This window comes from Pseudomonas sp. BF-R-24 (assembly GCF_019947335.1).
GTDB classification, from domain to species: Bacteria; Pseudomonadota; Gammaproteobacteria; order Pseudomonadales; family Pseudomonadaceae; genus Aquipseudomonas; species Aquipseudomonas jessenii.
Map to the genome: position 1 here is coordinate 112144 of NZ_JAGYGG010000001.1, position 114960 is coordinate 227103.

105 protein-coding genes (2 of these 105 cut by a window edge) are annotated in these 114960 nt (G+C 60.7%); 56 read left to right on the forward strand and 49 right to left on the reverse strand.

Annotation, left to right across the window (positions count from 1 at the left end; all coding sequences use genetic code 11):
• Window positions 1-238, forward strand: the 3' portion of a protein-coding gene (locus KGA98_RS00590; protein ID WP_218497955.1) for an LON peptidase substrate-binding domain-containing protein. 353 nt of this gene lie to the left of the window's left edge; 238 of the gene's 591 nt are visible here — the last part of the coding sequence; its start codon lies off the left edge, out of view; the stop codon is at window positions 236-238.
• 6 nt (window positions 239-244) lie between these two features.
• Here KGA98_RS00590 and KGA98_RS00595 read toward each other — a convergent pair whose 3' ends face one another.
• Complete coding sequence (locus tag KGA98_RS00595; protein ID WP_223500105.1) at window positions 245-1561, reverse strand: bifunctional DedA family/phosphatase PAP2 family protein; 1317 nt, start codon at window positions 1559-1561, stop codon at window positions 245-247.
• A gap of 158 nt (window positions 1562-1719) precedes the next feature.
• Entirely contained in the window at window positions 1720-2418 is a 699-nt protein-coding gene (locus KGA98_RS00600; RefSeq protein WP_223500115.1) for a DNA-3-methyladenine glycosylase, read from the reverse strand.
• Between the two features lie 189 nt (window positions 2419-2607).
• Here KGA98_RS00600 and KGA98_RS00605 point away from each other — a divergent pair, with 189 nt between their 5' ends.
• From KGA98_RS00605 to KGA98_RS00665, 13 genes are all read left to right on the forward strand, one after another.
• Window positions 2608-3879, forward strand: coding sequence for a glutamate-5-semialdehyde dehydrogenase (locus KGA98_RS00605; RefSeq protein WP_223500123.1), 1272 nt, complete (start codon window positions 2608-2610; stop codon window positions 3877-3879).
• Window position 3880: 1 nt separating this feature from the next.
• A complete protein-coding gene (gene nadD, locus KGA98_RS00610) occupies window positions 3881-4570 on the forward strand; it encodes a nicotinate-nucleotide adenylyltransferase (RefSeq protein WP_007975898.1) in 690 nt (229 codons plus the stop codon).
• 73 nt (window positions 4571-4643) lie between these two features.
• On the forward strand, window positions 4644-5138 hold the full coding sequence (rsfS, locus tag KGA98_RS00615) for a ribosome silencing factor (protein WP_223500130.1): 495 nt from the start codon (window positions 4644-4646) through the stop codon (window positions 5136-5138).
• A gap of 9 nt (window positions 5139-5147) precedes the next feature.
• The gene (rlmH, locus tag KGA98_RS00620) at window positions 5148-5615 is read left to right on the forward strand and encodes a 23S rRNA (pseudouridine(1915)-N(3))-methyltransferase RlmH (RefSeq protein ID WP_008052376.1); all 468 of its coding nucleotides are present in this window, start codon (window positions 5148-5150) and stop codon (window positions 5613-5615) included.
• 10 nt (window positions 5616-5625) lie between these two features.
• On the forward strand, window positions 5626-7521 hold the full coding sequence (mrdA, locus tag KGA98_RS00625) for a penicillin-binding protein 2 (protein WP_223500140.1): 1896 nt from the start codon (window positions 5626-5628) through the stop codon (window positions 7519-7521).
• A gap of 31 nt (window positions 7522-7552) precedes the next feature.
• Window positions 7553-8656: a rod shape-determining protein RodA gene (rodA, locus tag KGA98_RS00630; protein ID WP_057716556.1), complete on the forward strand. Its 1104-nt coding sequence runs from the start codon at window positions 7553-7555 to the stop codon at window positions 8654-8656.
• A 17-nt stretch (window positions 8657-8673) separates the two neighbouring features.
• The gene (gene mltB, locus KGA98_RS00635; RefSeq protein WP_057713158.1) at window positions 8674-9684 is read left to right on the forward strand and encodes a lytic murein transglycosylase B; all 1011 of its coding nucleotides are present in this window, start codon (window positions 8674-8676) and stop codon (window positions 9682-9684) included.
• A complete protein-coding gene (locus tag KGA98_RS00640; RefSeq protein ID WP_057713159.1) occupies window positions 9684-10694 on the forward strand; it encodes a septal ring lytic transglycosylase RlpA family protein in 1011 nt (336 codons plus the stop codon). Before mltB ends, KGA98_RS00640 begins: the two co-directional genes overlap by 1 nt.
• 184 nt (window positions 10695-10878) lie before the next feature.
• The gene (locus tag KGA98_RS00645) at window positions 10879-12036 is read left to right on the forward strand and encodes a D-alanyl-D-alanine carboxypeptidase family protein (RefSeq protein ID WP_057713160.1); all 1158 of its coding nucleotides are present in this window, start codon (window positions 10879-10881) and stop codon (window positions 12034-12036) included.
• A gap of 87 nt (window positions 12037-12123) precedes the next feature.
• On the forward strand, window positions 12124-12399 hold the full coding sequence (locus KGA98_RS00650; RefSeq protein ID WP_008052383.1) for a DUF493 domain-containing protein: 276 nt from the start codon (window positions 12124-12126) through the stop codon (window positions 12397-12399).
• A complete protein-coding gene (lipB, locus tag KGA98_RS00655) occupies window positions 12399-13046 on the forward strand; it encodes a lipoyl(octanoyl) transferase LipB (RefSeq protein WP_046041686.1) in 648 nt (215 codons plus the stop codon). The genes KGA98_RS00650 and lipB overlap by 1 nt, the downstream gene beginning before the upstream one ends.
• 25 nt (window positions 13047-13071) lie before the next feature.
• The gene (gene lipA / locus KGA98_RS00660) at window positions 13072-14070 is read left to right on the forward strand and encodes a lipoyl synthase (protein WP_162130289.1); all 999 of its coding nucleotides are present in this window, start codon (window positions 13072-13074) and stop codon (window positions 14068-14070) included.
• 173 nt (window positions 14071-14243) lie between these two features.
• Window positions 14244-15194, forward strand: coding sequence for an LD-carboxypeptidase (locus tag KGA98_RS00665; protein ID WP_223500142.1), 951 nt, complete (start codon window positions 14244-14246; stop codon window positions 15192-15194).
• A 117-nt stretch (window positions 15195-15311) separates the two neighbouring features.
• Here the strand turns inward: KGA98_RS00665 and KGA98_RS00670 are convergent, their stop codons facing one another.
• The 5 genes from KGA98_RS00670 to leuS form a co-directional block, all read right to left on the reverse strand.
• Window positions 15312-16634, reverse strand: coding sequence for a lytic murein transglycosylase (locus KGA98_RS00670; RefSeq protein ID WP_223500150.1), 1323 nt, complete (start codon window positions 16632-16634; stop codon window positions 15312-15314).
• A 61-nt stretch (window positions 16635-16695) separates the two neighbouring features.
• A complete protein-coding gene (gene arfA / locus KGA98_RS00675; RefSeq protein ID WP_003228536.1) occupies window positions 16696-16860 on the reverse strand; it encodes an alternative ribosome rescue factor ArfA in 165 nt (54 codons plus the stop codon).
• A 209-nt stretch (window positions 16861-17069) separates the two neighbouring features.
• A complete protein-coding gene (holA, locus tag KGA98_RS00680) occupies window positions 17070-18107 on the reverse strand; it encodes a DNA polymerase III subunit delta (protein ID WP_223500154.1) in 1038 nt (345 codons plus the stop codon).
• 39 nt (window positions 18108-18146) lie between these two features.
• Window positions 18147-18752, reverse strand: a complete 606-nt coding sequence (gene lptE, locus KGA98_RS00685; protein ID WP_223500163.1) for an LPS assembly lipoprotein LptE — start codon at window positions 18750-18752, stop codon at window positions 18147-18149.
• 87 nt (window positions 18753-18839) lie between these two features.
• The gene (gene leuS, locus KGA98_RS00690; RefSeq protein ID WP_223500172.1) at window positions 18840-21446 is read right to left on the reverse strand and encodes a leucine--tRNA ligase; all 2607 of its coding nucleotides are present in this window, start codon (window positions 21444-21446) and stop codon (window positions 18840-18842) included.
• A 280-nt stretch (window positions 21447-21726) separates the two neighbouring features.
• On the opposite strand from leuS, the gene KGA98_RS00695 reads away from it, so the two are divergent.
• The gene (locus KGA98_RS00695; protein WP_223500181.1) at window positions 21727-22047 is read left to right on the forward strand and encodes a hypothetical protein; all 321 of its coding nucleotides are present in this window, start codon (window positions 21727-21729) and stop codon (window positions 22045-22047) included.
• A gap of 104 nt (window positions 22048-22151) precedes the next feature.
• Complete coding sequence (locus KGA98_RS00700; protein WP_223500183.1) at window positions 22152-22910, forward strand: YdcF family protein; 759 nt, start codon at window positions 22152-22154, stop codon at window positions 22908-22910.
• Window positions 22911-23049: 139 nt separating this feature from the next.
• On the opposite strand, the gene lnt is transcribed toward KGA98_RS00700, so the two are convergent.
• From lnt to miaB, 5 genes are all read right to left on the reverse strand, one after another.
• The gene (gene lnt / locus KGA98_RS00705; RefSeq protein WP_223500185.1) at window positions 23050-24573 is read right to left on the reverse strand and encodes an apolipoprotein N-acyltransferase; all 1524 of its coding nucleotides are present in this window, start codon (window positions 24571-24573) and stop codon (window positions 23050-23052) included.
• Window positions 24574-24581: 8 nt separating this feature from the next.
• On the reverse strand, window positions 24582-25421 hold the full coding sequence (locus tag KGA98_RS00710) for an HlyC/CorC family transporter (RefSeq protein ID WP_046028710.1): 840 nt from the start codon (window positions 25419-25421) through the stop codon (window positions 24582-24584).
• Window positions 25422-25426: 5 nt separating this feature from the next.
• Complete coding sequence (gene ybeY / locus KGA98_RS00715; RefSeq protein ID WP_154862122.1) at window positions 25427-25921, reverse strand: rRNA maturation RNase YbeY; 495 nt, start codon at window positions 25919-25921, stop codon at window positions 25427-25429.
• On the reverse strand, window positions 25914-26921 hold the full coding sequence (locus tag KGA98_RS00720) for a PhoH family protein (RefSeq protein ID WP_008022966.1): 1008 nt from the start codon (window positions 26919-26921) through the stop codon (window positions 25914-25916). The genes ybeY and KGA98_RS00720 overlap by 8 nt, the downstream gene beginning before the upstream one ends.
• A gap of 204 nt (window positions 26922-27125) precedes the next feature.
• Window positions 27126-28454, reverse strand: coding sequence for a tRNA (N6-isopentenyl adenosine(37)-C2)-methylthiotransferase MiaB (gene miaB / locus KGA98_RS00725; RefSeq protein WP_223500194.1), 1329 nt, complete (start codon window positions 28452-28454; stop codon window positions 27126-27128).
• 134 nt (window positions 28455-28588) lie between these two features.
• Between miaB and KGA98_RS00730 the strand changes: the two genes are divergently transcribed.
• Complete coding sequence (locus tag KGA98_RS00730) at window positions 28589-28918, forward strand: DUF1820 family protein (RefSeq protein WP_008052403.1); 330 nt, start codon at window positions 28589-28591, stop codon at window positions 28916-28918.
• A gap of 122 nt (window positions 28919-29040) precedes the next feature.
• Here the strand turns inward: KGA98_RS00730 and KGA98_RS00735 are convergent, their stop codons facing one another.
• The 4 genes from KGA98_RS00735 to KGA98_RS00750 form a co-directional block, all read right to left on the reverse strand.
• Window positions 29041-29595 carry a tetratricopeptide repeat protein gene (locus KGA98_RS00735; RefSeq protein ID WP_102670792.1) on the reverse strand — a complete coding sequence of 185 codons (555 nt, stop codon included), beginning with the start codon at window positions 29593-29595 and terminating at the stop codon, window positions 29041-29043.
• A gap of 224 nt (window positions 29596-29819) precedes the next feature.
• Entirely contained in the window at window positions 29820-31103 is a 1284-nt protein-coding gene (gene hemL / locus KGA98_RS00740) for a glutamate-1-semialdehyde 2,1-aminomutase (RefSeq protein ID WP_223500196.1), read from the reverse strand.
• A gap of 10 nt (window positions 31104-31113) precedes the next feature.
• Window positions 31114-31737 carry a thiamine phosphate synthase gene (gene thiE, locus KGA98_RS00745; protein ID WP_223500205.1) on the reverse strand — a complete coding sequence of 208 codons (624 nt, stop codon included), beginning with the start codon at window positions 31735-31737 and terminating at the stop codon, window positions 31114-31116.
• Window positions 31738-31768: 31 nt separating this feature from the next.
• Entirely contained in the window at window positions 31769-32566 is a 798-nt protein-coding gene (locus tag KGA98_RS00750; protein ID WP_057713171.1) for a hydroxymethylpyrimidine/phosphomethylpyrimidine kinase, read from the reverse strand.
• Window positions 32567-32962: 396 nt separating this feature from the next.
• Here KGA98_RS00750 and KGA98_RS00755 point away from each other — a divergent pair, with 396 nt between their 5' ends.
• From KGA98_RS00755 to KGA98_RS00770, 4 genes are all read left to right on the forward strand, one after another.
• A complete protein-coding gene (locus KGA98_RS00755; RefSeq protein WP_223500213.1) occupies window positions 32963-35347 on the forward strand; it encodes a hybrid sensor histidine kinase/response regulator in 2385 nt (794 codons plus the stop codon).
• A gap of 74 nt (window positions 35348-35421) precedes the next feature.
• Window positions 35422-37071 carry an acyl-CoA dehydrogenase family protein gene (locus KGA98_RS00760; RefSeq protein ID WP_223500222.1) on the forward strand — a complete coding sequence of 550 codons (1650 nt, stop codon included), beginning with the start codon at window positions 35422-35424 and terminating at the stop codon, window positions 37069-37071.
• 166 nt (window positions 37072-37237) lie between these two features.
• Window positions 37238-38737, forward strand: coding sequence for an AMP nucleosidase (gene amn / locus KGA98_RS00765; protein ID WP_223500225.1), 1500 nt, complete (start codon window positions 37238-37240; stop codon window positions 38735-38737).
• 72 nt (window positions 38738-38809) lie between these two features.
• Window positions 38810-39445 carry a pseudouridine synthase gene (locus KGA98_RS00770; RefSeq protein ID WP_102670798.1) on the forward strand — a complete coding sequence of 212 codons (636 nt, stop codon included), beginning with the start codon at window positions 38810-38812 and terminating at the stop codon, window positions 39443-39445.
• On the opposite strand, the gene KGA98_RS00775 is transcribed toward KGA98_RS00770, so the two are convergent.
• Window positions 39440-39649 (reverse strand): DUF2788 domain-containing protein, encoded by a 210-nt coding sequence (locus KGA98_RS00775; RefSeq protein WP_008022976.1) that lies wholly within the window; start codon window positions 39647-39649, stop codon window positions 39440-39442. The genes KGA98_RS00770 and KGA98_RS00775 overlap by 6 nt on opposite strands.
• 213 nt (window positions 39650-39862) lie before the next feature.
• Entirely contained in the window at window positions 39863-40342 is a 480-nt protein-coding gene (locus KGA98_RS00780) for an Lrp/AsnC family transcriptional regulator (protein WP_007937367.1), read from the reverse strand.
• Between the two features lie 437 nt (window positions 40343-40779).
• Here KGA98_RS00780 and KGA98_RS00785 point away from each other — a divergent pair, with 437 nt between their 5' ends.
• Window positions 40780-41823: a DUF6515 family protein gene (locus tag KGA98_RS00785; RefSeq protein WP_223500227.1), complete on the forward strand. Its 1044-nt coding sequence runs from the start codon at window positions 40780-40782 to the stop codon at window positions 41821-41823.
• Here KGA98_RS00785 and KGA98_RS00790 read toward each other — a convergent pair.
• The gene (locus KGA98_RS00790; protein ID WP_057713176.1) at window positions 41817-42713 is read right to left on the reverse strand and encodes a cation diffusion facilitator family transporter; all 897 of its coding nucleotides are present in this window, start codon (window positions 42711-42713) and stop codon (window positions 41817-41819) included. The two genes, KGA98_RS00785 and KGA98_RS00790, sit on opposite strands and share 7 nt — an antisense overlap.
• 42 nt (window positions 42714-42755) lie before the next feature.
• Window positions 42756-43175: a hypothetical protein gene (locus tag KGA98_RS00795; protein WP_057713177.1), complete on the reverse strand. Its 420-nt coding sequence runs from the start codon at window positions 43173-43175 to the stop codon at window positions 42756-42758.
• 109 nt (window positions 43176-43284) lie between these two features.
• On the opposite strand from KGA98_RS00795, the gene hrpB reads away from it, so the two are divergent.
• A complete protein-coding gene (hrpB, locus tag KGA98_RS00800) occupies window positions 43285-45801 on the forward strand; it encodes an ATP-dependent helicase HrpB (protein WP_223500229.1) in 2517 nt (838 codons plus the stop codon).
• 24 nt (window positions 45802-45825) lie between these two features.
• Here hrpB and KGA98_RS00805 read toward each other — a convergent pair whose 3' ends face one another.
• Window positions 45826-46746 carry a LysR family transcriptional regulator gene (locus KGA98_RS00805; RefSeq protein WP_057713179.1) on the reverse strand — a complete coding sequence of 307 codons (921 nt, stop codon included), beginning with the start codon at window positions 46744-46746 and terminating at the stop codon, window positions 45826-45828.
• Between the two features lie 227 nt (window positions 46747-46973).
• Here KGA98_RS00805 and KGA98_RS00810 point away from each other — a divergent pair, with 227 nt between their 5' ends.
• The 5 genes from KGA98_RS00810 (at window position 46974) to KGA98_RS00830 (ending at window position 52865) form a co-directional block, all read left to right on the forward strand.
• A complete protein-coding gene (locus tag KGA98_RS00810; protein WP_223500231.1) occupies window positions 46974-48464 on the forward strand; it encodes an aldehyde dehydrogenase in 1491 nt (496 codons plus the stop codon).
• Window positions 48465-48485: 21 nt separating this feature from the next.
• On the forward strand, window positions 48486-49856 hold the full coding sequence (locus KGA98_RS00815; protein ID WP_150814314.1) for an aspartate aminotransferase family protein: 1371 nt from the start codon (window positions 48486-48488) through the stop codon (window positions 49854-49856).
• Between the two features lie 389 nt (window positions 49857-50245).
• Window positions 50246-51232, forward strand: a complete 987-nt coding sequence (locus KGA98_RS00820) for an ABC transporter substrate-binding protein (protein WP_057713182.1) — start codon at window positions 50246-50248, stop codon at window positions 51230-51232.
• Between the two features lie 8 nt (window positions 51233-51240).
• A complete protein-coding gene (locus tag KGA98_RS00825; protein ID WP_007990681.1) occupies window positions 51241-52044 on the forward strand; it encodes an ABC transporter permease in 804 nt (267 codons plus the stop codon).
• Window positions 52032-52865 (forward strand): ABC transporter ATP-binding protein, encoded by an 834-nt coding sequence (locus tag KGA98_RS00830; RefSeq protein ID WP_223500233.1) that lies wholly within the window; start codon window positions 52032-52034, stop codon window positions 52863-52865. Before KGA98_RS00825 ends, KGA98_RS00830 begins: the two co-directional genes overlap by 13 nt.
• Window positions 52866-52994: 129 nt before the next feature.
• Here KGA98_RS00830 and KGA98_RS00835 read toward each other — a convergent pair whose 3' ends face one another.
• Both KGA98_RS00835 and KGA98_RS00840 read right to left on the reverse strand, forming a co-directional pair.
• Window positions 52995-54074 (reverse strand): endonuclease/exonuclease/phosphatase family protein, encoded by a 1080-nt coding sequence (locus tag KGA98_RS00835; protein WP_223500241.1) that lies wholly within the window; start codon window positions 54072-54074, stop codon window positions 52995-52997.
• Window positions 54075-54140: 66 nt separating this feature from the next.
• Entirely contained in the window at window positions 54141-54815 is a 675-nt protein-coding gene (locus KGA98_RS00840; protein ID WP_057713185.1) for a YciC family protein, read from the reverse strand.
• Window positions 54816-54993: 178 nt separating this feature from the next.
• Here KGA98_RS00840 and KGA98_RS00845 point away from each other — a divergent pair, with 178 nt between their 5' ends.
• The 3 genes from KGA98_RS00845 (at window position 54994) to KGA98_RS00855 (ending at window position 57004) form a co-directional block, all read left to right on the forward strand.
• On the forward strand, window positions 54994-55770 hold the full coding sequence (locus KGA98_RS00845) for a DUF2076 domain-containing protein (protein ID WP_223500248.1): 777 nt from the start codon (window positions 54994-54996) through the stop codon (window positions 55768-55770).
• A gap of 120 nt (window positions 55771-55890) precedes the next feature.
• Window positions 55891-56370: an NYN domain-containing protein gene (locus KGA98_RS00850; RefSeq protein WP_007990686.1), complete on the forward strand. Its 480-nt coding sequence runs from the start codon at window positions 55891-55893 to the stop codon at window positions 56368-56370.
• A gap of 22 nt (window positions 56371-56392) precedes the next feature.
• A complete protein-coding gene (locus KGA98_RS00855; RefSeq protein ID WP_150755016.1) occupies window positions 56393-57004 on the forward strand; it encodes a PolC-type DNA polymerase III in 612 nt (203 codons plus the stop codon).
• Window positions 57005-57127: 123 nt separating this feature from the next.
• Here KGA98_RS00855 and KGA98_RS00860 read toward each other — a convergent pair whose 3' ends face one another.
• Window positions 57128-57580 carry an Lrp/AsnC family transcriptional regulator gene (locus KGA98_RS00860; RefSeq protein ID WP_102670812.1) on the reverse strand — a complete coding sequence of 151 codons (453 nt, stop codon included), beginning with the start codon at window positions 57578-57580 and terminating at the stop codon, window positions 57128-57130.
• 165 nt (window positions 57581-57745) lie between these two features.
• On the opposite strand from KGA98_RS00860, the gene yedA reads away from it, so the two are divergent.
• Together yedA and KGA98_RS00870 are read left to right on the forward strand one after the other, a co-directional pair.
• Window positions 57746-58687, forward strand: coding sequence for a drug/metabolite exporter YedA (gene yedA, locus KGA98_RS00865; RefSeq protein ID WP_223500250.1), 942 nt, complete (start codon window positions 57746-57748; stop codon window positions 58685-58687).
• Window positions 58688-58752: 65 nt separating this feature from the next.
• Entirely contained in the window at window positions 58753-60093 is a 1341-nt protein-coding gene (locus KGA98_RS00870) for a DEAD/DEAH box helicase (RefSeq protein ID WP_223473455.1), read from the forward strand.
• Window positions 60094-60210: 117 nt separating this feature from the next.
• Here KGA98_RS00870 and KGA98_RS00875 read toward each other — a convergent pair whose 3' ends face one another.
• Together KGA98_RS00875 and KGA98_RS00880 are read right to left on the reverse strand one after the other, a co-directional pair.
• The gene (locus KGA98_RS00875) at window positions 60211-61452 is read right to left on the reverse strand and encodes a TIGR03862 family flavoprotein (protein ID WP_223500259.1); all 1242 of its coding nucleotides are present in this window, start codon (window positions 61450-61452) and stop codon (window positions 60211-60213) included.
• Between the two features lie 283 nt (window positions 61453-61735).
• A complete protein-coding gene (locus KGA98_RS00880; protein WP_223500261.1) occupies window positions 61736-62656 on the reverse strand; it encodes a histone deacetylase in 921 nt (306 codons plus the stop codon).
• A gap of 79 nt (window positions 62657-62735) precedes the next feature.
• Between KGA98_RS00880 and KGA98_RS00885 the strand changes: the two genes are divergently transcribed.
• From KGA98_RS00885 to KGA98_RS00895, 3 genes are all read left to right on the forward strand, one after another.
• Window positions 62736-63305, forward strand: a complete 570-nt coding sequence (locus tag KGA98_RS00885) for a GNAT family N-acetyltransferase (protein ID WP_150813523.1) — start codon at window positions 62736-62738, stop codon at window positions 63303-63305.
• A gap of 106 nt (window positions 63306-63411) precedes the next feature.
• Window positions 63412-64281 (forward strand): acyl-CoA thioesterase II, encoded by an 870-nt coding sequence (gene tesB / locus KGA98_RS00890; RefSeq protein WP_090451550.1) that lies wholly within the window; start codon window positions 63412-63414, stop codon window positions 64279-64281.
• Window positions 64278-64871 (forward strand): HAD family hydrolase, encoded by a 594-nt coding sequence (locus KGA98_RS00895; RefSeq protein ID WP_095942027.1) that lies wholly within the window; start codon window positions 64278-64280, stop codon window positions 64869-64871. The genes tesB and KGA98_RS00895 overlap by 4 nt, the downstream gene beginning before the upstream one ends.
• 143 nt (window positions 64872-65014) lie before the next feature.
• Here the strand turns inward: KGA98_RS00895 and KGA98_RS00900 are convergent, their stop codons facing one another.
• The 4 genes from KGA98_RS00900 to KGA98_RS00915 all read right to left on the reverse strand — a co-directional run bounded on the left by KGA98_RS00900 (window position 65015) and on the right by KGA98_RS00915 (window position 69660).
• Window positions 65015-65974 carry an alpha/beta hydrolase gene (locus tag KGA98_RS00900; protein ID WP_223500264.1) on the reverse strand — a complete coding sequence of 320 codons (960 nt, stop codon included), beginning with the start codon at window positions 65972-65974 and terminating at the stop codon, window positions 65015-65017.
• Window positions 65975-66868: a neutral zinc metallopeptidase gene (locus tag KGA98_RS00905; RefSeq protein WP_090451547.1), complete on the reverse strand. Its 894-nt coding sequence runs from the start codon at window positions 66866-66868 to the stop codon at window positions 65975-65977.
• A 226-nt stretch (window positions 66869-67094) separates the two neighbouring features.
• Window positions 67095-67928: an aldo/keto reductase gene (locus KGA98_RS00910; protein ID WP_223500272.1), complete on the reverse strand. Its 834-nt coding sequence runs from the start codon at window positions 67926-67928 to the stop codon at window positions 67095-67097.
• A complete protein-coding gene (locus tag KGA98_RS00915; protein ID WP_223500281.1) occupies window positions 67912-69660 on the reverse strand; it encodes an FAD-dependent oxidoreductase in 1749 nt (582 codons plus the stop codon). The genes KGA98_RS00910 and KGA98_RS00915 overlap by 17 nt, the downstream gene beginning before the upstream one ends.
• 175 nt (window positions 69661-69835) lie before the next feature.
• Here KGA98_RS00915 and KGA98_RS00920 point away from each other — a divergent pair, with 175 nt between their 5' ends.
• The 4 genes from KGA98_RS00920 (at window position 69836) to KGA98_RS00935 (ending at window position 73775) form a co-directional block, all read left to right on the forward strand.
• Window positions 69836-70612: an IclR family transcriptional regulator gene (locus KGA98_RS00920; RefSeq protein ID WP_150813518.1), complete on the forward strand. Its 777-nt coding sequence runs from the start codon at window positions 69836-69838 to the stop codon at window positions 70610-70612.
• Window positions 70613-70867: 255 nt separating this feature from the next.
• Window positions 70868-71929 (forward strand): Gfo/Idh/MocA family protein, encoded by a 1062-nt coding sequence (locus KGA98_RS00925; protein ID WP_223500283.1) that lies wholly within the window; start codon window positions 70868-70870, stop codon window positions 71927-71929.
• 2 nt (window positions 71930-71931) lie between these two features.
• On the forward strand, window positions 71932-72747 hold the full coding sequence (locus KGA98_RS00930) for a sugar phosphate isomerase/epimerase family protein (RefSeq protein ID WP_223500285.1): 816 nt from the start codon (window positions 71932-71934) through the stop codon (window positions 72745-72747).
• Window positions 72748-72896: 149 nt separating this feature from the next.
• Window positions 72897-73775 (forward strand): DMT family transporter, encoded by an 879-nt coding sequence (locus KGA98_RS00935; protein WP_090451535.1) that lies wholly within the window; start codon window positions 72897-72899, stop codon window positions 73773-73775.
• 112 nt (window positions 73776-73887) lie between these two features.
• On the opposite strand, the gene KGA98_RS00940 is transcribed toward KGA98_RS00935, so the two are convergent.
• Entirely contained in the window at window positions 73888-75225 is a 1338-nt protein-coding gene (locus tag KGA98_RS00940; protein ID WP_057713204.1) for an MFS transporter, read from the reverse strand.
• Window positions 75226-75730: 505 nt separating this feature from the next.
• Here KGA98_RS00940 and quiC point away from each other — a divergent pair.
• The gene (gene quiC / locus KGA98_RS00945; protein ID WP_223500287.1) at window positions 75731-77632 is read left to right on the forward strand and encodes a 3-dehydroshikimate dehydratase QuiC; all 1902 of its coding nucleotides are present in this window, start codon (window positions 75731-75733) and stop codon (window positions 77630-77632) included.
• 102 nt (window positions 77633-77734) lie between these two features.
• Window positions 77735-78412 (forward strand): TetR family transcriptional regulator, encoded by a 678-nt coding sequence (locus KGA98_RS00950; protein ID WP_057713206.1) that lies wholly within the window; start codon window positions 77735-77737, stop codon window positions 78410-78412.
• A gap of 36 nt (window positions 78413-78448) precedes the next feature.
• On the opposite strand, the gene KGA98_RS00955 is transcribed toward KGA98_RS00950, so the two are convergent.
• The 3 genes from KGA98_RS00955 to KGA98_RS00965 form a co-directional block, all read right to left on the reverse strand.
• Window positions 78449-79303 carry a shikimate dehydrogenase gene (locus tag KGA98_RS00955; RefSeq protein ID WP_057716559.1) on the reverse strand — a complete coding sequence of 285 codons (855 nt, stop codon included), beginning with the start codon at window positions 79301-79303 and terminating at the stop codon, window positions 78449-78451.
• A 5-nt stretch (window positions 79304-79308) separates the two neighbouring features.
• Window positions 79309-79749, reverse strand: coding sequence for a type II 3-dehydroquinate dehydratase (gene aroQ / locus KGA98_RS00960; protein ID WP_223500289.1), 441 nt, complete (start codon window positions 79747-79749; stop codon window positions 79309-79311).
• Window positions 79750-79889: 140 nt separating this feature from the next.
• Window positions 79890-80801 carry a LysR family transcriptional regulator gene (locus KGA98_RS00965; RefSeq protein WP_154947758.1) on the reverse strand — a complete coding sequence of 304 codons (912 nt, stop codon included), beginning with the start codon at window positions 80799-80801 and terminating at the stop codon, window positions 79890-79892.
• Window positions 80802-81027: 226 nt separating this feature from the next.
• On the opposite strand from KGA98_RS00965, the gene KGA98_RS00970 reads away from it, so the two are divergent.
• Window positions 81028-81456, forward strand: coding sequence for a DUF4160 domain-containing protein (locus KGA98_RS00970; protein WP_150813511.1), 429 nt, complete (start codon window positions 81028-81030; stop codon window positions 81454-81456).
• Window positions 81453-81923 carry a DUF2442 domain-containing protein gene (locus KGA98_RS00975; protein WP_090451526.1) on the forward strand — a complete coding sequence of 157 codons (471 nt, stop codon included), beginning with the start codon at window positions 81453-81455 and terminating at the stop codon, window positions 81921-81923. Before KGA98_RS00970 ends, KGA98_RS00975 begins: the two co-directional genes overlap by 4 nt.
• Before the next feature lie 30 nt (window positions 81924-81953).
• On the opposite strand, the gene trmA is transcribed toward KGA98_RS00975, so the two are convergent.
• Together trmA and KGA98_RS00985 are read right to left on the reverse strand one after the other, a co-directional pair.
• Window positions 81954-83033, reverse strand: a complete 1080-nt coding sequence (gene trmA, locus KGA98_RS00980; protein ID WP_223500292.1) for a tRNA (uridine(54)-C5)-methyltransferase TrmA — start codon at window positions 83031-83033, stop codon at window positions 81954-81956.
• A complete protein-coding gene (locus tag KGA98_RS00985) occupies window positions 83030-84325 on the reverse strand; it encodes an NCS2 family permease (RefSeq protein WP_223500293.1) in 1296 nt (431 codons plus the stop codon). Before KGA98_RS00985 ends, trmA begins: the two co-directional genes overlap by 4 nt.
• Window positions 84326-84547: 222 nt before the next feature.
• Here KGA98_RS00985 and KGA98_RS00990 point away from each other — a divergent pair, with 222 nt between their 5' ends.
• Together KGA98_RS00990 and KGA98_RS00995 are read left to right on the forward strand one after the other, a co-directional pair.
• Window positions 84548-84994, forward strand: a complete 447-nt coding sequence (locus tag KGA98_RS00990) for a DUF4879 domain-containing protein (protein ID WP_223500505.1) — start codon at window positions 84548-84550, stop codon at window positions 84992-84994.
• Window positions 84995-85061: 67 nt separating this feature from the next.
• The gene (locus KGA98_RS00995) at window positions 85062-85613 is read left to right on the forward strand and encodes a DJ-1 family glyoxalase III (protein ID WP_223500295.1); all 552 of its coding nucleotides are present in this window, start codon (window positions 85062-85064) and stop codon (window positions 85611-85613) included.
• 6 nt (window positions 85614-85619) lie between these two features.
• On the opposite strand, the gene KGA98_RS01000 is transcribed toward KGA98_RS00995, so the two are convergent.
• Entirely contained in the window at window positions 85620-86870 is a 1251-nt protein-coding gene (locus KGA98_RS01000; protein ID WP_223500297.1) for an MFS transporter, read from the reverse strand.
• Window positions 86871-87356: 486 nt separating this feature from the next.
• Between KGA98_RS01000 and KGA98_RS01005 the strand changes: the two genes are divergently transcribed.
• The 3 genes from KGA98_RS01005 to KGA98_RS01015 all read left to right on the forward strand — a co-directional run bounded on the left by KGA98_RS01005 (window position 87357) and on the right by KGA98_RS01015 (window position 90058).
• Window positions 87357-88793: a cytochrome ubiquinol oxidase subunit I gene (locus KGA98_RS01005; RefSeq protein WP_150813506.1), complete on the forward strand. Its 1437-nt coding sequence runs from the start codon at window positions 87357-87359 to the stop codon at window positions 88791-88793.
• A 3-nt stretch (window positions 88794-88796) separates the two neighbouring features.
• Entirely contained in the window at window positions 88797-89804 is a 1008-nt protein-coding gene (gene cydB, locus KGA98_RS01010; protein WP_056728750.1) for a cytochrome d ubiquinol oxidase subunit II, read from the forward strand.
• Between the two features lie 86 nt (window positions 89805-89890).
• On the forward strand, window positions 89891-90058 hold the full coding sequence (locus tag KGA98_RS01015) for a DUF2474 domain-containing protein (RefSeq protein WP_015096916.1): 168 nt from the start codon (window positions 89891-89893) through the stop codon (window positions 90056-90058).
• Between the two features lie 65 nt (window positions 90059-90123).
• On the opposite strand, the gene KGA98_RS01020 is transcribed toward KGA98_RS01015, so the two are convergent.
• Window positions 90124-91248 (reverse strand): methyltransferase, encoded by a 1125-nt coding sequence (locus tag KGA98_RS01020; RefSeq protein WP_223500308.1) that lies wholly within the window; start codon window positions 91246-91248, stop codon window positions 90124-90126.
• A 175-nt stretch (window positions 91249-91423) separates the two neighbouring features.
• Window positions 91424-92137 carry an autoinducer binding domain-containing protein gene (locus tag KGA98_RS01025; protein ID WP_223500311.1) on the reverse strand — a complete coding sequence of 238 codons (714 nt, stop codon included), beginning with the start codon at window positions 92135-92137 and terminating at the stop codon, window positions 91424-91426.
• A 304-nt stretch (window positions 92138-92441) separates the two neighbouring features.
• On the opposite strand from KGA98_RS01025, the gene KGA98_RS01030 reads away from it, so the two are divergent.
• Window positions 92442-93218, forward strand: a complete 777-nt coding sequence (locus KGA98_RS01030; protein WP_223500313.1) for a ferredoxin--NADP reductase — start codon at window positions 92442-92444, stop codon at window positions 93216-93218.
• 41 nt (window positions 93219-93259) lie between these two features.
• Here the strand turns inward: KGA98_RS01030 and mscL are convergent, their stop codons facing one another.
• The gene (gene mscL / locus KGA98_RS01035) at window positions 93260-93673 is read right to left on the reverse strand and encodes a large-conductance mechanosensitive channel protein MscL (protein WP_057713217.1); all 414 of its coding nucleotides are present in this window, start codon (window positions 93671-93673) and stop codon (window positions 93260-93262) included.
• Between the two features lie 643 nt (window positions 93674-94316).
• On the opposite strand from mscL, the gene radA reads away from it, so the two are divergent.
• Complete coding sequence (gene radA, locus KGA98_RS01040) at window positions 94317-95684, forward strand: DNA repair protein RadA (RefSeq protein ID WP_223500323.1); 1368 nt, start codon at window positions 94317-94319, stop codon at window positions 95682-95684.
• A gap of 129 nt (window positions 95685-95813) precedes the next feature.
• On the opposite strand, the gene KGA98_RS01045 is transcribed toward radA, so the two are convergent.
• The gene (locus KGA98_RS01045; protein ID WP_223500325.1) at window positions 95814-96182 is read right to left on the reverse strand and encodes a PilZ domain-containing protein; all 369 of its coding nucleotides are present in this window, start codon (window positions 96180-96182) and stop codon (window positions 95814-95816) included.
• 160 nt (window positions 96183-96342) lie between these two features.
• On the opposite strand from KGA98_RS01045, the gene KGA98_RS01050 reads away from it, so the two are divergent.
• From KGA98_RS01050 to yjiA, 3 genes are all read left to right on the forward strand, one after another.
• Complete coding sequence (locus KGA98_RS01050; protein ID WP_057713219.1) at window positions 96343-98409, forward strand: carbon starvation CstA family protein; 2067 nt, start codon at window positions 96343-96345, stop codon at window positions 98407-98409.
• Between the two features lie 15 nt (window positions 98410-98424).
• Entirely contained in the window at window positions 98425-98622 is a 198-nt protein-coding gene (locus tag KGA98_RS01055) for a YbdD/YjiX family protein (protein ID WP_007895266.1), read from the forward strand.
• A gap of 162 nt (window positions 98623-98784) precedes the next feature.
• Window positions 98785-99756 carry a GTPase gene (yjiA, locus tag KGA98_RS01060; RefSeq protein WP_223500327.1) on the forward strand — a complete coding sequence of 324 codons (972 nt, stop codon included), beginning with the start codon at window positions 98785-98787 and terminating at the stop codon, window positions 99754-99756.
• Window positions 99757-99878: 122 nt separating this feature from the next.
• On the opposite strand, the gene KGA98_RS01065 is transcribed toward yjiA, so the two are convergent.
• The 6 genes from KGA98_RS01065 to KGA98_RS01090 all read right to left on the reverse strand — a co-directional run bounded on the left by KGA98_RS01065 (window position 99879) and on the right by KGA98_RS01090 (window position 109087).
• The gene (locus KGA98_RS01065) at window positions 99879-100559 is read right to left on the reverse strand and encodes a GntR family transcriptional regulator (protein ID WP_223500329.1); all 681 of its coding nucleotides are present in this window, start codon (window positions 100557-100559) and stop codon (window positions 99879-99881) included.
• Between the two features lie 25 nt (window positions 100560-100584).
• Complete coding sequence (locus KGA98_RS01070) at window positions 100585-101289, reverse strand: FadR/GntR family transcriptional regulator (protein ID WP_150813498.1); 705 nt, start codon at window positions 101287-101289, stop codon at window positions 100585-100587.
• Window positions 101290-101346: 57 nt separating this feature from the next.
• The gene (locus KGA98_RS01075) at window positions 101347-102660 is read right to left on the reverse strand and encodes a C4-dicarboxylate transporter DctA (protein ID WP_090451504.1); all 1314 of its coding nucleotides are present in this window, start codon (window positions 102658-102660) and stop codon (window positions 101347-101349) included.
• Between the two features lie 290 nt (window positions 102661-102950).
• Window positions 102951-103514 carry a hypothetical protein gene (locus tag KGA98_RS01080; RefSeq protein ID WP_223500331.1) on the reverse strand — a complete coding sequence of 188 codons (564 nt, stop codon included), beginning with the start codon at window positions 103512-103514 and terminating at the stop codon, window positions 102951-102953.
• Between the two features lie 246 nt (window positions 103515-103760).
• Window positions 103761-105014, reverse strand: a complete 1254-nt coding sequence (gene glyA, locus KGA98_RS01085) for a serine hydroxymethyltransferase (protein ID WP_057713225.1) — start codon at window positions 105012-105014, stop codon at window positions 103761-103763.
• A gap of 224 nt (window positions 105015-105238) precedes the next feature.
• Entirely contained in the window at window positions 105239-109087 is a 3849-nt protein-coding gene (locus tag KGA98_RS01090; protein WP_223500339.1) for an EAL domain-containing protein, read from the reverse strand.
• A gap of 289 nt (window positions 109088-109376) precedes the next feature.
• Here KGA98_RS01090 and ettA point away from each other — a divergent pair, with 289 nt between their 5' ends.
• A complete protein-coding gene (ettA, locus tag KGA98_RS01095) occupies window positions 109377-111041 on the forward strand; it encodes an energy-dependent translational throttle protein EttA (RefSeq protein ID WP_090451500.1) in 1665 nt (554 codons plus the stop codon).
• A 373-nt stretch (window positions 111042-111414) separates the two neighbouring features.
• A complete protein-coding gene (gene gdhA / locus KGA98_RS01100) occupies window positions 111415-112752 on the forward strand; it encodes an NADP-specific glutamate dehydrogenase (protein ID WP_102672636.1) in 1338 nt (445 codons plus the stop codon).
• On the opposite strand, the gene KGA98_RS01105 is transcribed toward gdhA, so the two are convergent.
• Both KGA98_RS01105 and KGA98_RS01110 read right to left on the reverse strand, forming a co-directional pair.
• Window positions 112749-113243: a GreA/GreB family elongation factor gene (locus KGA98_RS01105; RefSeq protein ID WP_057713229.1), complete on the reverse strand. Its 495-nt coding sequence runs from the start codon at window positions 113241-113243 to the stop codon at window positions 112749-112751. The two genes, gdhA and KGA98_RS01105, sit on opposite strands and share 4 nt — an antisense overlap.
• A 342-nt stretch (window positions 113244-113585) precedes the next feature.
• Window positions 113586-114960 carry the 3' portion of a DUF4105 domain-containing protein gene (locus KGA98_RS01110; RefSeq protein WP_223500341.1) on the reverse strand. It continues 479 nt past the right edge of the window, so only the last 1375 of its 1854 coding nucleotides appear in the window; its start codon lies beyond the right edge, outside the window; its stop codon occupies window positions 113586-113588.

Genomic DNA, 114960 nt, shown 5'->3' on the forward strand with positions numbered 1-114960 from the left:
GGATGAGGACGCCGATCTGGTTGCATTGCTCAAGGCCCTGGCGGAGCACCCGATGGTTGAAGCCTTGAACATGGGCACCGAAGCGACCGGCCAGCAGTCGCTGGCCAATCAGTTGGCGTACCTGTTGCCTTTCGCCGAGCTGGACAAAATCGACTTGCTGCAACTCGATGATCCGCAGCAGCGACTGGATGCGATTCAGGCGCTGCTGGATGAGTTGCAGGGCGAACTGTTTGCCTGACTGCTGTCAGTACGCGTACCGTAACATCGTATGCGGTAAATGCCTCAGCACGAAGAATCCGAACAATGCGACCAAGGCTGGGAGCACCAGCCACCAAACCTTGGGCGGCAAGGCGCTGAGCGATGTATCGCGCTGGATCAGCCACAGGCTCGCCGCGCAGACGCACGCCGCCAGCATTGCGCCGGCCAATACATCCGTCGGCCAATGCGCACCGAGGTAAACCCGCGAAAGCGAAATCGCCAGTGCGGGCAGGCAGCCCACCAATATCCATGTCAGGCGCATCCGGGGCGGTTGTCCGCGTCCCGCCAGGACGGCGAGGGTCAGGAACAGCGCGAAAGACCCTGAAGCATGGCCGCTGGGCATGCTGTAGCTGGTGAGCGGATCGCTCAACACTTCGGGGCGCACGCGGGCGAAAAAGTACTTGGTCGCGGTATTGGCCAGTGCCGTGAAGAGCAGCGTGCTGCCCGCAAAAATCGCGTGCCGCCATTGCCGCATCAGCAGCAGCAAACCGGTCAGCAGCGCACTGAACAGCAACATGTTGCGGAATTCGCCGATCAGCGTGAAGACCACCGCCACTTCATCCAGCATCGGTTGGCGATGTTCCTGCACTAGCGTCATCACCCCTTGATCGAGTGCGGACAGGTGCGAGTAACCGATAAACAGCCCCGTCAGAATCAGCAGACTCATCCCGGTAATGAACAACGTCGCGCGGCGATGCCGGCGCAGGCTGCTGGTTGCGCTCAAGCCGACCATCACCGCAATGCTGCCAGCAACAACCCCGGCCTGGAGCCAGAAGCCTTCGGGCAACGGCAAGCGGATTGCCGCGCCCGTGGCCCAGCCAGGCATCAGATAAACCACCGACCAGCCCGCGCCGGCCAACAGGCTGACAGCGAAGAAGCGCGGGAAAGGCATGTCGCACATTCCGGCCACCATCGGCAGCATTGGCCGCAAGGGGCCGATAAAGCGCCCAACCAGCAGGCTGGCGATGCCGTAGCGCTGGAAGTATGACTCGGCCCCGGCGATCCATTCCGGATGATGGCGCAAGCCCGGCAGGCGCCGGATGTTCTGATGGAAGTGCCGTCCCAGAAAATACGAAATGACGTCGCCCAGCACCCCGGCGACGAAACCCAGCAAAAGCGTCTCACTGAGCGTCAGCGCGCCACTGCCTGCCAGTACCGCCACGGCGAACAGCAGCACCGTGCCGGGAACGATCAGCCCGGCAATCGCCAGGCATTCCACAAAGGCCACGATGAATACCGCTGCCGCCAGCCATTGCGGGTTGGCCGCCAACCATCCGGTCACGCTATCGAGCCATGGGCCCATAAAAACCACTCCATCAAATGTTCAATTTTCTACATGTAGGCGCGAGCCTGCTCGCGATAGCGCACTTTGAGTCAACAGTGATGTTGATTGTGCTGACCTCATCGCGAGCAGGCTCGCTCCTGCTGGGGATTCCTTCAGTTTCAAAATCCGGATCAGTCTCAGGACAGCACAAAATAATCACGACCTTCGACCTGTCCCCGTCGTAGCGGGTTGCGCGTGCAATAAGCCGCGTAGGCCGCATCGACGAAGCGGTACATCAGGTGTTCATCGCGCCCGTGGGGAATGCCCAGACGCCTGGTCTGGATGATGTGGGCGGGCGTCTGCCCTACGTGTTCTACCAGCAGCACTTCATGGTCGAAGCGTTTGGCGTCCCATACCGGCACTTTCAGGCCCAGCGCCTTGCAGAGCAGGGTTTGCCCGGCACAGAGTTTTTGTGACGGGCGAGGGTGGCCCTGGGAATCGGGATTGTTCAGTAGCATCTGCGCCAGGCTGGCCGGCCCGCTCAATTGATCGACCCACGGGTAGGCGGATTTGATCAGTACCGCGTTTCCCGGCCCCTGAGCACTGAAGTTCAGTGAGTCGCCGCCCCGAGCGTAATACATATAGATGTGGCCACCATCCAGAAACAAAGCCTTACGCTTTTCTGTATAGCCGAGGGATGCGTGGCTGCCTTTTTCCGCGCAGTAGTAGGCCTCGGTCTCGATAATTCGGGCGCTGAGCCACAGGTCGCCCACTCGATGGCGAATGACTTTGCCCAGTAAATCCCGGGCCAGAATTTGCGCGTCACGGTCGAAAAACGCGTCCGGGAGACCCGTGGGCAGGCTCGCGGCGGACGCTCGAACAGTCAGATTGGACATGATGACCGGCATTTGTCAGGGCTGAATGAGTCGTGATGATAACAATTTGCAGCTTAATCCCGGCTGAACATCGGCAATTTGCCCTCCATTTCGACCATCCGCCCGTCACCGCTGTTAGTCGGTGGGCGCGACAGCTATAATCTGTCGCTTTACTCTTTACCAAGACCTAATCAAAGACCACGCCAGACCATGACTGAGTCCGTTCTTGACTACATGACCCGCCTGGGTCGCGCCGCCCGCGAAGCTTCCCGCGTGATCGGCCGTGCCAGTACCGCGCAGAAAAACCGCGCCCTGCAGGCCGCCGCCAACGCGCTGGACGCTGCCCGCGCCGAGCTGACGGCGGCCAATGAACAGGATTTGGCTGCCGGTCGCGCCAATGGTCTTGAGCCAGCCCTGCTTGAGCGCCTGGCACTGACCCCGGCGCGTATCGACGGCATGATCGTCGGCCTGCGTCAGGTGGCGGCCCTGCCGGACCCGGTCGGCGCTATCCGTGACATGAGTTTCCGCCCGTCCGGTATTCAGGTCGGCAAGATGCGCGTGCCACTGGGCGTGATCGGAATCATCTACGAGTCGCGACCGAACGTGACCATCGATGCGGCCAGTCTGTGCCTGAAGTCCGGTAACGCGACCATCTTGCGTGGCGGTTCCGAGGCCATTCATTCCAATCGCGCCATCGCCGCCTGCATTCAGCGTGGCCTGGCCGAGGCCGATCTGCCGGCCGCGGTGGTGCAAGTGGTCGAAACCACCGATCGCGCTGCCGTCGGCGCGCTGATCACCATGCCTGAATACGTTGATGTCATCGTGCCGCGCGGCGGTCGTGGCCTGATCGAACGCGTCAGCCGTGATGCCCGTGTCCCGGTGATCAAGCACCTGGACGGCATCTGCCACGTTTACGTGAGTGAACACGCCGATCTGGCCAAGGCACAGCGCATCGCGTTCAATGCCAAGACTTACCGTTATGGCATCTGCGGTGCCATGGAAACGCTGCTGGTCGATCAAGCCGTCGCCAGGGAGTTCCTGCCGGCGATGGCGGCACAGTTCCGCGAAAAAGGCGTCGAACTGCGCGGCTGCGAGCGTACCCGGGCAATCATCGATGCCGTGGCCGCTACCGAAGAAGACTGGAGCACCGAGTACCTGGCGGCGATTTTGTCGATCCGCGTGGTCGACGGACTGGGACAGGCCATCGAGCACATCAATCATTACGGTTCCCATCACACCGATTCGATTGTCAGCGAACACCAGGGCGACACCCGGCGTTTCGTGGCTGAGGTCGACTCCTCGTCGGTGATGATCAATACCCCGACATGCTTCGCCGATGGCTTCGAATACGGATTGGGTGCCGAGATCGGCATTTCTACTGATAAGCTGCACGCCCGCGGCCCGGTGGGCCTCGAGGGACTGACCTGCGAGAAGTACATCGTGGTCGGCGACGGGCAGTTGCGCGGACAGGAGCCGGTCTGACTTGGGCGACTTCGACCCGTCAGCCCCGGTCACCGTCAGCGAGCCAGCCCCTCGCCGCATTGGCGTGCTGGGCGGAACGTTCGACCCGGTGCACATCGGCCATTTGCGCGGTGCGCTGGAAGTCGCCGAAACACTTGCGCTCGATGAGTTGCGCCTGACACCCAGTGCCAGGCCGCCCCATCGGGACAAGCCGCAGGTGTCGGCAAAAGACCGTCTGGCGATGGTCGAGTGCGCGGTGGCCGGTGTGGCGCCGTTGGTGGTGGACGCCCGCGAATTGCAGCGGGACAAACCGTCCTACACCATTGATACCCTGGAACTGATGCGCGCCGAACTGGCCGTATCCGACCAGGTTTTTCTGCTTTTGGGCTGGGACGCTTTTTGCGGCCTGCCCACTTGGCACCGCTGGGAAGAGTTGCTCCAGCATTGCCATATCCTGGTGTTGCAACGCCCGGATGCCGACAGCGAACCGCCGGATGCCTTGCGCAACCTGCTGGCAGCGCGCTCGGTGAGCGACCCGCTGGCCCTCAAAGGGCCGAGCGGACAGATTGCATTCGTCTGGCAGACACCGCTCGCGGTATCCGCCACCCAGATCCGTCAACTGCTGGCCAGCGGTAAGTCGGTACGTTTCCTGGTGCCCGACGCGGTCCTGGCCTACATCGATGCGCACGGACTCTACCGTGCGTCGAACTGAATGGGAGTGCCTCAAGGCACGTGGCAACAACGTGTATTGAAGCGCCCGAACAAACGAGCAAAACGAGTTTTATATGACGAGCAACAACGAAAGCAAAGTAAAACGCAAAGGCACATTCAAGAGTGCCCCGCTGCCGGAAAAGATCCTCGCCGCCGAGCCGCCTAAAGGCGACGAGCTGGTCAAGATCGCCGTAGCCGCCCTTGAAGACGTCAAGGCCCAGGACGTGCTGGTGATTGATGTTCGCGACAAGCAGAGCATCACTGACTACATGATCATCGCCACCGGTACCTCCAACCGCCAGATCGGCGCGATGCTGGACAAGGTTCGCGAGGCCGTCAAAGCCCTGGGTATCAAGCCGCTGGGTGAAGAAGGCAAGGGCGACAGCGACTGGGTACTGTTGGACATGGACGACGTGATCGTTCACATGATGACCTCCAACGCCCGTCAGTTCTACGACCTGGAGCGCCTGTGGAAAGGTGCCGAGCAGAGCCGTGCGGCCGATGGCAAGCACCACAGCCCTGAAGTTGGTCACGAGCACTTCAACAAGCTCAACAAAGACCAGGAATAAGGGACCGCTGTGCGACTGCGACTGATCGCCGTCGGTTCACGCATGCCCAAGTGGGTGGAAGAAGGCTGGCATGAATATGCCAAGCGTCTTCCGTCCGAGCTGGCGCTGGAACTGGTGGAAATTCCGCTCAACACCCGTGGCAAGAACGCCGACGTGGCCCGTTTCATCCGTCAGGAAGGCGAAGCCATGCTGGCCAAGGTCGGGCCGAACGAGCGGATTGTCACTCTCGAAGTCCATGGCAAGCCCTGGAGTACCGAGCAACTGGCGGTCGAGCTCGATCGCTGGCGGCTGGACTCGCGCACTGTCAACTTCATGGTCGGTGGCCCCGAAGGGCTGGCGCCGGAAGTCTGTGCCCGGGCTGACCAGCGCTGGTCGTTGTCGCCGCTGACCTTGCCGCACCCGCTGGTGCGGATCCTGATCGGCGAACAGATGTACCGTGCCTGGACCGTGCTGTCCGGTCACCCTTACCACAAGTAGTTCTGCCCTCATGTCCCAGCCGATCCGCATCAAGGACCACGAAAAAGACGCCCGTCTGGTGCGTGGTCGCGTCGTGTTCGGGGCCATTGCAGTGGTGGTGCTGATTGCGGTCCTGATCGCGCGTCTGTATTTCCTGCAGGTGATCCAGTACGAGTACCACTCGACCCTGTCGGAAAACAACCGCGTCCACGTGCAGCCGATTCCACCGACTCGCGGGCTGATTTTCGACCGCAACGGCGTGGTGATTGCCGATAACCGGCCGAGTTTCAGCCTGAGCATGACCCGCGAGCGTTCCGGCGACTGGCAGCAGGTGCTCGACGTGATCGTCGAAGTGCTGGAACTGACGCCCGAGGACCGGGTGATCTTCGAGAAGCGCATGCGTCAGGGGCGCCGGCCGTTCGAGCCGGTGCCGATCCTGTTTGAGCTGAGCGAAGAGCAGATCGCCCGGATCGCCGTTAACCAGTTCCGCCTGCCGGGCGTGGAAGTGGTCGCGCAGTTGGTTCGTCACTATCCCCAAGGGGCGCACTTTGCTCACTCGGTGGGCTACATGGGGCGGATCAACGAGAAAGAGCTCAAGTCGCTGGACCCGGTCAATTACAGCGGCACCCACCACATCGGCAAAACCGGCATCGAGCGTTTCTACGAGCCTGAATTGCACGGCCAGGTGGGTTACGAGGAAGTCGAGACCAACGCCCGGGGCCGCGTACTGCGCGTGCTCAAGCGTACCGATCCGATTCCCGGCAAGGACATCGTCCTGAGTCTGGACATCAAATTGCAGGAAGCCGCCGAAGCTGCGCTCGGTGGTCGTCGTGGCGCGGTGGTAGCGCTGGACCCGAAAACCGGCGAAGTGCTGGCGATGGTCAGCCAACCGAGTTTCGACCCGAACCTGTTCGTCACCGGCATCAGCTTCAAGGCCTATTCCGAGCTGCGCGACTCCATCGACCGGCCGCTGTTCAACCGCGTGCTGCGTGGCCTGTACCCGCCGGGTTCGACCATCAAGCCCGCGGTGGCGATTGCCGGTCTGGACGCGGGCGTGGTGACGGCGTCGTCACGAGTGTTCGACCCGGGTTACTACATGCTGCCCAACTACGATCACAAATACCGTAACTGGAATCGCACCGGTGACGGTTTCGTCGACCTCGATACGGCGATCATGCGTTCCAACGACACCTACTTCTATGACCTGGCCCACAAGCTGGGGATCGATCGGCTGTCGGCATACATGACCAAATTCGGCATCGGCCAGAAAGTCTCCCTGGACATGTTCGAAGAGTCGCCGGGGCTGATGCCGTCCCGCGAATGGAAACGTGCGACCCGCCGGCAGGCGTGGTTCCCGGGTGAAACGCTGATTCTGGGGATCGGCCAGGGCTATATGCAGTCGACCCCGTTGCAATTGGCCCAGGCCACCGCTCTGGTCGCCAACAAAGGCGTCTGGAACCGTCCGCACCTGGCCAAGACCATCGAGGGCGTGAAGCCGGTGGATGAGAATCCGATGCCGGACATCATCCTGCGCGACCCCTCGGACTGGACCAGGGTCAACCACGGCATGCAGCAGGTTATGCATGGTGCCCGTGGTACGGCGCGCAAAGCCTCTATCGGCGCGCAATACCGGATCGCCGGCAAGTCGGGTACAGCCCAGGTGGTCGCGATCAAACAGGGTGAGAAGTATGACCGTTCCAAGGTTCAGGAGCGCCATCGCGACCACGCCCTGTTCGTCGGTTTCGCGCCGGCCGACGACCCGAAAATCGTGGTGTCGGTGATGGTCGAGAACGGCGAGTCCGGCTCCGGCGTCGCCGCGCCGGTGGTGCGCCAAATCATGGATGCCTGGCTCCTGGACCAGGACGGTCGGTTGAAGCCCGAATACGCCAGCCCTATCAGTGCAGAGGCTACCGCCCGTGATGAATAACTTCGATCGCATGCTCTCCAGTGAGGATGTGATGCGTCGCCGTGCGACGCTGCTGCAACGCCTGCACATCGACGGCCCGTTGCTGATCCTGCTGCTGACCCTGGCGGCCGGCAGCCTGTTCGTACTCTATTCGGCCAGTGGCAAAAGCTGGGATCTGCTGGCCAAACAAGCCACTTCTTTCGGCATCGGCCTGGTGTCGATGATCGTCATCGCCCAGTTCGAGCCACGCTTCATGGCCCGCTGGGTCCCGGTGGGTTATGTGATCGGCGTGCTGTTGCTGGTAGTCGTCGACGTCATGGGTCACAACGCCATGGGCGCTACTCGTTGGATCAACATTCCCGGGGTGATCCGCTTCCAGCCTTCGGAGTTCATGAAGATCCTGATGCCGGCGACCATCGCCTGGTACCTGTCCAAGCGCACCTTGCCGCCGCAACTCAAGCATGTGGGGGTGAGCCTGTTCCTGATCGGTTTGCCATTCATCCTGATCGTGCGTCAGCCCGACCTTGGCACTTCATTGCTGATTCTGGCGGGGGGGGCCTTCGTGCTGTTCATGGGTGGCCTGCGCTGGCGCTGGATCCTCAGCGTGCTCGCTGCCGCCGTGCCGGTGTCCGTGGCCATGTGGTATTTCGTTATGCACGATTACCAGAAGCAGCGCGTCCTCACGTTCCTCGACCCGGAAAGCGACCCGCTAGGCACCGGCTGGAACATCATCCAGTCCAAGGCCGCCATCGGCTCCGGTGGTGTGTTCGGCAAGGGCTGGTTGCTGGGCACCCAGTCGCACCTGGACTTCCTGCCGGAAAGCCATACCGACTTCATCATTGCCGTATTGGGTGAAGAGTTCGGCCTGGTGGGGATCTGCGCGCTGTTGCTGATCTACCTGCTGTTGATCGGCCGCGGCCTGGTGATTACCGCCCAGGCGCAGACATTGTTCGGCAAGTTGCTCGCGGGCAGCCTGACCATGACGTTTTTTGTTTATGTTTTCGTCAACATCGGTATGGTCAGTGGCCTGTTGCCGGTGGTGGGGGTGCCGTTGCCGTTCATTAGCTACGGAGGAACTTCGCTGGTGACGCTACTGTCAGCGTTTGGGGTTTTGATGTCGATCCATACCCATCGCAAGTGGATCGCGCAGGTTTGAATAAGGTGAAATTTTCAATGCAAGTAATGCGTGGCTGGGCGACTCGATACGCGCCATGGGTCAGCCTGGTAAGCATCCTTGGCACCATGCCGGACGCGTTGGCCGGCGACTACGAAGGCTCACCCCAGGTGGCCGAATTCGTCGGTGAAATGACCCGCGACTACGGTTTTGCCGGTGAACAATTGATGGGTGTGTTCCGCGAAGCCGAGCGCAAGCAGTCGATTCTGGACGCCATCTCCAAACCTGCCGAACGGGTCAAGCAGTGGAGCGAGTATCGCCCGATGTTCATCACCGATGCGCGCATAGCCCGGGGTGTGGATTTCTGGCGTCAGCACGAAGCGGTGCTGGCTCGTGCCGAGCAGGAATACGGCGTGCCGGCCCAGGTGATTGTCTCGATCATCGGTGTTGAAACCTTTTTCGGCCGTAATACCGGAAATTTCCGGGTGATCGATGCCTTGTCGACCCTGGGTTTCGACTATCCTCCCCGTGCCGAGTTTTTCCGCAAGGAGTTGCGTGAGTTCCTGCTGCTGGCCCGCGAAGAGCAGGTCGATCCGTTGACGCTCAAAGGCTCCTACGCTGGCGCAATGGGATTGCCGCAGTTCATGCCGAGCAGTTTCCGCGCTTATGCAGTGGATTTCGACGGTGATGGCCATATCAACATCTGGACCAATCCGGATGATGCCATTGGCAGTGTTGCCAGTTACTTCAAGCGCCATGGCTGGGTCGCCGGCGAACCGGTAGTCAGTCGCGGCGATGTCCGTGGCGATCAGGTCGACGAAGGTTTGACCACCGGCATCGAACCGACGAAAACCGTCGGGGAGTTGCGAGCCCTGGGGTGGTCAAGTCATGATGCGCTGCGCGATGATATGCCGGTTACTGCTTTCCGCCTGGAAGGCGACAATGGCTCCGAGTACTGGATGGGCCTGAAGAATTTTTACGCGATCACGCGATATAACCGCAGCGTGATGTACGCCATGGCCGTACATCAACTGTCTGAGCAGCTGGTCCAAGCACGGGGCGTCAAGTAATGCGGGCATTGCCTATCAATAAACCCCTGAAGCTGATGGCATTCGCCGCGTTGGCAATGCTGGTCGCCAGTTGTTCGACCAGCCGTGCGCCGGCCCAGAAGACCAGCAGCACCGCTGTGCGCACGACGCCGGGGCTGGACATAAACCGCGCCCACAAGGATGGCGCGCCATGGTGGGATGTCGATGTTTCGCGTATCCCGGACGCCACGCCGACCCTGCACACCGGCCCGTACAAGGCCGCTCCTTACTCGGTACTGGGCAAAACCTACTTTCCGCTGCAGGAGTCAAAGACCTACGTGCAGTCGGGCACGGCGTCCTGGTACGGCACCAAGTTCCACGGCCAGAACACCGCCAACGGCGAAGTCTATGACCTGTACGGCATGAGCGCTGCCCACAAGACTCTGCCACTGCCAAGTTACGTCCGGGTGACCAACCTGGACAACAACAAGTCGGTGATCCTTCGCGTCAACGATCGCGGGCCGTTCTATTCGGACCGGATCATCGACTTGTCCTACGCTGCCGCCAAGAAACTCGGTTACGCCGAAACCGGCACCGCGCGGGTCAAGGTCGAAGGCATCGATCCGCAGCAATGGTGGGCCGCCAAGGGCCGTCCGGCACCATTAATGCTCAACGAACCGAAAGTCGCGCAGAATAGCGCCCCGGTGATCACGGCTTCGGCCGGCACCGTCGAGCAATGGACGCCGCCGCCGCAGCAACACGCCGCCGCGGTGGTGCCCGTGCAGCTCGATGCAAAAAAAAACGCTTCTGTAGCAGCCTCTGGCCAGTATCTGCAGGTGGGCGCGTTCGCCAACCCGGACGCTGCAGAACTCCTGAGATCGAAGCTCAGCGGGATGGTGAGCGCTCCGGTGTTCATCAGCTCGATCGTGCGCAATCAGCAGACCCTGCATCGGGTGCGCATGGGGCCAATCGGTTCGCCGGGTGAAATCCAGCAAGTACAGAACAGTGTGCGCCTGGCCAATCTCGGTTCGCCGAGTGTGGTCACGGAGTAATACGTAGAGCTTGATTGACGGTTCGTCTGCGGTACTGGGGGGCGAACCAGGTTGTTGACTCGTTGAAGAACAAAAGCCCGGCAAGGGTGACTGAGTGAGCAACTGAACACGCGATGACTCGTTAGAAAGTCATTTGATTAGTTTTGCCCTTGGGCAAGTTTCCATTAGCGATTTCGAGAGACGGATGAACATCACCACCTTTGCCAAACGCCTGTTCCTGCTAGTCCCGCTGCTTCTCTCACCCGCCGCGTTCGCGGTCGAGATGATGCCTTCGCCACCACAACTGGCCGCCAAGGCCTATGTGCTCATGGATGCCAGCAGCGGCAACGTGCTGGTCGAGAACAACGGTGACCAGCGTCTGCCGCCGGCCAGCCTGACCAAGCTGATGACCGCGTACATCGCGACTCTGGAAATCCGTCGTGGCCAGATCGGCGAAAACGATCCGGTGACCGTCAGCGAAAACGCCTGGCGTACCGGCGGTTCGCGGATGTTCATCAAGGTCGGCTCGCAGGTGACTGTCAGCGACCTGTTGCACGGCATCATCATCCAGTCGGGCAACGACGCCAGCGTTGCGCTCTCCGAGCACATCGCCGGCAGCGAAGACGCGTTCGCCGACATGATGAACAAAACCGTTGGCGACCTGGGCATGACCAACAGCCACTTCATGAACCCGACCGGTCTGCCGAACCCTGAGCACTACTCGTCGGCTCACGACATGGCCGTACTGGCTCGCGCGATCATCCACGAAGACCCGGCTCACTACGCGATCTACTCGCAGAAAGAGTTCTTCTGGAACGGCATCAAGCAACCGAACCGCAACCTGCTGCTGTGGCGCGACAAGACCGTCGACGGCCTGAAAACCGGTCACACCGACGAAGCCGGCTATTGCATGGTGTCTTCGGCCGTACGTGATGGCATGCGTCTGATCGCCGTGGTCTTCGGCACCAACAGCGAAGTGGCCCGTGCCGCCGAAACCCAGAAGCTGCTGACCTACGGTTTCCGTTTCTTCGAAACCCAGACCTTCTATCAGAAGGGCACCGAGCTGGCTCAGGCTCCAGTCTGGAAAGGCTCCACCAACCAGATCAAGGCTGGCCTGGCGCAAGACCTGACCATGACCCTGCCAAAAGGCCAGCTGAAAAAGCTCGCTGCCAGCATGACCATGAACCCGCAACTGATCGCGCCAATCGCCAAGGGCGACGTGATCGGTAAAGTCGAAGTGAAACTGGACGACAAGGTGGTGCACAGCGCCGATCTGATCGCTCTGGACGCTGTCGAGGAAGGTGGTATCTTCCGCCGCATGTGGGATAGCATCCGTCTATTCTTCTACGGCTTGTTCAACTGAATTTAGTGTGCACCTGCATGGCTCCGCGCTGATCTGGCGCGCAGCCATGCCCGTCGCCACGGCTTACGCTTACGAGGCCGTTACGCCATGACCGATACCGAAGTAAAGGCGCCAAAGATCGAGTTCCCTGCCAATGATTACCCGGTTAAGGTGATCAGCGACACCGGCGTGGGCAACAAGGACAGAATCATCGACATCGTCCGCAAATATGCAACGATCAACGATGAGCGTGTTGATGAGCGCCAGAGCAGCAACGGCAAATACACCACCATTCAGTTGCACATCGTCGCGACCGACCAGGACCAGCTGTACAACATCAACAGCGAACTGCGGGCAACCGGTTTCGTGCACATGGTGCTGTGATGTCCGGTGTGCTGGGCTTTCGCGAGCTCGGCCAGATGGCTTACGAGCCGGTCTGGCATGCCATGCAACGCTTCACCAACGAACGCGGCAACGATGCCGCCGACGAGATCTGGCTGGTCGAACACCCTGCGGTGTTCACCCAGGGCCAGGCCGGCAAGGCCGAGCATCTGCTGCTTCCCGGTGATATTCCGGTGGTGCAGGTCGACCGTGGTGGTCAGGTGACCTACCACGGCCCCGGCCAACTGGTGGCTTATCTGCTGCTGGACGTGCGCAAGCTCGGGTTTGGCGTGCGCGACCTGGTCAGCCGGATGGAGCAATGCCTGATCGAGCTGCTGGCCAGTTACGGTGTCACCGCCGTGGCCAAACCCGATGCGCCGGGTGTCTACGTCGACGGGGCGAAAATCGCCTCCCTGGGTCTTCGGATCCGCCACGGCTGTTCCTTTCATGGCCTGGCCTTGAACGTGGACATGAACCTGGAACCGTTTCGACGGATTAATCCCTGCGGCTACGCCGGGCTGGCGATGACCCAGCTGAGCGATCACGCAGGATCGATTGAATTTGCCGAGGTAAGTGCCCGGCTGCGCGCGCAGCTCGTCAAACACCTCGACTATGCTGAGCAGACGACCCTGACGGGCGGAATCGACTGATATGACTACTGATGCAGTGCAAACCATGATCCCGACGCTCGATGTCACCGAGCGCCCGGCCCCGCGTCCCAAGGTTGAAGCCGGCGTCAAGCTGCGCGGCGCCGAAAAGGTTGCACGCATCCCGGTGAAGATCATTCCGACCACCGAACTGCCGAAGAAGCCGGACTGGATTCGCGTCCGCATCCCGGTTTCGCCGGAAGTCGACCGCATCAAGGCCCTGCTGCGCAAACACAAGCTGCACAGCGTGTGCGAAGAGGCGTCCTGCCCGAACCTGGGCGAGTGCTTCTCCGGCGGCACCGCGACCTTCATGATTATGGGTGACATCTGCACCCGTCGCTGCCCGTTCTGCGACGTCGGCCACGGCCGTCCGAAGCCTCTGGACGTCAACGAGCCGGAAAGCCTGGCCATTGCCATCGCCGACCTGCGCCTGAAGTACGTAGTGATCACTTCGGTGGACCGTGACGATCTGCGTGACGGCGGTGCCCAGCACTTTGCCGACTGCATCCGCGAAATCCGCAAGCTGTCGCCGAACGTGCAGCTCGAAACCCTGGTCCCGGACTACCGTGGCCGCATGGACATCGCGCTGGAAATCACCGCCGCCGAGCCGCCGGATGTGTTCAACCACAACCTGGAAACCGTGCCACGTCTGTACAAGGCTGCCCGCCCAGGTTCGGACTATCAGTGGTCGCTGACCCTGCTGCAACGCTTCAAGCAGATGATGCCGCACATTCCGACCAAGTCCGGCCTGATGCTGGGTCTGGGCGAGACCGACGAAGAAGTCATCGAAGTCATGAAGCGCATGCGCGAGCACGACATCGACATGCTGACCCTCGGCCAGTACCTGCAACCGTCGCGAAGCCACTTGCCGGTACAGCGTTTCGTGCACCCGGACACCTTCGCCTGGTTCGCCGAGGAAGGTTACAAGATGGGCTTCAAGAACGTCGCTTCCGGTCCATTGGTTCGCTCCTCGTACCACGCTGACGAGCAGGCGAAGCTGGTCAAGGCCGAGCTGATGTCGTCCTGATCGACTGTGAAGCATAAAACGCCCGCAAGGTTTCAAAGCCTTGCGGGCGTTTTTTTGCCTGGCCTACGACAACGGCTGCCTTTTCCTGCAACCTGCGGGGCAACGGTTCCTCTTCTGTTTGTCCCCGTTCCTGACTACTGTGTGCTGATGTTTTCACGCAGGGAGATTCACGGATGACCGCTCGACCGACCCTCACCCTTTGCCCTCATGCTCCCGTCCCGGCACTGCCGTCGGAAGGCATGATCGGCGTTATCGCACCCGCCGGTCCCGCGCCGCTGGACACCGACAAGGCGGTGCAATGGATGCGTGCCCGGGGTTATTCACTGAAAGTGTTTCCCGGGGTCTACGAAAAAAACGGCTACCTGGCCGGCAGTGACGAGGTGCGACTCGACGATCTGCATGCAGCGTTCGCCGACAGCGAGGTGGATGCGATCATCTGCCTGCGCGGTGGTTACGGCACGCCCCGGCTGCTCGACCGCATCGATTTTGATTTGCTGCGTGACAACGCCAAGCCGTTCGTCGGCTACAGCGACATCACTGCGCTGCATTTGGCGATCAGTCGTTATGCCGGCTTCGTGACCTTTCATGGTCCGTTGCTCAATGCCGACCTGCTGGGTGAGAAGCAAATACCTACCGAGTCTTCGTTCTTCAACATGCTGCGAGGGAAGGTGAGGGCGGGAACAGTGCTGGCGCATCCGGTGGCCTACCCGCTGACCACGATCGAGCCAGGCGTGGCTCACGGGCGCTTGCTCGGTGGCAATCTGGCCATGATCGCCGCGACCATGGGCACGCCCTACGAGATTGACGCCGAGGGCGTCATTCTGTTGATCGAGGATATCAACGAGCCGCTGTATCGCATCGACCGGTTGCTCACCCATCTGCGGCTGGCAGGCACGTTGCACAAGCTGCGCGGTGTGTTGGTCGGGGATGTGGCGGGGGTTGAGGTGGCGGCGCTGGACAGGTTGCTCAAGCAGATCTTCGAGCCTTTGAAGATTCCGGTGCTGTCCGGGTGGCGCAGCGGCCATTGCGACCCGAACCTGACGTTACCCATGGGGGCGCTGGTCAGGCTGGATGCCGGAAACAAGGAATTGGTGCTGGAGCAGGATGTGGTGGCCAGGCGCTAGATTTTTATCGCCTGTCAGTCAGTCTTCGCGGGCAAGCCCGCTCCCACAGTGTCCGCGTCGTACACAAATCATGTGAACGCCCCTGAACCTGTGGGAGCGGGCTTGCCCGCGATGCTTTTAGCGGTTACGCAGTCCTTCGAGCAACTTGTGCGTCGGATACCCATCTGCCGGCCAGCCAAACGACTGTTGGGCGCTGCGGATAGCCTTGCGGGTGTTGGCGCCGATGATCCCGTCGGCGGTGCCGGCGTCATAGCTTTGCGCGCTCAATAGGCTTTGCAGCTCGATCCGCTCGGTACGGCTCAGAGGCAGGTCATCCTTTGGCCACGTACCGCTGATCAAGCCTGCGCCATTGAAACGTTCGGACAACAGGCTCACCCCCAGGGCATAGGACGACGAATTGTTGTACTTGAGAATCGCACGAAAGTTGTCGAGCACAAGGAACGCCGGGCCGCGGTAGCCAGCCGGCAATAGCAGTGCCGCAGACAGTTGCTCCGAGCCTGCCGGGACCTGGCCGCCGTTGGGCAGCGTAACGCCCAGTTGGCGCCACTCGGCAACACTTTTGCGAATCGTGCCATCGGCCAGTACGTAGTTGAAGCCGCTCGGCAGCTGGACTTCAAAGCCCCACGGCTGACCTCTCTGCCAGCCAGAGCTTTGCAGGTAATGCGCGGTCGAGGCCAGGGCATCAGCCGAACTGCTCCAGATATCGCGACGGCCGTCGCCGTCGAAATCGACGGCGTGGGTGTTGTAGGTGGTCGGGATGAACTGGGTCTGGCCCATGGCGCCGGCCCAGGAACCGAGCATCTTTTCGGGTTCGATGTCGCCTTGTTGCAGGATTTGCAGGGCCGCGATCAATTGCGCGTGGGCGAAGCCGGGGCGGCGGCCTTCGTAGGCCAGGGTCGCCAGCGAATTGATCACCGATTTACTGCCCTGGAACTGGCCAAAATTGCTTTCCATGCCCCACACGGCCACCAGCGCCTGACGATCAACGCCATAACGCTGCTCGATGCCTTGCAGGATGTCGGCGTGCTGGTCGATCAGTGACTGGCCTTTGCGTACCCGCAGCGGCGACAACGCGCCATCGAGGTATTCCCACACCGGTTTTGCGAATTCCGGTTGGCTGCGATCGGCACGAATCACACTGGGGTCGAAGCTGACATTGGCGAAAGCGCGATCAAACAGATCGGCGCGGATACCTGCGGCCAGGGCATCCTTGCGGAAACCCGCCTGCCATTCGGCAAATGTCTGGGTAGGCTGGATGTCGAGGTTCTCACCCGTCGGAACCACCGGCGGAACAACCGCCGGGGCGGTAGCGACAGGAAGTGTCTGAAGCGGCTGAGCGTCGGCTGCGGTCGGTTTTTCCGCACAGGCGACAAGCAAAACAAGGCTGGAGGCAGCGATCAATTGGCGTAAGTGCCAACGATGGGGAAGACAAAAGGGCATGCACGGGTCCAGGGAATACGAATCAGGTACAGACCTTAACATGTTGAAGGGGGGTTCTGCTTTACGCAGCCAGAAAGTAAGAAGCCTCCCAGCTGTCAGACTGGAAGGCTTCGCGGCGGTAGCTGCCTTTGCCCTTGGTGGGGCGTTCCTGGCGGCTGCGGAACAATGGCTGGGCGATGATGGATTTGGCCTTGTTGGGGCCATGCTTTGATGGCTTTTTGCTCATGATGGTGCCTCGCAAGTGAGTGGTTTTTGCGGGGCAAATCATCGGCCGAAGTTGAGGGGCTGTCTAGTCCCGGTAGCTGTCGGAAAAAGCGCCGTTCTTTGTAGGAGCGAGCTTGCTCGCGAAGCACTTGAGGGCGCTGCGTTAAATCAGAAAGTCTGCGTTATCGTTAACGACCATCGCGAGCAAGCTCGCTCCTACAGGGGGGGGTGTTATTCGGCGGGTAGGGTTAAGCGCTGCCCGGCCATCAACAACGTCAGCCGGCTCAGGCTCATCCACGGCGAACCGGCCGCCTGGCCCTTGATCTGCGCGTCGATGCGCTGTGCTTCGAGCAGCAATTGCGCCCAGCGTTGCGCCGAGTAGCGTTGCAGGGCTTTGCTCATCAAGGGTTTTCGTTTGTCCCAGACCGGAGGTTTGGCCTGGCTGAAAGCCTTGTCCAGCGGCGTGCCCTGACTGTATTGCAGCGAAATATTGGCCAGCAGGCGCAACTCTCGGGCCAGGGCCCAGAGAATCACCGGCGGCTCGACGCCTTCACCGCGCAACCCTTCGAGCATGCGCAAGGCATGGGCTGCTTCACCATTGAGAACCGCATCGGTCAGGCCAAAGACGTCGAAGCGCGCACTGTCGGCCACCGCAGCCTGCACGGTTTCAACGGTGATCTGACCCCCTTCGGCCATCAGTTTGAGCTTTTCGATTTCCTGGGCGGCGGCCAGCAAGTTGCCCTCGACCCGTGCCGCAATCAGCTCAACGGCGTCCTGGCTGGCGGAAAGCCCGGCCTGGGACAAACGTTGGCGGATCCAGCTTGGCAGTTGGGCGACATCGACCGGCCAGATCTGCACGAACTGGGTCTGTTGTCCTTCGACCAGCGCCTTGCCCCACTTGGTTTTCTGAGCGCTGCCATCGAGTTTCGGCAAGCTGATCAGCAGCACTGTGTCGTCGGCCGGGCGCGAGCAGTACTCGATCAGCGCGGCGGCGCCCTTGTCGCCGGGTTTGCCGGACGGCAGGCGCAGTTCCAGCAGGCGCTTTTCGGCGAACAGCGACATGCTGGCACCGGCTTGCAGCAGCGTCCCCCAGTCGAAACTGGCGTCGGCGGCAAATACCTGGCGTTCATCGAATCCCTGCTGGCGGGCGGCAGTGCGAACAGCGTCGGCCGCCTCCTGGCACAACAACGGGTCATCGCCGCTGATGATATAGACCGGCGCAAGGGCGCCTTGCAGGTGTTTGGTGAGTTGGGCGGGGGCGAGTTTCATAAGAGAGGGCGAACGGGGCGCACAGGCGCCCCGTAAGTCTTACTGCTGTGGCAGTTCGACAGGCGACTGACGCGGGGTATCCGCTTCAGCCTTCTTTGCCGCTTCCAGCGCCGCGGCGTCAGCCTTGGCCCTGGCTTCGGCAGTCTGCTGCAACTGGTCCAGTTGGGTGGGGCTCAGCTGTTCCAGGCGCAGCATCATGCGTTGAACCAACTCCCGGCGGCCTTCTGTGCGGGCCGTTGCGGCTTCCTGGTCGGACCCCACCAGGTTGTTGCCGTCGTGCATATAGATCTTCTGCACTTCAAGCTTGTCGCTCAACAGGGGCAGATCGCCGCGACCACGGATGTCGTAGTTCAACACGGTGGTGATCTGGTACTCGCCGGCACGACCGGCACCTGCGTAGCTGAGGATGCGCTGGCTTTCCTGTTCATTGGTCAGTACCAGCTTGTAAGGAGCGCCGGTATAGACGTTGACGCCGCTGCCAATCAGTACCTGACGCAACTGGGTAACGGTTGGGCCATAAGCGTTACGGGCGCTCAGGTCGAGTTCCTTGATCGCCAGTTCATTGGTGCCGGTGCCGCGCAGCTGGAAACCGCAGGCGCTCAGCAGAACCGCGAGGCCCATCACCAGCAGATTGCGTTTGATCATCTTGTTGCTCCCCTTGAAACCATGTGGGCCGATCAAGCGGCCCGAAAGGTTTTACTCGGCGCCAGGCTCACCTGGCGCCTGATCCAATTAGCTGGCGACGATATTGACCAGTTTCCCGGGCACTACGATCACTTTACGAATGGTCAGACCGTCGACGAAGCGCAGCACGTTCTCGTTGGCACGGGCGGCGGCTTCGACTTCTTCACGGCTGGCACTGGCCGGCATTTCGATGTGGCCACGCAGCTTGCCGTTGACCTGAATCACCAGTTGCAGGCTGTCCTGTACCAACGCACTGTCATCCACCACCGGCCAACCGGCGTCGATCACAGGATCGGCGTGACCCAGTTGATTCCACAGCTCGTGGCTGATGTGCGGCGTGATCGGAGCCAGCAGCAGAGTCACGGTTTCCAGGCCTTCGTGAATCAGTGCGCGATCCTGGTCGGTGGCTTGTGCGGCTTTTTCCAGTACGTTCATCAGCGTCATCACCTGAGCGATGGCGGTGTTGAACTTGTGGTTCTGGCCGACGTCCTGGCTGGCCTGCTTGATGGCCAGGTGGATCGAGCGACGAACGGCTTTCTGTTCGTCATTCAGGCTGGCGACGTCCAGTTTGCCCGGCAGGCCCTGAGTGACGTGGGCTTGAGCCAGGCGCCAGACGCGCTTGAGGAAACGGTGCGAACCTTCGACGCCGGAGTCGGACCATTCCGCGCTCATGTCAGGTGGCGAGGCGAACATCATGAACAGGCGGCAGGTGTCTGCGCCGAACTGGTCGATCATCGACTGTGGGTCGACACCGTTGTTCTTCGACTTGGCCATCTTCTCGGTGCCACCGATTTCCACCGGCAAGCCGTCGGCTTTCAACTTGGCGCTGATGACCTTGGCCTTACTGTCACGCTCAAGCTCGACGTCCGCCGGGTTGAACCAGGTGTAAGCGCCATTGGCTTCGCGGCGATAGTAAGTCTCGGCGATCACCATGCCCTGGGTCAGCAGGTTCTTGAACGGCTCGTTGGAGCTCACCAGGCCTTCGTCGCGCATCAGCTTGTGGAAGAAGCGCGCATAGAGCAGGTGAAGAATCGCGTGTTCGATACCGCCGATGTACTGATCCACCGGCAGCCAGTGGTCGGCCGCCGATTTTTCCACCAGGCCGCCTTCAAAGTGCGGCGAGGCGTAGCGGGCGTAGTACCACGAGGACTCGACGAAGGTGTCCATGGTGTCGGTTTCACGCTTGGCAGGCTGGCCGCATTTAGGGCAGCTGCACTCGTAGAACTCGGGCATGCGCGCCAGTGGCGAACCGGCGCCATCGGGTACGACGTCTTCCGGCAGCACGACAGGCAGTTGATCTTCCGGTACCGGCACGTCACCGCAGGTGCCGCAGTGGATGATCGGGATCGGGCAGCCCCAGTAACGCTGACGGCTGATGCCCCAGTCGCGCAGGCGGAATTGGGTACGCGAGGCGCCCAGTTCTTTCTTGATCAGTGCGACTTCGATAGCGTCGAAGGCGCCCGCGAAGTCCAGGCCGTCGAACTCGCCGGAATTGATCAGCGTGCCGTACTCGCCGTAGGCGTCTTGCCATGGCGCAGGGTTGCTGTCACCGGAGCTGGTGCGAACCACGGATTTGACCGGCAGGTTGTATTTGTGGGCGAATTCGAAATCGCGCTCGTCGTGGGCAGGAACAGCCATGACCGCACCGTCGCCGTAATGCATCAGCACGTAGTTGGCGACCCATACCGGTAGCTTTTCACCGGTCAGTGGGTGCTCAACGAACAGGCCGGTCGGCAGGCCTTTTTTCTCTTGAGTCGCAACGTCGGCTTCCGCAACGCTGCCGCCTTTGCATTCAGCGATGAACGCTTGCAGCTCAGGGTTGTTCTGTGCGGCCAGGGTCGCCAGGTGGTGCTCGGCGGCGACGGCGACGTAGGTCGCGCCCATCAGGGTGTCCGGACGGGTGGTGAAGACTTTCAGCGCGCCCGCTTCGCCGATGGAATCGACGTTGTACGGGAACTGCACTTCCATGCCGCGGGACTTGCCGATCCAGTTGCGCTGCATGGTCTTGACCTGTTCAGGCCAGCCAGTCAGTTCGTCCAGGCTCTCCAGCAGTTCATCCGCGTAGGCGGTGATCTTGAAGTAGTACATCGGGATTTCGCGCTTTTCGATCAGCGCGCCGGAACGCCAGCCGCGACCGTCGATCACCTGTTCGTTGGCCAGGACGGTCTGGTCGACCGGGTCCCAGTTCACGGTGCCGCTTTTTTTGTAGATCACGCCTTTTTCGAACAGGCGGGTGAACAGCCATTGTTCCCAGCGGTAGTAATCGGGCTTGCAGGTGGTCACTTCACGCGACCAGTCCACCGCCAGGCCCAGGCTGCGCAGCTGGGATTTCATGTAGGCAATGTTTTCGTAGGTCCACTTGGCGGGCGCTACGTTGTTCTTCATCGCGGCGTTTTCCGCCGGCATGCCGAAGGCGTCCCAACCCATGGGTTGCAGAACATTCTTGCCTTGCATGCGCTGGTAGCGGGAGATCACGTCGCCGATGGTGTAGTTGCGCACGTGCCCCATGTGTAGCTTGCCGCTGGGGTAAGGGAACATCGACAGGCAGTAGTAAGTCTCCTTGCCTGGCTGTTCACTGACTTCAAAGGACTTTTGCTCGTCCCAGAACGACTGGGCGGCGGCTTCGATTTCACGGGGCTGATATTGTTCGTGCATGGCTACTTTTGAACTGAATAGGGGTGGCCTAATCCTCTTCAATGCAACGCTGGACGGTGAACACGCCGCATTGGCGTTTTCGATGTCCAGCCGAGCTGGAAGTGGAGTTACAGGAAGCGCCGTAGCATACATGACCGCGCTCTACCGAGGGAAACCCTGATTGCTGCCGCGCGTCCCGCAAAACCGCCGCGAGGGCCGTTGGTCGCGGCGCTCAGCCGGTTTGTTCATGGAAGCTAAGCTCTAACTGGGGAGTAGGTCTTATCTTCCAATGAGGTGAGGGATGGTTGAGTCACAGCAAAAAGCTACAAAACCGGAGCTGTACGAAAGGCTGATCGATCGTTTGGCCCTGGCCTTGGAAGCGGCAAGAACTGCTGGCCGGTTGCGCGACGTACGCCCTCTGGAACTGGAACTGCGTGGCCTGAGCTCCGCAGAGTTTGCATTGATCAAGGCGTATCTGGATCGCAGTAAGCGTGAGACGCACGGATGCTTGTCAGAGGCGATAAAGCAACTCGACGCACCACGTTCGGCCAAGATCATCTGGCTCAAGGACAAGGTTCCCGGCAGAGACGCGGTAAAGGTCCGGTCTTTGCAGTTCAAATAAGACGCAGAGCCGTGCTCAATTGTTTTTTGAAGCATAGTTCTTCTGTATTGATTGTCGCATTGCGCTAACCCACTTAGGCTTCGGGCATCTCCAGGAGATGCTCGATGCCTTTTCGTTACTTTGTAAAACAACTTCTTTTGCCCCCCGGCATTCTATTGCTGCTGCTTTTGCTTGCCTGGTGGTTGCGCCGCTCAAGGCCAAGGCTCGCCGGTGTGTGCTTTGCACTGGGGCTGGGTGGTCTTTGGCTGATGAGCCTGCCGGTGGTGGTGCAGTGGAGTGCCAGCCTGCTCGAGCGCGAGCCACCGCTGGCCCGCGACGAATGGGCAGTGCTGGGGCAGCGCGCGGACGCCATCGTCGTCCTTGGTTCCGGACGCGAGCGCGGTGACGTGGCCTGGGGGGCCGACCAGCCCACGGGTGTAGGCCTGGAGCGCCAGCGCTTTGCCGCGCGACTGACCAAGGCTTCCGGCTTGCCGGTACTGACCAGCGGCGGCTTGCATTACGGCACTCCGCCAAGCGAAGCGCAGATGATGGCTGACTCCTTGCGCGACGATTTTGGCGTGACCGTGCGCTGGCAGGAAGGGCGCAGCCGCACGACCTGGGAAAATGCGCAGTTCAGCGCCCAGGTGTTGCTGCCACAGGGCATCAAACGTGTGGTGCTCGTGACTCATGCCGGGCATATGCCACGAGCGGTCTGGAGTTTCCGCAAGGCCGGGTTTGAGGTGGTGCCGGCGCCGGTAGGGTTTCTGAGCGGCGACAATGCGCGGCCACTGGGAGGCTGGATGCCGGAGTTCAAGGCGATCTGGCAGAACGGGCAGTTGATGAACGAGGCGGTGGGGCAGATCGGTTATTCGATGTTCTACTGAGGTGATGTCGGTGCTGATTGATGAGGTGCCTGTGATGCCGCCTTCGCGAGCAAGCCCGCTCCCACACTGGATTTAAGTCGGTCTCTGTATTTGTGTACGACGCCGATCAAATGTGGGAGCGGGCTTGCTCGCGAAGCTTTTAAACGGTTTTAGCCATCCGACTGGCAACCAGCGCCCAGCCAAACAACAACACGCAGAGAATGAGCAATGGCCACGAACGCCATTCCAGGTACGGCGTGAGGTTGTGCATCGGCACCACTTCGCCATACAGGATGCCGCGTTCGAACTGCGGGATCTGATCGGTAATCTGACCGAACGGGTTGATCAGGCCGGACACGCCGTTGTTGGTGGCGCGGATCATCCAGCGGCCGGCCTCCAGCGCACGCATCTGCGCCATCTGCAGGTGTTGCAGCGGACCGATGGAGGTGCCGAACCAGGTGTCGTTGCTGATGGTCAGCAACAGGTCGCTGCGGGCGGCGAGGCTGGCGGCGAATTCCGGGTACACCACCTCATAACAGATGTACGGCGCGATCTGATAACCCTTGGCTTGCAGCAGCGGCTGGTCAGATGGTCCGCGGGCAAAGTCCGACATCGGCAGATCGAAGAAGGCGATCAGCCCGCGCAACAGATCCTCCAGCGGAACATATTCACCAAACGGCACCAGTTTTTGCTTGAGGTAGGTGCCGTCGCCTTCGCCGACAACGGTGATGCCATTGAAGAAGCGCTTCTCGTGGCGGACCTCCATGCGGACCGGGACGCCGGTAATCAGCGCCGATTTACGCTCGGCCGCGAAGCTGCCCATCATGTTCAGGTAGCCCTCGGCGGACTCCTTGAGCACCGGGATCGCCGTTTCCGGCCAGATGAGAAGGTCGACTCGCCTGGAGCTGAAACTCATGTCGCGATACAGCGCCAGTTGCGCGTTGAGCTGCGTCGGGTCCCACTTCATGCTTTGTTCGATGTTGCCCTGAATGGCGGCGACGCTCAGTGGCGGGCCCGACGGGCTGGTCCAGGCGTGGTGCTTGAGCGCGATGCCGGCCAGCCACGGGCCGACCAGCAGCAAAACACCGGCAGCGATGAAGCCTTTGCGCCCCGTGCGAACCAGGCGCATGCCGTTGTAGATCAACGCAGCTGTCAGGGCCAGGGTAAAGGAAATCAGCCACATCCCGCCGATAGGCGCGAGCCCGGCCAGTGGGCCATCGAGCTGGCTGTACCCGGAATACAGCCACGGGAAGCCTGTCAGGAACCAGCCGCGGAAGGCTTCCTGGCCGACCCACAGCGCTGCGAAGGCCAGGGCGTCGGCCAGCGGCGCTTCATTTCGGCGTAGCCAGCGCGCCCATATCCAGGCGGGCAGGGCAAAGAACCAGGCAATTGCCGCCGTGAAGAGCAGCATCAGGAAACCGGCCAGCAATACCGACGCGCCGCCGAAGTGGTGAATGCTGTAGTAGATCCAGCTGGTGCCGGCACCGAACAGGCCGAAACCGAAACACCAGCCGCGCCCTAGTGCCTGACGTGGGCTCAGCTCGCGCAGGCCGGCATAGAACAGGCCGACGGCGAGCAGTGCCAGGGGCCAGATATCGAACGGCGCCAGGGCCAGTGTGGTGATTGCACCGGCCGCCACGGCCAGCAGGTTACCGGGCCAGCCGGGGCGGGTTGTCCAGCGCATTTCAATCCTTAGCGAGCAATGGGCGTCAGGCGAAGCAAGTGAATCCGACGGCTGTCGGCGTTCAGGATGCGGAAGCGGTACGGGCCGATTTCAGTGATTTCGTTGCGTTTTGGCAAATGCCCGAACGCGCTCATCACCAGGCCGCCAACGGTGTCGAATTCGTCGTCGGAGAACTCGCTGTCGAAAAATTCGTTGAAGTTCTCGATCGGTGTCAGGGCCTTGATCAGGAAATCACCGCTGGGCAGCGGCTTGATGTAGCTGTCTTCTTCGACGTCGTGTTCGTCTTCGATGTCGCCGACGATCTGTTCCAGCACGTCTTCGATGGTCACCAGGCCTGCCACGCCGCCGTACTCGTCAATGACGATGGCCATGTGGTTGTGGTTGGCGCGAAACTCGCGCAGCAGCACGTTAAGGCGCTTGGACTCCGGCACGAAGGTGGCTGGGCGCAGGAGGTCCTTGATGTTGAAGCTGTCGCCGTTCTCCCTGAGGATCAACGGCAGCAAGTCCTTGGCCAGCAACACGCCCATCACGTCATCATGGCTTTCGCCGATCACCGGGTAGCGGGAGTGGGCCGAGTCGACCACGGCAGGCAGGAACTCGCGCGGTGTCTGGGTCGCCTTGATGCTGACCATCTGCGAGCGCGGGACCATGATGTCCCGGACCTGCAAGTCAGCCACCTGGATGGCGCCTTCGACGATGGCCAGCGCTTCACTGTCCAGCAGTTTGTTCTGGTGTGCATCGCGCAGCAGCTCCAGCAGCTCCTGGCGGTTTTTCGGCTCGTGGGCAAAAGCCTGGGTGAGTTTACCCAGCCATGACTTCTGCCCGTTGCTCGATCGATCTTCGCTCATAGCGATTACTCTGAATCCTTTGTTGTTTCGGTAGGGAATGCGTCGGTTTCGTCGTCCGCGTACGGATCGGGAAAGCCCAGTTCTGCAAGCAACGTTCGTTCCAGTGCTTCCATTTCTTCGGCTTCCTCGTCATCAATATGGTCGTAACCAAGCAGATGCAAGCAGCCGTGAATCACCAGATGCGCCCAATGGGCCTTGAGCTCCTTGCCCTGTTCAGCGGCTTCGCGCTCGACCACGGCCACGCAGATCACCAGATCGCCCAGCAGCGGGATGTCGAGGAACTCATCCGGCACGTCGGCCGGGAATGACAAGACGTTAGTTGCGTAGTCCTTTTGCCGCCAGGTGTGGTTCAGCTCGCGTCCTTCGGCTTCGTCGACCAGACGAATGGTCATCTCCGAGTCGGCGGTGCGCTGGCGCAGGGCCAGTTCGCACCACTGGCGGAACTCGGCCTCGCCGGGGGCGCAGGCTTCGGTAGCGATTTGCAGGTCAAGCTCAAGCATCGCGGCGGCTATCCTTGGCGGCGGCATCATCGGCCGCTTTGGTTTCGAAGCGCTCGTAGGCTTCGACGATGCGCTGTACCAGTGGATGGCGCACGACGTCCTTGGGCTGGAAGTGGGTGAAGCTGATCCCCGGCACATCCTTGAGCACTTCAATCACGTGGTGCAGGCCGGACTTGGTGCCGCGTGGCAGGTCGACCTGGGTAATGTCCCCGGTGATGACGGCGGTGGAGCCGAAGCCGATCCGGGTCAGGAACATCTTCATTTGCTCGACCGTGGTGTTCTGGCTTTCGTCGAGAATGATGAAGCTGTTGTTCAGCGTGCGGCCGCGCATATAGGCCAGCGGCGCGACTTCGATCACCTGGCGCTCGATCAGCTTGGCGACGTATTCGAAGCCGAGCATTTCGTAGAGCGCGTCGTAGAGCGGGCGCAGGTACGGGTCGATTTTTTGCGACAGGTCGCCGGGCAGGAAGCCGAGTTTTTCGCCCGCTTCGACCGCCGGACGAACCAGCAGGATGCGGCGAATCTGCTCGCGCTCCAGTGCATCCACCGCGCAGGCGACAGCCAGGTAGGTCTTGCCGGTACCGGCCGGGCCGATGCCGAAGTTGATGTCGTTGCCGAGGATTTCCTTCACGTAGCGCAGCTGATTCAAGCCGCGTGGGCGAATCATGCCTTTCTTGGTGCGCAGGGCGACGGACGGTTCGGCGGGGGAGTGGTTGTCCAGCTGCTCGACGGCCGATTCCTGCAGGAACAGGTGCACCATGTCCGGCGACAGCTCGGTACCCTTGGTTTCCCGGTACAGGCGGCGCAGGAGGTTTTCCGCGGAGGTGGTGTGTTTGGGTTCGCCGATCAGCTCGAACTGGTTTCCGCGATTGCGGATCTCGATGGTCAGGCGCTGTTCGATCAAGCGCAAATGCTCGTCGAATTGCCCGCACAGATTGGCGAAGCGGCGAGCTTCAAAAGGCTCGAGGATGAAACGATGTGGTTCTATGGGTGCGTTCAAGGTCGTATTTAGCCGCCCTGGGGCAATGGTGATGAGTTCAAGGATAGCGCCAGTGGCGTGGGCGCGAAAGCTCTTAAATAACCAACGTCGTACGCAATCCCTGTGGGAGCGAGCTTGCTCGCGATGACGGACTGACATTCAACATATGAGTTGTCTGGCCTGACGCTATCGCGAGCAAGCTCGCTCCCACAGTGGAATGCAGTGTTACTGGATCAGCGAGCCCCGCAGCGAGTGCGGCTGCGCGGCATCGATGTGCACGTCCGCGAACTGGCCGATCAGGGTCGGATTGTCGCAGCGGAAGTTGACGATACGATTATTCTCGGTGCGGCCTTGGAGCTCGCCCGGGTCCTTTTTCGAGTAATCGGTCACCAGGATTCGCTGGATCGAGCCGACCATTTGTCGGCTGATCTCGAAACCTTGCTGGTTCAAGCGATGCTGCAGGGCATTCAGGCGTTCTTTCTTCAGCTCTTCCGGCGTGTCGTCGGCCAGATCGGCGGCCGGTGTGCCCGGGCGCTGGCTGTAGACGAACGAGTAGGAAAAGTCGAAGCCGACGTCGGCAATCAGCTTCATGGTCTGCTCGAAGTCTTTCTCGGTCTCGCCGGGGAAGCCGACGATGAAGTCCGAGCTGATGCAGATTCCCGGCACGGCGGCGCGCAGTTTGCGCAGTTTGGATTTGTATTCAAGCGCGGTGTGGTTGCGTTTCATTGCCGCGAGGATGCGGTCCGAGCCCGATTGCACCGGCAAGTGCAGGTGCTTGACCAGCTCCGGTACGTCGGCGTGGGCCTGGATCAGGCTGTCGGAGAACTCCAGCGGGTGCGACGTGGTGTAGCGGATGCGGTCGATGCCATCGGCCGCGGCGACCACGCGGATCAGCTCGGCAAGGTCGGCCAGGCGCCCGTCATGGGTGAGGCCGCGATAGCCGTTGACGTTCTGCCCCAGCAGCGTCACTTCCCGCACGCCGTTTTCGGCCAGGTGAATGATCTCGGCAATCACGTCGTCGAACGGTCGGCTGACCTCTTCACCGCGAGTGTAGGGCACCACGCAGAACGTGCAGTACTTGCTGCAACCTTCCATCACCGACACGTAAGCGCTCGGGCCGTCGATGCGGGGCTCGGGCAAGTGGTCGAACTTTTCGATTTCCGGGAACGAGACGTCGACTTGCGGCAGCTTGCTGATGCGCGCGGCGTCGATCATTTCCGGCAGGCGGTGCAGGGTCTGCGGGCCGAAGACAACGTCGACGTACGGCGCGCGATCGCGAATGGCCGCGCCTTCCTGGCTGGCCACGCAACCGCCGACGGCGATCACCATGTCCGGGTTGGCCAGCTTCAGTTCGCGCCAGCGGCCGAGCTGGGAGTAGACACGATCCTGGGCGCGTTCGCGGATCGAGCAGGTGTTGAGCAGGATCACGTCGGCGTCTTCAGCGCGAGCGGTGACTTCCAGGGCCTGATGTTCGCCCAGCAGATCGACCATGCGCGAGCTGTCGTACTCGTTCATCTGGCAACCGTGGGTTTCGATGTAAAGCTTCTTGGCCATGGAATAGAGTCATCACGTGATTCAAAGAACCGCGCATTATAGGGAACATGTACCCAGGTTCCTACCGCTGCGCGTCCGATGGCTATGCTATAGTTCGCGCCCTCATTTTTATCCCCCGATGTGTTTCGCCCACCATGACCAAACGTGAAGCTCCAATCTACAAGGTGATTTTCCTCAACCAGGGCCAGGTGTTCGAAATGTACGCCAAGCAGATCTATCAAAGTGATCTGTGGGGCTTTCTGGAAGTGGAAGAGTTCGTCTTTGGCGAGCGCACGCAAGTGGTCGTCGATCCGAGCGAAGAAAAGCTCAAGGCTCAGTTCGAAGGCGTAGTGCGCAGTTTTGTGCCGATGCATTCGATCGTGCGTATCGATGAAGTCGAGCGTATGGGAACACCGAAAATCAGCGAAGCCCGTGGCGCGGTCGGCAATGTCATGCCGTTTCCGATGCCGATGCCTGAGAAGTAAGACTCAAGACCGAGTCGCCCCCTTCGCGAGCAAGCCCGCTCCCACATTTGATTTGTGTACGACGCAATTCAAATGTGGGAGCGGGCTTGCTCGCGAAGGGGTCAGAAAGGTCGACGCAGAAATCAGGGTAGCGGCGAGAAAGGCGTACGCCCGTCAGCGCTCTGCAATTCCATCAAATATTTACGGAAGATTTGCCCGAGCACCTGGGTAGCAAGCTCCAGTTCTTCGCGGGGCATCTTTTCGGTGACTTCGTCGGCGGTGTCCAGGGCCTCTTCGGCGCCGTTGACCGCCGCCATCTTCAGCAGGATGTACGCCTGAACGTTATTGGCCGGCACGCCTTCGCCGTGGAAGAACATGGTGCCGAGTTTGAATTGTGCCTGGGCGTGGCCTTGCAGCGAGGCTTTTTCGAAATAGCTCAGGGCTTGATTGAGGTCGCGCGGCGTGTTTTTGCCTTCGTAGTAGAACTCACCCAACTCGTATTGCGCTTGCGCATCCCCTTCTTCCGACGCTTTCTGGCAGGCGGCGAGCGCCTGTTCCAGGTCTTGCGGCTGGGTATTGAGGGTGCAGCGACCCATCGCTGGGATTAACAACGAGTTGCCGCCTGCTTGTGCGTGCGCGAGCAGGGGCTGAAGAAGCAACAGGCAGCCCAGTGCAAGGGTGCGGCCGGTGCGGTTCATGGGAATCGACTTACCTCTGAAGGGCGCGCGGACCCATCGAGGGATCCAATAAGCGCGCATTATGAAATAAGCAGGGCCAACCTTACAAAGTCTTTACTCGTTTTTCTGCTGCACGGGAAATTTATCGCCCACTTTGCGGGGGATTATTAGCAGATGAGTAGGAAAAATCGTGGGAACGCAGGCGAAAGCTGACGCTGGCAAGGGCCAGCGTCAGCATTTGAACGTTACTTCAAGGCCGCGAAGGCGCGCTCGGCGGCGTCCAGGGTCAGCTTCAGTTCAGCTTCGCCGTGGGCGATCGAAGTGAAACCGGCTTCGAATGCGCTCGGTGCCAGATACACGCCACCTTCGAGCATCAGGTGGAAGAAGCGGCCGAACAGGGCTGCGTCGCTGGCCATGACGTCATCGAAGGTGACGATGTCGTCGGCACCGCTGAAGTACAGGCCGAACATGCCGCCGGCCTGGGTGGTCACGAACGGAGTGCCGGCCGCATCGGCGCGCTGTTGCAGGCCGTCGAGCAGGCGAGTGGTGTAGTCGGTCAGTTCGGCGTGGAAGCCCGGGCGGCTGATCAGGCGCAGGGTGGTCAGGCCGGCGGCCATCGCCAGCGGGTTACCGGACAGCGTGCCGGCCTGGTACACCGGGCCCAGCGGGGCGATGCGCTGCATGATTTCGCGCTTGCCGCCGAAGCAGCCGACCGGCATGCCGCCACCGATGATCTTGCCGAAGGTGGTCAGGTCCGGCGTCACGCCGTAGTACGCCTGGGCACCGCCGAGGGCGACACGGAAACCGGTCATCACTTCGTCGAAAATCAGCACCACGCCGTGCTTGTCGCACAGGGTCCGCAGGCCTTCGAGGAAACCCGGTGCCGGCGGCACGCAGTTCATGTTGCCGGCCACTGGCTCGACGATGATGCAGGCCACGTCCTGGCCGACTTCGGCCAGCATGCTCTCAACGGCATCGATGTCGTTGAACGGCAGGGTCAGGGTGTGTTTGGCGAATGCCGCCGGTACACCGGCCGAGCTCGGTACGCCTTGGGTCAGTGCGCCGGAACCGGCCTTGACCAGCAGGCTGTCGGAGTGACCGTGGTAGCAGCCTTCGAACTTGATGATGCTGTCGCGGCCGGTGAAGCCACGGGCCAGGCGAATGGCGCTCATGGTCGCTTCGGTGCCGGAGCTGACCATGCGCACCATTTCCATCGACGGTACGAGGGAGCAGACCAGGTCGGCCATCTGCGTTTCCATCTCGGTCGGGGCGCCGTAGGACAGGCCGTGCTCAAGCTGTTTGCGCACGGCGTCCAGTACGTCCGGGTGGCTGTGGCCGAGAATCATCGGACCCCAGGAGCCGACGTAATCCACATAGCGCTTGTCATCTTCGTCGGTGACGTAGGCGCCTTCGGCGTGTTTGAAGAACAGCGGTGTGCCGCCGACGCTCTTGAACGCGCGAACCGGCGAGTTCACGCCACCGGGAATGTGTTTCTGGGCATTGGCAAACAGCGTTTCGGAACGAGACATGATCGGGCTCTCAGACTTTTAGTAATTCATTGAATGCGCGGGCGCGGCGGGTTACTTCAGCCGTGCTTTCGGCGCCAAACAGGCCATGCACCACGGCCAGCAGGTCGACACCATGGGCCACCAGCGGCGCGGCGTTTTCCAGGGTGATGCCGCCGATCGCGCAGATCGGCAGGTGCAGTTTGCTGCGTGCCTGGTCGAGCAGGTCGAGACTGCAGGTCGGGGCGCCGGGTTTGGTGTTGGAATTGAAGAAGCGGCCGAACGCGACGTAGCTGGCGCCTTCTTTGACGGCCTGTTCGGCGAGGTCGAGTTGCGCATGGCAGGTCGAACCGATGATTGCATCGCGACCCAGCAGGGCGCGGGTCGGAGACAACGGACCATCAGTTTGACCCAAGTGCACGCCGACATTCAGGCGTGCGGCCAACTCAGCGTCATCATTGATGATCAACCGGGTGTTGTAGCGTTCGCATAAATCACGCAAGGCTTCGGCTTCGCGCAGACGACGGGCTTCGTCATTGCTCTTGTCGCGGTATTGCAGCAAGGTGACGCCGCCTTCCAGCGCCGCCTCCACGTACTTGAGCAGCTTACCCTCCAGCAAATGGCTGTCGGTAATGGCGTACAGGCCACGTAGTTTCATCGGACAAGCCTCACCGCATTACAAATAGAAGTTACGAGCAGAAATCCAGTGGCAAGCGGCGCGGCACGAACTGGCCTTTGCCCAGTTGCTCGGCATCACGCAGGGTGCGCCATGTGTAGTTAAGCGCGGTCTGCACGGCACTGGCGAGGTTTTCGCCCTGGGCCAGACGACCGGCCAGCGCACTGGCCAGGGTGCAACCGGAACCGTGATAACTGCCCGGCAAGCGCTGGCAGGTAAAGGTTTCGCGCAGGCCGTCGCGGCTGTACAGGCGATTGTGGATTTCGGTTTCGTCGCCATGGCCGCCGGTGATCAGCAGGTGTTTGACGAACGGCAGGAGTTTTTCTGCGCACTCGTCCGCGGTGCCTTCGGGCAGTTCGGCGAGGATGCGGGCTTCGGGAAGGTTGGGGGTCGCAATGATCGAAAGGGGCAGCAGGCGTTCGCGCATGGCGTAGCCGACTTCGTCCTTGCCCAGGCGTCCGCCGCCACCGGCGCGCAGCACCGGGTCGCAGACCACCGGCAAGTGCGGGTGCGCCGAAAGCAGTTCGACCACGGTGTCGACCATTTCCAGGGAACCGAGCATGCCCAGTTTGACGGCGGCGACTTCGGAGTCGTTGAGCACGGCATTGGCCTGGGCCAGTACCCACTCACGGTCCAGGACGCGGAAGTCAGTGACATTGACGGTGTCTTGCACGGTCAGGGCGGTGACGGCCGGAGCCGCATGGCAACCCTGTGCGAGCAGGGCTTCGATATCTGCCTGCAAGCCGGCGCCACCACTTGGGTCGTGGCCGGAGAGACAGAGGACAACGGGGCGAGAGCTGTAGATATTCATGGTGCGCGAGCTTACCACCAAACCTGTTTTTCGGGTGTTGTGGCAGTGTGTTTGGTCGATACATTGTGGCGAGGGGGGCTTGCCCCCGTTGGGCGGCGAAGCGGCCCCAGTGACCCGTCAGGCTCATCGAGTCGGCTGGTTTTACGACTGCTTCGCAGCCGAACGGGGGCAAGCCCCCTCGCCACAGTGATATTCCTGTCATTGATAATCGTTCGTTGGTGTTGCTGGAACGCCCGTTCTAGAGCCTTTGTAGGAAAAATTTCTGTGGTTCTCATTGGCCATCAACGGCTATGCTAGAGTGGATCCAAACCAATAACAGGTGATACCGGTTTTACGTCTGCTCAAAAGGAATGGGGGGCTTCCTGACAGAACCGGACAGGCCACGCTGGGGCTTCAATGCGCTATTTGCTGATGTTGCTGTTGTGTTTGCCCCTCCTGGCAAACGCCGTCGAGTTCGATGAGTTCACTCAAAGCCTCCCCTTGGGCCGAACCCTGCAGGTCTATGAGGACGCAGGTGGTCAGGCGACCATCGCGGATATCCGTGCGCAAGCGGCGGCCGGCAACTTCAAGCCGCACCACAAAGATACGCTTAACGCCGGGTACTCGCGTTCGGTGTTCTGGCTGAAAATCGACCTGCATTACCGTCCAGCCAATCCGGCGGCGCAAAGGACCTGGCTGCTGGAACTGGCCTATCCGCCCCTCGATCATCTCGATCTCTATTTGCCCGATGCGGCCGGCAACTATCAGTTGGTCAGGCAGACCGGCGATGCCTTGCCCTTCGCCAGCCGCGAGATTCGTCAGAACAACTATCTGTTCGACCTGACGCTCAAGCCGGACCAGGCCGAAACCGTATTCATGCGCTTGCAAAGCGAAGGCTCGATCCAGGCGCCGGTAACCTTGTGGTCGAGCACCGCCTACCTCGAAGAGCAGCCCGTGCGCCTCTACGTACTGGGGCTGATCTACGGCGTACTGCTGGGGATGCTGGTCTACAACCTGTTCATCTACCTCAGCGTGCGCGACACCAGTTACCTCTACTACATCTTTTATATCGCCTCGTTCGGCTTGTATCAGCTGTCGGTAAACGGTGCGGCCGTGCAGTATTTCTGGCCGGACAATCCGTGGTGGGCCAACGCTGCGACGCCGTTTTTCATCGGCTGTGCGGGGCTGTTCGGCAGTCAGTTCGCCCGCAGTTTCCTGCAGATGGCTACCCACAGTCGCTGGCTTGACCGCTTGTTGCTGGCGCTGGTTGCCTTCAGTGCGCTGGTGATCGGCCTGTCATTGATGACCAGCTATGCCCTGGCCTTGCGCCTGGCCACGGCCCTGGCGCTGACATTCACCGTGGTGATTTTTGCCGCCGGGATCTTTGCCTGGCTGCGGGGCCTGCGGGTGGCGCGGTATTTCATCATTGCCTGGTCGGCGTTTTTACTCGGTGGCATCGTCAATACGCTGATGGTGCTTGGATACCTGCCGAACGTGTTCCTGACCATGTATTCCAGTCAGATCGGCTCGGCCATCGAAGTGGCGTTGCTGTCCCTGGCGCTGGCCGACCGCATCAACGCCATGCGCGAGCAGCAGGCTCAAACCCTGTTCGACGCCAGCCAGAAGCTTGAAGTCCTCAACCAGCAACTGGCTCACAGTAACAAGCTCAAGGACGAGTTCCTTGCCACCCTGACCCACGAGTTGCGCACGCCCATGAATGGTGTGATCGGTTCACTGGAGCTGATGCAGACGGTCGAGATGGACCCGGAACTCGAGTACTACCAGCAGACGGCTTCGGGGTCGGCGCGGGACATGATGCGCATGGTCAACGGCATCCTCACCCTCACCGAATTGCAGGCCGGCAAACTCAAGGCCTCGGCCGACACCTTCAGCTTGCGTGGCGTGGTCGAGGCACTGCGCACGCAGTTCGAGGGCAACGCATCGAGCAAGTCGCTGGACTTCAAGGTCGATGTCGCGCCAGGTGTGCCGGATCGCTTGCTCGGCGACAACGTCAAGATCGCGCAGTGCCTGGAATGCCTGCTGGATAACGCCATCAAGTTCACAAAGGTCGGCGGTCTGGCGCTGCGGGTGACCGGCAGGACCATCGAGCCCGACCGGCTGGCGTTGACCTTTGCGGTGATCGACACGGGCATTGGTTTCACCGATTTAGGGGAGGCCACGATGTATCAACGGTTCTTCCAGCTCGATGGCTCGATGACCCGTGAATACGGTGGCCTGGGGGTTGGCCTGGCGATTTGCCGACAGTTGGTCGAATTGCTCGGTGGGCGACTGACTCATCGCTCCGAGCCAGGGCGCGGCAGCCGGTTTCAGCTGGATGTGGAAGTCGGGTTGCCGGCGGCCGAACGTCCGGTGACGCCGTTGATGACCCGGGATTTTCCGCGCCTGCGCTTGCCCCAGGATTGTGCCGTGCTGTTGGTGGATGACAACAGCATCAGCCAGTTGGTGATGCGTGGCATGTTGCTCAAGCTGGGCTTTCGCGTACGTACGGCCAACAGCGTCGATGTCGCGCTCGATCTGTTGCAGCGCGAAATGTTTGACGCGGTGCTGGTCGATTGTCAGTTGCCGCTGCCGGACGGTGAGTCGGTGTGCTGCCGGATCCGCGCGTTACCCGGTTATGCCGAGCTGCCGTTGTTCATGATCGCCCTGAGCGGTGACCGAGAACGCTGCCCGACCGGCGCAGTGATTGATCACTTGAACAAACCGGTGAAATTCGAAGACTTGCAGGCCGCGCTCTACCGCCGTGTGCTTTGCCCGCAACAGGGCGAAAGCGCCGACAGTTAGGCGTATATGACACTTTGTTCGGCCGAGGGGCGGTGCTTAACTGAAGTCCCTTGGCCGACCAAAGGAGCCCTGTCATGAACCTGCATCAGTTCGCCGAAACCCACGAAGTCACCAACCAGCCACCGTCACTGGACGGCGCCAACCTGTACCGCATCGACTTGCCGTTGCAGGAATGGTCGCGGCGCTTCGGGGCCGGTTGGGCCGAATCGCGGATCGACGCCTATGGCGCGCTGGCCGGTGGCCCGTTGATGGAAGCCGGGTTCCTGGCCAATCAGAACAAGCCGGTGTTCAACAGCCATGACCGGTTTGGTCATCGCATTGATCTGGTGGAGTTTCATCCGGCCTATCATCAATTAATGCGCACGGCGGTCGAGCACGGCCTGACCTCGCTGCCCTGGGCGCACCCGCAGGACGGCGCCCATGTCGCCCGCGCGTCCATGACCTATTTGCACAGCCAGGCCGAGGCCGGCAGTGGATGCCCGCTGACCATGACCTTCGCCAGCGTTCCGGCCATGCGCCTGCAACCGGACCTGGCGCAAAAGTGGCTGCCGAAAATCCTCGCCACCGAATACGACCCGCGCAATGTCGGCATGGTCCACAAGGCCGGAGTCACCATCGGCATGGCCATGACCGAGAAGCAGGGTGGTACCGACGTGCGGGCCAATACCACCAAGGCCTATCCGGTCGGCGCCAGCGGTCCGGGCCAGGCCTATGAACTTGTGGGGCACAAGTGGTTTTGCTCGGCGCCGATGTGTGACGCCTTCCTGACACTGGCGCAGACCGACAAGGGCCTGACCTGTTTCCTGTTGCCGCGCCATCGTCCGGACGACACGCGCAATCAGTTCTATATCCAGCGCCTGAAGAACAAGCTCGGCAACTGCTCCAACGCTTCCAGCGAAGTGGAGTTCCGTGGAGCACTGGCGTGGATGGTCGGTGAAGAGGGCCGTGGCGTTCCGACAATCATCGAAATGGTCGCCATGACCCGCTTCGATTGCATGGTCGGTTCCAGTTCGCTGATGCGTCAGGCGCTGACCCAGGCCAGCCATCACTGCGCTCACCGATCGGTTGGCGGCAAACTGCTCAGCGAACAGCCGTTGATGCAGAACGTGCTGGCGGATCTGGCGCTGGAAAGCGAAGCGGCCCTGGCGTTGAGCCTGCGCATGGGCCGGGCGCTGGATCATCTGGATGATTCGCAGGAAGCCAAATTCGCCCGCCTGGTGACGGCGGTGGGCAAGTACTGGATCTGCAAACGGGCGCCGGCGATGATCAACGAAGCGGCCGAATGCATGGGCGGCGCGGGTTATGTCGAAGACAGCATCCTGCCGCGGCTTTACCGCGAGGCGCCGGTGAATTCGACCTGGGAAGGCTCCGGCAACGTGCAGTGCCTCGACGTGCTGCGTGCCCTTTCGAAAGAACCAGGCGTGCTCGATGCGCTGTTCAGCGAGTTGGGCGATGGCCATGGCGACAAGCGCCTGGCGGCGCACATCAGCCAGTTGCAGACGGCCTTCAAGGACACCAGCGACATCCAGTACCGCGCACGGCAACTGACTGAAGACATTGCTCTGGGGCTGCAGGCGAAGCTGTTGCTGGAAGCCGGGAATGCGGTGGTCAGTGATGCTTTCATCGCCAGTCGCCTGGATGGCGGCGGTCGAGTGTATGGCGCGTTACCACGAGGCCTGGACGTGGAAGCGATTGTCGCCCGTTCGACTCCGCAGGGCTTCTGATCACCACTTGGCCCCATGTGGGAGCGGGCTTGCTCGCGAATGCGGTTTCACATTCAACATTGATGTGGCTGAAAGACCGCTTTCGCGAGCAAGCCCGCTCCCACAGTTGTTCTCTATGCACATCGCCAACATGCCACTGTTCCCGTGAAGCGACGATGCAGGCAAGATGAAGGTCTGCAAGTCAGAACACAGGATGCTGATCGTGACCGAAGCTTTTATTGTCGTTCAAACCGCCGAGCAAGCCGTGGATCGGCTTGCACTCTTGCACAATCGTGCAACCACCGCGTTGAGCCAGGCGCTCAAGCGTTACCTCAAGGATCGTGTCGAGCCCGATGCCGAACAGCGCTCGATGTTCCGCTATCCCGAATTGCGCCTGACCTATCACTGCCAGGGCGAAGTCCCGCAGACCACCCGTGCCTACGCCAAGGTCCAGCTGCCGGGCACCTACAGCGTCACGGTCACCCATCCCTCGGCTTTCCGTAAATACCTGCTGGAACAGCTCGTTCCGCTGATGCACGACTTCACCGTGACCGTGGAAGTCGGTGTCAGCCAGCAGAATATCCCGTATCCGTATGTGGTCGAGCAGGGCGATGAGCTGGCGGGTTCCGGTGTCACTGCCCCCGTGCTGGCGCGGGTGTTCCCGAGCACTGACCTGTCGGCGGCGACCGACGGCATTGCCGACGGTCTGTACGATTGGGAAAACACCGATCCGCTGCCGTTGGCGCTGTTCGATGCCGCGCGGGTGGATTTCTCCCTGCGCCGACTGGTGCATTACACCGGCAGCGACTGGCGGCATGTGCAGCCGTGGATTCTGCTGACCAACTATCACCGCTACGTCGACCAGTTCATCGTCCATGGTCTGGAGCAACTGCGCAACGACCCGCGTTTCGTGCGCATGGTGCTGCCGGGCAACGTGATCATCGAAAAGAGCATGGATCACGGCGAAGCCTCGGCGATTGCCGCCGGGGTGGTCTGGCACCGCTACCAGATGCCGGCCTATCACCTGATCGCCAGCGATGGCCACGGCGTGACACTGGTCAACATCGGTGTCGGCCCGTCCAACGCCAAGAACATCACCGACCACCTGGCCGTGCTGCGCCCGCACTGCTGGCTGATGATCGGTCACTGCGGCGGCCTGCGTCAGTCGCAGACCATTGGCGACTACGTGCTGGCCCACGCCTACATGCGTCGCGACGGGATTCTCGACCGGGTGGTTCCACCGAACATTCCGATTCCGGCGTTGGCCGAAGTACAGATGGCGCTTCAGCAAGCGGCGGCCAACGTCACCGGCGAGAAGGGCGACGAACTGAAGAAACGCCTGCGTACCGGCACCGTGCTGACCTACGACGACCGTAACTGGGAGCTGCGCTGGGCGCAGGAGCGGCCGCTGATCAACCTGTCCCGCGCCGTGGCGGTGGACATGGAAAGCGGCACCATTGCCGCGCAGGGTTATCGCTTGCGAGTGCCGTACGGCACGTTGCTGTGCGTCTCGGACAAGCCGCTGCACAGCGAAATCAAGTTGCCGGGTTCGGCCAACGCTTTCTATGAGCGCGCGGTCAGCCAGCACCTGAAGATCGGTATCGAGGCGGTGGATCTGTTGCGCACCGAACTCAACTCGCTGCACTCGCGCAAACTGCGCAGCTTCGACGAGCCGCCGTTCCGCTAACGGTTTGTCATGGTCATTTGGCGGTCAGGGCACTAGCATTAGCAGCCCTGACCGTTAGATGTTGTTTTGCCCATGTCGCGTCCATCTCGTCCACCTTCCCGTCGCCCCGGCGCGAAACCATCCCCATCAGCCCCGCGCCGTGTCGCCAAGGCGCCACCAGCCGAGCCGAAGCTGATCCTGTTCAACAAACCTTTCGATGTGCTGACGCAATTCAGCGACGGCGACGGGCGCGCGACCCTCAAGGATTACATCGATGTACCGGGCATCTATCCGGCCGGACGGCTGGACCGCGACAGCGAAGGCTTGTTGCTGCTGACCAACGACGGCCAGCTTCAGGCGCGGATCGCCGACCCGAAACACAAGCTGGCCAAGACCTATTGGGTGCAGGTCGAGGGCGAGCCGAACACCGAACAGTTGCAGCGCTTGCGCGACGGCGTCGAATTGAATGACGGCATGACCTTGCCCGCCGAGGCACGGCAACTGGACGAGCCTGAGCTGTGGCCGCGCAATCCGCCGGTTCGCTTTCGTAAAAGCGTGCCGACCAGCTGGCTGGAGTTGGTGATTCGCGAAGGGCGCAACCGGCAGGTGCGGCGCATGACCGCTGCGGTCGGGTTGCCGACCTTGCGCCTGGTGCGAGTCAGGATCGGCGACTGGACGATCGAAGGGCTCGATCAGGGGCAGTGGAAAGAAGTACCGGCGCGCTTATAAAGTGCCGGATTCGATCAGGCCGATGACCACACTTTTGATCACGAATGCAGCAACACCAAGGCCGAGCACGAAGAACAGAATGAACGAGCCAAAGCGCCCGGCCTTGGACTTCTTCGCCAGATCCCAGACGATGAAACCCATGAAAATGATCAGGATCGTGACCAGTCCGGTCATCATCCACTCTTCGAATACTGCAGGATCCATCGAACATCTCCAGCACAGGCGAGGCTAAAAGGGCGCGGCGAGTATACGCCGCACTGGCTTCGTGCGGTATTGACCTGCGTCGGTGTGTCGCAGTCATTCGTCGCCTGTGCCGGCCCCATCGCGAGCAAGCTCGCTCCCACAGGTTTTGTATGGATCACGATACTGCGGTCAACACAAAACTTTGTGGGAGCGAGCTTGCTCGCGATGGCGTCCTCAGCTGCGCAGATGAGTCAAAGGCAGTTCGGTGCTATTCAACACCTGATTCAACACAAAACTCGAGCGCACGCTGGTCACGCCTTCAATCCGCGTCAGATGCCCCAGCAGCAGTTTCTGGTAGTGATCCATGTCCGGCACCACGACCTTGAGCTGATAGTCGGCATCCATCCCGGTCACCAGGCTGCATTCGAGCACTTGGGGCAGGGTGCGGATGGCCGCTTCGAAATTCTCGAAACGCTCCGGCGTGTGACGGTCCATGCCGATCAGCACGTAAGCGGTCAGGCTCAGGCCGAGCATCTTGCGGTCGAGCAGGGCGACCTGGCGGGAAATGTAGCCGTCGTCTTCCAGTTGCTTGACCCGCCGCGAGCACGGCGAAGGCGACAGGCCGATGCGCTCGGCCAGCTCCTGGTTGGAGATGCGTGCGTCGCGCTGCAATTCCGCCAGAATACTCAGGTCGTAACGGTCGAGCTTGCTCATCAATCGGTCCTTTGTCGTAACTATTGCGGAGGATTATGTATCTAGGGTTAAAAATTGCGCAAGTGATGTTTAATTCAGCAATCTTCGCAATCCTCTGCCGGCGCTCCCGGCCTATTCTTATCACCAGAATCACTGCTCGGACAAACAGTCCAGTGCGGCTCGCCGAATCAGGCCCGCCGCGGTCGCCACCCCCACCGGGGATGTGCCGGCCCCCGAGCTACACACTGTCCAGAAGACGGCGTGAGGTGAGCCGACGCCACAAGTGTCGAGCCAGGACGAAGTTCTCTAAAGGGAGGCCGACGGGTCTCCCTTTTTTCTTGCGTGGAATTTGACCCGCTGGCCTCAATAAATAAGTTGCGTGACAGATAACCTGTCGCAGAACCGTCCAGCGCTTTCCCAGTCTTAAGTACAGGCCCTTACCCGCAATGAGGTAAAGCATGAAATCGCGCATCTGGCGTTTGGCCGGTGTTGGTTTGTTGTGTGTCAGTGTCTCGGTGCAAACGATGGCCGATGAGCCGCAAAACCGTGGCCATGATGGCGGGCAACGCGGCCAGGGTGGGCATCAGGGCGATAACCAGGGCCGTGGTGGCGGTGACCAGCCGCATCCGCAAAACGACCAGCAGCAGAATCAGCCCCGGGCGCAGAACAAGGACAACCGCCAGAAAGAGCACGGCGGCCAGAATCAACGTCAGGACAATGACCAGAGGCAGAGCCGTCCAGCGCCGGATTTCAACAACCAGGTGCGCTCGCCGCCGCCACCGCCGCAGATGCCGGCCACTGACATGCCAATCCAGCCCCGGCCCGACACCGTGCGCCAGACCCAGGAGCCGCAGCGCGGTTACTACAAGGACCAGCCACGTCGCAACGATGACAAACAGCGCTGGAGTGGTTACACAGTCGCACCGTCCTATGACAATCACGGGCAGGGGCGCCCGAGTGGACGCGGCAACGGCTGGGGGCCTGGCCCCAGGTATCGTCCCGGTCAAGTGATCGACCGCTTTCCCGAGCGCGACTACCGCGTGCCTTACCGTGGCATGGATTACTTCTATTCCGGTGGCTACTGGTATCGCCCGCTGGGCCCGCGTTACGTGGTGGTGCAGCCACCGCGCGGGATTCGTGTCAGGTACCTGCCCGATTACGCCGAGCAGGTATGGATCGGCGGGGCGCTGCTGTTCCTGGCGGCCGGTTCCTATTACGCCTATCAGCAAAGCACTCAGGACTACGTCGTGGTCGAACCGCCGGTTGGCCAACCGCAACCACCCGCTGGCAACAGCGGTTATGACGTGGAGGCGTATCCAGCCAACGGTCAGTCGCCGGAGCAGGTCAGTCGGGATGGTTACGAGTGTTATCAATACGCGGTGCAGCAGAGTGGTTTCGATCCACGAACCGCCACCTACCAGCCAGACCCGTCGGTGGTGCAAGCCTACCGACAGGCCCAGGGCAACTGCCTGAGCAGTCGCGGTTATCAGGTGACTTACTGATCCCGCGCGGCTTTCACCACTTCCTGCGGGTCGGCGTGCACCAGCACTTCGGCCCGCGGGTAGGCGGTGTGAATGGCGGCGGCAGCCTGATCGCTGATGCCATGGGCAACGGATAGCGTCAGCTCCCCAGGCAGCTCCAGATGCAACTGCACAAACCACTGGTTGCCGGAGATCCGCGTGCGCAGGTCATGGGCACCCAATACGCCGGGGACGCTGCACGCCAATTCCAGCATGTGCTGGCTGACCTCCGGCGGCAGTTCTTCATCCATCAACACCGCGAAGCTCTCCCGGGCGATCTGCACCGCGCTCCACAGAATGTAGACGGCGATTCCCAGGCCGAACCAGGGGTCGACCTGATGCAGTCCAAACCCGGCCAACACCAGCGCGATCAGAATGCTGCCGTTGAGCAGCATGTCCGAGCGGTAGTGCAGGGAGTCGGCGCGCACCGCGTTGGAGCCGGTGGCCTTGACCACCCGATGTTGAAACATCAACAACGCCAGGGTCAGCACGAGGGAAAACACAATCACGCCGATACTGATCCACGGCGCGCCCACGGGCTCGGGATGCTTCAACCGATCGTAGGCCTGCAACGCGATCAGTACCGCACTGCCGCCGATGAACAATGCCTGGGCCATGCCCGCCAATGACTCGGCCTTGCCGTGCCCGTAGCGATGATCATTATCGGCGGGGCGCAGGGCGTAATGCACCGCCAGCAGGTTGAGCAATGACGTGACGCCGTCGAGTGTCGAGTCGGTGAGCCCGGCGAGCATGCTCACCGAGCCGCTCAACCACCAGGCGATGGCTTTGGCGACGATCAGGATGCATGCCACCGCCACCGAGGCACGGGTCGCCAGCCGCAGCAGGCGGGCGTGTTCGGAGCTGGAGGTCATAGGGGCCATCGTTCCTTGAAGAGTCCTTTCGCGCGTAGGGATTTACGCGGCGGGTTGCAGGCCGAACATCGCCAGTTGCTGGGCGTTGCCTTTGCTCTGGATCAGGCGTGGATCGTCCAGCGGGAAGCTGCGACCCAGTTCGCTTTCCAGAATAGTCTGCAACTTGCGGTTATCGACTTTGCCGTCGGCGCCGATGGCTTCCTTGAGTTTTTCCGGTGCAACTTGTGCGGTCTCTCCCGGCGCGTAGTAAATCGCGCCGGTGGCGAAGTCCACGGCAAACGCAATCAGGCCGGGAATGATGTAGAACAGCAGGCCCACGGCGTCGAGCGCGGCGATGGCCGGGTCGATCTTGCCTTCGATCTGGCCACGGCGATCCGGGTAGAAGATCGAACCGCAGGCGGTCACTTGAGTCAGCAAGGTTGCGACCAGAACACCGCCAATCAGGCGAAAGGGAGCACGCATATGAAATCTCCTGGGTAATCTCGAAACGAAACGTCGTCGGTATGAATTAAGACCCTGACGAACGCCTTGCAGTTCGCCGTTATACTCGCCGCTCTGTTTGGGAGCCAGCATGATTTCTTTGCCGATCGATGAAGTTTTACCCGCCCTGCGTGAAGCCCTCGCTACACGCCACGAAGCCGTGCTCGAAGCGCCGCCCGGCGCCGGTAAAACCACCCGCGTGCCTTTGGCCTTGCTAAACGAACCGTGGCTGGCCGGCCAGACCATCCTGATGCTCGAACCCCGCCGGTTGGCCGCGCGCGCAGCGGCTGAACGGCTGGCCAGTGAGCTGGGGGAGAAGGTCGGCGAAACCGTAGGCTATCGCATTCGGCTCGACAGCAAGGTCGGTCCCAACACCCGCATTGAAGTGGTCACCGAAGGCATCCTCACCCGGCGTTTGCAGGACGACCCGGCGCTTGAGGGCGTGGGCCTGCTGATCTTCGACGAATTTCACGAACGCAGCCTCGACGCGGATCTGGCGCTGGCCCTGAGCCTCAATGGCCGGGAACTGTTCCGTGACGATCAGCCGCTGAAAATCCTCTTGATGTCCGCCACGCTGGAAGGCGAACGCTTGGCCGGGTTGCTCGACGACGCACCGATCCTGCGCAGCGAAGGGCGCATGTTCCCGGTGGCGATGCGCTGGGGCCGACCGTTCCAGTCCGGTGAATTCATCGAGCCGCGTCTGGTGCAGACCATTCTTGAAGCCTTGAACGACGAAACCGGCAGTGTGTTGGTGTTCCTGCCGGGGCAGGCGGAAATCCGACGCGTGCATCAGCAACTGGCCGATGCCTTGGGCGAAAACACTCAGGTTCTACTGTGCCCATTGCACGGTGAACTGGACCTCGCCGCGCAACGGGCAGCTATCGATCCGGCACCGACGGGCAAGCGCAAAGTGGTGCTGGCCACCAACATCGCCGAAACCAGCCTGACCATCAATGGCGTGCGCGTGGTGATCGATGCCGGCTTGGCGCGGGTGCCGCGCTTCGACCCCGGCAGCGGCATGACCCGTCTCGACACCCAGCGCATTTCCAAGGCCAGCGCCACCCAGCGCGCGGGCCGGGCCGGGCGCCTGGAGCCGGGCGTGTGTTATCGCTTGTGGTCCCAGGATCAGCACGAGCAACTGGCGGCCTATGGCAGTGCGGAAATCCTTTCGGCGGACCTCGCCGGGCTGGCCTTGCAACTGGGTCGCTGGGGTGTGACGCCCGGGCAACTGGTGTGGCTCGACGTGCCGCCCGCCGCCGCGTATGCACAGGCCCAGGACTTGCTCGAACGCTTGGGCGCTCTGCAGGGTGACGCGCTGACCCGTCACGGTCAGGCCATGGCCGAACTGCCGGCGCATCCGCGCATCGCGCATTTGCTGTTGCGCGGCCAGGCGCTGGGCCTGGCGGACATGGCCTGCGACGTCGCGGCACTGCTCGGCGAGCGCGATATTTTGCGCGGCGCCGGGGCGGATTTGCACAGCCGACTGGTATTGCTGTCTGGCGAAGAACGCGCCGCACGGGCTGCCCAGGGTGGGGTGCAGCGCGCACGGCAATTGGCGCGGCAGTATCGTGGTTACCTACGGGGCAAAGCAGCGGAGCCGGTCATCGATCCGGATCACCCGCGCTGGCTCGGCGCGTTGCTGGCGCTGGCCTATCCCGACCGGGTCGCTCAGCAACGGCGCGCCGGTGGTGCGGAGTATCGCTTGGCCAACGGACGTGCCGCACTGTTCGCCGAGGCCGATAGCCTGATGAAGCAGCCGTGGCTGGTGATCGCCGATCTGGGCAGTCGCCAGGGCCAGCGTGAGGAGCGGATTTATCTGGCGACGGACTTCGATCCGGCACTCTTCGATTCAGTGCTGGCCGAGCAGGTTCGCTGCGTCGATCAACTGGATTGGGATGAACGTGAAGGCGTACTGCGGGCCGAGCGTCAGCGCAAGGTTGGTGAGCTGATCCTCAGTCGTGAACCGCTGACCGGTCTCGATGAAACCGCCCGCAGCCAGGCGCTGGTCAACCTGGTGCGGCGCAAAGGGCTGGAGCTGTTGCCGTGGACCCCGGAGTTGCGTCAGTGGCAGGCGCGGGTCGCCTTGTTGCGGCAACTGGACTTGGCCAGCAAGGGCGAAAGCGAATGGCCGGATGTCAGCGACGCAGCGTTGCTCAAAAGTCTTGAACACTGGTTGATGCCGTATCTGGGCAAAGTCTCGCGACTCAGCCACTTCGCCAATCTCGACCTGTCGAGCATCGTCCACAACCTGCTGCCGTGGCCGCTGCCACAACGCTTGGACGAGCTGGCGCCCCATCATTTGAGCGTGCCGTCAGGCTCGTCGATTCGTCTGGATTACAGCGAACAGCCGCCGATTCTCGCGGTGCGCTTGCAGGAACTGTTCGGACTGGCCGAGACCCCGCGCATTGCCGGGGGGCGGCAGGTGGTCAAACTGCATCTGTTGTCCCCGGCGCGGAGGCCGGTGCAGGTGACTCAGGACCTGGCCAACTTCTGGCGCAGCACCTACGCCGAAGTGAAGAAGGATTTGAAGGGGCGCTATCCGAAGCATTACTGGCCGGATGATCCGCTGGTGGCCGAGGCGACTGCGCGGATCAAACCCCGTAAATAACGGTTAACACCGGACTCACAGAAATTACTGCGATCTTTCGGATTTGGCGGTGAGCTGTTCGCGGCAGTAGTCCGCAAACAACTGCGCCGGTTTGGTCAGTTGCCCACGCTTGAGCCATGCCGCCACGAGCCCTGAACCGGTGACGTCTTCAGCGATGTCCACGCACACCACTTTCTGCCCGTCGTAGGTGCACTCCGAATGCGGTTTGGTCACCAGGATCGAGAACCCGAACCCTTGGCCAACCATGCCCCGCACCATCTCGATCGAAGGCGAGCTGAAGGCGATGCGTGGCGTCAGGCCCAGCTCATCGAACAGGCTGACGAAGTAGGTCCGACTCGGCTGCACGTCCAGAAGAATCATTGGCTCCAGGCACAGGTCCCGCAGCGACACCTGTGCCTGCTGGGCAAAACGGTGATCGGCTGGCAGCAGCGCGTAAGGTCGTTGCGCCGGCATCAGCGGTTCGGTCTCGATGGTGCCGTCCAGATCGTGCTCGTAAAGGATCGCCAGGTCGAAAGCGCCGGAGGTCAGGCCCTGCACCAGCTCTTGTTGCTCGCCGTCGCGGATGCGGATTTCCACCCCCGGGTACAACGCCGAAAATCCGGCGATCAATTGCGGCAGGTACAGCGGCGCGACGGTTTCGAAGCAGCCGATATCGATCTGCCCGGAGACCACATCGTTGTCGGCCAGGGCGTTCTGTTCGAACTCCTTGGCCATGCGCAGCAGTTCCTGGGCCTTGCGGTAGAAGCGTGCACCACTGGGGGTCAATGACACGCCCTGTGCATGGTGACGAATCAGCAGCTGCACGCCGAAGCTGTCTTCCAGCCCTTTGATGGCCGTGGAGATCGAGGGCTGGGCGATGTACAGCTTGCGCGAGGCCTCGGCCACGCTGCCGCACTCGACGGTGGTGATGAAGTATTTCAGTTGACGCAGATTGTAGGCAGCCACAGCGAACCTCGGGGGGAGAACGGATCAGGCATCCTGGCAATTTGCGCGCCACCCCTATCCGCTCGGGTAGCGATTTGTTGTGGTTGAACAATAACCACATGCTGCGCCAGAAGGGAGATTGGCTACGTAGTTTTTTCTTGGCCTGCGAACACATTTTTACTGGTTTTCCACCGCTTGGGCCTGAGCGACTATCCAATACACAAGAATGTCCTCTGGAGCATCTGAACGTGTTCGAGCTTGAGTATTGGCAACGCAAGGCCGCTTCCCTGCGGTTTCCCGACCAGGCCGTGATCGACGGCCAGCGCCGCCCGGCGCAGTCGGGGCAGACTTTCGCCGCGATCAACCCCGCCACCGGCCAATGCCTGGCCAACGTTGCCGCCTGCGGCGAAGAAGACGTGAACTCGGCGGTACACAATGCGCGGCAGGTTTTCGAGGCAGGCACCTGGGCTGCGCGCTCACCGACCGAACGCAAGCAAGTGCTGTTGCGCCTGGCCGATTTGATCCTCGAAAACCGTGAGGAACTGGCACTGCTCGACTCGCTGAACATGGGCAAGCCCGTCGCCGATGCCTACAACATCGACGTGCCGGGTGCCGCGGGAGTGTTCCGCTGGTACGCCGAAAGCCTCGACAAACTCTACGATCAGGTCGCGCCGAGTGCGCAGAACGTGCTGGCAACCATTACTCGCGAAGCCCTGGGCGTGGTGGCTGCGGTGGTGCCGTGGAATTTCCCTCTGGATATGGCGGCGTGGAAACTCGCCCCAGCCCTGGCCGCCGGTAACTCGGTGATCCTCAAGCCGGCCGAACAGTCGCCGTTTTCCGCCCTGCGCCTGGCTGAGCTGGCGCTGGAAGCCGGTGTACCTGCGGGTGTGCTGAACGTGCTGCCGGGGCTCGGCGAGCAGACCGGCAAGGCCCTCGGTCTGCACCCGGATGTCGATTGCCTGGTGTTCACCGGCTCCACCGAGGTCGGCAAATATTTCATGCAGTACTCGGCCCAGTCGAACCTCAAGCAGGTGTGGCTTGAGTGCGGCGGCAAGAGCGCCAACCTGGTGTTTGCCGATTGTCAGGATCTGGACCTGGCGGCCGAGAAAGCCGCGTTCGGTATCTTCTTCAATCAGGGCGAAGTCTGCTCGGCCAACTCGCGGTTGCTGGTGCAGCGCTCGATCCATGACGAGTTTGTCGAGCGCCTCAAAGCCCAGGCTGAACGCTGGTTGCCGGGTGATCCGCTGGACCCGTCGAGCGCCGCCGGGGCCATCGTCGACAGCCGTCAGACCGCACGCATCATGAAGTTCATCCAACAGGCCGAACAGCAAGGCGCGACCAGGATCTGTGGCGGTCGGCAGTCGATCTTCAACGGCTCGGACAACTTCATCCAGCCGACGATTTTCACCGGCGTGACGCCGGACATGCCGCTGTTTCGCGATGAAGTGTTCGGCCCGGTTCTGGCCGTCACGGCATTCGACGATGAAGCCCACGCCTTGCAACTGGCCAACGACAGCGTCTACGGTCTGGCGGCTTCGCTGTGGACCGACGACTTCAACCGCGCTCACCGTGTGGCGCGACAATTGCGCGCCGGTACGGTGTCGGTCAACAGCGTCGATGCGCTGGACGTGACCGTGCCTTTTGGCGGTGGCAAGCAGTCGGGTTTCGGCCGCGATCTGTCCCTGCATTCATTCGATAAATACACCCAGTTGAAGACCACCTGGTTTCAATTGCGCTGATAACAAAACGGAGAACTGGCGATGACCACACCACGTGATACCCGCGACTACCAGGCCGCCGACGCTGCGCACCACATCCATGCGTTCGTCGATCAGAAAGCCCTCAACGATGAGGGGCCACGGGTGATGGTCCGTGGCGAGCGCCTGCACCTGTGGGACAACGATGGCCGACGTTACCTCGACGGCATGTCCGGGTTGTGGTGCACCAACCTCGGTTACGGGCGCAAGGACCTGGCCGCCGCGGCAAGCCGGCAGCTGGAACAGCTGCCGTACTACAACATGTTTTTCCACACCACCCACCCGCAGGTGATCGAGCTGTCCGAACTGCTGTTCAGCTTGCTGCCGGCTCACTACAGCCACGCGATCTACACCAACTCCGGCTCTGAAGCCAACGAGGTGTTGATCCGCACGGTGCGTCGTTACTGGCAGGTGCTCGGCAAGCCCGAGAAGAAAATCATGATCGGCCGCTGGAACGGTTACCACGGTTCGACCCTGGCCGCGACGGCGCTGGGCGGCATGAAGTTCATGCACGAAATGGGCGGCATGATTCCGGACATCGAGCACATCGACGAGCCGTACTTCTTCGCCCACGAAGGCAACCTGACCCCGGCCGAATTTGGTCTGCGCGCGGCGCAGCAACTGGAAGCGAAGATCCTCGAACTGGGGGCTGACAAGGTCGCGGGCTTTATCGCCGAACCGTTCCAGGGCGCCGGCGGCATGATCTTCCCGCCGGAAAGCTACTGGCCGGAAATCCAGCGCATCTGCCGCAAGTACGATGTGCTGCTGTGCGCCGATGAGGTGATCGGTGGCTTCGGTCGCACCGGCGAATGGTTCGCCCACGAGTACTTCGGGTTCGAGCCGGACACCCTGTCCATCGCCAAGGGCCTGACCTCGGGCTACATCCCCATGGGGGGCTTGATCCTGTCGAAGAAAATGGCCTCGGTGCTGGTGGAGCAGGGCGGTGTGTTTGCCCATGGCCTGACCTATTCCGGGCACCCGGTGGCGGCGGCGGTGGCGATTGCCAACCTCAAGGCCCTGCGCGATGAAGGCGTGGTGACGCGGGTCAAGGACGACATCGGCCCGTACCTGCAACAGTGCCTGCGCGAAGTGTTCGGCAAGCACCCGCTGGTGGGTGACATCCAGGGCACCGGCATGGTTGCGGCGCTGCAACTGGCCGAAGACAAAACCAGCCGCAAGCGTTTTGCCAATGAGAACGACATTGCGTGGCGCTGCCGTACGATCGGTTTTGAAGAGGGCGTGATCATTCGCTCGACCTTAGGCCGGATGATCATGGCACCGGCGTTGATTGCCAGCCGTGAGGAGATTGATGAGCTGATCGGCAAGACCCTGAAAGCGGTGGATCGTACGGCGCAGGAGTACGGCCGGATTTGATCTTGTAGCGTTCTCTCGGGCCTCTTCGCGAGCAAGCCCGCTCCCACAGGATTTGTGTCTGCCGCAAGTTTTGGGTACTACACATAACCTGTGGGAGCGGGCTTGCTCGCGAATGCGATGGCCCATTCAACACATTCTTCACCTCTTGCACCCACCTCGGGCATCCCCGCCCACAGCGCTCTTTCGCGGTGCGCACTAACGAGTTTTTTCATCGTTCGCATCCACATATTTCCTCATTTTCCTAATCCCGCCCTTGGGCCAACATCGATCTCGCCAGCCCACCGAATGCTGCCCGCCGAAGGGTCCCCGAGAGACCACAGGTTGCAGCCGATTCAGGGCTCGCCGTACTGCCCATGACAAAACTAAATCAACAGCTTTGGGAGTGCTCCATGATCAAGTCCTTGCTTACCCGCGTTGCCCATCCATTGGCGGTCACCGCCATCGCCGCGACGGTCGCCACCAGCGCCCAGGCCGGCACCCTGTCCATCGGTCATACCACCTGGGTCGGCTACGGCACCCTGTACCTGGCCAAGGACCTTGGCTACTTCAAGGAAAACGGTTTGACCGTCGAATTGCCGGTGGTCGAGGAAGCGGCGATGTACATGGCCGCACAAGCTTCCGGCGAGTTGTCCGGCTCGGCGTCGACCATCGACGAGGTGCTCAAGTACCGTCCGCAATTCTGCTTCAAGGCCGTGGCCGCGCTGGACGACAGCCATGGTGGCGACGGCGTGCTGGTGGGCAAGGACGTCAAGAGCCTGCAGGAACTCAAGGGCAAGGCCGTTGCGGTCAACGAAGGTTCGACCTCGCAGTTCTGGTTGTCCTATCTGCTGAAAAAACACGGCATGAGCATGAGCGACATCACCGTGCAGAACATGACGGCCGACGACGCCGCCACCGCGTTCATCGCCGGTCGCGTACCGGCCGCCGTGACCTGGGAGCCGCACCTGTCGATGGTTCGCGACAAGAAGCAGGGCAAGGTGCTGATCGACAGCAGCAGCACACCGGGGGTGATCGTCGATGTGGTCGCACTGAACTGCAGCGTGATCGAAAAACAGCCGGAAGACGTCAAGGCCCTGGTGGCCGGTTTGTACAAAGCTGTGCAGTACACCAAGGATCATCCACAGGAAGCGTACAAAATCATGGCCAAGGGTGTCGGCGGTTACCTGGCCGATCCGAAGGAAATGGAAGCGGCCGCACAGGGCGTGCGTTTCTACGATCAGGCCATGAGCGAAAAACTGCTGGGCTCGCCGGGTAAACCGGGTGACAGCGCACCGCTGATCAAACTGGCCAACGAGACCGCCAGTGAGCTGCAGGGCAAGCCCTACAACGTCAGCAATGATGACCTGATCGACAACCGTTTCGTCACCCCGCTCTAGGAGGCTGCATGTTCAAGCGCAATTCATGGCTGAGCCGCTGCATCACGCCCAAGACCGGATTGCCGGTCTCGGTGATCTGGAGCGCGAGCGGCCTGGCCTGGGTGCTGTTGGTCGGCCTGTGGGCCGGGTTGTCCTACGGCGGCGTGGTGCCGGGCATGTTCCTGCCGACGCCGGGCGCGGTGGTCGAGGCCGCCGTGCGGTTAGGCCGCGACGGCACCCTTGGCCAACATGTGTGGGCCAGTGTCGAAGTGGTGATGGTCGGCTTCATCGTGTCGTCCCTGGTGGCGGTGCCCCTGGGCTTGTTGATGGGCAGCTTTCGCATCGTCCAGGCCTTCCTTGAGCCGCTGGTGAATTTCATTCGCTACCTGCCGGTGACCTCGTTCGTGCCGCTGTTCATCCTGTGGATCGGCATCGGTCTGGAGCAGCGGGTGTCGGTGATCATTTTCGGCGTGTTCTTCCAGCAACTGGTGATGATCGCGGACGTGTCCAAAGGCATCTCCAAGGACCTGATCAACGCCTCCTACACCCTTGGCTCTAACCGTCGTGACGCGGTGCTGCATGTGATTGCCCCGGCGTCCTTGCCGGGCGTGCTCGACACCCTGCGGGTGACCATGGGCTGGGCCTGGACTTACCTGGTGGTGGCTGAACTGGTCGCCGCTTCCAGTGGCCTGGGTTACCTGAGCCTCAAGGCCATGCGTGGCTTCCAGGTGGATGTGATTTTCCTCGCCATCGCGATCATCGGCCTGCTGGGCCTGGTCACCGATCAACTGTTCCGTTTCCTTCGTCTGAGGATCACCGCATGGGCTCAGTAACCGCCGCCCCTCATCGTTTTGTCGCCCCCCAGGCCGCCCCGGTGAACGCGCCACGGCTGAAGGTGGACAAGGTCAGCCTGAGTTACAAGAAACCCGATGGCGGTACCTTTACCGCGTTGGAGGAAGTGTCGTTCGAAGTGCCGGACCAGCAATTTGCCGTACTGGTGGGGCCTTCCGGTTGCGGCAAGTCAAGCCTGCTGTATCTCACCGCCGGCCTGGCCGAGCCGACCTCGGGCGAGATTTACGTTGGCGGCCAGCAGGTCGAAGGCCCCGGCGCGGACCGCGGCATGGTGTTCCAGAGCTACACGCTGTTCCCGTGGCTGACGGTGCGCCAGAACGTCGAGTTCGGCCTCAAGCGGCGTGGCATGCCGGCGGCGCAACGCAAGGACATCGTCGACTACTACGTCAATGAAGTGGGCCTGAGCGGCTTTGCCGACAACTACGCCAAGCAGTTGTCCGGCGGGATGATGCAACGTGTCGCCATTGCCCGCGCACTGGCCAATGACCCGCAGATCCTGCTGATGGACGAACCCTTCGGCGCTCTCGACAGCCAGACGCGCCTGCAAATGCAGCAGCTGTTGCTGCGGGTGTGGGGCAACAGCAAAAAGACTGTGTTGTTCGTGACCCACGACATCGACGAGGCGATTCTGCTGGGCGACCGGGTGTATGTGATGGGTGCCAGGCCGGGGCGGATCAAGCAGATTCTGGATGTGCCGATCGAGCGTCCACGCAACCTGGACATGGTCATGGAGCGCTCGTTCATCGAGATGAAGCGCGAGATCTTCGGGCTGCTGCATGATGATCTGGAGGAGGTGCATTAAGTCAGGTTTGCACAGACCTTGTGGGAGCGGGCTTGCTCGCGAAAGCGGTGTATCAGACAACATTGATGTTGGATGTACTGGCCTCTTCGCGAGCAAGCCCGCTCCCACAGGTTTTGTGTTGACTCGGAATCAGGGCGCAACCGGCAACAGAAACCGCGCAATCACCGGCAGGTGATCGGAGATGCGCAATGTATCGTCCTGCCGCACCATCGCCTCCACCCGTTTGATCCGCGGACTGTAGAACAGGTAGTCGACGGTCCGGTCCGGGCCGTTCAGTCCGGGATCGTTCGGGTAGTGGGTCAGCCAGCGCTCGCGGTCGATACCACTGGCTTCGTTGTTGGTCGGGATCATCGGGTACTTGTCCCACAGCAGGTGCAACACGCTGTCGGCGGAGTAGGGCGCGCGTTGTGCATCGGGCAGGCGCCGATACTGGCCCAGCGGCAACAGGTTGAAATCTCCACCGATCAACCACGGCGTGCCACGGCTTTCGAGTTTATCGAGGGCCGTGGCCACGGCGTTCACCTGGTTTTGCAAGGTGTTGTCGGCTCGATCGGCGCGCTCCAGATGGGTATTGAGCACCGCTATTTGCCCGCCATCACTCAATGGCAGGTAGCTCACCAGCAAAGCGTCTCTGGGTTTGAATTGGCGGCTGACCGGATTGCCCGAGGCGACTGGCAGTTGCAGTCGTTCGGCATGTTCGATCCGGTAACGGCTCAGGGTTGCCAGTTGCCGGCCGACACTGCCGAAGATGTGCGGATTCGGCACGAAGTCGGCCTTCCAGTCGAACGCGCTGGTGCCACACGGATACAAGTCTGCGAGCCGCTCTTGCAGCAGCTTGAACTGGTGCTGGTAATCGCTGGCCTTGGCGCCGTCGTCCAGTTCCTGCAACAGCACGATGTCCGGTTGTTCGTCGCGAATCACCCGCGCCACTTCGTCAAGGCTGAAAGCCATGTCTTCCGCTGTGGGGCGTTCGTCGGTGCCCGCGGCCAGGTCATTCCAGAATACGTAGCGCTTGCCGGCCAGGTACTGGACGTTCCAGGTCATCACCTTCAACGCCTGCCCGGGGACCAGGGAGGGGGCCTGGGCACTGCAACTGACGGGCAACAATTCTTTGGCGTCGGGGCGCCAGGTCAGGCTGTAGATCATCGCGGCGATCAGGCCGATCACGATCAGCAGGCCCGGCAGGATGTAGCGCAGTAGACGGGTCATGGCTCGGCTTATTAGCGTTACAGGATTGTTCCCGAGCATACCCGAGAGCGAGGGTCGCGCCTAAGGTCAGAGCGAGTTGTCATTTCTTTCAGGCAACGGGTTGATCAGCATGAACAGTCGGAACAGCACCACGCTGGTAAACAGCTGCAGGAAACTGTGGGCGCTGTCGATCAGCATGGATACCACCGGGTTCTGAGGTTCGGGGTACGCTGCCAGCGTCACGCCTTTGAGCAGCCACAACGGCCCCATCACACACAGAATGCACAGCAGGATGCGCAAGAAATGCCCTTGGGTCATGCGCAGGCTTTCCTTCATGGCCGCCAGTGGCGCCAGGCCGCGCAACACCAGCAGGTATTCGCCAAACGCCAGGGTCACCATCAGGTAGATACCCGGCAGGAAGTACAGCGACAGGCCCAGCAGAATCAGCACGGTATTGAGCGCGGTCAGCAGGGCGAAGCGCGGCCACAGGCTCGCCGCCATCGCCAGCAGGTCGCGGTTGCGCGGCGACTCGCCGCGGCTGCGGGCGTCGAGAAACAGAATCAGCGCGGCGGTGTACAGCGGGTACACCAGCAAGCCGACTATCACGCTGATGCCGGGGAAACTGTCCGGCTCGGTGGAGTGGTCGACCACTTGTTGCAGCAGCGCCTCAAGCATCACCAGCGGCAGGCACAGCTGCACGATCTGGCCCAGATTGCGCTTGAAGAAATACAGCGAGTCACGCAGGACATCTAACGGATTCATCAGTGGGTATCGCAGGTTGGAAGCAGTGGCTCACTTTAACCGATCAAGCGCTCGTAGACGCAAACGTAAACGTTCGGTAAATGTCATTGAAACATCTTGTTTCAGCCTCCATTAAGGTCGGGCACCTTATCCTCATTGGATAAAGGCAACGATTTTCCCGGCAATCTACGAGGTCGCCATGAACAGCGAAGAACAAACCCTGATCGATGGACTGTTTTCCCGGCTGCAGCAGGCCGAAACGGACTCAGCCCCGCGCGACGCCCAGGCCGAGGCGCGGATCAAGGAACACCTGACGCGCCAGCCCGCGGCAGGTTATTTCATGACCCAGGCGATTCTGGTGCAAGAGGCGGCGATCAAGAGCCTCGATGAACAGAACAGGCAACTGACCCAGCAAGTCCAGCAGTTGCAGGCCGAACTGCAACAGGCCAAGGCCCAGGCGACCCCGGCTCCAGCGCCGAGCAGCGGTGGCTTTTTGTCGAGCATCTTTGGCGGCAACTCTCGTGAGCCACAGCCTGCACCCATCCAGAGCTCACCACCCTCGAGCGGTGGCTGGCGCGAGCCGGGACGCTCGTCGTTCGGTTCGCAACCGCCACAGCAGAGCTTCGGCGCGCCGCCGCAGAACTTTCCCCAGCAGGGCTATGCACCACAGCAACAGGCTCCGGCAGCGGCCGGCAGCAGTTTCCTCGGTGGTGCGCTGAAAACCGCCGCAGGCGTGGCGGGTGGCGTGATGCTGGCACAAGGCATAAGCAGCCTGTTCCATCACAATCAGCAACCGGAAGTCGTCGAAGTCATCAAGGAAGAGCCGGCCCAGGTCAACGACCAGGGCAACAATGGCTGGGGCGATGACCAGCGCATGGCCGGTAACGACTCCTACAGCAACGATCAGGGCGGGTTCAGCGACGCTGACTACAGCGATGACTCGTTATTCGGCGGCGACGACGATTCCTTCGTCTGATACGCCATTCGTCCGGAGCGCAACCGCGCTCCGGGCCGATTATTCGCGGAACAATCCTCAGGGCTGGCATACTGGGCGACTTTTCGGGCCTGGTGCCTGATTCAGCCCTGAGGAAAGCCGGTGAAAAAAATCGCAGTGTTCGCCGATGTCCAGAACCTCTACTACACCGTGCGTCAGGCTTATGGTTGCCACTTCAACTACGCCGCACTGTGGGCTGATATCAGCAAGCAGGGCGAGATCGTCGAAGCCTACGCCTATGCCATCGACCGTGGCGACAGCAAACAGCAGCAGTTCCAGCAGATCCTGCGCAACCTCGGTTTCACCGTGAAGCTCAAACCCTATATCCAGCGCAGCGATGGCTCAGCCAAGGGCGATTGGGACGTGGGCATCACCCTCGACATCATGGATGCCGCCGATCATGTCGATGAAATCGTCCTGGCCTCCGGCGACGGTGATTTCGACATGCTGCTCGAACGCATTATCAGCAAACACGGCGTACAAGCAGTGGCCTACGGCGTGCCGGGCCTGACCGCCAACTCGCTGATACGCGCCGCCAGCCGCTACGTGCCGATCGAAGGCGCGTTGCTGCTCAAGAATTGATTTTTACGGAGTTGAACCAGGTTTGGAACGCATCGCAGTCATCGACTTTGAAACCACCGGGATCTCACCGAGCAGCAGCTGCCGGGCCACGGAAATCGCCGTGGTGATCCTTGAACAGGGGCGCATCGTCGAGCGTTACCAAAGCCTGATGAATGCCGGCGTGCGCGTCCCGGCCTTCATCGAACAACTCACCGGCATCAGCAACGCCATGCTGCGCACCGCCCCGTCGGCCGAGCAGGTGATGAACGAAGTGAATGAATTCGTCGGCTGCACGCCGTTGCTCGCGCACAACGCCGCGTTCGACCAGAAGTTCTGGGACTTCGAACTGGGGCGAATCAAACGCACCCGCTTGCAGAACTTTGCCTGTTCGCTGCTGCTGGCTCGCCGCCTGATGCCCGCCGCGCCGAACCACAAACTCGGCACCCTCACCACGTTCGCCAACCTGCCCCACACCGGCAAGGCCCACCGGGCCATGGCCGACGCCGAGATGGCGGCCAACCTGACCGCGCACCTGGCCGAAGAGTTGCGCCAGAAACACGGCTTGCGCGAGCTGTCCCATGACTTGCTGTGCAAGTTGCAGAAAGTGCCGGCGGCGAAAGTGGGCGAACACCTCAAGCGCTATCGCGGTTTCTAGGAACATCGCAAATCCCCTGTAGGAGCGAGCTTGCTCGCGATGAACCCGAGAACAACACGGGGTGTCAGGTTTCCCGCGTTATCGTTGGCGACCATCGCGAGCAAGCTCGCTCCTACAGAAAAGCTATTTGCCGTTCGCCTCCAACTGCCCCAGCGGCACCCGCTTCTCTATCGCACTCGACAACACAATCGACGTCTTGCTGAACCCGAACGTGGCGATCCGGTTGATCAGCTCTTCCAGCTCCGGCATCGAGCCCACCGCCGCTTGCATGATCACGCAGGGATCGCCGGTCACCCGATGGCATTCGGTCAATTGCGGGATTTTGATCAGGTCGTCGTAGGCTTTCTGGTTGCCGTGCTGGTTCAGGCGCAGTTCGATCACGCACTGGATCGGCAGGCCGAGCTTGGCCATGTCGACTTTTGCCTGATAGCCGGTGATCACGCCGCTGGCTTCGAGCTTGGCCACGCGCTCGGCCACGGCCGGGGCGGACAGGTTGACCTTGCGCGCCAGGTCCGCGTAGGACGCGCGACCGTTTTCCAGCAGGGCGCTGAGCAGCATGCGGTCGTACTTATCCATCGGGGTGACTCCTGAAAATAGCCGACTTTCGAAAACACGGTTTATAACGCTGAACTCCGTGTTTTGAAAAGTGTACCGGCGCTTTAAACAGGTTTTGTAACTTATTTTCCGGCGCTAGCCTTTCTAGAATAGCCGTTCACTTGTACTTGCCTGTGAGCTGCCTCCATGTCCGGCCTTCGTCGCTTTCCTTTACCCTTGATCGCTGCCTTCTTCGCCTTGTATGTGATTTGGGGCTCGACCTACCTGGTGATCCGCATCGGCGTGGAGTACTGGCCGCCGTTGTTGCTCGCCGGTATCCGTTTCGTCATTGCCGGGACTTTGATGTACGCCTTTCTGCGCTGGCGCGGGGCGCCGGCGCCGACCTGGGCACAGTGGAAAGCCGCCGGGATCATCGGGATTTTGCTGCTGGCGTGCGGCAACGGCGCTGTGAGTGTGGCCGAGCACACGGGCGTGGCCTCCGGGGTGGCGGCTTTGGCGGTGGCGACGGTGCCGCTGTTTACCTTGCTGTGCGGATATTTCTGGGGCGCACGTAATACCCGTCTCGAATGGGCCGGGATTGTGCTCGGCTTGATCGGAATTGCCATGCTCAACCTGGGTTCCAACCTGCAATCGAGTCCATTGGGTGCGGCGTTGCTGATTTTTGCAGCGGCGACCTGGGCGTTTGGCTCTGTTTGGAGCAAACACTTACCGTTGCCTCAGGGCGCGATGGCCAGCGCCGTGGAAATGCTGGTGGGCGGCGTCGTGTTGCTGATTGCCAGCGCAGTCAGCGGTGAGCACCTGGAAAAGGTGCCACCGATTGAAGGTTGGGCCGCGTTGGCGTATCTGACCGTGTTCGGTTCGATCATCGCCTTCAACGCCTATATGTACCTGTTGAAACACGTGCGTCCGGCGGCGGCTACCAGTTATGCCTACGTCAACCCGGCGGTGGCGGTGTTGCTGGGGATCGTGTTTGTCGGCGAAACCATTGGCATCGAGGAAGCACTGGCCATGCTGGTGATCATCAGCGCCGTGGTGCTAATCGGCCTGCCGCAGTGGCGTCGTGTACCGGAGCAGCCGGTGACAAAGGTCGTGCCGACGGTAGTGCCGACAGAATCCCGTGTGAATTAGGGTAAACTGCGCGCCATTGCACTCTTGTTTCGCACAACCGCGCTGAATTTTCCTACGGTATTCCCATGACTTTCGCCACCCTTGGCCTGATCGAACCCTTGCTGCGCTCCCTCGAGACGCTCGGCTACCAGACTCCGACGCCGGTTCAGGCGCAAGCCATTCCGGCGGTGCTGGCCGGTCGCGACCTGATGGCCGCCGCCCAGACCGGCACCGGCAAGACCGCCGGTTTCGCCCTGCCGCTGTTGCAACTGCTGGCCATGGAAGGGCCGAAAGTCACCGCCAACTCGGTCCGCGCGCTGATCCTGGTACCGACCCGCGAGCTGGCTGAACAGGTTCACGAAGCCGTGCGCCAGTACGCCGAAAACCTGCCGCTACGTACTTACGCGGTGTACGGCGGCGTCAGCATCAACCCGCAAATGATGAAGCTGCGCAGCGGTGTCGATCTGTTGGTGGCGACCCCGGGCCGCTTGCTCGACCTGTTCCGCCAGAACGCGCTGAAGTTCAACCAGTTGCAGACCCTGGTGCTGGACGAAGCCGACCGCATGCTCGACCTGGGCTTTTCCGAGGAACTGGCGAACATTTACCGCGCGCTGCCTTCGAGACGTCAGACGTTGCTGTTCTCCGCAACCTTCTCCGATGACATCCGCCTGCTGGCCGGGCAGATGCTCAACGATCCGCTGACTATCGAAGTCAGCCCGCGCAACGTCGCAGCCAATACGGTCAAGCAATGGATCGTGACGGTGGACAAGAAGCGCAAGCCGGAACTGTTCGTGCACCTGATGCGCAAGGGCAAGTGGAAGCAGGTGCTGGTGTTCGCCAAGACCCGCAACGGCGTGGACGCGCTGGTGGAGAAACTCCAGGGCCTGGGCATCAACGCCGACGGCATCCACGGCGACAAGCCCCAGGCGACCCGCCAGCGTGCGCTGGACCGCTTCAAGGCGAGTGAAGTGCAGATCCTGGTCGCTACCGACGTGGCAGCCCGTGGCCTGGACATCGAAGACCTGCCGTTGGTGGTCAACTTTGACTTGCCGATCGTCGCTGAGGATTACATCCACCGCATCGGTCGTACCGGCCGCGCGGGTTCGACCGGCGAGGCGATTTCCCTGGTCTGCGCCGATGAAGTGAATCTGCTGTCGGCCATCGAGATGCTGACCCGCCAGACTTTGAAGCGGCAGAACGAGCCGGACTTCGAACCCGAGCACCGCGTGCCGGACACCGATGCCAGTGGCCAGGTCGTCAAGAAGCCGAAAAAACCGAAGAAGCCCAAGGCTTCCGGTGGAGGCGGTGGTAAACGCAATCTGGGTCGGTGGGTTGATAGCGGTGAGGTTGCGCCGGCGGAGCCTTCGATCAAGCCTGTGCGCAAGGTGCCGGTGTTCAATACCGGGCCGCGCAAGCGTAAGCCTTGATTTACCCCTGCGTCTGTTAGGCCGCCTTCGCGAGCAAGCCCGCTCCCACACTGGATCTGTGTCGTTCACAAATCCCCTGTGGGAGCGGGCTTGCTCGCGAAGGGCGCACCTCGGTCGTCAGCCCTTGCGCCGCAACCACTCCACCATCCCCAACCCCGCCGCTCGCCCACTGGCGAAACACGCGGTCAGCAGATAGCCGCCGGTCGGCGCTTCCCAATCGAGCATTTCCCCGGCGCAAAACACGCCAGGCAGTTGCTTGAGCATCAAACGCTCATCCATCGCCTCGAACAACACCCCGCCAGCGCTGCTGATCGCCTCGTCCAGTGGACGGGTTTTCACCAGTGTCAGTGGCAATGCCTTGATCGCGTTGGCCAGCAAGGCCATGTCGGCAAAGCAGTCGGCGCTGGTCAGTTCACGCAATAGCGCCGCTTTGACCCCATCGATGCCCAACTGACTGTGCAGGTGCTTGGCCATGGAGCGTGATCCCCGGGGTTTGCTCAACGCCGCTGCAACTTTATCCACAGGCCGGCCCGGCAACAGGTCCAGATGAATGGTTGCCGAGCCGTGCTGGTTGATCGCTTCGCGGATGGGGGCCGACAGGGCGTAGATCAGACTGCCCTCGATCCCGGTGGCGGTAATCACGCATTCGCCGAGTCGAGGCACGTCATCGTTAAGGCCGATGGCGATGTTTTTCAGCGGCGAGCCGGCGAATTTGCTGACCATCAATTCGCTCCAGGCCTGCACCTCGAAGCCGCAATTACTGGGTTGCAACGGCGTCAGTCCTACGCCGCGTTGCTCCAGTGGCAGCATCCACGCGCCGTCCGAGCCCAGGCGCGACCAACTGCCGCCACCGAGGGCGAGCAGGGTGGCGTCGGCTTGCACGGTTGTTTCACCTTCCGGGCTGTCGATACGCAATCCGCCACGCTCGTCCCAGCCGAGCCAGCGGTGGCGGGTGTGGATAACTACGCCACTGTCGCGCAGGCGTTTGAGCCAGGCGCGCAGCAGCGGCGCGGCCTTCATGTCGGTGGGGAATACCCGGCCGGAGCTGCCGACGAAGGTCTCGATGCCCAGTTCATGAATCCACTGACACAACGCTTCGGCGCCGAAGCCGCGCAGCAGCGGTGCGATCTGCGGGGCGCGTTCGGCGTAGCGTGAGAGAAATGCCGGGTAGGCTTCGGAGTGCGTGATGTTCATGCCGCCGACGCCGGCCAGGAGGAATTTTCGCCCCACTGAAGGCATACCGTCGTACAGGTCGACCTTGATCCCGGCCTGGCTCAACACTTCGGCCGCCATCAGACCGGCGGGGCCGCCGCCGATGATGGCGACGTGAGGGGAGAGGGCTGGTAAGGATTGAGTCATGGAGTGCGCTGCGGTCTGGCGGGATAAGCCGGGCATTCTACCAGCCCAAATCCATGTGGGAGCGGGCTTGCTCGCGAAAGCGGAGTGTCAGCTGACATCTATGGCGCCTGACACACTGTATTCGCGAGCAAGCCCGCTCCCACATTTGGTTTTTGTTGTTTATAAAAGGTTGGTTAAAAAACAATCAGCGCTCTGTAGCCCAAGCCCCGCATGGCCTGTAGTCCCTTTCACTCAGGTTATCCACAGGCAGCTCCACAGGCATTGTGGGTAAAGCATCCACAGCTCAGTGACAACCTGATGACTGCCATACGCGCTGCGCGCTGTGATGGAGGATGCCGTGACGGCGGGCCAGGGCCTGGCGGTCCTTGCTGTAGCCGCCGCCGATTACCCCGACCACCGGAATGTCACGGCCCAGGCAATGGCGCATCACGCTTTCATCGCGGGCGGCGACGCCTTCGTCTGTCAGCTTCAGATAACCCAGGGCGTCGTCCTTATGCACATCGACCCCGGCGTCATACAGCACCAGATCCGGTTGGTAGAGCGGCAGCAGGTAGTTGAGTGCATCGTCCACCACCTTCAGGTAGTCGGCATCGCCCATGCCTTTGGGCAGTGGAATGTCCCAATCACTTTCGGCCTTGCGTGCGGGAAAGTTCTTCTCGCAGTGCAGGGAAACGGTCACCGCTTCCGGGGTGTTATGAAGTATTCGTGCAGTCCCGTCGCCCTGATGCACGTCGCAATCGAAGATCAGCACGCGGTTCACCCGACCACTTTCCAGCAGGTAATGGCTGATCACCGCCAGGTCATTGAAGATGCAGAACCCGGCCGGGTAATCGTAGTGCGCATGGTGGGTGCCGCCCGCGAGGTGGCAGGCCAGACCATGCTCCAGCGCCTGCTCGGCCGCCAGCAACGAGCCGCCCACCGCCCGCACCGTGCGTCGGGCCAGGGCTTCGTTCCAGGGCAGGCCGAGGCGGCGCTGGTCTTCGCGGGATAATTCGCCACTCATGTAGCGCTCGATATACGAAGGGTCATGGGCGAGGGCGAGAATCTCTGCGGGACACAGGTCCGGGCGCAGCAGATCGGCGTCGCGGGTCAGGCCGCTGGCCACCAGGTGATCGCGCAACAGGCGGAACTTGTCCATGGGGAAGCGGTGATCCGCCGGAAACTCTGGACTGTAGTCTTCGTGATAAATCAGCGGCAGTGGCATGGTCATTTCATGTAGGAATGAGAGACGGATCCTACCAGCGTTGTAGACTGGAGACATTGAAATGGAGGGGCGGGGCACGATGGAGCCAATACTGGAGCTTGAAAGCGCTCGGCTGCTGTTGCGCCAGTGGCGCGATGAAGATTTACCTGACTTTGCGGCGATGTGTGCCGATCCGCAGGTGATGCGCTATTTCCCGGCAGCCTTGAGTCGGCTGGAGAGCGCCTCATTGATCGGGCGAATCCGTGGTCATTTCGCCGAGCATGGTTTCGGCCTATGGGCTCTGGAACGCAAGGACACCGGCCAATTCATCGGTTTTACCGGGCTCGGTGTGGTCGGTTTCGACGCGCCGTTCACCCCGGCCACGGAAATCGGCTGGCGCCTGGCCCGCGAGCACTGGGGGTTGGGTTACGCCAGTGAAGCGGCGTGGACCGCTCTGCGCTGCGGGTTTGACCGCTTGCTGCTGAGCGAAGTCGTGTCCTTTACCGCTGACAGTAATCTGCCGTCGCAGAAAGTCATGCAGGCGATTGGCATGCATCACGATCCGGCCGATGACTTCGATCATCCCAAGCTCTCCGTCGATCATCCCCTTCATCACCACGTGTTGTACCGCATCAGCCGTGAACAATGGCTGCAAACCTTGCATGGATAACCTGACACGGACGTTTACAATGGACCACATGTTGGCCCGGGCCAGAAACTGAATCGACCGCCGCAGCCAAGACTGCGCGGTATTGCGTTGTGTGAGGAGAGTCTGAATGAGCCAAGTGTTGGAAGATCTGGTCGACCTGCTGACGCTGGAGCCGATCGAAGAAAACCTGTTCCGTGGCCGTAGCCAGGACCTGGGTTTTCGTCAGCTGTTCGGTGGTCAGGTGCTCGGTCAGTCGCTGTCGGCGGCCAGTCAGACGGTTGAAGAGGCGCGCCATGTGCATTCGATGCACGGCTATTTCCTGCGCCCAGGCGATGCCGGGTTGCCGGTGGTGTATCAGGTTGACCGGGTGCGTGACGGTGGCAGTTTCAGCACGCGTCGGGTGACGGCGATCCAGAAGGGCCACCCGATATTCACGTGCAGTGCGTCGTTCCAGTACGACGAAGAAGGCTTTCAGCACCAGACCGAAATGCCGCAAGTGGTCGGTCCGGAAAACCTGCCATCGGAACTCGAAATCACCCAGCAGCGCGCGCACCTGATCCCCGAGAAAATGCGCGAAAAACTGCTGTGCCCGAAGCCGATCGAATTTCGCCCGGTGACCGAGAAAGATCCCTACAACCCGCTGCCCTCCGATCCGGTCAAGTACGTCTGGTTCCGCGCCGACGGGGCGTTGGCCGATTCGCCGGCGCTGCATAAATACCTGCTGGCCTATGCATCGGACTTCGGTCTGCTGGTTACCTCGATGCAGCCCCACGGCAAGTCGGTGTGGCACAAGGATATGCAGGTCGCCAGCCTCGATCACGCGCTGTGGTTCCACCAGGATCTGCGTGCCGATGACTGGTTGCTCTATGCGATGGACAGTCCGTGGGCGGGCAATTCCCGTGGCTTCTCCCGTGGCAGCGTGTTCAATCGCGCCGGGCAACTGGTGGCATCGGTCACCCAGGAAGGCTTGATCCGTCACCGCAAGGATTGGGCATGAGCCTGGCCGACGTGCGTCACTGGGTGTTCGACATGGACGGCACCCTGACGGTGGCCGTGCACGACTTCGCGGCGATTCGCGTGGCGTTGGCGATTCCTGCCGAACACGACATCCTGACCCACCTCGCCGCACTGCCGGCCGATGAAGCCGCAGCCAAACATGCGTGGCTGCTGGAGCACGAGCGGGACCTGGCCCTTGGTTCGCAACCGGCGCCGGGCGCGGTGGAACTGGTGCGCGAACTGGCCGGGCGTGGTTATCGCCTGGGCATTCTCACGCGCAACGCCCGGGAGCTGGCGCATGTCACGCTGGAGGCCATTGGCCTGGCCGACTGCTTTGCGCTGGAGGATGTGTTGGGCCGCGATGATGCTCCGCCCAAGCCGCATCCGGGCGGGTTGCTGAAACTGGCCGAAGCATGGAAGGTGCCGGCGAGCGAGATGGTGATGGTCGGTGATTACCGCTTCGATCTCGATTGTGGGCGGGCGGCGGGAGCGCGGACTGTGTTGGTGAATCTGCCGGATAATCCATGGCCGGAATTGACCGATTGGCATGCGGCGGATTGTGTTGAGTTGCGGCAGATGCTTTTGGCTTGAGGGCGTTGTTGTCGGGTGAACCGCTTTCGCGAGCAAGCCCGCTCCCACATTTGATCTCTGGTGCTCACAAATGATGTGTACACCGCAGGTCCAATGTGGGAGCGGGCTTGCTCGCGAAGAGGCCCTTCCAGACACCACAAATACTACTGCCCGAACAACGCCTTCTGCCCCTCTGGCGAGGTAAACATCCCATCCCCGTTATGCCCGACCCCGGGCACTTCGATCAGTTGCTGGTTCAACCCCTTGGGTGCCAGCCGCTTCAGGTAGTCAAAGTAAAAACGCCCGCGGGCCAATCGAGACGGCCCTTGCGCCCTGGCTTCACAGCTCTTATCCAGCGCCGGATGATTCGGGTCGGTGTCCTGCTGCCCCAGCAGATAAACGACTTCACGCTTGAGGTAACTTTCCTGCAACTGTGCTGCGGTTTGTCCTTCGGCGTAAGCCGGTAAATCCGCCAGCCCGTACTTCCAGCGATGGAAATTCGGGCAACCGGCGTGGCTGAACGCCACGGGCCTGCGCTCATCGAAATAAGCGTAGGAGGACGGATTGGCGATCACGTAGCGCACCTGCACGCCGGCTGCATCGAGGTCGGATTGCGCGTGACCGAGCAACGCATAGCGCTGAACCACCTGCGCGCCGCCGGAGTGCCCGGCGATGACGATTTGCTTCACATCCGGAAACTGCTGACGGTCACCCAAGCGGGCGATGATTTCGTCGAGCGCCGCGTAGGAACTCAGCCGAAAGGGTGCCGTGGATTCGCCGCCGGCCATCCATTCATTGCCTTGCCAGCGCAAAACGGTGTCGGCCACCGGATGGACCGCAACGTCGGTTTCATTGAGGAATTGCGGGGCGATCACCAGGGTCGTTGCGCTTTGCCCCGCCAGTTCGGCCGCGTGCTCACCACTCTGCAGATAGGTTTGCGCATTGCGCAAGCGACCGTGGAGGATGATCAGCACCCGTTCGATTTTTGCCGGGGCGGGGCTGATGCCCACCGCGATTTCACCTGACTTCAACAGCAGGCGCCCTGAGCTGAGTTCCTTGACCCCATGCTCGGCGGCCTGGGACGTTGTGCAAGTAAACAGAACAACCAACAACCACTTCTTCATTTACAGATTTTTCGCCGCAAAGGTATCGCACTGGCCAACCTGGCCTTGGGCGAAACCGGTTTTGAACCAGCGCACCCGTTGCGCCGACGTACCATGGGTGAATGAGTCCGGGACCACACGGCCCTGACCCTGTTGCTGCAAACGATCGTCGCCGATGGCGTTCGCGGCGTTCAGTGCTTCTTCGATGTCGCCCGGTTCCAGCCAGTTCAGGCGCTTCTGCGCATTGTTGGCCCAGACGCCGGCCAGGCAATCGGCCTGAAGTTCCTGGCGAACCAGCAAACCACCGTCGCCTTCCATCTGCCGGCCTTGTTGGCGCGCTGCCTGAATTTTCGTGGACACCCCAAGCAAGGTCTGCACATGGTGTCCGACTTCGTGAGCGATCACGTAGGCCTGGGCGAAGTCGCCCGCGGCGGAAAAGCGTTGGGACATTTCCTGGAAGAACGCCATGTCCAGGTAGACCTTCTGGTCGGCCGGGCAATAGAAGGGGCCGGTCGCCGAGGTGGCCAGACCGCAGGCCGAATTCACGCGGTTGCTGAACAGTACCAGGGTCGGGTCCTTATATTGGCGACCGGCCTGCTGGAATATCGCGCCCCAGGTGTCTTCGGTATCGCCGAGGATCGAGCGCACGAATTCCGCGCTCTCATCATTGGCCGGCGGTGCCTGGCGACTCTGGTTGGTGGCGGGCGCCGATTGCTGCTCCATTTGCCCGGTCAGTTGTCCGAGGATCTGCAGTGGATCCTGGCCGGTGATCCAGCCGATGCCGACAATCAGGAGGATCGCCGTCAGGCTCAACCCCTTGCCACCGCCAAAACGCATGCCACCGCCACCACCGCCGACATCATCGCCACGGGCGTCGACCACGTTGTCGCTGCGTCGGCCTTTTTTCCATAGCATGTGGGAATCCTCTTCTGTTCCGGGTAAAGCTCCGTGCGATGAGTGTTGCTGCCAAGTGGGAGCGGCGCCAGTCCGATCGTCCGTCTTTTTTTCGCGCACAAGTTGATTCCCGGCCACCCGTGAAGGGTTGCCGAAAAGGTTTCAGGCTTGTATTGAACACGGATAACCCATCGAATTCCGTTGGGCGATGGGTTTTTATCGTGAGGGCGATCGCCGGTCTTGCGGATTATTCGTCAAATGCATCCCACACCGGCGCAAAGTCAGGGCTGACCTGGCGCTCGCGTTTGGACAGGCTGGCGATCAAGGCACGGTCTTCATCATCCAGTCGAACATCGAGTGCCGCGAGATTGGCCAATTGATTGGGCTCGCTACAGGCCTTGGGGATCGCGGCCACGTTGGGTTGATCAAGCAGCCATTTGAGCGCGACCTGCGTCGGCAGTACGCCGTGTTTCGCGGCGATCCGCTGGATGGCCGGAATGTCGGATACCTTGTTGCGTGCCAGTGGCGTGTAGGCTGTCAGCGCAAGATCCTGTTGACGGGCGTAGTCGAGCAGGGCGTTTTGTCCGAGCAGCACGTGGTACTCGACCTGGATCGCCGACAGCGGCGCCCCCAGTTCTTCGACGACTTTGCGTAGCAGGGGCAGTGGAAAATTCGCCACGCCAATGTTGCGCGCCAGGCCTTGCTCCTTGAACGACACCAGGGTTTCTATGGTGCGCGGCAAATCCCAATCGGTGGTTGGCCAATGGAGCATGAACAGGTCGACGTATTCGCTGCGCAGGGCTTTGAGGCTACGGTCCATGGAGTGACGCATGGCGTCGGGTTGCAGTTGGTCCCACCAGACTTTGGTCGTGACGTGGATCTGCTCGCGGGGTGTCGGACTGTTCGCCAGCGCCTGACCGACCGCGTCTTCGTTGTTGTAGGCCGCTGCCGTGTCGATGTGCCGGTAACCCAGGGCCAGAGCCTGCTCCACTGCTCGGGTGCATTCCTCGCCGAGCATTGGCCAGGTGCCGAGGCCGAGTTTCGGCATGTTCAAACCCTGAGCGTTAATGATGTGCTGCATGGTCGATCTCCTTTTCATAAGCAGTGACGCCTGCGATATGGCGCGCGGCGATGTAGCCGAAGGTCAGCGCCGGGCCGAGATTGATGCCGCCAGCGGGGTAGTGACCGCCCATGATGCTGGCCATGTCGCCGCCCGCCGCGTACAGCCCGGCGATGGGTTGCGCCGCGCCATCCAGGACTTGGGCATGTTGGTTGACCTTGAGCCCGGCGAAGGTACCGAAGCAGCCCGGCTGGACTTTCACGGCATAGAAGGGGCCTTGTTCGATCGGCGCGACGCATGGGTTGGGCTGTTGCAGTGCGTCACCCTGCTTGCGGTTGTAGGGTGTGGAACCACGACCGAATTGCGGGTCCTCGCCGTTGCGCGCGTGGCGGTTGTAGTCCGACACGGTGGTGCGCAAGCCAACCGGGTCGATGCCGCAGGCTGCAGCCAATTCCTCAAGGGTGTTGCCGGTTTTCAGATAGCCGCTGCGGATGAAGGATGACAGCGGCACCGGAAAAGGCCGAGAGATGCCCAGGCCATATCGACGCTGAAAGCCATGGGTGCAGATCAGCCACGACGCCACTTCTTCACCCGATGGGGCGGCGGTGACCATGGCCGTGACGTAGTCGTAGTAGCCGTTGGCTTCATTGACGAAGCGCTGGCCGTTGCTCAGCACACCGATGATGCCCGGCTTGCCGCGCTCGATGATGTGCGGGAAGTGTCCCGTGCTGCCGTCGCTGTGCGGCACCTGCGAAACCGGTGCCCAGGCGACGGCGGACGCCATGTCGCTATTGACCCGGGCACCGGCACTTTCGCCCAGGCGCAGGCCATCGCCGCAAATGCCGAGGGGTGGCAAGGCCAGATGCTCATGCCCGGTCGGTGTGCGGGGGAACAGTGCCTTGCGGCGGTCGATGTCATTGGCGAAACCACCCGCGGCGAGCACCACGGCCTTGCGTGCATGGATGCGCACCGAGCCTTTGGCGGTGTTGACCACCGCACCTCGTACCTGGTCATTCTCGCGCAGCAGTCGACTCACGGGCGCTGATTCCCAGAGCAACACACCGAGGTCATCGGCGGATTTCGCCAGGCGCGCCACCAAGGCCACGCCGTTGACCAGTTGCATCGCCCGGCCATGTACGACGAGATCGAACAGGTGGCGGCTAAAGCGCCGCGTAACGTGCCAGGCCGCCGACAGTGAACGGGTCAGGTTGAGGAATGCCGTGAGGTCCGCCCCCGCCATGATCGGCATGCCCATGAACGATGTTTCCCGCATGGTTTTGCGCAGACGCTTGAGCAGTGTGCCGACTTTTCGTGCGTCGTACGGGGCGGCGATTACCGAGCGTCCACCGGTGCCGGCCCCCGGCGTGTCGCCATGAATGTCGGCAATGGCGTTGCCGTCGGCGAATTGCAGCGAGGTGTACTGCTCGAAGAACGACACCATCCGCGGGCCGGCTTCCAGGAAAGCGTCGATCATTGCCGGATCAAAGCGCTCGCCCAGTTCGTGTTTCAGGTAAGTGCGCGGCAGTTCAACGTCTTCGACGATGCCTGCGCGTCGGGCCAACGGGTTGCAAGGCACCCAGGCCCAGCCACCGGACCAGGCCGTGGCACCGCCGAACACCGGGTCCTTTTCTACCACTATGACTTTCAGTCCATGCCACGCGGCGGTCACGGCCGCCGACAGTCCCGCCGCACCGGAACCAACGATCAGCACATCGCAGTCGATGTCGGGAAGAAAGTGCGCTTGGGCAGGCATTGTTTGAACTCCGGCGTTTTATTGTTTTGGAATCTTGTTCCAGAAAATATAAGAATCAGGTGAGGCCGAACAAGTCTTGATGGTCTAAAACGGGCGGTTATCGAACGTTCAGTTCCAGATTTCGCATTCGTTCAGATGTCTTCTAGAATCGAGCAAATTTTGCGTGGAAGCGACCATGGCCGGCAGTCAGATCGAACGTGTTTTCAGTGTGCTCGAAAGCCTCACCAGCGATCCCCGTGGCCTGCCGATGCAGACCCTGGCAGAGCAACTGGATATCCCCAAGAGCGCGACCCATCGCCTGCTGGCCGAGCTGATCCGCCTCGGTTACGTGCGGCAGAATCCGGATAATCTGCGTTATCACCTCTCGACCAAACTGGTGGCGATGGGCTTCCGTTACCTGTCGAGCAGCGGTGCCGACATCGTGCAGCCAGTGCTTGACCGCCTGGCGCAGGAAACCGGCGAGCTGGTGCGTCTCGGGGTGATCGACGGTGAGCGTCAGATCTGGATCGCCAAGTCCCAGGGCGCGCGCTCCGGTCTGCGTTACGACCCGGACATGGGCCGCGATGCGCCGTTGTTTTACACAGCCTCTGGGCATGCGTGGCTGGCCTGCATGAGCGATGCCGAAGCCTTGTCGCTGGTGGAGCGGCAGGGCGCACAAGTGCCGGAACATGTGGGGCCGAACGCGCCGCGCTCGAACATCGAATTGCTCGAACGCCTGCGTCTGGCACGGGACCAGGGCTACGCCTGGGTCGAGGAGAGCTCGGCGGTCGGCACTTCGGCGATTGCGGCAGTGGTGCGCCATCCCGCCGATGGGCGGGTGATCGGCGTGCTCAGCATCGCCGGGCCGAGTGCACGGATGCCGGGGGCGCGGCTGCATGAGCTGGCGCCGTTGTTGCTGGCGTACACCGAGGAGTTGAGTGCAGCGAGCCTGGCGTCGGAGTTGTTCAACTAAGGCCTGTGCAAATCGACTGTGGGAGCGGCGGTGCGGCGATCCGACTTGCTCGCGAATGCGGTGTGTCATGCGATCTGGATGGCGCTGACACACTGCATTCGCGAGCAAGCCCGCTCCCACATTTTGAACAGTGCCCAGCTTGAGAAGCTGTGCGCTGTTCGAACACTTTCAGGATAGGTCTGTGTAAGAATCTGGAACCAGGTTCTAAATTATTGGGGTTCATCGCTCCAATAACACTCACAAGAGGACCGTATCTTGAATTCGCCACTTCGCATCGCCCTGATCGGTGCTGGCAACATGGGCCAGCAGCACTACCAGCATCTGCAATCCCTGACTGAAGCGACGTTGTGCGCCGTGGCCGATCCGGGACCGCAGGCGGCCAGTCTTGCGGCGCAATGGGGCGTAGCCTGTTTCGCCGATCATCGTCAGATGCTGGAGCAGGCGAAACCGGACGCCGTGATAGTCGCCAACCCGAACACGCTGCACGTCAGCACGGCCCTCGATTGCCTCGCGGCCGGCGTGCCGGTATTGCTGGAAAAACCGGTGGGCGTGCACCTGGATGAAGCCAGGGAGCTGGTGACTGCCTCGAAGGCCAGTGGCGTTCCGGTACTGGTCGGACATCATCGTCGCCACAATCCGCTGATCGTCCGCGCCCACGAGCTTGTCCACAGCGGCGCATTGGGTCGGTTGACCACGGTCACGGCGCTCTGGCAATTGCGCAAGCCCGACAGCTATTTTGAAACACCCTGGCGCCGCGAGGCCGGCGCGGGGATGCTGTTGACCAACCTGATCCACGACCTCGATCTGCTGCGGCATTTGTGCGGTGAAGTGCGCCAGGTTCAGGCCATTACCAGCAACGCCATTCGCGGGTTTGCCAACGAAGATTGCGCGGCAATACTGCTGCAATTCGACAACGGTGCACTGGGCAGCCTGACCGGCTCCGATGCGGTGGCTGCGCCCTGGAGCTGGGAGCTGGATTCGGGGGAGAACCCGGTGTATCCGCGTCATCCTGATCAACCGTGCTACTTGCTGGCCGGGACAGGTGGGGCGCTGAGCATTCCGCAGCTTAAACGCTGGTACTACAACGATGTCGATGTTGATGGCGGCTGGCATCAACCGTTGCTGGCAACCCGGGAAAACTTCAATGCCGATGAAGCCCTGCGTCTGCAGTTGCAGCACTTCGTGCGTGTTGCACGCCGGGAGGTCGAGCCGCTGGTGAGTGCCGCCGATGCCGCGCGTACGTTGGCGCTGATCGAAGCCATCCGCGAAGCCGCCGAAACCGGGCGTGCCTGCGCGCCATCCTTGATCGAGGGGTGAGCATGAGCGAGCGTATCTTCTCCCTGGCCAGCCTGACCGTGCTGGAGTTATCACCGCCCGACATGGTCGAGGTCGCCGCGCGGGCCGGTTACAGTCATGTCGGCTTGCGCCTGGTACCGGCAACCCCTGAGGAACACCATTTTGCCTTGGTGGCCGACAGCGAATTGCGGCGCCAAACCCTGGCGCGTCTGCGCGATACCGGTATCGGGGTGCTGGACGTCGAAATTCTGCGTCTCAAGCCGGAGACCGTTGTTACCGACTTCGAGAAAATCCTGGCGGTGGGTGCACAATTGGGTGCCAGTGAATTGCTGGTGGCCGGCAACGACCCTGATGAACAACGGCTGACGGAACATTTTGCCGAACTCTGTGATCTGGCGGCACTCTATGGGCTGCACCCGAATCTGGAGTTCATGCCCTGGACCGATGCGCGCAATCTTCAACAAGCCGCGCGAATCGTGGAAAACGCCGGGCGTGAAAACGGCGGCGTACTGGTGGACGCCTTTCACTTCGACCGCTCTGGATCGCTGTTGGAAGAACTGGTCAAAGTTGCCCCCTCACGGTTACGGTATGCACAGTTGTGTGACGTCGCAGGACCACGGCCGGCGGATATGGCGGAGATCTTGCGTCAGGCGCGTAACGAGCGGCGTTTCCCCGGCGATGGCGATTGTGACCTGCCGGGGTTGTTGCGCGGTTTGCCGGCTGACATTCCATTGAGCCTGGAGATTCCCACCGTGCAGTTGCTGGAGCAGGGCGTGAGTGGGTTGGAGCGGGCACAGATGGCGCTGGATAAAACCCGGGAATTGTTGGCGCGGCTCTAATCGGTGCTGCGCACCTTTCGCTGGTAGGAGCGAGCTTGCTCGCGATGGTCGTCAACGATAATGAAGGCTGCCTGGAAAAACATGGCGCCCTCAGGTTCATCGCGAGCAAGCTCGCTCCTACAAAATAAGGTTGTAATAAAGGAAACCCAATGACCGTCAGCACCCCGCTTTCCGGCGTCAATCAGCCCTTCAAAGGGATCCTGCTGATCGTTGTCGCAACCTTCCTGTTTTCCACCCACGACGCCTTTTCCAAATACCTCTCCGGTTTCTATCCCATTGTCATGGTGGTCTGGGCGCGCTACGTGGTTCACACCTTGTTGATGGCCGGGATTTTCCTGCCGCAGTCCGGGTTGCGGGTGCTGCGTACCAAACGGCCATTGCTGCAGGTGATCCGGGCGCTGTGCCTGCTGGGCACCAGTCTGTTTTTCACCACGGGGCTGATGTACATCCCGCTGGCCGAGGCCACGTCGGTCAACTTCCTCGCTCCGGTATTGGTCACCGCGCTGTCGGTACCGCTGCTTGGCGAACGGGTGACCCGGGGGCAATGGCTGGCGGTGATTTTCGGTTTTAGCGGAGTGCTGATCATCGTTCACCCCGGGGGCGATCTGTTTACCCCGGCGGTGTTGCTGCCGTTCTGCTCGGCGCTGTTTTTCTGCTTCTACCAACTGCTGACCCGCAAGCTCAGTGAGATCGACAGCCCGACCACCAGTAACTTCTTCGCAGGCTTGTGCAACACGCTGGTGATGAGTGCGCTGGTGCCGTTCTTCTGGCAGACGCCGAACCTGGTGCATGGCGCGATGATGCTGGCGCTGGGGGCCTGCGGGATGACGGCTCACCTGTTCCTGACCCAGGCGTTCCGCCTCGCGGCACCGGCACTGCTGGCACCGTTCAGCTATTGCCAGATCATCTTCGCCGGCCTGCTGGGCTGGCTGCTGTTTTCCCATACGCCGACACTGACCACCGTGCTCGGCATCGCCGTGATCTGCTGCAGCGGGTTGGCGGCGGCGTGGCAGCAAAGCCGCCGGTAAAAAAACCTGTGGGAGCGAGCCTGCTCGCGAAGGCGATGTATCAGACAACATCAATGTTGAATGACAGTCCGCTTTCGCGAGCAGGCTCGCTCCCACAGAGGGTGACGATGTTTTATTCGGTGACGGTCGGAATCTTGCGCGGTGCCATGAAGTACATCCAGATCAGCGCGATGAAGTACATCGCCGGAATCATGGTGAACAGCACGGTGTAGTTGTTGTTGGTGATGGTCAGGATGTGGCCGACCAGTTGGGTCATGAACATCCCGCCAATCGCCGCACACATGCCGCCGAAGCCGAAAACCGTACTCATCATGTGCTTGGGCGTGTAGTCCATCACCAGGCTCCAGATGTTCGCGGTCCAGGCCTGGTGCGCGCCGATGGCCAGGGAGATGGCGGCCACCGCGACCCACAGGTTGCTGGAACCGGCCGCCATGATCACGCCGATGATGCAGCAGGCGAACAGGAACATGGACATCAGTCGCGCCTTGATCGGGTTGACGCCGCGACCGATCAGGAACGAGGAGAGGATGCCGCCGCCAACGCTACCGAAGTCGGCAGTGAGGTAGATGATGATCAGCGGGATACCCATCTGGGTGACGTTGATGCCCAGGTTGTATTGCTGGTTGAGGAACGGCGGCAGCCAGTACAGGTAGAACCAGAACACCGGTGCGGTGATCGAGTAGGCGAGGGCGAAGGCCCAGGTGCCGCGCATGCGCAGGATTTTCGAGAACGGCACGCGGGTTTGTTCCGGCTCGACTTCTTTCTGGATGTAGTCCAGCTCCGACTGTTTCACGCTCGGGTGGTCTTCCGGGTTGAAGTACTTCAAACCCCAGAACAACAGCCAGATCCCGCCCAGTGATGCCATGCACAGGAACGCGGCTTGCCAGCCCCAGACGTGCAGGATCAGTGGCAGCAGCATCGGCGTGAACATCGCGCCGACGTTGGTCCCGGCATTGAAAATACCGGTGGCTACCGCACGTTCACCGGCCGGGAACCACAGGCGCGTGGTTTTCACGCAGGCCGGGTAGTTGGCCGCTTCGGTCAGGCCGAGGATGAAGCGGCAGACCATGAAGCCGACCGCCGAAGTGGCCAGGCCGTGGGCACCGGTCGCCAGGCTCCAGAGCAGCACGGCGCAGAAGAACACGCGCTTGACGCCGACCCGGTCGATCAAACGGCCTTGCAGCACGAAACCGATGGCGTAACCGACCTGGAACCAGAAGTTGATGTTGGCGTAGTCCATCGCCGTCCAGCTCATTTCCTTGGCCAGGATAGGCTGCATCACGCCCAGGGCGGCGCGGTCGATGTAGTTCAGGGTGGTGGCGAAAAACACCAGCGCCAGCATGCCCCAACGGGTTTTGCCGACTGCCATGGCGCCGCGAATCTTGTCGCCGATGCCACCTGTGGCGGTGCTCATGGCAGGTGCCATGCGAGAACTTTGAGAAGGAATCATGTGTGCCATCCGTTCAATGACTGACAAGCGGGGCTCGTCGTGACTTCAAGGGCGCGTGATCAATCGGTCTGTCGCGGCGTGCGCGAAAGGGCTGATCGGCTGTGTTCGTCGGCTGACGGGTTATTCAGCGAGCGGCACGGTTGTGCCGGCGGAGCGCGGGGTTCGGATGGACGCCAGGCAAGGCGTAATGACGGTAGAGCGAGTGAGCAAGGCGTTGAATGAGCGCATGAGCGTATACCCGTTTTTTGAAATTTTTATGTGGTGTTCTGGGTCTTGTTGACCGGGGCCGACGATTTCAAGACCGGACCCAATGTGGTGTTGATGTTGCGCAGTGAACAAAAAATCGTCAATTCGCTATCGGCCATTGTGTTCGATAATCGCACGCAAAACTAACTGGGTAGTACACTTTAAATTGCTCAATGCATCGACCAGCTCAATAATCCGTCCACTCTTTTAAAAGCGGCGCAAATTCCCTGTAGCCGAAGCCTCCACCGGGAGCCGAAACATGCAGCGTTCCATTGCCACCGTATCCTTGAGCGGTACCCTGCCGGAAAAACTCGAAGCCATTGCCGCCGCCGGGTTCGACGGCGTCGAGATTTTCGAGAACGACCTTCTCTACTACGACGGTAGTCCACGGGAAATTAAACAGATGTGCGCCGATCTCGGGATCGCCATCACCCTGTTTCAACCGTTCCGCGATTTCGAAGGCTGCCGCCGCGATCGCCTGTCGCGCAACCTGGAGCGCGCCGAGCGCAAATTCGACCTGATGCAGGAGTTGGGCACTGACCTGGTGCTGGTGTGCAGCAATGCCTCGGCCGAGTCCATCGGTGATGAACAGGTTCTGGTCGACGACTTGCGACTGCTGGCCGAGCACGCCGGGGCACGTGGCCTGCGCATCGGCTACGAAGCACTGGCCTGGGGCCGGCATGTGAACACCTGGCAACAGGTGTGGAACATCGTGCGTCAGGCCGATCACCCAAGCCTCGGCGTGTTGCTGGACAGCTTTCACACCCTGTCGCTCAAGGGCGATCCAAGTGCTATCGCCGAGATTCCCGGCGACAAGATTTTCTTCGTGCAAATGGCTGACGCGCCGATCCTGGCCATGGACGTGCTGGAGTGGAGCCGGCATTTTCGCTGCTTCCCGGGCCAGGGTGAATTCGACTTGCCGGGGTTCCTCGCGCCGATCATCAAGAGTGGCTACACCGGGCCTCTGTCGCTGGAAATCTTCAACGATGGCTTCCGCGCCGCGCCGCCACGAGCCAATGCCGCCGACGGCTTGCGTTCGTTGCTGTATCTGGAAGAGAAAACCCGCGAGCGTCTGGCCCAGGAAGCCAAGCCTGCGGCCAACCCTGAAATTCTGTTCGAAACGCCCAAGGCCAGTGAGTACAACGGCATCGAGTTTCTCGAGTTCGCCGTGGACGAAAGCCTCGGCGCCAAGCTCTCGCATTGGCTTGAGCGACTGGGTTTCGTCAAGACCGGGCAGCATCGTTCCAAGAGCGTCAGCCTGATGCGCCAGGGCGATATCAATTTGATCCTCAACTCCGAACCTTACTCCTTCGGCCACAGCTTTTTCGAAGCCCACGGCCCTTCGTTGTGCGCTACCGCCGTGCGGGTCAAGGACAGCGCCAGTGCGCTGGCCCGAGCCGTGGCCTACAAGGGTCAACCCTATCGCGGGCTGGTGGGCCCCAATGAACTGGAACTGGCAGCGGTGCGTGCTCCGGATGGCAGCCTGATTTATCTGGTGGACCAGGATGCCGACGTCTACGGTACCGACTTCAATCTGCTGGCGGATGTACCGGTCAGCGGTGGCCTCAAGCGCATCGACCACATGGCCATGGCGCTGCCGGCCGACAGCCTCGACAGCTGGGTGCTGTTCTATAAGAGCCTGCTGGATTTCGAGGCAGACGATGAAGTCGTGCTGCCGGATCCTTATGGTCTGGTGAAGAGCCGTGCCTTGCGTAGCCGGGACAGTTCGATCCGCCTGCCACTGAACATTTCCGAGAACCGCAACACCGCAATCTCACACGCGCTGTCGAGTTATCGCGGCTCCGGCGTGCACCACATCGCGTTTGATTGTGATGACATCTTTGCCCAGGTCAGCCGTGCAAAAGAGGCGGGCGTGCCGCTGTTGGATATTCCGCTCAACTACTACGATGACCTGGCGGCGCGGTTCGATTTCGACGACGAGTTCCTCAGTGAGCTGGCCTACTACAATGTGTTGTACGACCGCGACGCCCAGGGCGGTGAACTGTTTCATGTGTACACCGAGCCGTTCGAGGGGCGGTTCTTCTTCGAGATCATCCAGCGTAAAAACGGTTATGCCGGCTACGGCGCGGCCAACGTCGCGGTGCGCCTGGCGGCCATGGCCAAATCCCGTAGCGGTGCATTGCGCCAGGCGAAGTTGTAGGTAATTCGTAAACGCGGGATTAAACGTGGGCCGCGCGGCTTCCTTCACTGTGCCGCGCAGCCCATAATCGCCAGCCTGTGCAGTGATGGCCGTGAGCCCGCAATGACAATGACTTCAGAACTCCCCGCAGCCTCCGTAGAACCTGGTGCCGAGCCGCGCAAGAGTCGCAAGAACAACCCGGAAAAGACCCGCGAAAACATCCTGCAGGAGGCGATTGTCGAATTCGTCCAGCAGGGGCTTTCCGGTGCCCGTGTCGATGCCATCGCCGAGCGCATCCACACCTCCAAGCGCATGATCTATTACTACTTCGGCAGTAAGGAACAGCTCTACGTCGAGGTGCTGGAGAAACTCTACGGCGATATCCGCAACACCGAAAATCGCCTGCACCTGGCAGAGCTGGCGCCGGTCGAAGCCATTCGGCGGCTGGTGGAGTTCACCTTCGATCACCATGATCGCAACGTCGATTTCGTGCGCATCGTCAGTATCGAGAACATTCACAACGCCGAGTACGTGAAGCGCTCCGATGCGATCAAGGCGATGAACAACACTATCCTCGATTCACTGGGCGAGATTCTGCGTCGCGGCGCCGAGCAGGGGCTGTTCCGTACCGGGCTTGATCCGCTGGACGTGCATTTGCTGATCAGTTCGTTCTGCTTCTATCGCGTCTCGAACCGCCACACCTTTGGTGAGATTTTTCAGATCGACCTGCCGGACGAACGTATCAAGCAGCGTCATCGGGAGATGATTTGCGAGTCGGTTCTGCGGTACCTGCAAGCCTGAGGTGAGGTGAGGGGGTTGGCCCCTCACTTCACTCATTCAGTCATTCATGCTCTGGAAATGCTCAAGCATCCGCTGGGCATCCGGGACTACGCCGCTGAACAACTCGAATGCTTTGACCGCCTGAAACACCGCCATGTTGCCGCCGTCCAGCGTCCGGCAACCGAGGGCGCGGGCGTTGCGCAGCAGTTCGGTTTCCAGTGGGAAGTAAACGATCTCCGCCACCCACAATTCGGCCCGCAGCAGCTCGACCGGCACGGGCATGCCCGGCAGTTTTTTCATGCCCATCGGCGTGGTGTTCACCAGGCCGTCAGCCTGGGCCATGGCGTCGGGCAGGTCATACCCGGCCACCGCCCGACTGACGCCGAAATGCTGATTGAGGTTGTCAGCCAGATCCTGGGCGCGGCGGATGTCCACGTCAAAAATGCTCAGCTGTTGTACGCCTTCGCTCAACAACGCGTGGGCCACCGCCGCACCTGCGCCACCAGCGCCCATCTGTACGACACGTTCAACGGCAACGCCTTTCAAACCCCGGCGAAACCCCTCGGCAAAGCCCAGGCAATCGGTGTTGTGGCCGATGCGTTTGCCATCCTTGAGCACCACTGTGTTGACCGCACCGATACCGCGGGCCTCCGGCGAGAGTTCGTCGAGCAGCGGGATGATTGCCTGCTTGCATGGAAAGGTTATGTTCAGCCCGGTGTAGTTCATGCGCTCGGCAGCCATCAACAGGTCGGGCAGGGCGTTGCTGTCGAGCTTCAACTGATCAAGATCAATCAGGCGATACAGGTAGCGCAGCCCCTGGGCATCGCCTTCATGCTCGTGCATGGCCGGTGTGCGGGACGCCTGGATGCCGGCGCCAATCAGCCCGGCCAGTATCACGTGGTTCTGAGTCACGGCGATCACCCCTTCAAACGATGACTGAAGTGTTCCAGCGCCAGGCGATAGCCATGACTGCCAAAACCGGCCATCACCGCCGTTGCAATGGCGGATACGAACGAATGGTGGCGGAAGGGCTCGCGGGCGTGCACGTTGGACAAGTGGACTTCGATCACCGGCAGTTCGCTGGCGACCAGGGCGTCGCGGATGGCGACCGAGGTGTGGGTCCACGCGGCAGGATTGATGACGATCCCGGCGCAGCGACCGCGGGCGGCGTGAATCCAGTCGAGCAATTCGCCTTCATGGTTGGTCTGGCGAAACTCCACCGCCAGGCCGAACTCTTCGGCGGCGCGTGCGCACAGGACCGAAATGTCTGCCAGGGTTTCGTGGCCGTAAGTCGCCGGTTCACGGGTGCCGAGCAGGTTCAGGTTCGGGCCGTTGAGCACCAGAACGATAGGGGGCATCGGAATCTCTCCACTTGTTATTTTTGGAATCGGCCGAGGACTTCAGCCTGTGGAGATAAATTGTACTAACTAGTTAATTTGGTCAATTGAAGTGAAGGTATGCAGGCTGTTTGTGGGCGGTGATCGGACACTTTCGCAGGTCAGCGCGGCAGGTGCTCCACGAGGAAATCGATAAACGCCCTCAAGCGCAGCGGTACATGGCGACTTTGCGGGTACAGCAAGGTAAACGGCCGCGAGCGCCCGCCATAGGGCTTGAGCACTTCCACCAGCGAGCCGTCGGCCAGTTCCTTTTCAACGATAAACCGGTAGGTCTGAAACAACCCCGCCCCGTGTTTGGCCAGGGTCACACCGCCCAGCACATCGTCGGAGCAACTGAGATTGCCCTCGGCCAGAATCTCCCGGGGCACGCCTTCATCGTTGAACAGCCAGGCAATGCGTCGGCCGCTGCTGGGCAATTCGTACTGGATGCACTCGTGGTTTTCGAGGTCGTCGAGGGTTTGCGGAGTGCCGGTCCGTTTCAGGTAATCAGGGCTGGCGATCATCACCAGGGCGGCATCTTCCAACGGTCGGGCGATCAGGCCGGAATCCGGGATGGCTCGCACGCGAATCGCCATGTCGTAGCCTTCGCCGACGAAATCGATGTTGCGATTACTGATGTGCGACTCGACCTTCACCGCCGGATAGCGCGCCCGAAATTCGGGCAACAGCGGCAGAATTCGATGATGCGCGTAGGTGGTCGGAATACTGATGCGCAACGTACCGGACGGCACTTGCTGCTGGCCCATCACCTCGCGCTGGGCCTCGACCAGTTGCGCAAGGGCCTGGCGACATTCTTCGTAGTAACGGCGACCACTGTCGGTCAGCTTCACACTACGCGTGGTGCGCGCGAACAGGCGCACACCAAGGCGTTCTTCCATGCGCGACACCGAACGGCTCACGGCAGCGGGGGTGACACCCGCCACCAGCGCCGCGGCAGTAAAACTGCCGGCCTCGGCGGCCAGGCAAAACAGCTCGATGCTGCCCAACTGAAGATCGTCGAATTGTCGCTGCATGATTGATTACACCGGGGATCAGATGAAGTAACTGGACCAGTATTTATCAGGTGCCAGCGTCGTAATGAAAGGATTTCTTACCATTGCGCGTGGTGTTCCGCAGGGCCGGGTAACGCCAGGACGCTAGTCTGAGGACGCAAGAATTGATTCGACGGCCAATGCCAGCGGTCGGATTCTCCAGGGAATGTCGAATCCTCGGACTCATAAACCTAACGGATGGGTTAGCATGAAGGTATGTAATCACAAGGGACTGTCGGTGGTGATCATGTTGCGAGACGAGCATTGTCCGCCTCATGCGCATGTGGAGGCGGGTACATGGAGTGCGAGGTTCAGGTTCAGCTTTTGGCACAACGGTGTCGAGCTCTGGGATGTAGTTCCGCTTTCGCGTCGGCCACCGTTAGCAGTGCTTGAGGGATTGCGCCAATCGCTCCAGCAGCCTGCCCATTTGCGGCGCGCCCGGGGCATCTGGTGGCGAAAATTGCAAACGGCTTGTCTTGATAATCAATTGTGGGACTGGCAAAGCAACGAAGTCGTTGTGGTGAAAAGGGTTGTCAGTACGACCAACATGATTGGGTCGGCTTGCTACGAACCTGAATCGAACAAGACGTTGCTGTCCCTGATAGGCACACAGGAAAGTGTAGAGATCGAGTTATGAAAACGATAAAAGCCAAGGTTCAGGCCGATAATCCCGTAACGGAAAGCAGCCTGGACAAAGCCATTGAACGTGGCGAGTTACGTAGAAAAAATAGCCTGCAAGCGACGGCGGTTACCTACCTGCCCCCCTGTCTGGCCGTCAGCTTCGAAGACGGCAGCGGCGTATTGTTGCCCGTAGCCAACTATCCGGAGTTCGATGATTTTGAGGGAGAGGAACTTGCCAGTCTGACTGTCGGCTACGCGGGTACTGCCCTGTGCCATGAAGGCAAGGACCTGCATGTATCTATTGCCGGGTTGATTTCTGCGAGCAAGCCGCTGATGGCCATGGCGGCGTCGGTCGTTGCTTCGCGCAATGGTCGCCAGAGCAGCGCCGCAAAGTCTGAAGCTGCGCGGGCCAATGGCAAGAAGGGCGGGCGCCCGCGCAAGGTCGATGTTGTCTTGCCGGTACCCACAAAAAAGCCGTCGTGAAGGCGGCTTTTTTGTGCCTGGCAGGTGTCATCAACGCCGGGTCAGCATCACCCCCGATTCCATGTGATGGGTCCACGGGAACTGGTCGAACATCGCGCATTGGCTGATGCGGTGGGTGTCGTGCAGTTGGGCGATGTTGGCTGCCAGGGTCTCCGGGTTGCAGGAGATGTACAGGATGTTGTCGAAGCGCCGGGTCAGCTCGCAGGTGTCCGGGTCCATGCCGGCGCGGGGCGGGTCGACAAAGACGCTACCGAACTCGTAGCTCTTGAGGTCGATACCGTGCAGGCGGCGGAACGGACGCACTTCGTTCAGGGCTTCGGTCAGCTCTTCGGCGGACAAGCGCACCAGGGTGACGTTATCTACCGCGTTTTCGCTGAGATTGCTCAAGGCCGCGTTGACCGAGGTCTTGCTGATTTCGGTGGCCAGCACCTTGCGCACGCGGGTGGCGAGGGGCAGGGTGAAGTTGCCGTTGCCGCAGTACAGTTCCAGCAAATCATCGGAGCGATCGCCGAGCGCATCGTATGCCCAGTTGAGCATCTTCTGGTTCACCGTGCCGTTGGGCTGGGTGAACGCGCCTTCAGGCTGGCGATAGCTGAAGGTGCGGCCGCCGACTTCCAGCTTCTCGACCACGTAATCGTGACCGATGACTTCGCGCTTGCCCTTGGAGCGGCCGATGATGCTGACGTTCAGGTCCGTCGCCAGTTTCGACGCCGCTGCATGCCAGTGCTCGTCCAGCGGGCGGTGATAGCACAGGGTGATCATCGCGTCGCCGGCCAGAGTGGTCAGGAACTCCACCTGGAACAGCTTGTGGCTCAGGGGCGCGCTGGCTTGCCACGCTGCCTTCAGCTGCGGCATCAAATGGTTGATGCGCAGGCTGGCAATCGGGAACTCTTCGATCAGGATTGGCGTGCGTTTGTCTTCCTGGGAAAACATCGCGTAGTGACGCTCGCCGGCCTCGCGCCACAGGCGGAACTCGGCGCGCAGGCGGAAGTTTTTCAGCGGCGAATCGAAAACGGCTGGCTCCGGTGCATCGAACGGGGCCAGCAGGTCACGCAGGCGCGTGACCTTTTCTTCGAGCTGAACGGCGTAGGCCTGGGAATCAAAAGTCATGCGTTGAACCAACCCAGCTTGATCACGAACAGAATCGACAGGATCACCAGCGCCGGGTTCAGCTCACGGCCACGACCGGACATCAGCTTGATGGCGGTCCAGGAAATGAAACCGAAGGCGATGCCATTGGCGATGGAGTAAGTGAACGGCATTGCCAGCGCGGTGATCACCACCGGCGCGGCGACGGTAATGTCGTCCCAGTCTATTTCGGCCAGGCCGGATGTCATCAGCACGGCGACGAACAGCAGTGCCGGTGCAGTGGCGAACGCCGGAACGCTGGCGGCCAGTGGCGAGAAGAACAGCGCCAGCAGGAACAGGAACGCCACCACGATGGCAGTCAGGCCGGTGCGGCCACCGGCACTCACGCCGGCGGCGGATTCGATGTAACTGGTGGTGGTCGAGGTGCCCAACAGGGAACCGGCCATGGCGGCGGTGCTGTCGGCGATCAGGGCACGGCCCATTTTCGGCATGTGACCGTCCTTGCGCATCAGACCGGCGCGCTTGGCCACACCGATCAGGGTGCCGGAGTTGTCGAACAGATCGACGAACAGGAAGGCGAAGATCACGCTGATCAGGCCGATGTCCAGTGCACCCTTGATGTCCAGTTGCAGGAATGTCGGGGCCAGGGACGGCGGCATCGACATCACGCCGCCGAACGGGGTGAAGCCCATCACGATGGAAATGATGGTCACCACCAGAATGCCGATCAGCACTGCGCCGCGCACGGCAAGGGCTTCGAGGGCGACGATCAGGGCAAAACCGAGGGTGGCAAGGATCGGGGCCGGTTGTTTCAGGTCACCGAGGCCGACCATGGTCGCCGGGTTGCTGACCACGATGCCGGCGTTGTGCAGGGCGATCAGTGCCAGGAACAGGCCGATGCCGGCGGCAATCGCCGAGCGCAGCGGTAGCGGGATGCTGTTGATGATCCATTCACGGATGCGGAATATCGACAGCAGGAAGAAGCACACCGCCGAGATGAACACCGCGCCCAGCGCCACTTGCCAGGTATGGCCCATGTGCAGGACCACGGTGTAGGTAAAGAAGGCGTTCAGGCCCATGCCCGGTGCGAGGGCGATCGGGTAGTTGGCGATCAGGCCCATGGTCGTCGAGCCGATGGCAGCTGCCAGACAGGTGGCGACAAACACTGCGCCCTTGTCCATGCCGGTCTCGCCGAGGATGCTCGGGTTGACGAACAGAATGTAGGCCATGGCCAAAAAGGTCGTGACGCCCGCCAGAATCTCGGTCCGCACGTTGGTGTTGTGTGCCTTGAGTTGAAACAGCCTTTCCAGCATGTCTGCTCCCCGTGGCGCGCCGGGCGCCGTGAATGTATCGACCTCAACAGCAAAGCACAGGCAGCAGAACGCGCCTGGAAATTACTGTGGGCCGGAAAAAGCCGCGCATCATACCAGTAGCTTGGGAATATGGCTGCTTTGGCGGTGATCGTCGTCGATGTTTTGCGACAAAGCCAAGTGCGCCATACTGCGCGCTGGTTTTTTGGGGTGGATGGGTCCTGCATGAAAAAGCGTCTGGTTGCCGCCCTCGGAATAGGGGGGGCGTTGTTTCTCGGGGCGCAAACGACCGTGGCGGCCTCGGCTCCACCGCTGACGCAGTTGAAAGTACTCAAAGTCGCGTCGCCGTCCTGTGGTGTCGAGAACATCGACGAAGGGCAAAACCGGACTCGCTGCGATCACATTGGCCCGAACATCATGGTGTACGTGCTGGAAGTGGGTTATGGGCGGGAGGCCCATGTCGCCCTGGATGGTTTCGAAGTGAATGGCACCCGCACACCAGTTTGTGCGTTCAAGAACGGCAACCTGACCAGCTGCACTCCCGGGGAAAAAACCGTCGGCTATTTGTATGCCCTCGATCTGGCGGGCAAGCAGGAAGGCACGCTGACCTTTAGCAATACCTCGATCAACGCGCCCGGCAATACGATGTCGACGCAGCTTTATATCCAGTAACCGCACGTATCGAACAAGGGTCAGAAAGCTGACTACGCTTAAAAGATCATTCCGTGGACAGTACCCGATGACCTTTAGAGCCTTGATTGCCCTCGCCGAGGGCACCGATGACCTGCAAACCGTGACCCTGATCGACGTGCTGCGCCGCGCCAAAATAGAAGTGGTGGTGGCCAGTATCGAAGGGCGACGCATGCTCACCTGCGCCCGCGGCACTCGCCTGACGTCCGATGCGATGCTGGTGGACTTGCTGGCGCAACCCTTCGACCTGATTGCCTTGCCCGGTGGAGCAGTGGGTTCGCAGCACCTGGCAGCCCACCAACCCCTGCAACAATTGGTCAAGGATCAGGCGGCGGCCGGTCGCCTGTTCGCCGGCATCGCCGAAGCGCCCGCCGTGGCACTGCAGGCCTTTGGCGTATTGCGTCAACGGCGCATGACCTGCCTGCCTTCGGCCAGCCATCAACTGCTGGGCTGTAACTTCGTCGATCAACCGGTAGTGGTCGATGGCAACTGCATCACCGCCCAGGGCTCGGCTGGCGCATTGGCATTTGCCCTGGCGCTGGTGGAACAACTCTGCGGAAAAGCCACTCGTATGGCAGTGGCGGGGGAGTTGCTCGTTTAGAGAGTGTCAGACCTTCGCCTTTTCCTTCTCTTCATCTTTAGCCACGTGCATGCGATCGCGGCTGGCCAGTGTCGGGAACAGTTTGACCCACACCCCGGTCACCACCAGCGTGCCGATCCCGCCCATGACCACCGCTGGCACGGTGCCGAACCAGTGGGCAGTCAGTCCCGATTCGAATTCGCCCAACTGGTTCGAGGCACCGATGAACAGTCCATTGACGGCGCTGACCCGGCCGCGCATTTCGTCCGGGGTTTCCAGTTGAACGAACGAGGCGCGGATCACCATGCTGATCATGTCTGCCGCGCCCAACACCACCAACACCGCCAGGGAAAACCAGAACGAGGTCGACAGGCCGAAGGCGATGGTCGCCACGCCGAAGATGCCCACGGCCGTGAACATCACCCGTCCGACGTTGCGTTCCACGGCAAACCGCGCCAGGAACAGCGACATCAGCAGCGCGCCTACCGCCGGCGCCGAGCGCAGCAGGCCAAGCCCCCACGGGCCAGTCAGCAGAATGTCCTTGGCGAACACCGGCAGCAGCGCTGTGGCGCCACCCAATAGCACCGCAAACAGATCGAGGGAGATCGCCCCGAGAATGTCCGGACGACTGCGGATGAAGCGAATGCCCGCCAGCAGTGAGTCCAGCGTGGCCTTGCCCTTGTTCAGCGGGGTTTGGCGGGCCGGCAGGTTGAGCATCAGCGAACAGGCGATGACATACAAAAGCACCGTCGGGCCATACACCCAGACGCTGCCGAAGGCGTAGAGCAAGCCGCCGAGGGCTGGAGCGACGATGGTTGCCGATTGCTGGGCCGATTGTGCGGCGGCCACTGCACGGGGAAACAACGCGCTGGGAACGATACTGGGCAACAGGGCCTGGGTGGTCGGCATTTCAAAGGAACGAGCGGCACCGAGCAGGAAGGCCAGGATAAAGATCATTTCCCGGGTGACATGGTCGGTGGCGCTGCCGATGGCCAGCGACAGGGCGATCAATGCCTGGAGGGACTGGCAGATCGCCGCGACCTTGCGCCGGTCATAACGGTCGGCGACGTGCCCTGTGTGCAGCATGAACAGTACGCGCGGGGCGAACTCGACCAGGCCGACCAGACCCAGGTCGAGCACATTGCCGGTCAGTTGGTACAGGTTCCAGCCGATGGCCACGGTGAGCATCTGGAAGCCGCTGGCGGTAAATACCCGGGCCAGCCAGAACGCGAGAAAAGGGCGATGGTGACGTAACAGCAAGGGCTCTTGGCTGGGCATCTGCGCGAAGATCTGGGGAGAGGGGAGTGGCGAGATTATCACCAACCTGTAACAGAAAGTTGCCGTGACAAAAGATTTAGTTAGCCAGACATCGATTTCAGTAGCACTACCAATCCCTGTGGGAGCGGGCTTGCTCGCGAAGAGGGCGGCACATCCGGCATTGAAGTCGTCTGACACTCCGCCTTCGCGAGCAAGCCCGCTCCCACAGGAAATGTATTTCAGCTCGTGACCAAGGCCGTGAGGCAACTTGTCACGCGGCAAAAGACCACGCGGTTCATCCCCGAAATTGGGACTACTCTTTCAACGTTGATTGATCCAGATCAAAACCCACAAAAGGAATTGATCCGGCGGCCGCAAGGCCAGACTCCCTGCGTTGTGATGCGTGCAAAAAAAAGAACAAACAGAGATTCGCCACACTCCATATCCGTGGGGGCCGTGGGTGCAGGCTTCCAGCCGGCAGCCGTACTACCTGACAGAGGAAGACTTATGTTCGGTTTAGAGGCACTTGATCTCGCCCGAATTCAGTTCGCGTTCACCATCTCGTTCCACATCCTGTTTCCGGCCATCACCATCGGCCTGGCGAGTTACCTGGCGGTACTCGAAGGCCTGTGGCTGAAAACCCATAACGACACCTACCGCGACCTCTACCATTTCTGGTCGAAGATCTTTGCCGTCAACTTCGGCATGGGGGTGGTTTCCGGGCTGGTAATGGCCTATCAGTTCGGCACCAACTGGAGCCGCTTCTCGGACTTCGCCGGTTCCGTGACCGGGCCGTTGCTGACCTATGAAGTGCTCACGGCGTTCTTCCTCGAGGCCGGGTTCCTCGGTGTCATGCTGTTTGGCTGGAACAAGGTCGGGCGTGGCCTGCACTTCTTCGCCACCGTGATGGTGGCCATCGGTACGTTGATCTCGACTTTCTGGATTCTTGCCTCCAATAGCTGGATGCAAACCCCGCAGGGCTTCGAGATCGTCAACGGTCAGGTCATACCCACCGACTGGCTGGCGATTATCTTCAACCCTTCGTTCCCGTATCGCCTGATGCACATGGCCACGGCAGCCTTCGTCGCCACGGCCTTCTTCGTCGGTTCCTCCGCGGCCTGGCATTTGCTGCGCGGCAAGGACAACCCGGCGATCCGCAAAATGCTCTCGATGGCCATGTGGATGGCATTGATCGTCGCGCCGATACAGGCGGTCATCGGCGACTTCCACGGTCTCAATACGCTCAAGCATCAGCCGGCGAAAATCGCTGCGATCGAAGGCCACTGGGAAAACAAGGGCGACGAGGCGACGCCGCTGATCCTGTTCGGCTGGCCGGACATGAAGGAGGAGAAGACCAAATTCGCTGTCGAAATCCCGTACCTGGGTAGCCTGATTCTCACGCACTCCCTGGATAAACAGGTGCCGGCGCTCAAGGAGTTCCCGCCTGAAGACCGGCCGAATTCGACCATCGTGTTCTGGTCGTTCCGGATCATGGTGGGGCTGGGCTTGCTGATGATCTTCACCGGATTGTGGAGCCTGTGGCTGCGCAAGCGCGACACCCTCTACACCTCGCGGCCGTTCCTGTACCTGGCGCTGTGGATGGGGCCGTCCGGCCTGATCGCGATTCTCGCCGGCTGGTTCACCACGGAAATCGGCCGTCAGCCTTGGGTGGTCTATGGTCTGATGCGTACGGCGGATGCGTCGTCCAACCATAGCTTCATGCAGATGAGCATCACCCTGATCCTGTTTGTCGTGGTTTATTTCGCGCTGTTTGGCGCCGGTCTTGGCTACATGATGCGCCTGGTGCGCAAGGGGCCGAAGATCGACGAAGGCAAGGAAACCAACGACGGTGGCCCCGGCCAGAAGCGCACACCGGCCCGGCCGCTGTCCGCCGCCGACGACGATCACGCCGATGCCGGCCAAAGCCTGACCAAGGAGATTTGAATCATGGGTATTGATCTTCCGCTGATCTGGGCCGTGATCATCATCTTCGGCATCATGATGTACGTGGTCATGGACGGTTTCGACCTGGGCATCGGGATTCTCTTCCCGTTCATTCCGGGCAAGACCGATCGCGATGTGATGATGAACACCGTCGCCCCGGTCTGGGACGGCAACGAGACCTGGCTGGTGTTGGGTGGCGCGGCGTTGTTCGGCGCGTTTCCGCTGGCCTATTCGGTGGTGCTCTCGGCGTTGTACCTGCCGCTGATCCTGATGTTGATCGGGTTGATCTTCCGCGGCGTGGCCTTCGAGTTCCGCTTCAAGGCCAGGGACGACAAGCGCCATCTGTGGGACAAGGCGTTCATCGGTGGCTCGGTCACTGCGACGTTCTTCCAGGGCGTTGCGCTTGGCGCGTTCATCGACGGGCTGCCTGTGGTCAATCGGCAGTTCGCCGGTGGTTCACTGGACTGGCTGACACCGTTCACGATGTTCTGTGGTGCGGCGCTGGTCGTGGCGTATGCCTTGCTCGGTTGCACCTGGCTGATCATGAAGACCGAAGGCAAGTTGCAGGAGCAGATGCATGACCTGGCACGGCCATTGGCCTTCGTGCTGCTGGCGGTGATCGGCATTGTCAGCATCTGGACCCCGTTGGCCCACACGGATATCGCCGCACGCTGGTTCACCATGCCGAATCTGTTCTGGTTCATGCCGGTGCCGATCCTGGTGCTGGTGACGATGTACGGACTGATCCGCGCCGTGGCCCGCAACGCGCATTACACGCCGTTCCTGCTGACTCTGGTGCTGATCTTCCTCGGTTACAGCGGGTTGGGCATCAGTCTGTGGCCGAACATCATCCCGCCGTCGATCTCGATCTGGGACGCCGCCGCGCCGCCGCAAAGCCAGGGCTTCATGCTGGTGGGCACGCTGTTCATCATCCCGTTCATCCTGGGCTACACCTTCTGGAGCTACTACGTGTTCCGCGGCAAGGTCACCCATGAAGATGGTTACCACTAGTCTGCTGCACAACGAATCTGTGGGAGCGAGCTTGCTCGCGATGGCGTCCTGACAGACGCCATTGATCTACATCGGAGGATTTATCAATGAACGGCAAACATTCCCTGCACGACATTGAAGAAGCCGAAAAAAAGCCGCTGTGGCAGCGGCTCGGCTGGTTGGCCCTGATCTGGGTCGGCAGCGTGGGCGCCTTGTTCATCGTCGCCAGCCTGATGCGTCTGTTCATGAACGCGGCCGGCCTGACCACGCACTGAATATCTCTCCCGTGGCCTCGAGGCACGGATTTACGACCCTCCTGCCGGAGGGTTTTTTTTGCCTGTTACTTGCGCGCCTTGAGGATCACGAATTTCGGATTGGCCGCCACTTGCTCGACGCCACGGAACAATCGCGCCAGCTTGCTGTGGTAGCCCAGGTGACGATTGCCGACGATATACAGCGCGCCGCCCACCACCAGCGCTTCGCGCGCCTGCTGGAACATCCGCCAGGCCAGGAAGTCGCCCACCACCTGTTGCTGGTGAAACGGTGGATTGCACAGCACGACGTCAAGCGATTGCGGTTCCTGGCCGGCCAGGCCATCACCGGCGCGCACGATCACTTCCCGTTCACCCAGCGCTGCGCGCCAGTTCTCGGACGCCGATTGCACGGCCATGTACGACTCGTCCACCAGTGTGTAGTGGGCCTCGGGGTTTTGCAGGGCGCTGGCGATGGCCAGGACGCCGTTGCCGCAACCGAGATCGGCGACCCGCGCCGAACCTAGGTTTTTCGGCAGGTGTGGCAAAAACGCCCGGGTACCGATGTCCAGGCCTTCGCGGCAAAACACGTTGGCGTGGTTGAGCAGTTCGATGGCCGGTTCGTCGAGTCTGTATCGCGTTGGGTAAGGCGACACCGCTGGGGTTTTGTCCTGAGCCGTGGCAATCAATAGCCGCGCCTTCTTCACCGCCAACGAGGCTTGCACGGGGCCGATGTAGCGCTCCAGCAAGTCTCCCGCCGCCCGGGGCAGATGCTTGATCATGGCTGCGGCAACCACTTGGGCGCCAGGTGCCAGTTGACCTTGCAGGCGGATCAGTTGTTCTTCCAGCAGGGCCAGGGTTTTCGGTACACGGATCAGCACACAGTCGAACGGCCCGGCAGGGGTTTCACTGGCGGGTACGCTCGGCAAGACATCAAAGGTCAGGCCGTTGCGCACCAGGTTCTTTTCCAGACCCTGGAAAGCCAGGAACGAATCACCGCTGCTGACCACCCGCACCTTGCCCGCCAGGCTGGCCGCCAACGCGCCGAAACTGTCATTGAGCACCAATACCCGGGTGTCCGACGCCGGTTGCTGTTCGGCCAGATGATTGAGCAGGTATTCATCGGCCGCATCGAAAGCTTGCAGCGGTTCATTCTGCTGTTCGGGCTGGCGGATCAGGTCGAGGCTGGCGAAGGGTGTTTCGAGCAAAGGCATGGGGCGGGGCTCTGGGTAATCAACGGATGTCCCGCTGCCCGAAGGCGTTGGAGCGGGCGGAGCCGTCCGAGTGTAATGCGACGTGAAGGTCTACACGCCATCACTCAGGAGGGACCGCAAATGGTACGTTTTTTTTGTCTGGATTACCCGCGGGTTTTCCCGCAGCCGGGCGCTTTCAGATGGCTCCGGACCGGGCCGCGGCAATGACGGCCGCAATCTTGTTGTTGACGCCGAGCTTCTCGATAGCCCTCTGCACATGAAAGTTGATTGTGCGTTCACTCAAACTGAGGATCCTGGCAATTTCATAGGCCGTCTTGCCATCGGCTGACAGTTTCAATACTTCAAGTTCCCGCCGTGACAAGGGGGGAGCCTGGGGGCGAGCCGGTTTTTTCGGTTGCATCCCGAGCGCCAGCGCGTGCAAATGGCGGCTGATGAACACCGAGAATCCAAGATGCTCGTACAGCTCATAGGCTGAAATCGGGCAGTGGCTTCTGGCCAGGCTGAGAATACTGCGCTGACCGGTTTCCTCATCAAAGATCGCCTGGGACCAGCCATGCTGCAAACCGTGTTGCTGCAGCAACTGCCATAGCCATGGCGCCCTGGAAAAAAGCTCTTCGCTCCAGAGAACCGGCAACATTGAATGATTGCAATGCGCCACTATCGGATCTATTTGCGTGGCGTTGTTTTTTTCATATTGAGTGTTCCACTCATGGGGGAAATTATTCAGGTTCAGCGTACTGGTATCGACTCCGACTGAGTTCGAAGTTATTGAAAAGCCACAAAATTTATATCCAAGGTTTCTAGCGAAGTTGAGCGCGATTAGATAGGCAGTTTTGATCTCTTGCGTGTGTGACAATTGCTTGAGCTGTGACTCCTTCCAGATTTCCATACAAGGGGCTCCATCACCGTGTCTTCTGGGTGCGGTCTTGGATCCAAGATTCGGCACGTCACGAAGTGTAGGATAATTCCTACGGTGATGGTGCGACAATTTTGCTCTTTTGAATGTTGGAAAAGTGTATTTCAGGTTCTTAAGCAATCGATGGGATATAAAATGCCATATGTCATTTTATAATGATGGGTGTGTGCCGCATTTGGTAAGCAGTCACTAGTGCGGATTAATGTCACTACAAACTGTCGGTGGTTACGCTGCTTTCTTTGCGGGACACTGGGGTATCTTTCGATTGGAGCCTTCCATGTCCGTCAGTGAAGAAAAATTTACCCGTCAGACCTTGCTTGAGGTTCATCCGCTGACCCAGAGCCTGTTTACCTTGCGTGCCACCCGGGATGCAGGGTTTCGTTTTCGGGCGGGGCAGTTTGCCCGGTTGGGCGTCACCAAGGCTGACGGCAGCACGGTATGGCGCGCCTATTCCATGGTGTCCTCGCCCTTTGACGAGTTCCTCGAGTTCTTTTCCATTGTCGTACCGGGCGGTGAGTTCACCAGCGAGCTGAGCCGACTGGGTGTTGGCGATGCATTCCTGGTCGACCGCCAGGCCTTCGGTTATCTGACGCTGGACCGGTTTGTCGATGGGCGCGACCTGTGGTTGTTATCCACAGGCACGGGCATCGCGCCGTTCCTGTCGATACTCCAGGATTTCGAAGTCTGGGAGCGATTCGAGCGGATCATTCTGGTCTACAGCGTTCGCGAAGCCCGGGAACTGGCGTATCAGGAGCTGATCGCAGGGCTGGCGAAGCGTGATTATCTGGCGGAGTACGCCCATAAACTGCAATTGATCACCACGGTCACTCGTGAACAGCATCCCGGCTCATTGAACGGGCGGATCACCACGCTGATTGAAAACGGCGAACTGGAGCGGGTCGCGGGTGTTGCGCTGACGCCTGAGCATTCACGGGTCATGCTGTGCGGCAATCCGCAGATGATCGATGATACGCGCAAGCTGCTTAAACAGCGGGATATGCACTTGAGCCTCAGCCGGCGACCTGGTCAGGTGGCGGTGGAAAATTTCTGGTAAAAAAATGGCGCCTCGAAGGCGCCGTTTTTTTGCTAATGCCGTCAAGGCCGGTTGTTCTGGGCCTTGAGCAAGTCGCGGATCTCGCCCAGCAACTCTTCTTCCTTGCTTGGAACCGGCGGCAGGCTAGGGGCCACGGCCTCTTCGCGCTTCAGGCGGTTGATGACCTTGACGCCCATGAAGATCGCGAGAGCGACGATGACGAAGTCGATGATGGTCTGGATGAATTTGCCATAGGCGAGCACCACCGCCGGAATCTCGCCCTCCGCTGCCTTGAGCGTTATGACCAGATCACTGAAGTCCACGCCACCGATCAGCATCCCGATTGGCGGCATGACCAGGTCACCGACAAACGAGGTAACGATCTTGCCGAAGGCCGCACCGATGATGATGCCGACGGCCATGTCGACCACGTTGCCTTTGACCGCGAAGGCCTTGAACTCATTTAGCACGCCCATAGGTTATTTCCTTGTTACAGATGAGGTTGATGAACGCAGTGTAAATCAGCAAATCGCATTCTGCTTGAATCAACTGCCTGCCGTGCTTGCCAGCAATCGACACCGGATGGCGTAAAAAAATTCACCGATTGATCTCATCTGTGGAGCGGCCAGGCCTTGCGCGGTGTTTTGCATGTGATGTTTTTTCAGCGATATGGCTTCGTTTGTGTGAGCAAACCAAGGTTGAGGGAGGCCATCCCTGAAACGGGACGTTAAAGTTGATCGGGTAGTCAGTGGTCAGGGAGGGTATTGAAATTGAATGCAGTTGTAGCGACATGAACTGTTTCGTTGGTTTTGGGAGGCTGACAAGTAACGTGCTTCCCTGAATTAATCGCTGTGCTCTGTGTGAGTGTTTCAGAGTTGTGCATTAAGTGTGCAAATGAATAAAGTTTGTATAAGTTTTCAGGTTGTCCAGGCCGGCATGTTCTTAGAGCTTGTTGATTACATTGGACTAAAAACTTATACAAGGTTTTGTTTGGCGGGTATTTATCAATATACCTGATTTTTATAGGGGTATTTGTAATCATCAAAAGGGTTGCGAAGTATCCGGCCGTACTCGCGCGCTTGAGCTGAGCTATCATCGCGTTTTTTTCCGGGAGTTCCGATGGCCAAGGCCAAGCGCATGTACGGCTGCACCGAGTGCGGCTCAACCTTCCCCAAATGGGCCGGCCAGTGCGGTGAGTGCGGGGCCTGGAACACGCTCACCGAAACCATGGTGGAAAGCGGCGGGGCAGCCGCCCCCAGCGGTCGTACCGGCTGGGCCGGCCAGCAGGCGCAAATCAAGACCCTGGCCGAAGTCAGTGTCGAAGAAATTCCGCGCTTCTCCACCGCTTCCAGCGAGCTCGACCGGGTTCTGGGTGGTGGTCTGGTGGATGGCTCGGTGGTGCTGATCGGTGGCGACCCCGGCATCGGCAAGTCGACCATTCTGTTGCAAACCTTGTGCAACCTCGCCAAGAGCATGCCGGCGCTGTACGTCACCGGTGAAGAATCCCAGCAGCAAGTGGCCATGCGTGCGCGGCGCCTGGGGTTGCCTCAGGATCAACTGCGGGTCATGACCGAAACCTGCATCGAAGCCATCATTGCCACGGCCCGTCAGGAAAAGCCCAAGGTGATGGTGATCGACTCGATCCAGACGATCTTTACCGAGCAACTGCAATCGGCACCGGGCGGTGTGTCCCAGGTGCGTGAGAGCGCAGCCTTGCTGGTGCGTTATGCCAAACAGAGTGGTACGGCGATTTTCCTGGTGGGCCACGTCACCAAGGAAGGCGCGCTGGCTGGCCCTCGGGTGCTGGAACACATGGTCGACACCGTGCTGTATTTCGAAGGCGAGTCCGACGGGCGCCTGCGTCTGCTGCGGGCGGTGAAGAACCGTTTCGGTGCAGTCAATGAGCTGGGTGTGTTCGGCATGACCGACAAGGGCCTGAAGGAAGTCTCCAACCCCTCGGCGATTTTTCTGACCCGTGCCCAGGAGGAAGTCCCGGGTAGCGTGGTGATGGCAACCTGGGAAGGCACGCGGCCGATGCTGGTGGAGGTACAGGCGCTGGTGGACGACAGTCACCTGGCCAATCCGCGTCGGGTCACGCTGGGGCTGGACCAGAACCGGCTGGCGATGTTGCTGGCGGTGCTGCACCGTCACGGTGGCATTCCGACCCACGATCAGGACGTGTTTCTCAACGTGGTCGGCGGGGTCAAGGTGCTGGAAACAGCGTCCGACCTGGCATTGATGGCGGCGGTGATGTCCAGTTTGCGTAACCGACCGTTGCCCCACGATCTGCTGGTGTTCGGTGAGGTCGGGCTTTCCGGTGAGGTGCGTCCGGTGCCGAGCGGTCAGGAGCGATTGAAGGAAGCCGCCAAGCACGGGTTCAAGCGGGCCATCGTGCCCAAGGGCAATGCGCCGAAAGAGGCGCCGACCGGGTTGCAGATCATTGCCGTCACTCGGCTGGAGCAAGCGTTGGACGCGTTGTTCGAGTAACTCACAGACGAAACTCAAAACCTGTAGGAGCGAGCCTGCTCGCGATAGCGGTGTGTCAGCCAGCCACAATGTCGGCTGTCAGATCGTAATCGCGAGCAAGCTCGCTTCCACAAGGGCATCCGGTGGCGGCTAGATCTCGATCAGCGCACCCAATTCGCGCTCCAGCTCCTGCGGATCAGCGAGGTTGAGCTCGATCAATCGCCGCAGGCGCTCGATGGACTCCAGACTGATGTGCAGGCAGACAAAGCCGAGTTGGCCATGGTCGTCGTGGGCCAGTTGCACATCCATGGTGATGTCGGTCTCTTCGCTCAGATGAATGTCGACCAGAAAATCCTGCTGCGGATTGCCCTGCCAGTGTTGGGGTCGTTCAATCAGCAAGCCCTTGAGCGACAGGTCAATCAACTTCACCGGCCAAGTGGACTCCCCCTGACTCAGCTCGGTTCGGGCATCGAACGCAATACGTTTGAAGCGGCGACGTTCGGCAGGGTACTCGCTCATGGCGCGATCCTCGGAAATGTACGCTGACTATAGACCCGCATGATCAAAGGCTGCCAGCGCGTGCAGGTGTCCAGACCAATGTCGGGCTATGGTCATTGCCGTCAGGAGAGCTAAACTCGGGATTGCTGTCTTTCTTGTCCACTCTGGCTGGAATAATAAAATGAAAAATAATAATAGCCCGCTACGCCATTTGCCTTGGCTGGTGCTGGCAATCGTAGGTGCGTGTGCGCTGGGTGTCGTGGCATTACGCCGGGGCGAGGCAATCAACGCCTTGTGGATTGTGGTCGCAGCCGTCGCCATCTATCTGGTCGCCTACCGCTACTACAGTCTGTTCATCGCTAACAATGTCATGCAACTCGATGCGCGACGGGCCACTCCCGCTGTGCTCAACAATGACGGTCTGGACTACGTGCCGACCAACAAGCACATTCTTTTTGGTCACCACTTCGCGGCCATTGCCGGCGCGGGGCCTTTGGTCGGTCCGGTGTTGGCGGCGCAGATGGGCTACCTGCCCGGCACGCTGTGGCTGATCGCCGGCGTGGTGCTGGCCGGTGCCGTGCAGGACTTCATGGTCCTGTTCATGTCCACCCGCCGCAACGGTCGTTCCCTGGGCGACATGGTCCGTGAGGAAATGGGCCGCATCCCCGGCACCATCGCACTGTTCGGCTGCTTCCTGATCATGATCATCATCCTCGCGGTGCTGGCGCTGATCGTGGTGAAGGCCCTGGCCGAAAGCCCTTGGGGCATTTTCACGGTGATGGCGACCATCCCGATCGCGATGTTCATGGGCATCTACATGCGCTACATCCGCCCCGGCCGCATTGGTGAAATCTCGGTGATCGGCGTATTGCTGCTGCTGGGCTCGATCTGGCTCGGCGGGCAGATTGCCGCGGATCCGGTGTGGGCCAAGGCCTTCAGCTTTACCGGTATCCAGATCACCTGGATGCTGATCGGTTACGGTTTTGTGGCGGCGGTATTGCCGGTGTGGCTGATCCTGGCGCCCCGTGACTATCTGTCCACCTTCCTGAAAATCGGCACCATCGTTGCCCTGGCCATCGGCATCCTGGTGACCATGCCCGAGCTGAAAATGCCGGCCCTGACCCAGTTCGTCGACGGCACCGGCCCGGTATGGAAGGGCGGTCTGTTCCCGTTCCTGTTCATCACTATCGCCTGTGGCGCGGTGTCGGGTTTCCACGCGCTGATTTCCTCCGGCACCACGCCGAAGCTGCTGGATAACGAAACCAACGCTCGCTACATCGGTTACGGCGGCATGCTGATGGAATCGTTCGTGGCGATCATGGCCATGGTTGCCGCTTCCGTGATCGAGCCTGGCGTGTACTTCGCCATGAACAGCCCGGCGGCCGTGGTCGGCGGTGATGTGGTGGCCGTTGCGACAGCCGTCAGCAACTGGGGCTTTGCAATCACCCCGGAAGCCCTGCAAGCGGTCGCCCACGACATTGGTGAAACCACTATCCTGGCCCGTGCCGGTGGTGCGCCGACCCTGGCGGTCGGGATCGCGCAGATCCTGCACAGTGTTCTGCCGGGCGAGAACACCATGGCGTTCTGGTACCACTTCGCGATCCTGTTCGAAGCGCTGTTCATCCTGACCGCAGTCGACGCTGGCACCCGTGCCGGGCGCTTCATGCTCCAGGACTTGCTCGGCTCCTTCGTCCCGGCGCTCAAACGCACCGAATCCTGGACCGCCAACCTGATCGCCACCGCAGGCTGCGTGGCGATGTGGGGCTGGTTGCTGTACCAGGGTGTGATCGATCCGTTGGGCGGCATCAATACCCTGTGGCCACTGTTCGGTATCTCCAACCAGATGCTGGCCGGTATCGCGCTGATGCTCGGCACCGTGGTACTGATCAAGATGAAACGCCAGCGTTATGTCTGGGTCACCATGTTGCCGGCGGTATGGCTGTTGATCTGCACCACGACAGCGGGCTTCATCAAGCTGTTCGACGCCAACCCGGCGATCGGCTTTCTGTCGCTGGCCAAGAAATACAGCGATGCCTTGGCCAACGGCCAGATCCTCGCCCCGGCCAAGGACATCACCCAGATGCAGCACGTGATCTTCAACGCCTACACCAACGCAACGCTGACTGCGCTGTTCCTGTTCGTGGTATTCAGCATCCTGTTCTATGCCCTCAAGGTCGGCATTGCCGCCTGGGGTAAAAAGGAACGTACGGACAAAGAATCACCATTCCAGGCGCTGCCGGATGCGTAACCAGAGGATTGCAGCATGTTCAATGACTTGAGTCGCCTCGGTAAATACCTCGGTCAGGCCGCGCGCCTGATGGTCGGCATGCCCGACTACGACAACTACGTCGAGCATATGCAGACCAAGCACCCGGACAAACCGGTGATGAGCTATGAGATGTTCTTTCGGGAGCGTCAGGAAGCCCGTTACGGTGGCAAGGGTGGGCCGAAATGCTGTTGATCCGGTTGTCGGATTAACAGCCATACCTGTGGGAGCGAGCTTGCTCGCGATGGCGGACTGTCAATCAACAGTGATGTTGAATGTTAAGCCTCTATCGCGAGTAAGCTCGCTCCCACATTTGTTTTGTGTTGTTTTTTCACTGTGTGAAAAAGGAGATCCAGTTTGTCCTCTCCCATCCCGGTCACGATCCTCAGCGGCTTCCTCGGCGCCGGCAAGACCACTTTGTTGCGTCACCTGCTCAAGGCCGAGCACGGCCTGAAAATCGCCGTGATCGAGAATGAATTCAGCGATGCCGGTATCGATACCCAGTTGTTGGGCGATGAGCCGGTACAAGTGATGACACTGTCCAACGGCTGCGTTTGCTGCACCATCCACACGGACCTGACCAAAGCGCTTTATCTGTTGCTCGAGCGTCTGGACCAGGGCGACATCGCCTTCGACCGCCTGGTGATCGAATGCACCGGCCTGGCCGACCCGGCGCCCGTGGCACAAACCTTTTTCATCGACGAAGAGTTGCGCGAGCGCTATATCCTCGACGGCATCATCACCCTGGTCGACGCAGCACATGCCGACTTGCACCTGACCCAGACCATCGCCCAGGCGCAGATCGGTTTCGCCGACCGCTTGCTGGTGAGCAAGCGTGACTTGGTGGACGAAGCAAAATTCACCGCGTTGAGCGAGCGCCTGACCCGTATCAACCGACGCGCCCCGATTCGCGTGGTTGACCACGGAAAGATCGACCTGGCCGAATTGCTCGACGTGCGCGGCTTCAACCTCAATGCCGACCTCGGTGGCGGCGTGAGTTTGCGCCCGGTCAGCCAGGCCCCGTCCATCGACCGCATTTCCAGCCTGGTGCTGCGCACTGAAAAAGCGCTGGATATCGACAAGCTCAGCGAGTTCATGAACGAGTTGCTGGAGGAGCATGGCAAGCAGTTGCTGCGCTACAAAGGCGTGTTGAACATCCTCGGCGAACCGCGGCGCATGGTGTTTCAGGGGGTGCTGAAACTTTATGGTTTCGACTGGGATACCGAGTGGGCTGAAGACGAAGTGCGCGAGAGCGTGATTGTGTTCATTGCCGATGACTTGCCGGAGGAAAAGATTCGCGAGGGATTTGCGCGGGTGGCGGCGGTCTGAAGTTTTATGGCGTCTGTGAGGACGCCATCGCGGGCAAGCCCGGCTCCCACAGGTTTCTGGTTGAACACAAAGTCTGTGCTTGGCCTCGAACACTGTGGGAGCGGGCTTGCCCGTGATGCGATCTAGCCGGCAACACAATGTTCACGGGGTGTATTGAGCAGTGTCTGCTCCAGATGATCCAGATGCCGGTTTATCAGCATGACCGCTGTCGCAGCATTTCCACGTTCAACAGCATCAACAATCGCCAAATGCTCCTGCCACGCGCAAAAACTGTGCGTCTGCTCCTCACACTGCGCAATCGCCAATGACGTCAGCGGCACCAGACTGCCAAGAAAATGCGCCAGCGGTGCATTTCCAGCCATTTCGGCCAACTGCAAATGAAACTCTCCCGACAAACGAATCGCCTGGCCACGCTCGGCGCATTGACGCTCGTTATCGACCAGTGTCCGCAGGCGCTTCAAGTCTTGCGCGCATGGCCGCTGACACGCCAGCCGTACCAGCATGATCTCGGCCAAACGCCGGGCATGCAGTGTCTGCCGGGTCTGCTCGGCATCAAGTTCGGCGACGCGGGGACGATGGTTGGCTCGAAGTATGATGATTTGCTGGTGGGACAGTCGCGTCAGCACATCACGCATGTCGCTGCGCCTTGCACCGAACATCTGCGCCAGGCTTTCTTCGGTAAAGCGACTGGCTGAATGGATGCGCTGCTCGAAAATGGCATCGAGGACCCGCGAATACAGATCATCCACCGAAGGGCGGACGGGCAGGGTAGCGAGCGTTTGTGGCGAAGCGAAGCTGTTCATGGCCAATCTCCAGATCGAAGAGGTTTCAACTGCCGAGGTTGTCTTCCGGGATGTTCAGTTCGATGCCCATGCGCTGGCCTTCGCGCAAAATGTGCCGACGCATCTCGGCGCTGGCCTGGGCGCTGTTCTTGCTGCGGATCGCCCGCACCACGGCTTCGTTTTCTTCAAGGCGTTCAGCCAGATGCTCCGGGGAGTTGCGCAACACTTCGGCGCTTTGCTTGAGGGCATTGCTGGTTTGCTGGACCACGCTCTGGAAGATCGGGTTTGACGTCAGCGTGAACAGCTCTTCGTGGAACGCGATGTAGGCGCTTACGCCGGCTTCACTGTCATTGGCCTCCAGGGCTTCACGCATGTCCATCAGGGTCAGGCGCAGTTGCCCGACTTCCTTGCTGCTGATCGACTGCGCCACGAGGCCGACGATGAATGGCTCCAGGGTGTAGCGCAGTTGCAGCACGTCTTCCAGGCTCGCGGCGGCCACCGCGCTGTCGTAGGGCTGCTCATCGCTGAGACTGGCCTCGAGTACGACGACGCCTTTGCCCGGCATCGAACGCACCAGGCCAAGGGTTTCCAGGACGATGACCGCTTCACGCAGGCTTGGGCGGCTGATACCCAGTTGTTCGGCCAACTCGCGTTGCCCCGGCAGCATTTCACCGGAACGCCACTGACCACGGGCCAGCGCGGCCCGAAGTTTTTCTACGACTGAATTGACGACCGTTGAGGTGGTAATCACTGTGTGCTCCATGGATAAAGGCAGGGGAACCCGCCATCTGGCGGGCTCCCACATGATTCAAAACTCCTGCTGATGCGCCGGCGCGACCGGTTTTTTCGGCTGGAAGGTATAACCCATCTGGCCGGAAAGCACCTTGTTCGCACGCTGGATATCGATGTCCTTCTCCCAGCGGGCGATGGCCACGGTGGCGACACAATTGCCGATCAGGTTGGTCAGCGCGCGGCCGATGCCCATGAACCAGTCCACCGCGAGCACCAACACCAGGCCGACCACCGGAATCGCCGGGATCGCCGTCAAGGTTGCCGCCAGAATCACCAGTGCCGAGCCGGGAATCCCGTGGGCACCTTTGGAGGTGATCAGCGACACCAGTAAAATGGTCAGCAGGTCAGTCATGGCCAACGGCGTGCCGGTGGCGTTGGCGATGAACACGATGGCCAGGGTCAGGTAGATCGAGAAACCGTCGAGGTTGAACGAGTAACCCGTTGGAATCACCAGCCCCACCGTCGAACTGCCGATACCCAGATGTTCAAGCTTGCGCATGATTTGTGGCAGCACGGCGTCGGACGAAGCGGTGCCCATGACGATCAGCAACTCTTCGCGCAGGTACTTGAGCAATGGCCACATCTTCAAGCCGGAGAGGCGCATCACCAGGCCGAGAATCAGGGCCACGAAGGCCACACAGGTCAGGTAGAAGAGGCCGACCAGGTTGCCCAGGTGTTGCAGCGAGTCCAGGCCATATTTACTGGTGGTGAAGGCGATCGCGCCGAATACACCGATCGGTGCCAGTCGCACGATCATGCCCATGATGCGGAAAATCACGTGGCTGAGTTCATTGATCAGCCGCGAAATACCCGATGCCGCCTCGCCCACCAGATTCAGTGCACTGCCGAACAGCACGGAGAACAGCAGGACCTGCAGGATGTTGTTATCGGCAAAGGCACCGATCACCGACGTCGGAATCAGGTCCATCAGGAACTGTGTGGTGGTGTGCATGTGCTGTCCGCGCTGGGCAATGTCGCCCATGTCGGCTGCGGAAAGCTGCTCCAGGTGAATGTTCGCGCCGCTGCCGATGCCGGTACTGAAGGCGAACACCAGACCGATTACCAGGGCGATGGTGGTCAGCACTTCAAAGTAGATCACCGATTTGAGGCCGATACGGCCGACCTTCTTCAGGTCGCCGGCACCGCTGATGCCGCTGACCACTACGCAAAACACAATCAAGCCAATGAGCATTTTGATCAGCTTGATAAAACCGTCACCGAGCGGTTTGAGCTGAGCGGAGTATTCGGGAAGGGTCAGCCCACAGACGATGCCGAGCACCAGTCCGAGAACCACTTGGAGGAAGATTGAACGCGAGCACCATCTGAGCATGGGAGGAATCCTGGTCGGCGTCCTGGCTGCCGTGTGCGGAGCACATCAGATTCAGGACTTAATTATTGTGGTCTTACCGGTATGTCCAGTGCAGGCTCAGTCTATGGTGTGTTTTTGGCTGTCCGCAAGCAAAAAATCGAAAATTGGCATGACCGGTCTTACCAGTTGTTCGCCGGGCCCCGATCTTGAGCGGTTTTGCGAACAAAAAAAATCGGCAATGGATGCCGATTTTTTTTGTCCGGGGTGCTCCACTTGATGTCAGCCTCATGGGTTTACTTTCAAAGTGTTTTTCAGGACTTTGTATGAGGTACTTTTCTTTCAAGAATGCTCAGAATGAAAGTTATTTTTGAGCGTTCCTCCGTGCGGGCAAGGTAAACATAAGGCGAGCCTCTAAAAGTTTGGCCACCCACATATTTATTATCTTCAGTTACAAGCGAAACAGGTATGTGAGTGGGAGTAATATTATCCAGGGTTATCGGTCTGTTTTTGTGGTCAATAAGGGTGAAGGTTGTCGGATCGTCATCGTCTGAATCTACCGCGCCCAAAACATTAAGCCAACTTTCGCTTATAAGCTTGTTGTAATACTCTCCCGGGTTTTTTATGGACAGTACATAGCCATTGGCCGTGTACCGAAAATGCAGCTTCAGTGGGTGGACCGAACCGCCTTGCTCGTTGGGGCGGATGCCGAGCAGGCGAGAGTGATCAAGGGTTTGCGGTTTGCCGGTAAAGAATCCTCCGCTGAACATGTGTACAGTGGCCAGTGCCGGTTTTTCATAAAGAAGTTCAAGAAAGTTAAGTTTGTGATCGAACATTCTGAGCGTAGCGGTAAAGGACTTTTCAATAGAGTTGCTCATTATGAAGCCTGCTATTTGAGTGTGAAGGGTTGTGCTTTGATGCAGGGTTCAGATTAAGCATTTTTGATAGTGTTTTGGTGTTGTGTGTGTTGCAGGAAGTTGGAGGGGGAAGTGTCTGGTGATGAACTTTTATCGCTGGCAACAACGGTTGTCGATTTGTTGGTTCGCACTGTTTGTGAATGTCGCAAGCAAAAAAAACCGGCCATCTCTGGCCGGTTTCTCATGACTGCGGTTTAGCGGGGCTGATTAAGCGCCGTACACCGGCAGCTTCTTGCAGATAGCCTTGACCTTCTCACGAACGGCGTCGATCACCGCTTCGTTGTTCAGGTCAGCCAGGATGTCGCAGATCCAGCCGGCCAGTTCCTTGCACTCTGCTTCCTTGAAGCCGCGAGTGGTCACAGCCGGGGTGCCGAAGCGCAGGCCGGAGGTGACGAACGGGGAGCGTGGGTCGTTTGGCACGGAGTTCTTGTTCACGGTGATGAACGCTTTGCCCAGAGCGGCGTCGGCGTCTTTACCGGAGATTTCCTGCTTGATCAGCGACAGTAGGAACAGGTGGTTCTGAGTACCGCCCGACACTACGTCGAAGCCGCGCTCGATGAACACGCCGGCCATGGCCTGGGCGTTCTTCACCACTTGTTGCTGGTAAGCCTTGAACTCAGGCTGCAGCGCTTCCTTGAAGCAGATCGCCTTGGCTGCGATCACGTGCTCCAGCGGGCCGCCCTGGGCGCCCGGGAATACCGCGGAGTTCAGCTTCTTTTCGATGTCGGCGTTGGCGCGAGCCAGGATCAGGCCGCCACGTGGACCACGCAGGGTCTTGTGGGTGGTGGTGGTCACCACGTCAGCGAATGGAACCGGGTTCGGGTAGACACCAGCGGCAACCAGGCCGGCCACGTGGGCCATGTCGACGAACAGGTAGGCACCTACCTTGTCGGCGATTGCACGGAAGCGCGGGAAGTCGAGGATCTGCGAGTAGGCAGAGAAACCGGCCACGATCATTTTCGGCTTGTGCTCAACGGCCAGGCGTTCGACTTCGTCGTAGTCGATCAGACCGTTGGCGTCGATGCCGTACTGGATGGCGTTGTACAGCTTGCCGGAGGACGAAACGCTGGCACCGTGAGTCAGGTGACCACCGTGGGCCAGGCTCATGCCCAGGATGGTGTCGCCGGCCGACAGCAGGGCCAGGTAAACGGCGCTGTTGGCTTGCGAGCCTGCGTGCGGCTGAACGTTGGCGTAGTCGGCGCCGAACAGCTCTTTGGCGCGGTCGATAGCCAGCTGCTCGACGATGTCTACGTACTCGCAACCACCGTAGTAGCGCTTGCCCGGGTAACCTTCGGCGTACTTGTTGGTCAGTACCGAGCCTTGAGCTTCCATCACCGCAGGGCTGGTGTAGTTTTCCGAAGCGATCAGCTCAATGTGCTCTTCCTGGCGCTGAGCTTCTTGCTCCATGGCGGCAAAGAGATCGGCGTCGTACTTGGCAATAGTCAAATCACGGCTGAACATGGCGGTCCTCAAGGATCGGGGGCGGAAAAGGGGGGCATTCTAACCTAATGGGTTTTAGATGGCATATGAAACGGCATCATGTCGCAGACAAGTGGTGTTCATGCGGGGATTAGCGGTGATCGTGCCGGCCTCTTCGCGAGCAAGCCCGCTCCCACAGAGGAATGCATTCCAAAATGTGGGAGCGGGCTTGCTCGCGAAGGCGTCATCTGCGGCGCTGCAAGACCTCAGTCAAACATGAACAGCGCGTCATTGGCGAACTGCCCTTCGAACCGGCCCGCCGGCATCGGCCGACCGAACAGATAACCCTGTACCTCGTCGCAACCGTGCTCCCTCAGGAAATCCAGCTGCTCATGGGTTTCCACGCCTTCGGCGATCACCGCCAGGTTGAGGCTGTGGGCCATGGCAATGATTGCCCGGGCGATTTGTGCATCCTGCTCGCCGCTGGGCAGGCCATCGACAAAGGTGCGGTCGATTTTCAGAACGTCGATCGGGAACTGCTTGAGGTAGTTGAGCGATGAGTAACCGGTACCGAAATCGTCGACCGCAATGCTAAGGCCGAGGTTTTTCAGGCCGTCGAGGATCTGCATCGCCTCGCTGACTTCGCGCATCAGGATACTCTCGGTCAGTTCCAGTTCCAGGCACGCCGGCGGCAGGCCGGTTTCCTTGAGGATGGTGGCGATACGCGTACCGAGCTGGCCGTCGGAGAACTGTCGCGCCGAGATGTTCACCGACACCTTCGGCACCCGTACCCTGGCCTGATGCCAGGCCTTGAGTTGACGGCAGGCTTCGCTGATCACCCAGTCGCCGACATCCACCACCAGCCCGAGCTCTTCGAGTACCGGAATGAAATCCCCCGGCGGCACCAGCCCGCGGCGTGGATGACGCCAGCGCAACAGTGCCTCGGCACCGGTCAGGCGCTTGCCGTCACCGCTGAACTGCGGCTGGTAATACAGCACGAATTCGTTCTGTTCCAGGGCATGGCGCAAGTCGCTTTCCAGCTCCAGACGTTCCAGCGCACTGGCGTTCATGTCCGCCTGATAGAACTGGAAGTTGTTCTTGCCACGCTCCTTGGCGTGGTACATCGCAGTGTCGGCATTCTTCATCAACTGGCTGAGTTCGTTGCCGTCCTGCGGACTCAGGGCGATGCCGATACTGGCGGTGACGAAGAACTCGCGGCCTTCGAGCACGAATGGTTTCACCAGGCTGGCGAGAATCTGTTCGGCCACATGGATCGCCCGGTTCAGGGCGATTTCACGGTTGGCTCGCGGTTGCAGGAGCAAGGTGAATTCGTCACCGCCCATGCGCGCCACGGTGTCGTCATCGTCGACGCAACCGAGCAGGCGCGTGGCCATTTCCTTGAGCATGCGGTCGCCGGCGGCGTGGCCCAGGGAGTCGTTGATCGGTTTGAAACGGTCGAGGTCGAGGAACATCAGCACCACCCACGACTTCTGCCGTTCGGCCGATTGCAGTGCCGTGTGCAGGCGATCCTGGAACAGTGAGCGGTTGGGCAGGTGGGTCAGGGCGTCGTAGTAGGCGAGGCGGTGGATCCGTTGCTCGCTGGCCTTGCGCTCGCTGATGTCGCTGAAGAAACACACATAACTGGCCAGGTCGCCTTCGTCGTCGAGTACGGCGGTGATCCCGACCCAGGCCGGGTAGTGCTCGCCGTTGCGACGCTTGAGCCAGACTTCGCCTTCCCAGGTGCTGTGCTGGCCCAATTGCTTGAGCACGTAACGCAGATGGGCTTCTTGCTGGTCGTCGACGGTCAGCATGTTCGGCAGTTGGTCGAGGACCTGCTCCACGGCGTAGCCGCTGACACGACTGAAGGCTTCGTTGGCCTGGACGATGTAGCCGGCCGGGTCGGTGATCAGGATCGCCGAGGTCGAGTGTTCGAATACCGTGGCGGCCATGCGCAGGTCTTTTTCGGCCCGGCGTTGCTGGCTGATGTCGCGGCCGACGCCGAGCACGCCTTCGAACGTACCGTATTCGTCCCAGACCAATACCAGGCGCAGTTCGATCGGGATCTTGCGCCCGTCGGCCCGCAGGCAATCGAACAGGAACAGTTGGGTTTGCACCTGGCTGCGCAACAGCGCCAGTTGGTCCGGTTGATCCAGCGCTTTGCTGACCCGGTCCATCAGGTGGTAGATGCCGGTCAGTTGTTGCGGGTTGGCAATGGTCGATTGCCAGCCGTTCTGGAAAATCCACTCGGCGTCGTAGCCCAGCACTGCTAGCACCGAAGGGCTGACGTAATTGAGGTTAAGGCGGCTGTCGGTGGAGAAGATCACGTCGCTGATGCTTTCGGCAAGCATGCGGTAGCGCTGCTCGCTGTCGCGCAGCGATTCGCTGGCTTCGATCTGGTCGGTGATGTCCTTGGCCACGCCGATGATCCGCGTGACCTGGTCGTCCTTGTCCCGCGCCAGTGCCTGCTCGCGAATCTCGAAGCGTCGCCACTGGCCGTCCCGATGGCGGAAACGCAACTGGCACTGCATCAACTGGCGATAACCGGCCTGGCGCTGGATCTGGCGAGATCGGTGGTAATAGTCGGCGTCTTCGGGATGCAGGAGGATTTCCCAGAAGTATTCGCCCATCTGGTGCAGTTCGGTGCGGTTGTAACCCAGGGTCTGGCCCAGATGGTGGTTGCTGTAGATCATGCGCTGGCTGATCACATCCTGCACATACAGATGATCCGGCACGGTGCGCACCACGTCCGACCAGAACCCTTCGCGCTCCTGCAGCGACAGCTCGATGAGCTTGCGACTGGTGATGTCAGTGATGCTCAGGATCACCGCATTATAGTCGTCCGGGGTTTGCGGCAGACACAGCACCAGCCACAGGTGCTGGACGCGGCCGCTGGCGTCCTGCAGCTTGATTTCCAGCTCAAGCTGTTGCTGCTGGTTGAGCATCGCATCGAGCATCTGGTTGCCGATGGCGGTGCCGTCCTGCGGATTACCGTCGATCAGCAATTTCCAGGCTTGGTCGGCGCTATCGACATTAAGCAGTTGCAACGCCACCTGGTTGACCTCGGTGATCCGAAGTTCCTTGAGCAATGGCCGGCGTTGCTCCGGGATCGCCAGCCACGCTTGCAGTTGCTCGCTGCCCTGCAGTTGTGCCTTGTCGAAAAAGACCTTGAGCCCGGACATATCGAGGACGCACAAGGCCACGCCGGTGCCTTCGAAAATGTCCTGGTAACGCCGGCGGCCTTCCTTCAACTGGCGCTGACGCCGGCGCGTGTTCAGCAAGGCGAGGAACGGCAGCATGGAAAACGCCAGGCCCAGCAGACATTTGCCGATGAACGCCGGCAGCAGCTCTTCCAGCACGCGCTGACGGTCGAACAGGCCGCGCAATTGCCAATCGCTGCTGCTCAGCGGAACCGTCAGCACGCTGTTGGCGACATCGTCCTCGGTCAGCGTGCCCGGATTGACCGAGGGCAGCGCTTCGTCGCGACTGATGATCTGATGATTGATGCGGTTCTCCACCAGCCACAACGGGCGGCCACCGGCCTCGCGTTGCTTGGTCAGGGACGAAAAGAAGGTGGGCGTCAGGCGCAGGACCCAATAGCCTCGGGAACTGCCGCTGGCCTGATGCAACAGTAAATGCACCACGGAACCGTCGGTGGCGTTGCTGAAGTAGTGCGCCTGGGCGTGGCTGCGCCGTACCAGTTCACCCAGGTAGTTGTTGTCATCGCTGTCGGGAGCGCTGTCACTGATGACTCTTCCCGAGGGGCTGAGCAACGCCAGGCTGCGCAGATCAGGCAGCGACTGTTGCAGTTTGCGCAACAGGGCCTGCAGTTCATCGGCGCCTTGCGGTTGCTCGACGATCGGCAACAGGTTGAGGGCGATCTGCGCGTTGAGCGTCATGTTCAGGCTGACCTGCGCGGCCAGATCGGCGGTGTAGTCGATGGTGTACTGACGCTGGTTCTTCTGGGTTTCGCGCAACTGGTCGAGCAACTGCCAGAACAGCAGGGCCAGCAGCAATAATACGAGTGTCGCCAAGGTGCCCTTCAAAGTCCCGCGCAGGGGGGAGCCGAGCACTGTGGCCGGCGCACTGGAAATCGGAGGCGGAGGGACAATGGACAAGCTGTAATCCTGCGGTTTGGCTGGACTGGCGCGACGTGCACTATAAGCCGGACGCCCGAAGGGCGGCTAGCATGCCTTGAGTTGTGGCGAAGTGCCAGCCCCTGTCCGTCGGCTGGACTGCCACCGGTCATTCAGGTAGCTTTGCCGGTTACGCGGGGGCGTTCCAGCTCCTAGACTCAGGCTTTTTCAGCGCGCATATATTGAAAGCTTTCAATCGGGCGACGCGCACAGCCTGGCCAGGCATCGCCTGCGCCCTAATCATTCATCAGTCACTGACCCTAGGTTCTCCATGGCTCAATACGTATTCACCATGCATCGGCTGGGCAAAGTTGTTCCGCCGAAGCGGGAAATCCTGAAAAACATTTCTCTGTCGTTCTTCCCCGGCGCCAAGATCGGCGTGCTCGGCCTCAACGGTTCGGGTAAATCCACGCTGCTGAAAATCATGGCTGGCGTCGACACCGAGTTCGAGGGCGAAGCCCGTCCGATGCCGGAGCTGAACATCGGCTACCTGCCCCAGGAACCACAACTGGATCCGACCAAGACCGTGCGTGAAGTGGTCGAGGAAGCGGTCAGCGTGATCAAGGACGCCCAGGCACGCCTGGACGAGGTCTACGCCGCCTACGCCGATCCGGATGCCGACTTCGACAAACTGGCTGCCGAACAGGCCAAGCTAGAAGCGATCCTGCAGGCCAGCGACGGCCATAACCTGGAGCGTCAGCTGGAAGTCGCCGCCGATGCACTGCGTCTGCCGGCGTGGGATGCCAAGGTTGAAGTCCTCTCTGGTGGTGAAAAACGCCGTGTGGCCCTGTGCCGTCTGCTGCTGTCGGCACCGGACATGCTGCTGCTCGACGAACCGACCAACCACCTGGACGCCGATTCCGTCGCCTGGCTGGAGCACTTCCTGCACGACTTCCCGGGCACCGTGGTCGCGATCACGCACGACCGTTACTTCCTGGACAACGTTGCCGGCTGGATTCTGGAACTCGACCGCGGCGCGGGCATTCCTTACGAGGGTAACTATTCGGGTTGGCTGGAAGCCAAGTCCGATCGTCTGGCTGCCGAATCCAAGCAGCAGTCGGCTCACGAAAAAGCCATGAAGGAAGAACTGGAGTGGGTGCGCAAAGGCGCCAAGGCCCGCCAGTCGAAATCCAAGGCTCGTCTGCAACGCTTCGAAGAAATGCAGTCGCAGGAATTCCAGAAGCGCAGCGAAACCAACGAGATCTACATCCCGGCTGGTCCACGCCTGGGCGACAAGGTCATCGAATTCAAGAACGTCACCAAGGGCTATGGCGACCGCGTGCTGATCGACAACCTGTCGTTCTCCATGCCTAAAGGTGCCATCGTCGGCGTTATCGGCGGTAACGGTGCCGGTAAGTCGACCCTGTTCCGCATGCTGATGGGCAAGGAAACGCCGGATTCGGGCAGCATCGAAGTCGGTGAAACCGTGCAGCTGGCTTGTGTGGATCAGAGCCGTGAGGACCTGGACGGCAGCAAGACCGTGTTCCAGCAGATCTCCGACGGTTCCGACCAGATCCGCATCGGCAACTACGAGATCCCGTCGCGTACCTATGTCGGTCGCTTCAACTTCAAGGGCGGCGATCAGCAGAAGTTCGTCAAGGACCTGTCCGGTGGTGAGCGCGGTCGCTTGCACCTGGCCCTGACCCTGAAAGAGGGCGGCAACGTCCTGCTGCTCGACGAACCGTCCAACGACCTCGACGTCGAAACCCTGCGTTCCCTGGAAGAGGCCTTGCTGGACTTCCCGGGCGCCGCCATTGTGATCTCCCACGACCGGTGGTTCCTTGACCGCGTCGCGACGCACATCCTGGCGTACGAAGACGACTCGCAAGCGGTGTTCTTCGAAGGTAACTACAGCGAATACGAAGCTGATCGCAAAAAGCGTCTCGGCGAAGCAGCTGCCCAGCCGCATCGTGTACGCCACAAGAAACTGGCCTGATTTCGGGTTGGTTGCATAAAGAGCGGAGCCTTCGGGCTCCGTTTTTTTTTGCGCGTTTTTTCAGTGATACCGCGGCGCATTCATCGCGAGCAAGCTCGCTCCCACAGGGTTTTGTGAAGGGCCAAATCTCAATTCAGCAGAAGATCTCCTGTGGGAGCGGGCTTGCTCGCGAAGGCGGTGTTACTGATGGTGCATTGCTCGAATGGTGAATCCCTATTCAGGTGCAGAATGAGTCCAAAAAACGGACTTATTTATATCCTGTGCACCATTTAATTTCATGAATGCGACATTCTGCTCTGTTCCTGTGCGTGAATCGTTTGTTACAGTCCGGCTCAATCTCCTCCAACGACAATAAATTTGCCGAGACTTTTCCATGATCGAATCCGTCGAATCCTTCCTTGCGCGCCTGAAAAAACGCGACCCGGACCAACCCGAATTTCACCAGGCTGTCGAAGAAGTCCTGCGTACCCTGTGGCCGTTTCTTGAAGCCAATCCGCATTACCTGACCTCCGGCATCCTGGAGCGCATCTGCGAGCCGGAGCGGGCGGTGGTGTTTCGCGTGTCGTGGGTCGACGATCAGGGCAAGGTCCAGGTCAATCGTGGTTTCCGCATCCAGATGAACAGCGCGATCGGCCCGTACAAGGGGGGTCTGCGTTTCCACCCGTCGGTGAACATGGGCGTCCTGAAATTCCTCGCGTTCGAGCAAACCTTCAAAAACTCCCTGACCTCGCTGCCCATGGGCGGCGGCAAGGGCGGGTCGGACTTTGATCCGAAAGGTAAAAGTGATGCGGAAGTCATGCGCTTCTGCCAGGCCTTCATGAGCGAGCTGTACCGCCACATCGGCGCCGACGTTGACGTACCGGCCGGTGATATCGGTGTCGGCGCGCGGGAAATCGGTTTCCTGTTCGGCCAGTACAAGCGCCTGAGCAACCAGTTCACCAGCGTGCTGACCGGCAAAGGCCCAAGTTACGGCGGCAGCCTGATTCGCCCGGAAGCCACCGGTTTCGGTTGCGTGTACTTCGCCGAAGAAATGCTCAAGCGTCGCGGCCTGGCCGTGGAAGGTAAACGCGTAGCGATTTCCGGCTCCGGCAACGTCGCGCAATACGCGGCGCGCAAGGTCATGGACCTGGGCGGCAAAGTGATTTCGCTGTCCGACTCCGAAGGCACGCTGTATTGCGAAAGCGGTTTGACCGAGGAGCAATGGCTGGCGGTGCTGGAACTGAAGAACGTACAGCGCGGGCGTATCCGTGAACTGGCCGGCCGTTTTGGCCTGGAGTTCCGCGCAGGTGAGCTTCCGTGGAGCCTGAGCTGCGACATCGCGCTGCCGTGCGCGACGCAAAACGAACTGGATGCCGAAGCCGCTCGCACTTTGCTGCGCAACGGCTGCATCTGCGTGGCCGAAGGCGCGAACATGCCGACCACCCTTGAGGCGGTGGACCTGTTCATCGAGGCGAACATTCTGTTTGCGCCGGGCAAGGCATCCAACGCCGGCGGCGTGGCGGTGAGCGGGCTGGAAATGTCACAGAACGCCATGCGCCTGGCGTGGACCGGTGGCGAAGTGGACAGCAAACTGCACGCGATCATGCAGTCGATTCACCACGCTTGCGTGCATTACGGCGAGGAGAATGGCCGGGTCAACTACGTCAAGGGCGCGAACATCGCCGGCTTCGTCAAAGTCGCCGATGCCATGCTGGCCCAAGGCGTCGTCTAAGTCGGTTCGATACGGATCACTTCAATCAGTTGATCCCCGGCGGGGCGCTGCCACAGCACTTCGTCGTTGAGTCGTGCGCCGAGCAGCGCACGACCCAGCGGTGAACTCCAATTGATCAGGCCGTGGGCGGCATCGGCCTGATCTTCGCCCACCAGTTGTACCCGGCGTTCGGTGGCGTGTTCATCGGCGTAGGTCACCCAACTGCCGATCTGCACTTTCTCGGTCGAAGTCGCGGCGGGAACCACCTGAGCGCTGCCCAGGCGCTGCTTGAAGTAACGCAAATCACGTTCGAGATCCGCCAGGCGCTGCTTGTCGGCCTGTTCGCCTTTTGCCGATTGTTCGGCGTGCAGGGATTGCAGTTCGGCGACTTTTCCCTGCAACAGGTTCAGGCCTTGCGGTGTGACGTAATTGGTCTGCGCGCTGACCTGCCGTTCGACTGGCTGATCGGCTTGCGCGGCGGCACTATCTTCATTGACGAAGGCACGGCTCATGGAATTCTCCCGGTATAGGGTTTGGGCCATGGTCGCAGGCATTTGGTTTCACTGGATGTCTGAAAGCGACTTACGGCGAGTGATAGGCCCGGGCGGCGTCCTGATCCTTCTCCGCATAACACCACATCTCACTCTCCCAAGCCGATACGCGACCCATAGATAAAGTCTAGAAGTGGATTCGTCGGGTGGTTGTGAAAGGTGTGTAGGCATTTTGACGAACACCACTTAACCCCTGTGGGAGCGGGCTTGCTCGCGAAAGGGGCGTGTCAGCCAGCATCAATGTTGAGTGGTGTATCGCATTCGCGAGCAAGCCCGCTCCCACAGGGTAAGTGGTGTGTCAGGTCAGTAGTGATACCACTTCAGCTCAAGCATCACTTCGTTCTCGGCCGTCGCCAAATGGCTGAACTCGCGCCGGGCGCTCAAGCGCAGTCCGAGATTGCGGGATATTTCCCACTGCTGATTCAGGCTCAGGCTACGGCGCACCTCGCCATTGGTGAAGAAATCCCCCTTGGCTTCCAGGCTCAAATTGCCCAGTGGGTTTTTCCACAGCACACCACTGTTGAACCCGGCGGCCGGGGCAATGAAAGCGGCGAAATCGTTGTTGTGCTCGATGCGCACAGTGCCCAGGGCAAATCCGAGCAGGTCATCGCCCAGTTGCCAGGTGCCACCGCCACCGCCGTTGACGTGGCTGACCAGGGTTTGGTCATCGTGCTTGCCCGGCACTCGCTCCAGACCACCGGTGACTTGCCATGAAAGCGGTTGCAGCAGCTCGTTACGCGGGGTCAGGGAGCGAATCGTTGCCAGGTCCAGTTGTTGCACTTGCCATTCATTGCTTTCGTACTGGCGCAGTTTCAATTGCAGGATTTCGATCTGCGCGCCAAGGGGAAAGCTTTCGTTGTTGTCGTTGAGGTCGTGATAAGCCATGCGCAAGCCGTACTCGCCAAAGGCTTTATCTCCACGGCTGCCGAGGCCGAGCTGCCAGGTGCGGGACTCATGACCGTCTTCAGGCAGGCCCGGTTGCGGGATATCCAGCTCCGGCGCCGGGTTCTGGTTGATGGCCCGCAGCAGTTCGAAGCTGCGCTGGGCGCGTGCCGGGTCGCGTTCCTGGCCATTGGCGCGGTAACGCTCCAGACGATAGGCCGCATCGATGATCAGCGCCTGACGGTCGCGGACTTGCGCCTTGAACGCCGGGTCCTGCAATTGTTTCTGATCGGCGCTGACTTTCAGCACCCACTGTTGCTCTTCAGGGTCCAACGGCTCGGCGCGGCTGAGCAACTCGCGCTCCCGGGACGGACGATACTGGATCGATTCCACCAATCCGGCATCTTTCACGGCTTTGACGGTGTCGGTCGGGATGGCGGTGAGCGGGAATTGCTCGGTCAGGCGCAGGCCCGGTCGGGCCACTTGCAGCAATTCCAGCAAGCGGTATGAGCAGTTTTCGTCGAAGAAGAAATAGTCGAACTTGATCTGCTTCAGCTCCCAGACGTGCTCGACCATGCGCGCGGTTTCCTGTTGGGTCAGGTTCAGGCGGTACTCCCACAGGTCGCGGTTTTCCAGGCTGCGGTATTCCGAGAGCTTTTCCTGATAGGGCACCATCGCGAACAGGCCGGGATAGCCGCCCATCAGGCCTTTCCAGGCATAGATGATGCTGTTGTCCGAGCCCTCGATGTAGGCACCGAAGTTGATCGCGTAACTGAGCAGCGAAGTCTTGTCGCTC

Coding starts and splice junctions, on each gene's coding strand:
- KGA98_RS00595 (WP_223500105.1), bottom strand. CDS start 1,561: ATGGGCCCATGGCTCGATAGCGTGACCGGATGGTTGGCGGCCAACCCG.
- KGA98_RS00600 (WP_223500115.1), bottom strand. CDS start 2,418: ATGTCCAATCTGACTGTTCGAGCGTCCGCCGCGAGCCTGCCCACGGGT.
- KGA98_RS00605 (WP_223500123.1), top strand. CDS start 2,608: ATGACTGAGTCCGTTCTTGACTACATGACCCGCCTGGGTCGCGCCGCC.
- rsfS (WP_223500130.1), top strand. CDS start 4,644: ATGACGAGCAACAACGAAAGCAAAGTAAAACGCAAAGGCACATTCAAG.
- mrdA (WP_223500140.1), top strand. CDS start 5,626: ATGTCCCAGCCGATCCGCATCAAGGACCACGAAAAAGACGCCCGTCTG.
- rodA (WP_057716556.1), top strand. CDS start 7,553: ATGCGTCGCCGTGCGACGCTGCTGCAACGCCTGCACATCGACGGCCCG.
- mltB (WP_057713158.1), top strand. CDS start 8,674: ATGCAAGTAATGCGTGGCTGGGCGACTCGATACGCGCCATGGGTCAGC.
- KGA98_RS00640 (WP_057713159.1), top strand. CDS start 9,684: ATGCGGGCATTGCCTATCAATAAACCCCTGAAGCTGATGGCATTCGCC.
- KGA98_RS00645 (WP_057713160.1), top strand. CDS start 10,879: ATGAACATCACCACCTTTGCCAAACGCCTGTTCCTGCTAGTCCCGCTG.
- KGA98_RS00650 (WP_008052383.1), top strand. CDS start 12,124: ATGACCGATACCGAAGTAAAGGCGCCAAAGATCGAGTTCCCTGCCAAT.
- lipB (WP_046041686.1), top strand. CDS start 12,399: ATGTCCGGTGTGCTGGGCTTTCGCGAGCTCGGCCAGATGGCTTACGAG.
- lipA (WP_162130289.1), top strand. CDS start 13,072: ATGATCCCGACGCTCGATGTCACCGAGCGCCCGGCCCCGCGTCCCAAG.
- KGA98_RS00665 (WP_223500142.1), top strand. CDS start 14,244: ATGACCGCTCGACCGACCCTCACCCTTTGCCCTCATGCTCCCGTCCCG.
- KGA98_RS00670 (WP_223500150.1), bottom strand. CDS start 16,634: ATGCCCTTTTGTCTTCCCCATCGTTGGCACTTACGCCAATTGATCGCT.
- arfA (WP_003228536.1), bottom strand. CDS start 16,860: ATGAGCAAAAAGCCATCAAAGCATGGCCCCAACAAGGCCAAATCCATC.
- holA (WP_223500154.1), bottom strand. CDS start 18,107: ATGAAACTCGCCCCCGCCCAACTCACCAAACACCTGCAAGGCGCCCTT.
- lptE (WP_223500163.1), bottom strand. CDS start 18,752: ATGATCAAACGCAATCTGCTGGTGATGGGCCTCGCGGTTCTGCTGAGC.
- leuS (WP_223500172.1), bottom strand. CDS start 21,446: ATGCACGAACAATATCAGCCCCGTGAAATCGAAGCCGCCGCCCAGTCG.
- KGA98_RS00695 (WP_223500181.1), top strand. CDS start 21,727: ATGGTTGAGTCACAGCAAAAAGCTACAAAACCGGAGCTGTACGAAAGG.
- KGA98_RS00700 (WP_223500183.1), top strand. CDS start 22,152: ATGCCTTTTCGTTACTTTGTAAAACAACTTCTTTTGCCCCCCGGCATT.
- lnt (WP_223500185.1), bottom strand. CDS start 24,573: ATGCGCTGGACAACCCGCCCCGGCTGGCCCGGTAACCTGCTGGCCGTG.
- KGA98_RS00710 (WP_046028710.1), bottom strand. CDS start 25,421: ATGAGCGAAGATCGATCGAGCAACGGGCAGAAGTCATGGCTGGGTAAA.
- ybeY (WP_154862122.1), bottom strand. CDS start 25,921: ATGCTTGAGCTTGACCTGCAAATCGCTACCGAAGCCTGCGCCCCCGGC.
- miaB (WP_223500194.1), bottom strand. CDS start 28,454: ATGGCCAAGAAGCTTTACATCGAAACCCACGGTTGCCAGATGAACGAG.
- KGA98_RS00730 (WP_008052403.1), top strand. CDS start 28,589: ATGACCAAACGTGAAGCTCCAATCTACAAGGTGATTTTCCTCAACCAG.
- KGA98_RS00735 (WP_102670792.1), bottom strand. CDS start 29,595: ATGAACCGCACCGGCCGCACCCTTGCACTGGGCTGCCTGTTGCTTCTT.
- hemL (WP_223500196.1), bottom strand. CDS start 31,103: ATGTCTCGTTCCGAAACGCTGTTTGCCAATGCCCAGAAACACATTCCC.
- thiE (WP_223500205.1), bottom strand. CDS start 31,737: ATGAAACTACGTGGCCTGTACGCCATTACCGACAGCCATTTGCTGGAG.
- KGA98_RS00750 (WP_057713171.1), bottom strand. CDS start 32,566: ATGAATATCTACAGCTCTCGCCCCGTTGTCCTCTGTCTCTCCGGCCAC.
- KGA98_RS00755 (WP_223500213.1), top strand. CDS start 32,963: ATGCGCTATTTGCTGATGTTGCTGTTGTGTTTGCCCCTCCTGGCAAAC.
- KGA98_RS00760 (WP_223500222.1), top strand. CDS start 35,422: ATGAACCTGCATCAGTTCGCCGAAACCCACGAAGTCACCAACCAGCCA.
- amn (WP_223500225.1), top strand. CDS start 37,238: ATGAAGGTCTGCAAGTCAGAACACAGGATGCTGATCGTGACCGAAGCT.
- KGA98_RS00770 (WP_102670798.1), top strand. CDS start 38,810: ATGTCGCGTCCATCTCGTCCACCTTCCCGTCGCCCCGGCGCGAAACCA.
- KGA98_RS00775 (WP_008022976.1), bottom strand. CDS start 39,649: ATGGATCCTGCAGTATTCGAAGAGTGGATGATGACCGGACTGGTCACG.
- KGA98_RS00780 (WP_007937367.1), bottom strand. CDS start 40,342: ATGAGCAAGCTCGACCGTTACGACCTGAGTATTCTGGCGGAATTGCAG.
- KGA98_RS00785 (WP_223500227.1), top strand. CDS start 40,780: ATGAAATCGCGCATCTGGCGTTTGGCCGGTGTTGGTTTGTTGTGTGTC.
- KGA98_RS00790 (WP_057713176.1), bottom strand. CDS start 42,713: ATGACCTCCAGCTCCGAACACGCCCGCCTGCTGCGGCTGGCGACCCGT.
- KGA98_RS00795 (WP_057713177.1), bottom strand. CDS start 43,175: ATGCGTGCTCCCTTTCGCCTGATTGGCGGTGTTCTGGTCGCAACCTTG.
- hrpB (WP_223500229.1), top strand. CDS start 43,285: ATGATTTCTTTGCCGATCGATGAAGTTTTACCCGCCCTGCGTGAAGCC.
- KGA98_RS00815 (WP_150814314.1), top strand. CDS start 48,486: ATGACCACACCACGTGATACCCGCGACTACCAGGCCGCCGACGCTGCG.
- KGA98_RS00820 (WP_057713182.1), top strand. CDS start 50,246: ATGATCAAGTCCTTGCTTACCCGCGTTGCCCATCCATTGGCGGTCACC.
- KGA98_RS00825 (WP_007990681.1), top strand. CDS start 51,241: ATGTTCAAGCGCAATTCATGGCTGAGCCGCTGCATCACGCCCAAGACC.
- KGA98_RS00830 (WP_223500233.1), top strand. CDS start 52,032: ATGGGCTCAGTAACCGCCGCCCCTCATCGTTTTGTCGCCCCCCAGGCC.
- KGA98_RS00835 (WP_223500241.1), bottom strand. CDS start 54,074: ATGACCCGTCTACTGCGCTACATCCTGCCGGGCCTGCTGATCGTGATC.
- KGA98_RS00840 (WP_057713185.1), bottom strand. CDS start 54,815: ATGAATCCGTTAGATGTCCTGCGTGACTCGCTGTATTTCTTCAAGCGC.
- KGA98_RS00845 (WP_223500248.1), top strand. CDS start 54,994: ATGAACAGCGAAGAACAAACCCTGATCGATGGACTGTTTTCCCGGCTG.
- KGA98_RS00860 (WP_102670812.1), bottom strand. CDS start 57,580: ATGGATAAGTACGACCGCATGCTGCTCAGCGCCCTGCTGGAAAACGGT.
- yedA (WP_223500250.1), top strand. CDS start 57,746: ATGTCCGGCCTTCGTCGCTTTCCTTTACCCTTGATCGCTGCCTTCTTC.
- KGA98_RS00870 (WP_223473455.1), top strand. CDS start 58,753: ATGACTTTCGCCACCCTTGGCCTGATCGAACCCTTGCTGCGCTCCCTC.
- KGA98_RS00875 (WP_223500259.1), bottom strand. CDS start 61,452: ATGACTCAATCCTTACCAGCCCTCTCCCCTCACGTCGCCATCATCGGC.
- KGA98_RS00880 (WP_223500261.1), bottom strand. CDS start 62,656: ATGCCACTGCCGCTGATTTATCACGAAGACTACAGTCCAGAGTTTCCG.
- KGA98_RS00885 (WP_150813523.1), top strand. CDS start 62,736: ATGGAGCCAATACTGGAGCTTGAAAGCGCTCGGCTGCTGTTGCGCCAG.
- tesB (WP_090451550.1), top strand. CDS start 63,412: ATGAGCCAAGTGTTGGAAGATCTGGTCGACCTGCTGACGCTGGAGCCG.
- KGA98_RS00895 (WP_095942027.1), top strand. CDS start 64,278: ATGAGCCTGGCCGACGTGCGTCACTGGGTGTTCGACATGGACGGCACC.
- KGA98_RS00900 (WP_223500264.1), bottom strand. CDS start 65,974: ATGAAGAAGTGGTTGTTGGTTGTTCTGTTTACTTGCACAACGTCCCAG.
- KGA98_RS00905 (WP_090451547.1), bottom strand. CDS start 66,868: ATGCTATGGAAAAAAGGCCGACGCAGCGACAACGTGGTCGACGCCCGT.
- KGA98_RS00910 (WP_223500272.1), bottom strand. CDS start 67,928: ATGCAGCACATCATTAACGCTCAGGGTTTGAACATGCCGAAACTCGGC.
- KGA98_RS00915 (WP_223500281.1), bottom strand. CDS start 69,660: ATGCCTGCCCAAGCGCACTTTCTTCCCGACATCGACTGCGATGTGCTG.
- KGA98_RS00920 (WP_150813518.1), top strand. CDS start 69,836: ATGGCCGGCAGTCAGATCGAACGTGTTTTCAGTGTGCTCGAAAGCCTC.
- KGA98_RS00930 (WP_223500285.1), top strand. CDS start 71,932: ATGAGCGAGCGTATCTTCTCCCTGGCCAGCCTGACCGTGCTGGAGTTA.
- KGA98_RS00935 (WP_090451535.1), top strand. CDS start 72,897: ATGACCGTCAGCACCCCGCTTTCCGGCGTCAATCAGCCCTTCAAAGGG.
- KGA98_RS00940 (WP_057713204.1), bottom strand. CDS start 75,225: ATGATTCCTTCTCAAAGTTCTCGCATGGCACCTGCCATGAGCACCGCC.
- quiC (WP_223500287.1), top strand. CDS start 75,731: ATGCAGCGTTCCATTGCCACCGTATCCTTGAGCGGTACCCTGCCGGAA.
- KGA98_RS00950 (WP_057713206.1), top strand. CDS start 77,735: ATGACAATGACTTCAGAACTCCCCGCAGCCTCCGTAGAACCTGGTGCC.
- aroQ (WP_223500289.1), bottom strand. CDS start 79,749: ATGCCCCCTATCGTTCTGGTGCTCAACGGCCCGAACCTGAACCTGCTC.
- KGA98_RS00965 (WP_154947758.1), bottom strand. CDS start 80,801: ATGCAGCGACAATTCGACGATCTTCAGTTGGGCAGCATCGAGCTGTTT.
- KGA98_RS00970 (WP_150813511.1), top strand. CDS start 81,028: ATGAAGGTATGTAATCACAAGGGACTGTCGGTGGTGATCATGTTGCGA.
- KGA98_RS00975 (WP_090451526.1), top strand. CDS start 81,453: ATGAAAACGATAAAAGCCAAGGTTCAGGCCGATAATCCCGTAACGGAA.
- trmA (WP_223500292.1), bottom strand. CDS start 83,033: ATGACTTTTGATTCCCAGGCCTACGCCGTTCAGCTCGAAGAAAAGGTC.
- KGA98_RS00985 (WP_223500293.1), bottom strand. CDS start 84,325: ATGCTGGAAAGGCTGTTTCAACTCAAGGCACACAACACCAACGTGCGG.
- KGA98_RS00990 (WP_223500505.1), top strand. CDS start 84,548: ATGAAAAAGCGTCTGGTTGCCGCCCTCGGAATAGGGGGGGCGTTGTTT.
- KGA98_RS00995 (WP_223500295.1), top strand. CDS start 85,062: ATGACCTTTAGAGCCTTGATTGCCCTCGCCGAGGGCACCGATGACCTG.
- KGA98_RS01000 (WP_223500297.1), bottom strand. CDS start 86,870: ATGCCCAGCCAAGAGCCCTTGCTGTTACGTCACCATCGCCCTTTTCTC.
- KGA98_RS01005 (WP_150813506.1), top strand. CDS start 87,357: ATGTTCGGTTTAGAGGCACTTGATCTCGCCCGAATTCAGTTCGCGTTC.
- cydB (WP_056728750.1), top strand. CDS start 88,797: ATGGGTATTGATCTTCCGCTGATCTGGGCCGTGATCATCATCTTCGGC.
- KGA98_RS01015 (WP_015096916.1), top strand. CDS start 89,891: ATGAACGGCAAACATTCCCTGCACGACATTGAAGAAGCCGAAAAAAAG.
- KGA98_RS01020 (WP_223500308.1), bottom strand. CDS start 91,248: ATGCCTTTGCTCGAAACACCCTTCGCCAGCCTCGACCTGATCCGCCAG.
- KGA98_RS01025 (WP_223500311.1), bottom strand. CDS start 92,137: ATGGAAATCTGGAAGGAGTCACAGCTCAAGCAATTGTCACACACGCAA.
- KGA98_RS01030 (WP_223500313.1), top strand. CDS start 92,442: ATGTCCGTCAGTGAAGAAAAATTTACCCGTCAGACCTTGCTTGAGGTT.
- mscL (WP_057713217.1), bottom strand. CDS start 93,673: ATGGGCGTGCTAAATGAGTTCAAGGCCTTCGCGGTCAAAGGCAACGTG.
- radA (WP_223500323.1), top strand. CDS start 94,317: ATGGCCAAGGCCAAGCGCATGTACGGCTGCACCGAGTGCGGCTCAACC.
- KGA98_RS01045 (WP_223500325.1), bottom strand. CDS start 96,182: ATGAGCGAGTACCCTGCCGAACGTCGCCGCTTCAAACGTATTGCGTTC.
- KGA98_RS01050 (WP_057713219.1), top strand. CDS start 96,343: ATGAAAAATAATAATAGCCCGCTACGCCATTTGCCTTGGCTGGTGCTG.
- KGA98_RS01055 (WP_007895266.1), top strand. CDS start 98,425: ATGTTCAATGACTTGAGTCGCCTCGGTAAATACCTCGGTCAGGCCGCG.
- KGA98_RS01065 (WP_223500329.1), bottom strand. CDS start 100,559: ATGAACAGCTTCGCTTCGCCACAAACGCTCGCTACCCTGCCCGTCCGC.
- KGA98_RS01075 (WP_090451504.1), bottom strand. CDS start 102,660: ATGCTCAGATGGTGCTCGCGTTCAATCTTCCTCCAAGTGGTTCTCGGA.
- KGA98_RS01080 (WP_223500331.1), bottom strand. CDS start 103,514: ATGAGCAACTCTATTGAAAAGTCCTTTACCGCTACGCTCAGAATGTTC.
- glyA (WP_057713225.1), bottom strand. CDS start 105,014: ATGTTCAGCCGTGATTTGACTATTGCCAAGTACGACGCCGATCTCTTT.
- ettA (WP_090451500.1), top strand. CDS start 109,377: ATGGCTCAATACGTATTCACCATGCATCGGCTGGGCAAAGTTGTTCCG.
- gdhA (WP_102672636.1), top strand. CDS start 111,415: ATGATCGAATCCGTCGAATCCTTCCTTGCGCGCCTGAAAAAACGCGAC.
- KGA98_RS01105 (WP_057713229.1), bottom strand. CDS start 113,243: ATGAGCCGTGCCTTCGTCAATGAAGATAGTGCCGCCGCGCAAGCCGAT.